The organism is Saccharibacter sp. 17.LH.SD (assembly GCF_009834805.1).
In the GTDB taxonomy this organism is placed as follows: domain Bacteria; phylum Pseudomonadota; class Alphaproteobacteria; order Acetobacterales; family Acetobacteraceae; genus Saccharibacter.
On sequence record NZ_WVHO01000009.1, the window covers coordinates 2,501 to 117,843 of the forward strand.

Sequence of the window (115,343 nt, forward strand, 5' to 3'; positions counted from 1 at the left end):
TAGCGAGCTTAAGCCGGTAGGTGTAGGCGCAGCGAAAGCGAGTCTGAATAGGGCGATTTAGTTACTGGTAGAAGACCCGAAACCGAGTGATCTAGCCATGGCCAGGCTGAAGGTGCAGTAACATGCACTGGAGGGCCGAACCCACGCCTGTTGAAAAAGTCGGGGATGAGCTGTGGCTAGGGGTGAAAGGCCAATCAAACTCGGAAATAGCTGGTTCTCCGCGAAATCTATTGAGGTAGATCGTCATGTATTACCCTCGGGGGTAGAGCACTGGATGGGCTAGGGGGACCCAAAGTCTTACCACACCTAACCAAACTCCGAATACCGAGGAGTATCAGCATGGCAGACAGACGGTGGGTGCTAAGGTCCATCGTCAAGAGGGAAACAGCCCAGACCACCAGCTAAGGCCCCTAAATCGTGGCTAAGTGGGAAAGGATGTGGGGATTCCAAAACAACCAGGAGGTTGGCTTAGAAGCAGCCATCCTTTAAAGAAAGCGTAATAGCTCACTGGTCTAATAGAAACCCTGCGCCGAAAATGTAACGGGGCTCAAGCCACGTGCCGAAGCTGTGGGTGCATCGTTTACGATGCGCGGTAGCGGAGCGTTCTGTAAGCCTGCGAAGGAGACGGGGTGACCCTCTCTGGAGGTATCAGAAGTGCGAATGCTGACATGAGTAGCGATAAACAGTGCGAGAAACACTGTCGCCGAAAGTCCAAGGGTTCCTGCGCAAGGTTAATCCACGCAGGGTGAGCCGGCCCCTAAGGCGAGGGCGAAAGCCGTAGCCGATGGAAACCAAGTTAATATTCTTGGGCCTGCTAGAAGTGACGAATGAGATATGTTGTCTGCTCTTATCGGATTGAGCAGGCTTTTGGACCATTCCAGGAAATAGCTCTAGCATATAGACCGTACCCGAAACCGACACAGGTGGACTGGTAGAGTATACCAAGGCGCTTGAGAGAACGGTACTGAAGGAACTAGGCAAATTGCTTGCGTAACTTCGGGATAAGCAAGACCTGTCAATGGGCAACCACTGGCAGGTGGCACAGACCAGGAGGTGGCGACTGTTTAGTAAAAACACAGGACTCTGCGAAATCGAAAGATGACGTATAGGGTCTGACGCCTGCCCGGTGCCGGAAGGTTAAGAGGAGATGTGCAAGCGTTGAATCGAAGCCCCGGTAAACGGCGGCCGTAACTATAACGGTCCTAAGGTAGCGAAATTCCTTGTCGGGTAAGTTCCGACCTGCACGAATGGCGTAACGATCACCTCGCTGTCTCCAGTACCGGCTCAGCGAAATTGAATTCCCCGTGAAGATGCGGGGTTCCCGCGGTCAGACGGAAAGACCCTATGAACCTTTACTGCAGCTTTGCAGTGGTATCAGGAAAGTTTTGTGTAGGATAGGTGGGAGGCATCGAAGCCGGGGCGCCAGTCTCGGTGGAGCCATCCTTGAAATACCACCCTCAACTTTTCTGATATCTAACCGAGACCAGTAAGCCTGGTCCGGGACCCTGCATGGTAGGCAGTTTGACTGGGGCGGTCGCCTCCTAAAGGATAACGGAGGCGCGCGATGGTGGGCTCAGGCCGGTCGGAAACCGGCTGTCGAGTGCAATGGCATAAGCCCGCCTGACTGCGAGAGTGACAGCTCGAGCAGAGACGAAAGTCGGCCATAGTGATCCGGTGGTCCCACGTGGACGGGCCATCGCTCAACGGATAAAAGGTACTCTAGGGATAACAGGCTGATCTCCCCCAAGAGTCCACATCGACGGGGAGGTTTGGCACCTCGATGTCGGCTCATCACATCCTGGGGCTGGAGCAGGTCCCAAGGGTTCGGCTGTTCGCCGATTAAAGTGGTACGTGAGCTGGGTTTAGAACGTCGTGAGACAGTTCGGTCCCTATCTGCCGTGGGTGTAAGAGACTTGAGAGGATTTGTCCCTAGTACGAGAGGACCGGGATGAACATACCTCTGGTGCACCGGTTGTCACGCCAGTGGCACAGCCGGGTAGCTAAGTATGGAATGGATAACCGCTGAAAGCATCTAAGCGGGAAACCAGCCTCAAAACTAGGTCTCACAGGGCCGTCCAAGACCAGGACGTCGATAGGTCAGGTGTAAAAGCGCGGTAACGCGTTCAGCTAACTGATCCTAATCGCCCATATCTCTCACACATAAAACACATGCACAGTAGTCAGTCACATTACTCTACACACCAACCGCACCCCTCTCACCCATACACATACGGGTAAGCGGGAAGACCTGGTGGCTATGGCGGAGGCTCTAAACCCGATCCCATCCCGAACTCGGCCGTCAATACCTCCAGCGCCTATGATACTGCCCCTCGACGGGTGGAAAAGTCGGTCGCCGCCAGGTCCCCTCGCTTACCCCTATCCCCCTGACGCGGGGTGGAGCAGCCCGGTAGCTCGTCAGGCTCATAACCTGAAGGTCGTAGGTTCAAATCCTACCCCCGCATCCAATACATCCCCCACTTTGAAGAAGCTTAGATCCTGTACGTTCAAATACAGATCAACCTACGCTCTAGACGCACAAAGCTTCTCTCCTCTAAGAGGAAAGACTGCCTTCGGTTTCTTGTATGTTTTTGAGCGCTAAACTGTTCGTTACGATGGGTTCTTTAAGGAGAAATTAGGACATACCCTGATTAAAGGATATGTCCTTTTTTAAATTAGGAGGAAGCTTTTTCAGAGTTTGAAACCTTGGATATGTAATTTGTTGATCATGATGTTTGCTGGTTTCTCTGCCTGTGGGGTGGCTTTTTCGTAGATTTTAGGTGGGGTATGATCTCCTTCATGAAGATTCGCCGGGTGTTCTTGTGTGACTGAGTCTTTTTCATAGTTATCAGAGACGACATGACCTTCTTCATGTAAGTATTCCAGCTCTCTTCGTGCTGTTGAGCTTCCCTGGTCAGCCGCTTTTAGGAAGTATTTAGCGGCTTTTTTATAGTTTTGAGGGACACCATGGCCTTGAGAGTATAGAACTCCTAAGTGTCCTTGTGCTTTTGGGTTACTTTGATTGACTGCTTTTTGGTAATATTCAGCGGCTTTTTCATAGTTTTGGGGGACACCGAGGCCTTGTTCATATAAGAACCCCAGGTTTGTTTGTGCTGTTGAGTTTCCTTGGTCAGCTGCTTTTTGATAATACTCTACAGCTTTTTTATAATCTTGAGGAACGCTCACACCTTTTTCATATAAGGCTCCTAGGTCTGTTTGTGCGGTTGGGTCTCCTTGGTCAGCCGCTTTTAGAAAGTATTCGGCGGCTTTGTCGTAATTTTGGGGGACGCCGTAGCCTTTTTCATATAAGGCCCCTAGGTTTGTCTGTGCGGTTAGGTCTCCTTGGTTAGCCGCTTTTAGGAAGTATTCAGCGGCTTTTTTATAGTTTTGAGGGACACCATGGCCTTCATAATATAAGTTCCCCAAGTGCCTTTGAGCCTTTATGTCGCCCTGGTTCGCTGCTTTTTGATAATATTCAGCCGCTTTTTTATAATTCCTGGATACGCCGAGGCCTCGTTCATACAAGGTTCCAAGCTGTCTCTGTGCTGTCGGGTTTCCTTGCTGGGCTAATATTTCAATTTCTTTTGTATCCAGTAGGGGATCACTTTTAGCTGTAATAGAAGAAAACCCTACAATTATTGTGCCAATAAGTATATATTTCTTCATTACTGCTCCTAACGTAGGTATCGTTTCTGTGAGTATAGCGGGATATGTAATATTCTCTAGAATAAGTGTGTATTTCGTTTGTATAAAGAAATTTTTTATCCACCTTACTTTTTCTTCTCTTGAAGAGAGTTATAAATCATGGATTTGATATGTTGCTATGTTGAAGCATTTTTGTTCTAAAAGAAAGATTTTATCATTACTAACGTGATTAACCTGATCATTTCGTTTGCAGAGCATCGTTTCAAGGCCACGATAACTGGATTTCATAGGGGCAATACCAACGAACTGCCTAGAGTCAGTTTATCGCGAAAATAATGCTCCTTGGAAACACCCGTCAAAACTGTTTTAAACAGGGAATTCAATTTTGCAACAGAGTCAAAAAATGGGGCCGACCGGATAAACCGACCGGCCCCACTCAGGCGGGACGTCGGTAATAAAGCACAAGTCACAAACCACAACATACAAGGGGCTGTAAAAACCGCACAAAGCACAAACCACGAATGTGGCGATTGCAGAGGCTCACAAAAGACCCATGCCAGGACGAGGAGGTGCCGCCGCCTGGACTTTAAAAAGGGGTTGACGCCCCCGCCCTATCCATCAAACGATATGCTGTTTCTTGAGGAAAGCATAATCATCTTCAGGAATCTCAATATGCAGTATGGCATTGAGAACTATGCGCTCTTCGCCCAAATTCGCACGCTTGCGCTTGAGGTCTTGGATCTGGTTGTCTAGTGCCGCCTTGCGTTTTTTGGGGAGAAAACTGAATCGAAGAAGGTCGGGTGTCGTTGAGTAGGATGTAGTCGTATCATAATCCTTGGCTGCCATGCGCTCTAGTCGGCGTGCGGTGTTGTTGGTGTCAATAGCAACGTCAAGAGAGGCCACTGCACGTAGCAGCAGGATAGAGTTCCTGATCGATGCCAGCGATCTCCTCCAGCAAGTCATTAACCGTTCGTCCGTTACGCCCACGTGTCTCTAGCGAATTAGTTCGCCTGACCGCCTTGCGTAGGCTCTGATTAATACGAGAGAGGAGAGCCGTAGAGCATCATCAAGGGACGTTTCAAAGGAGATGAGGGCCGTGTCTGCAATGCGTTCGATCAGCGATACAATATCGGAGATGTCCACATCCTGGGTGGAAGGAACATCATACACAGAAACGGTTGCAGACCCTTCAAGTTACTAGTTTTTAGGCGGGTTACAATTTCCCTGCGGATGTCATTGGCTTTGCGTAGCCTAATAGAGACCACAACAATACCTCCTAATTTCGGAGATTTACTTAAATCTCAGTTCTGGGTTCGTCAACGCCATTTTATAATTAGGTTCTGTTAGAATTTGAGATAATCAACTGAAGCAGCGAGGTGGAGCATGGATATGAAAGATGAAGCTGTTTCTGTCTGCCCATTATGGGCAGTAGAAAGGGTAAAAGCTAAAGCTCTCCCGTGTCCATCTGATGCTACGCAGACTTTTGATCCGAAGCCACTACGTGAGCGGCCAAGGTCCTAGTTCAGAAGGAATGGCACGCCATTTCGTGCTATTCTGATGAAGCCAGAAAATGGCTGAAATAGTTCGTCTCAGATAATGTGGAGCTCTCTCTTGTCTTTGGGCCGATCCTCTTTAATCAAGGGCTCAAAGCGGAACCATATCCTGTCAGAAATGACACTTTCCATCATACTTGTCCTTTCCAAATAGGAAGAAACGTTATTCTTTAAACTCTAACAGACCCTAAAGTTTCAATTTCTTTCTTATTCAGTAGGGGGATTTGAGCTATAAAAAAAGAAAATCGAGCAATGATTGTACCAATCAGTATATATTTTTCATTATAGCCTCTAGCATAGGTTTTATTTCTATTATTGTAGAATGATATGTAATGACCTCATCGATAAATAATTCTAATTGCGTTGATTCTCACTATTTCTTAGTTTTAACAATCCAGATATTCTTTTTTCTAAGGAAAATTAATATTCCTGTGATTGATAAAAGAGCCGTTATGATTCCACTGAGAAAAATTAAAATACGTCCCGTCATTCCTAGCAAATGGCCACTATGCCAGGGCCCTTGTAGCTGAATGATAGTATCCGCTAGTTTTCCTTTTCCGGGAAGAGAATTGATCGTTGTTATGCCTAAGCGACGATCAATACTGATGACTGGGCTTCCTAAACCTGTTGCGTCTTTTTCTCCAAGAGTGAAGGCATAAAACGTAATAAGGGTGCTCTTTCGTAAAAAAAGAGCACCAGTGGGGCTGCTTTTTATGCCGTACTGGCGAGCACATTGCAGCACTGTTTGCTCTGCCTCCTCGAGGGATAAGAAATGAGGCATTGTGCGAGGGGGTGTTGAACATGAAATGACAGGTGCTGATGGGAAAACAAACTTAATAACGGGTTGAAAAAGGAATGCGCCAAGGGAGAGCGCTACACCGCTAATGGCTATTCCCAATAATATTCCCCAAAACCACATGGCTGGTGCTCTGTGCAGGTCGATTAATAATCGAAATGATATTTTTTTGTAGGAAATAGCCCATGCTTTAGACCAATTATGCCAAAAAGATTTCTCCCAGACTGTTTTTGACAATGGGAGTGTGAGGAGTAAGCCAGAAATACAGTCACCAACCCATATGAGAGAGATAAAACCTAAAAATAATGTTCCATATGAACCAAATCCCATGGAATAATGAAGGTAATAGATAAACGGTATAAGATCGTGTCGTCTTTTTAATTGGCCATTAACAGGGCGTGAACCGATGATCTCTCCCGTATAAGGATTAAAAAAGATCTCTTCCTTATAGTTATTCTTTTTTAGAATGAATGCCTTACCGTTCAGCCCTTTTTTGGGATGAAACTGAATGGATAAAAGTGATGTATCTGGGTTGGATTTGTGAATAGTACCAATCAATATATTGAGCGGTACTATCGGCTTATTAACGATTTTTGCTTTGAATAAGTCTGGATTTAACCACGCATCAAGCTCTACTCGAAAGACACTGAGACTTCCTGTAATCCCTTCAAATATTAGAAAAAGGCTTAAAAATAATCCTGTATAGCGATGTAATTTTAGGAAGAGCGGGCGGAAATGGTTTTTCCATACTCCGTTAACGTAAAATATCATGCTTCTTATTCTTTTTTCTGAGTATCACTATGATTAACTATTTAGTACAGGGTAGGGTTAAAACTGGTGTGTTAACGTTACATATCCAGAAAAAGGGGAACCATAATATGATTGGGACCAATAAAGGGATGACCAATATTTCTTATTTGTGACGTTGTTGAAGTTTCCAGTAATCTTCCATTTTTTTGTGATGTCGTAATGAAACATAAAATCAAGTAAAGCATAGTTATTTTGTTTAGCTGTCGTTTTTATTCCACTATCTAATGTATATGTATTACGCATGCGACCCTGCCATGTAAGGTTTATCCCGACATGCAAACGTTTAATCCATGGGATATCCCAGGTTAGTGCACTATGGAATGTTTGACGGGGTACGAAAGTACGCACTGCGTGATCGTTCTCATCATATAGTTTCATTAGATTTCCGCCGGCCATAATCTGTAGACCAGGGATAATTTGCCCACTTATATCAAATTCTGTGCCAGCAGATTGTGCATTAATGGTATTATAATAAGCTTCTCCATTGGCTAAATATCCACCTGGATTAGCAAGATTGTTTTGATGAACGTGATATCCTGTGATGGATAAATTGAGTTTATTGTCAAACCACGACGCTTTGATCCCGCCTTCTAGGTTATCGCCCTGTACAGCACCAAGAATATGATGGTGGTTATCGAGTTGCGTTTGAGGATTAAAAATCTTTCCGTAGCTTATATAGAATGTATAGTTTTTGAGAAAATCATAGGTTGCTCCAGTGTAAGGCACGGGCTTGGTAATATTATAGTTGCTTTGTACACCATAGCTTTGTCCTGAACTTGTGGCATGGGTGAGGTTAACGCCTCCAAAAAGATGAAGTTTGTGAGTAATACTGAGTCGCAATACGCTGTAAAAACTTCGGCGTATATAATTAAAGTGTGCTGTGTTTTGACCAGCAGTATAGGCAGGTTGGGGATAATTGCCGTCCCAGCCTTCGAGCGGAGGAAGGGCTGTTCCAATCCCTGCACCATAGAGTGAAAGCTGTCTATTGAGGCCGCTTGATGTATTCCCTCCAAGGACGATTTGCTGTGTTTGACTTAGAACACGAAATTTCCCTTGGAGAGATAGGTCACCAATCCATTGTTTTTCGCGGCTATTATAGCGAGAGGGATAACTTTTTAGGCCTAACCCAGTAAGTCGGTCCGGTTGTCCATAAGCGTAAAACATATGGCCGTCAGCTTCTAAAATATGTTCCGTCCCGTAGAGGCGGAGCTTCCAATTATTTCCTATTTTTTGGGTAAGATCTCCAAACATTTGGGAATCACGATTGTTCATATACGCGTAGCGCGCGGCTGTGGATGTTGATCGAGAATAATGGGTCGGGGTGCCATCCGAGTTATTGAGAGGGAGTGCTCCCCACATAGAGCTGTTGGGGTCATTTTGCTCCCATGAATAGCCAAGGCGTAGGAGAGTGCTTTTCGTAATATCGGCTTCTATGGTTCCGAAGACCGTTGTTTTTTCCTGAGAGTAGCGATCAAGGTAGGAATCAGCATTTTCATAGACGGCAATCAGGCGCCCTCGAAGACGACCAGATTTCATAGGAGACCCAGAAATATCGCCTACAGCGCGGCGTTTATTCCAAGATCCTGTTGTGCCTTGAATACTTGCCTTGAATACTTTTGTTGCTCTTTTACGTGTATAATTGATGGTGGCGCTTGGATTCCCGGTGGATGATAGCAGGCCATTTGCGCCACGTAAGACTTGGATATTGTCATAAACAGCCGTATCGATATCGCCCACCTGAGTGCCCTGAGAAAAGGGAAGGCCGATCCCGTCATATTGATAGGTTGATACGTCAAACCCACGCGCAGATACGTAAGTGCGGTTTGTTTCTACGCGCTGGACTGTCAGGCCTGTTGCGTTGCTAAGCGCGTCATTGGCTGTTTGTAAGGTAAAATCATCTAAGAATTTTTGGGTTAGGACACTCATCGCTTGGGGTGTTTCACGCAAGGATAAAGGTAAGCGTGTGGCCATGTCGGTTGATCGAACTGTCATAGAGTCGCTTTTTTCTGTTTGAAGAGAGGAAACGTGCTCTCCTTGAACATGGATATATTCTTGGGATTGACGAGATGAGATGTCTTGAGAGGTGTCTCTGAGCTTGTGTTTGTTGTCTTTCATCGTTTTGTTTTGATGTAACTTTTCCGCCAATAACTGTTCTTCTGAGGCCATGGCGAAAGGTGACAGCGGTAGTGATAGGGAAAAAATTATCCCAGGTGTGATCAGTGAAGAGCGTCTCATACAAGAACCTCAGAATCGTAGGAGCACTTTATGTAAATGAGAATCAATATCATTTAAAGTTTGAAGAAATTGTTTGTCAGAAATCACACTGATTTGTTGTGTGGAAGGCACAATTTTGGTTCGATCAGGTGTGCTTTCTTTATGTCCTTAGAGAGCGATCGCTTCTTATTTTATAATAGTTGAGAAACGACTGATTTGTATCCGTATTGGCATGACTTATGAGATTATTAAATAAAAGAACTAAACCGACAATGAAAATGATGGATATTCTATTGGTTGTTTCGACATAATCAACGAATTATCTTCTAATATGCGGAGATGGGTAATAATGGAAAGCCCTATAGTACTGTGGACTATAGGGCTCTTCTGTTAAATGTCTTTAAGTCGAATGACAGTAATACCACGTTTATTGGCGACATAATCCTTTAGAGGAATATCCACAACGTAGGGATGTGCAGAAAGCGACGAAGCATTTCTAAAAACCACCGTCTCGCCATTACAAATAGCAAATCCTGTATGAGAAACATCAAGCCCCGGTAGGTTACTATAAATACCGATCAAATCCCCAGTTCTTAATTGGGGGTATACTGTGTCGAGGGAGGCTGATGGAATATAGGTGATAACACGTTTTTTTATGGAGATACCTGGTAAATAGAGAGAACCATCGGCCTTTTGATTGAGAGTTTTTACCACTGAAACGGATTGGGAAGAAAGTTTTTTGGTAATGTCATCTCCAAGGACTGGATAAGGATAACACCAATCACTGAGGAAGTGGCGACGTGTTGAGAATGATACTGTATTATTAACGTAACGTGTCTGGACAAGCTTCCCCAAAAACTCATTCTCTGATGTGCTGCTATTAAGGGCCGTCACGTATTCCAAAAATGAAAGACAGTCGACACTTCTTAAATCCACAACTAATTCTTCTGGCTGGGTGGCGGAGCCGATGAGATGATGAGCTTGATAAGGTGTCCCCAAAAGAGATTGAGAAATGGTTTCGAGACGGGCCCGGTTATCACGCTGTGCTGGGAATAATGATGTTAATGTCCTGATGCGGTCTTGAGTAATTGGGTCGATTTTTGCCCGGTATGATAGGAGAGGTAATTGTGCCGCTGGAGCACAACCCGAGGCAAGAAATGTGCCACCAAGTGCTAAGAAAGAGCGTCGATACATGGTAAAAATCCACTGATGAGGAAGTCTTAAACGAGATAGCGTTGGCCCTGTTCGGCCATGAGGAAATAGATTCCCATGTCGTTTCCATCATTAAGCTCGCGCGCGATGTCCGTCATGGGGGTTTCAGCTATATGGAATGTCTCTTTGACATGCGTAATAAGCACTTTTAGGCCGCGAATATAGTGGCGTCCTCCACATTCTAAGGCGAGATCACGTAAAGATTGTAGGAGATGGTTCGGTGTCATATGACCAAAAAGGGCGTTATCAGGACGTTTATTATCGTAGGTTACTTCCATGACAATCGCCTTGATGCGTTGCTCTTTTACTAATGGAGCGATGTCTTTCCATAACGAGCGTAGATTTTGTTTCTTCTTATTTTCAGTGTCGTCCGCCTCTGTGTCGCCTAGATAGAGGACCGCTTTACCATCTGTTTCAATCAGAAAGGCCGTTGATGTTGTAGATCCGTGGGAAAGAGGCCAGGCATGGATGGTCAAATCTGTTTCTGGAATTGTCTCAGGGGTACCAGGTTTCATGTCTTTGTATGTATATTTACCAATGGTGGGTCTTGAACCACGATTTCCTTGGTTTCCCCAAATGTGATTATTGAAAAGATGCTTAGAAATTAATTCCCGTGTTTCTGGAAGTGCATAAATAGGTTTCGGCGTGTCATCGGGAGAGGTTAAAACAAGACCGGCAACGTGATCTAAATGTGCATGGCTGATTAAATAACCACGAATTGTTTGTTTTAGGACATGCCCAGCCCGGCTGAGAGGGGAGTCCGGCATGATAGGGATATCGTCAAGGGCCCCATTCTGGTCGGCAATTTTGAGACCATTTCCTAATGTTCCAGCATCACAGAGAACGGCCTCATTGCGTCCGAGTGGACGGACCAAGTAGGATGTTAGATTGCCATCAATAACGCCGCTACGTGTGCCTAAAGCAACAATTTCAAAATCAGGACTGCTGTCGGTATAAGCGGGGACGTTACGTTTGGGTTCTTTTTTGATCAAATCTCGAAGTGATGAGAGCTTACGTGTAATCATGGAAGTTTATCTCCTACGAGCTTTGTGAAACAGTCGTGCTTTTCAGAATAGTCCTGCCCATGGGTTGGGAAAAGGACGGAAGAAGGAAGAAAATAACTATGGGCTTTTTTTATTCATCCATAATGGCTTTTGGGGTTGCTGGAGCCCTATTGGTGACGGGGAATAGCTGGGCAGCAGGACAGTATCCAGCAAGTGCAGAAATGCCTGCACAATGCGATAATGCGCATTTTTTGAAGGATCAAAATGCTTTTGCAGAGCAATTCTCACGAGATCGTACAACCTATGGTCAGCATATAGACTTGCCAGAGCATCTTTGTGGTCAGGTGACTAAAGTGTTGCGCGCGCGACGGACGCGGAGTGGATGGCACGGCTATTTCATGATGACGGTCGGAACAGGGCGTCCTATCCAAATTGTTTCTAATTTGGATGAAATTCAAGCGCCTGCTTGGCCATGGGTCAAGGTTGGAGACACTGTCGAAGTTCAAGGACGCTATTACTATGATGGTCCTCGTCGACAAGGCGTAGACTGGACCCACCACGGGACCAGCCGCAGCTGGCCCTGGGCAGGCTTTGTCTCAGTAAATGGACAACGCTACCAGTAAGTTAGGAGTCAAAATGATCAAGCGGGGGTGAGGTCGTGTTCTTTAGCGTCCTCATTCTCCTCTTTTTCCACGTCGTGGTAGGTGAAAGTCAGTTTGTCATTTTTAGCACCGAGCAGTACGTGACCTCCCTGTGAGAGGCGCCCGAAAAGCAATTCTTCTGCAAGAGGCTTTTTAATCTGTTCTTGGATCAGGCGACCAAGAGGTCGCGCGCCATGAAGGCGGTCATAGCCATGTTCTGCTAACCAATCATAAGCCGCTGAGGTGAGCGTAAGAGAGACGTGCTTCTCGGCCAAAAGCTTTTTAAGCTGCGCTACGAATTTATCCACGACATGGTGGATAATTTTTGGCGTGAGAGATGTGAATGGAATAATCGCATCCAAACGATTGCGAAATTCCGGCGTGAAAAGTCGTTGGATGGCTTCGGTATCGTGACCAGAACGGCTAGCACGGGCGAAACCAATGGCTTCCTTGGAAAGATCCGCAGCCCCGGCATTGGTGGTCATAATGAGCACAACATTACGGAAATCAACGACCTTACCTGTATGGTCTGTCAATTTCCCATGATCCATAACCTGAAGGAGAAGATTGAATAAATCAGGATGAGCCTTCTCGATTTCATCAAGCAGCAGCACGGCATGTGGGTTTTGATGAACAGCCTCGGTAAGAAGGCCTCCTTGCTCAAATCCGACATAGCCTGGAGGTGTCCCGATCAAGCGTGAAATGGAGTGAGGCTCCATATATTCCGACATGTCGAAACGGATGAGCTTAATGCCTAATGTTTGCGCCAATTGACGGGCGATTTCCGTTTTACCGACGCCTGTAGGGCCGGAGAAAAGATAGCTTCCGATTGTTTTTTCTGTCTCCCGTAGACCGGCTCGTGAGAGCGTAATAGCCGATGATAGCGCATCAATAGCCTTATCTTGTCCAAAGACGGCGTGTTTCAGGTCTCGTGCCAAATGACGGAGTGCCGCACGGTCATCTTTCGAAATATGCCGAGGCGGAATTTTGGTAATGCGAGAGAGCGTGGTCTCAATGTCACGGAGGCCAACAGTTCTACGGCGACGACTAGCAGGGGCTAGCCGGCAGGCTGCGCCAGCTTCATCAATGAGATCAATCGCTTTATCTGGGAGTTTCCTATCATGAATGTAGCGTTCCGACAATTCAACTGCAGCTCGAATAGCTGAGTCTGTGTAATGAATCTCGTGGTGGCTTTCATAGCGGCTTTTTAGACCGCGAAGGATACGGATGCTGTCCTCAGCAGAGGGTTCTGCAACATCAATTTTCTGAAAACGCCGTGTTAGAGCATGATCTTTCTCAAAATGCTGGCGATATTCAGAATAAGTTGTGGAGCCGATGCAACGGAGCCTCCCTGCGGCTAATGCAGGTTTGAGAAGGTTAGAGGCATCCATCGCCCCATTGGTTGTTGCGCCAGCGCCGATCAGCATATGGATTTCATCAATAAACAAAATAGCGTTGGGCGTTTTTTCGAGCTCACCCATGATGGCTTTCAGACGCTCTTCAAAATCACCACGGTAGCGCGTGCCTGCCAGAAGGCTTCCCAAGTCTAGGCTGTAAAGAATGGCATCATCCAAAATGGATGGAACGTTATGTGAGGTGATACGGCGTGCTAATCCTTCTGCAATCGCAGTTTTCCCTACGCCGGGGTCTCCTACCATCAGAGGATTGTTTTTTGTGCGGCGGCAAAGGATTTGTATAACGCGCTCGACTTCAGACTCTCGTCCAATGAGAGGGTCAATGGCGTTATCCTGGGCACGTTCGTTTAGATTAGTGCAGTAGGTCGCCAAAGCTTCACGTTTTGCACTCCCTCCCTCTGAAGAGGCGGAGGGCTTCCTTTCTTCACCAGTCGGTGGGGGGGTATGATTATGCGATGAGCGACGTGTCCCCCGTGGCTCATTGCGGGTCATGGCGTGAATAGCATCCAGGCGTGTAAGTCCTAATTGCTGGAGAAAATGAACAGCATGACTCTCGCGCTCTGCGAACAAGGCGACAAGAACATTGGCCCCATTCATTGTGGACTGACCAGCACTTTGGATATGTATAGCCGCACGTTGAATAACGCGTTGGAAAGCCGCTGTCGGTTGTGGCGGCTCATCGAGATCAGGACGTTGTAGGGCGTGAAGTTCGGTTTCTAAAAAGTCTGTTAAATCTCGCTGTAATTGCGCACGGTCAATGTGGCATGCTTCCAATACAGCGAGGGCGTCTGCGTCATCACAAAGGGCGATAAGTAAATGTTCCAGGGTGATAAACTCATGTTGGTGTTGGCCAGCAAACACCAGAGCACGCTGGAGCGTCTGTTCAAGGGTGGAGGACAGCATAACACGCTCCCTATTAACAAATATCAGACAGACGGATCGAAAAACTTCTACTTAACGTGGCAAGCCGTTCAGGTTTTCTCAAGAGTACACTGAAGCGGATGTTGATTTTGCCTGGCCAACTCCATCACTTGGTTCACTTTTGTTTCTGCGACCTCATAGGTAAAAATTCCGCAAACACTGCTCCCCTGATTATGGATTTCAAGCATAATTGATGTGGCTTCATTACGGTTTTTCCCGAAAAAACGTTCGAGAAGATAGATGACAAAATCCATAGGTGTATAGTCGTCATTGAGCATAACGACTTTATACATAGAAGGATGTGCGAGACGTGTTTTACGGCTGGCGAGAGTTTCTTCTTGTGCGGCGTGAATACGGCCTGTCTGTCCCATTGCGTTTTCCTAATCTTGGGGCACGGAAAAGAATAAGCTGAGCGTAGTCTCATGGACCAACCACCCCATAGTATGAGCGGTTAATCAGGGTTTGAGAAGGGCACCTTTTTGTCATTCATATGGGAATAACAAAAAGCAGACGATGAATGATGACATTGTTTTTACTACAAAATGGGAATGTTATGAGCTACTCTTGCCAAGCGCCGTAGGATTCGTCTCCTCGTCTTGTCTTAAATATAGTGATGGTTTTGCTATGTCCTTATTTCTCCGCTCTGCCATGATGTTATGTGTTGCGGCCATTTTTGGAGCGGGGGGAGTAGCACGGGCACAATATGCTGGCCACGTCTCGGGCTTCGTCATGAATGCCGACACGGGGAGAGTCCTGTCGGAGTCCGATGCTGACCTGCAGCGTTATCCTGCGTCTCTCACAAAGATGATGACGCTGTATTTGACATTTCAAGCCCTGCAACAGGGAAAAATTTCACTTGATCAGGAAATGCCGGTTTCCATTCATGCGGCTATCCAAGCGCCGTCTAAATTGGGATTACGTCCAGGAAGTTCGTTAACCGTTGAGCAAGGAATTCTTGCTCTGGTAACAAAGTCAGCGAATGACGCTGCATGTGTCCTAGGAGAATTCCTTGGAGATGGGGATGAAACGCGGTTTGCGATGATGATGACGTCGCAAGCAAGACGGCTTGGTATGACGAATACAACATTCCAAAATGCTTCTGGGCTGCCGAACCCTGATCAAGTGACGACAGCGCGTGATTTAGCTAGACTTGCGCAACATCTTATCGCGGATTTCCCACAATATTATCATTATTTTGGTACAGAGAAGTTCGCTTTCCATCGACGCATCATTGCGAACCATGACTCATTGTTGAAAATGTATGCGGGCGCAGATGGGCTTAAAACGGGCTATACAGATTTAGCTGGGCATAATTTGGTAAGTTCAGCCCGACAGGGAAATATACGCTTGATTGGTGTCGTTTTAGGAGCGCCGAGCAATACAGCGCGCAATCGCGTGATGATCTCTCTTCTTGATCATGGATTTGAGGCAGAGGGCCAGGCGCCGCTGCCATTACTGAAATCGCCTGTCGAGCGGGTAGGTGCACATGCGCATATGCGCCATGGTTGGGGGCATCGTTATAGACATCATTCAGTGGCACGGCCACATCGGGGCGTTGTCCTCGTGGCCTATCATCCACATGCACTGCATGGGCGTGTCGTACATCGGACAAGTGTTTCTCGCCGAGGGCATCACCGCTCTTAGCATGTAAAAAGAGAATGTGCTTTCTCTTGCGTTGAAGGGGGACTTGGTCGCATCTTGAGGGGCTTGTTATCTTATTTAGGATTATAGAACTTCATGGCCTCTCGCAACGAACACGGTATTCAGTTTTATACCCAGGATGATTTTCAGCATTTACGTGCCGCCGGGCAGTTGACGGCGAAGACGTTGGATATGATTACGGAGTATGTGCGTCCTGGCGTCACAACTGGGGAGCTGAACCAACGCATACACGACTATACGGTTGAACATGGGGGAACCCCGGCCCCGTTAAATTATCGTGGCTTTCCAAAATCGTGCTGTATCTCGATCAATCATGTGGTGTGCCACGGGATTCCAGGGGATCGGAAGTTACAGGATGGCGATATTGTCAATATTGATGTGACTTCCATACTAAATGGCTGGTACGGTGACTCGTCGCGAATGTATGTTGCAGGGACAGCGCCACGTAAAGCTGAAAAGCTGATGGATATTACCTATAAATCGCTGATGATCGGTATTGAGCACGTAAAGCCTGGTGCAACGCTAGGAGATATCGGCCACGCGATCCAAATATTTGCTGAAAAAAATCGTTTTTCTGTTGTCAAGGATTTTTGTGGTCACGGTATTGGTCGCAGTTTCCATGAGGCACCAAACGTGTTGCATTACGGGCGGCCAGGACAGGGAACAGTTTTGAAACCAGGTATGGTATTCACCATTGAGCCGATGCTGAATATCGGGAAGCCGGACGTTAAAGTTCTCGCCGATGGGTGGACAGCTGTAACACGGGATCGCTCATTGTCCGCTCAGTTTGAACATCAGCTCGGTGTCACTGAGGATGGATGTGAGATCTTCACGTTGTCACCACGTGGCTTTACCAAGCCTCCTTATGACGTGAAATAATTATCCGAAGTGGAAGAGACATGACTATGTGGCGGCGTATCTTGTTGTGTGTGTTTAGTGGTGTGCTGGGTGGTGGTACAGCTTTGGCTGGAGTGCCGTCATCGTCTCCTTCAGATCATACAGTAAGCGTTGATTATGACCCGCTTGCCTACGGGCCCGATAAGGTGCGTCCTGCTACGTTAGTGTCTGCCCAACATGGGATGGTTGTTTCCGCGCAGCATTTGGCTTCTGAAGCGGGAGCACATGTGCTGCGGGAAGGGGGGAACGCGGTCGATGCGGCTGTGGCAACGGCCTACGCTCTTGCTGTCGTATATCCTGCAGCCGGGAATTTGGGAGGAGGAGGGTTTATGACACTCCACCTTCCTTATGGGAAAAATGTCTTTATTGATTTCCGTGAACATGCACCGGCTGCGGCTACCGGGAATATGTATTTAGATTCGTCTGGTAAGGTTATTAAGGGGCTTTCTACTCAGGGATGGAAAGCGGTGGCTGTACCTGGGACTGTGGCTGGGCTTGAAGGCGTGCGTGAGCGCTGGGGGCGGTTAAGCCGTGCGCAAGATATGGCTCCGGCCATTACCTTAGCACGGGATGGATTTACGTTAGAGGAGGGGGATGTTGAGTTGCTCAACACATCAACTTCCTATTTCCGTCAAGATCCGTATGCACGTTCTATCTTTCTGCGCCCTGATGGAACCCCGTTACAAGTGGGTGATCGACTCGTTCAGAAAAATCTAGCGAACTCTTTGACGTTGATTGCGCAAAAGGGGGAAGAGGCTTTCTATGAGGGGTTCTTGCGGGGTGAAATTCTCAAAACGAGTCAGGCTGGTGGTGGTATCCTGAGCAGGGAAGATTTCCTGAATTACCGTATCCGCCTCATGTCACCTTTAACATGTTCTTACCGTGGTTATGTTTTGGAAACAGCTCCTCCACCAAGTGGCGGAGGCGTGGCGCTGTGTGAGATGCTGAATGTGCTGTCTTTCTATCCGATGGGGCCTTTAGGATTGCACACAGCAGGGGCGTTGCAGCGTGAGATTGAGGCAATGCGCCATGCTTATTCAGATCGGCGTGATTTAGGCGATCCTGCTTTTGTGGCGAATCCTGTTTCTCATTTACTGGATAGGGATTACGCACAACAGATCCGAGTGGCCTTACCGAAAGATAAGGCGGTCTTGTCTTCTGAATTACAAGTAGGGGTCGCTTCACCAGAAGAAGGATCGATTTCTCCTTCTCCGAGTGTAGATGAGAAACACGAGACCACTCATTTCTCGGTCATTGATCATGACGGCATGGCAGTATCGACTACTTATACGTTGAATGGCTGGTTCGGTGCCGGTGTCATGGGAGGGCAGACAGGTATTTGGATGAATGATGAAATGGATGATTTTTCCATGAAACCTGGTGAGCCCAATATGTTTGGTATTGTGGGTTCTGCTGCGAATGCCATTGCTCCTGGGAAGACGCCACTTTCATCTATGTCGCCGAGTCTTTTATTAAAGGATAGGCGTGTTGTGATGGTTCTTGGGAGTCCTGGTGGGTCACGGATTCCAACGATTATTTTATCGAGTTTGTTAGGTGTTGTTGATTACGGATTAGATTTGAAAGAGGCCGTTGCCCTTCCTCGAATTCATGAACAATGGATGCCGGAAAATGTTGAGGTAGAGGACGGGGCGATGACACCAGACGTTCAGCATCAATTGGAGCAGGAGGGGTATCATTTTACGCCTCATCATCCATGGGGAATTGCTGAGGATATTTTAGTGGGTGGACCTCGCTTAACAGGGGCACAGACAGGACTTATTTATGGTGTGGCAGATCCACGTCATCCGGGCGGTGGCGCTGTTGGCGAATAAGTCTTTGAATGGGGTTGCCTTATGCCCCCATTCTTGTGCTAGAAGCACAGCTGGGAGATCGGCCCTGGGCGGCTGACTTGCGAACTCGGTCAGGTCCGGAAGGAAGCAGCCGTAGTAAGATCGTGTCGGGTCAGGTGTCCGGTCTTCCACGTTATGATTATTCAGCTGAAAACCAGGGTTATGGGCCCGGTTGGTGGTTAGCCCGCTCTTTAAAGGCTCCCGTAAGGGGGCTTCTTCGTAGGAGGAGGCGTTACGCCCTTGACCGATGATGATCTGCCCCTGCCACCAGAGAATGGTGGAGGTTTCCTGGATGAAGAGCCTTCATCGCCTTCAGTAAAGCATGTATCTTCCCCGGCGACGCCCTATCGGGTTTTAGCACGCAAATATCGACCACAGACCTTTGAGGATCTCATAGGTCAGGATAGCTTGGTACGGATTCTAAGGCGTGCCTTTGAACTAGGGCGCGTTGCTCACGCTTTTATGCTGACCGGAGTGCGGGGTGTTGGTAAGACGACAACAGCGCGCATTATCGCTCGTGCTTTAAATTGCACAGGTGTGGACGGTAAAGGTGGCCCTACATCTGAGCCGTGTGGTGTGTGCCCAAATTGCCGTGCCATTTTGGCTGATCGTCATCCTGATGTGTTGGAGATGGATGCGGCGTCGCGCACTGGGGTCGAAGATGTGCGCGAAATTATCGAAGCCGCACGTTTTCGTCCCATGCAAGCGCGTATGAAGGTCTTCATTATTGACGAAGTGCATATGCTTTCGCGCAATGCGTTTAATGCGCTTCTCAAAACTCTTGAAGAGCCTCCCGCCCAGGTGACCTTCATCTTCGCGACGACTGAGTTGCGCAAAGTGCCTGTTACTGTCTTGTCACGGTGTCAGCGCTTTGATCTTCAGCGTGTCCCGCAAAAAATCTTGGCAGAACATTTTCGACGGGTGGCGGAAAAAGAAAAAGTTGAGTTATCGTCTGAAGCTTTGGCCCTTATTGCGCGTGTTGCCGATGGTTCTGTGAGGGATGGGCTTTCGCTGTTGGATCAAGCGATTGCGCAAGGTGCGAAAGATGTTGATTCTGTCTCAACAATGCTTGGGTTGGCAGATCGAGGTTTGGTATTCGACTTGTTAGAAGCCGCGATGGCGGGGCAAGTTGCGAAGGTTCTAGAGATTGCTGCGCATGCCTATGCTCATGGTGTTGATTTAGGCGTTCTGTTAGCCGATGTGATGGATGCGTTGCACGTCCTTTCGCGTCTGAAAGCTTTGCCTAAACTGCGTGAAGGTCTGGAACTTCCAGAGATAGAACGCGTGCGGGGAGGGGCGTTAGCTGACCGATTGTCAGTGAGTGTTCTCAGCCGAGCATGGCAGTTGCTTTTAAAAGGGCTTGCTGAGGTTGAGATAGCCCCTAACCGTCAGCAAGCGGCTGAGATGGTGCTCATTCGTTTGTGCTATGCAAGCCTTCTCCCAACACCAGATCGTCTGATTCGTCAATTGCAGCAACGGGAGGAACTTTCTCCTGGTGGTGAGGGGGGAATGCATCACGAATCTCCCCCTGACCATTCGCCTGGAGGGAGGAGAGCTTCCTTAAGGGGTGGATCAGCTCTGGCACAGGAACGTGTGGTTTCCTCTCCGGCGTTACAGCATGATACGTCGCCACGTGCGTCTCTTCGATTGGTGACGGAAGATGGGGCATTGGTACAGCAGGCGGAGGGTGCGCCTGCACTTCCAGAAAATGTTGCACCCCCTGTAGAAGAGTCAACAGCACGATTGATGCCTCGGACATGGCGTGAAATGGTTATGTTAGTGCGAGAGGAGCAAGAACCATGGTTGCATGGTATTTTGCGTCTGGAAGCCCATATTGTACGCTTCGCGCCGCCTGAAATTGCGTTGCGAATTGACGATGAGAAGGTACGTCGCCGGGCATTAAAAGATCTCTCTCGTGTGTTAGATCGGCTTTACCCCGGAAAGTGGCGTGTTGTGGCATCCGAGGAGAAAGGTTCTCCGACTTTGGATGAGCAAGGGGCTGAAGTTGAAGCGCTGCATCGAGAAGAAGCGGTGCGTCATCCCCTTGTTCAGGCAATTTTAAATGTTTTCCCAGGCGCAAAAATCGGTGATGTGAATGATGAGTCACTTGATGATTATGGGTTGCCGCCCGAATTAACAATGCCTCTGGGAGAGGATGCGTCTCCTCATCTGGAATTCGCGCCGATTGATGCGGATGCGATTAATGAGGATGATTTGGACTAATAGAAAGGATTTTCCATGAAAAATCTTGCTGGAATGATGAAGCAAGCAACACAAATGCAAGCTCGGATGAAAGAAGCACAGGAGAAGCTTGCGAAGCTGGAAGTGAGTGGAGAAGCTGGTGCTGGGCTGGTGCGTCTTACAATGACGGGTAAAGGTGCGGTCAAGGAGATCCATATTGACCCTAAATTAGCAGATCCGTCTGATATGGAGACGTTGCAGGATCTTATTCTCGCAGCACTTTCTGATGCCAAGAAGAAGGTTGAGGCGGTAAGTTCTGAGGAAATGAGCCAGGTGACCGGTGGGTTGAAACTGCCACCTGGGTTGGATCTTCCTTTTTAAGGGGTAGGTTATTGGTCGACGATCTAATCGGGGGCGTATACGCGCGTGTGGTCGAGTCCTGAAATTGAGGCACTAATTGCCCGTTTAGCCCGTTTGCCAGGTTTTGGGCCGCGCTCTGCACGTCGCGCGGCTCTTGCTTTGTTGCAAGAGCCTGAAACACGTTTGAAGCCGCTTGTAGAAGCGATGCAAAATGCAGCGCGTCACAGTCATACATGCCCTCAATGTGGCAATCTAGATACCCAAATGCCGTGTATTATCTGCACAGATCCTGCGCGAGATCAGAGCATTATTTGTGTGGTGGAAACGGTAGGAGACTTGTGGGCGCTGGAGCGTGCGGGCGTCCATAAAGGGCTCTATCAAGTTCTCGGGGGAACATTGTCTGCTCTTTCGGGCTTTGGTCCGGATGATCTTAATATACGTGGAATGATGGAGCGTATTGCAGCAGGACATGTTCATGAGGTTGTTCTCGCTCTGGGGACAACGGTGGATGGAGCGACGACAGCTCATTGGCTTCAGAGTCAACTGGTAGAGGCCGGTGTGGTGATTAGTCGTTTAGGCCAAGGTGTGCCAATGGGTGGGGCTCTCGAGGTTATGGATGATGGTACCCTAGCGGCAGCTTTGACAGCGCGACGAATCTTAGAGCCATGATGTCTATTTCCCCTCACGTACCACGTGTTGCGCTTGTGACAGGCGGTGCGCGCCGTTTGGGGCGAGCGCTTGTCGAGATGCTGGCAGGTGAAGGATTCTCTGTCGCGATTCATTGTCATCGAAGCTATCCAGAGGCGAAGGATCTTTTGGCGCATGTGGGTGGAAAGGGGTGCGTTGTGCAGGCCGACCTTTCTCGTGAAGAAGCACTTTTGCCCATGATGGCGGATGTGCGCCAATCATTGGGGCCTGTGGGGGTCTTGGTGAATAATGCTTCGGTCTTTGAGCGTGATGAGTTTGACAATGCGACTCGTGAAAGCTGGGATCGCCATTTAGAGCCTAATTTGCGAGCGCCCTTTGTATTATCGCAGGAAATGGCGCGTCATCTTCCAGAAGGGGCTGAAGGATTGATTTTGCACATGTTGGATCAACGTGTGTGGAATCTAACGCCTCATTTCGTGAGTTATACAGTGTCCCGGGCCGCTTTGTGGAGTTTAACGCAGACGATGGCATTGCGTTTTGCACCCCATATTCGTGTGAATGCCTTAGGGCCTGGTCCTGTTTTGCCAGCAGCTGGGCAATCAATGGAGCATTTTGAGGCTATGTGCCGTGGGACACCATTACAGCGTGGGGCAACGCCTGAGGAAATTGCAGAAGCAGCACGGATGCTTTTTGTGCTTCCGTCTGTCACAGGGCAAATGCTGGCTTTAGATGGCGGCCAACATCTCAATTGGTCGCCAAAAATGTGAGCCTCTAAGGCGAGGAGACAGAAGCTCCGGTATAACGTTCGATCACAAGTGCAATAGGCTGATTGTCTGACTGTCGGTGAAGAATCGCTTGGTTTTCTAAAATAAAGCCATTTGGAAGCGCTGTTGTGCGTTTTGGTAAACGTTCACGCCAAAAGTTTTTTTCTCCGACAGCGCGCCCGAAAGGGGTATGGCCATCTGCCAGGATGTGTCGCGTTTCTGGTGTTAAGCGCTCGGGGATATAGGCATTCCATGCTTCAGAGCGTAAGGAAGAGCCGCAGAAAAGGCGCACATGCCGAATGATGGGGGCATAAGGACTCTGTAAAAGCTTCAAATGCTCTATGATAGCAGGATCTGTTGGTGATGATGGATCTTGCAGAAGTTGGGCATGGATCATCACGGGGCATGTCTTCTGTAGGACAGCTGTCGCACTGCTACGCTGTGCGAGCTGTTTTTCAAAAGAAGAGACAGTATTCTCAGCGAGCGCAGGCGAAGCCCAGATGAGCCCTTTTGCGACTAAAGCAAGACAACCATAACGCCTAGCAGGGTGATGGGTCATTCTGTCCCGCATTATTTGATACAACAGAAAAAAAACGCCACCGTGGTGTTGAGAGAACCCTACGGTGGCGGTTTGACGCGTTTTAAGACGGCAATGTCTTAAGAGTCGTCACGATCATCTTTGTCTGTGGTGACTTCGATATCGTTGCTGATGTCATCATCATCTAGATCGTCATCTGGTGACATAACATCATCGTCATCATCCGTTGTGTCGAGATCGACATCAACATCAGCTGCATGCTCATCCTGGTCCAGCTCTTTATCCTTCTCGTCAGGAAGGTCCTCGTCTTGCCGTTTCAGGCGAGAGAGGTGAGTGGGCTGTGTTGCTCCACATTTCGGGCACACGGGCGGCACGCGGTTTAGATCATAGAAGCGCGCATTACAATCGACGCATGTCCGTTTTAGACCGAGTTCAGGTTTTGCCATAGTGTTGGAAGCCTGCCATGCCACATAAAGAGAAGAGAATGCGGCCATGCCACTTCACGGCGATCCTGTCAAATTTTTCTCACATTTTCGTTTTGTTGATGATCGAAGAAAGGTTGTTTGTTGAGGGTGGATTGACAGCAAGGCACTCCCTCTATGATGAATAGATCCTATGACTGTTCAACGACCTTTAACTGTTTCTGCTTCTTCCGCTGGGCTTGCAGGCCGTGTCCAGGTTCCGGGAGATAAATCCATTAGCCATCGCTCTCTGATGTTTGCCACATTGGCGCACGGGACAACGCGGATTTCCGGTCTGCTTGAAGGGGAGGACGTGCTGTGCACGGCTGGGGCGTTACGCCAGCTTGGTGCTCGCATCATGCGTGATGAAAAATGTTGGTTGGTTGAAGGGTGTGGTATCGGGCAGCTGAAAGAGCCTCAGGATGTCCTGGATATGGGAAATTCTGGTACGGCAGCGCGGTTGCTTGCAGGGCTTCTTGCAACACATCCGATTGTGAGCGTTATGACGGGCGATTCGTCTTTGCGTTCAAGGCCAATGGGGCGGGTCACTGTGCCACTATCGGAGACAGGTGCTCGTTTTGTGACACGGCAAGGGCAACGGCTACCATTGACGGTGGAAGGGACCGGGAAAGGTAAGCCGCTTCATTACCGTCTTCCCGTTGCTTCCGCTCAGGTGAAATCAGCTGTTTTGCTTGCAGGATTAAATTGTCACGGTGAGACGGTGGTCGAAGAGCCTATTCTATCGCGTGATCATACCGAGAATATGTTGCGTCATTTTGGAGTGGATGTTCGCGTTGACCCTCTAGAAGGTGGCGGGCGGCGTATTGCCATCACAGGACCGGTGACATTACAGGCGCGTGATGTGATTGTTCCAGGGGATCCATCCTCAGCGTCTTTTCCACTCGTAGCCGCGTTGCTCGTGCCCGAATCCGATATCGTGATTGAAGGTGTTGGTCTTAACCCACTTCGTACCGGGCTTTTCGTAAGCTTGAAGGAGATGGGCGCTCATTTGGATATATTGAATGAACGCGTTGAAGGTGGCGAATCCGTAGGAGATCTACGCGTAAAGGCTGGAACATTGCGGGGGATTACAGTGCCTCCAGATCGGGTTCCTTCCATGATTGATGAATATCCTATCCTGGCGGTAGCGTGCGCTTTTGCCGAAGGCGAATCGCGTCTTCAAGGGCTGGCGGAATTGCGCGTTAAAGAGAGCGACCGTTTGGCGTCCACTGTTGCCTTGCTTGAGGCGAATGGGGCTAATGTCCGTGTTGAAGGGGATGATCTGATCATTCATGGGCAAGAGCGTTTGCTTGGTGGTGGTCATGTGAAGTCTCATATGGATCATCGCCTGGCGATGAGTGCAATTGTTTTGGGGCTTGCTGCAAAGCGCCCTGTTTCTATTGATGACACGGCTTTTATTGAAACGAGTTTCCCTGGCTTTGTGGATCTTATGAACCATTTGGGGGCAGGAATTCCGGCATGAGTGGGACGCGGAGGCTGATTGTCGCGGTTGATGGTCCTGCTGCCGCAGGTAAGGGGACGTTGGCTCGTGCATTGGCAGAGACGCTCGGCTTGCCTTATTTGGATACAGGATTGCTCTACCGGGCTGTAGCGCGACGTGTTTTAGATCAAGGGAAAAACCCAGCTGAGTGCGGGGCAGAACAGGCGCGGGTTCTTCAAACAGAAGATTTACAGCGCGATGATCTACGTGCGTCAGAGGTGGATCGTGCAGCATCGTTAGTTGCACGCCAGCCTTCCGTACGGGCTGCGTTGCTTGAGCGACAGCGGGAGTTTGGGCAGGCACATGGTGCTGTCGTTGATGGACGTGATATTGGCACGGTGGTCTTCCCCAATGCTGATGTGAAATTGTTCATTACAGCGTCTCCCGAAGTAAGAGCGCAGCGTCGTTACAAACAACGTCACGGTGTGTTGTGTGATGATCCCGCGTTGTTAGCAGAAGAAGTGGCGGCGCTTGTTGCTCGTGATGAGCAAGATGCTTCGCGAGCGGTATCGCCCTTGCGACCTGCGGATAATGCAATACAGATTTTAACGGATGATTTGGGAGCCGAGGCGGTCTTGCATCGAGCATTAGATGTTCTTCGCGACCGGGGATTATATTCGCATTCGTGATGGATGTTTGTGTTGGGAAACAACGGCAAATCCGGTGGCTTATAGGTCCTGTCATAGGGAACATCATTCTGTGGAGCGTGGCTACTGTTCTGCTCAGCGGGGAGCCTGTGCTTTTCGGAATTGCTGCCTTGGCCTATGGGGCGGGGCTTCGTCACGCTTTAGATGCTGACCATCTAGCAACTATTGATAGTGCGCTGCGTTTGGATGTGCATCGGAGGGATGGTTCAGCTGGAGCAGGGTTGTTTTTTTCTTTAGGGCATTCGACCGTAGTTTTGGCGATGTGTGCGTTATTTTTCTTTGTAGGAGAAAGCATACAGCATCACGTTCACCTTTACATGATGCAGTGGTCAGTCATTGGTAACCTTGTATCAATTGTTTTTCTCTTGGCGGCAGGAATGATGACGCTGCTTGATGGAAGGCGTGAAGTATTTCATGGTCGTAGAGGGAGATTGCTTATCCTTTGCCGAGGGGCGATGCATTATTTTTCTGCACGGCCGTGGGGACTTTATCTTTTGGGGCTTCTTTTTGCTTTAGGTTTTGACACGACGGCCGAAGTAAGTCTGTTGGGTGTGTCAGCAACACAGTTAATGCGAGGGGTCTCAGTGTGGCGGGTGTTGCTGTTGCCCTGTTTGTTTACAGCAGGAATGGTTTTGTGTGACACGCTGGATGGTATTGGGGCGTGGCGTCTTTATCGTCAGTCATGGTGTAATATGTTTTTGCAAAGGCGATATCGTTTATATTTGACATTTATTTCGGCATCAATGGCGATATCTATTTCAATTATTCAGATAAATTACATGATAAAAGGTGATTTATTTATTAAAAACAGTAACAATGGTTGTTTTTATTTTGTTATATCAAGGATTAATATAGGTTTATTTTTCTCGTTTATTATGGTGTTTGTATGGATAGTATTTTCGATTAGGCGAAGGTGTGTAAAGAGATAGAGAATATGGGAACAGTTGTTTATTCAATGATTGTTTCTTGCCTAATGGAATCATTATTTTTGCCTTGACAGATTGCACTTTAAAGTGATTGCTGAAGCAAGGCCATGTGCATGCAGCTGTGCCATGGGGGTGTCCCGTACTTGGTGTATTAGGACATTGTCATTTTATCATAGACTCTCTCTCTTAGCTGCGAGAAGGGAGGAGACGTCGTTATATTTCAGCATGATGGAAGAGGACGGCGCAAAGCTTGGGCTATCCACTTTGATTAAGTTGGGCCCTGGAAAATTGGAATTACATGGCTTCTGCCACTCAGAATACCTCGAATCACGGTACAGAAGATTTCGCTGCTCTTTTGGACGAGACTCTCGGTAGCGATACAGGTTTTGACGGTTCGGTTGTTCGCGGCCGCATCGTTCGTTTGACAGATGATTATGCAATCGTTGATGTCGGATTGAAGAGCGAAGGGCGTGTTTCTCTTCGTGAGTTCGGCCCTCCAGGTGTGACGCCGGACGTTAAGCCAGGTGATGTGCTTGAACTTTACATTGAGCGTTACGAGGACCGTGATGGTTCTATCGTTCTGTCTCGTGAAAAGGCACGTCGTGAAGAAGCTTGGACAGCGCTTGAAGGCGCATTTGCGAATAATCAACGCGTAAATGGCACGATCTACGGTCGCGTGAAGGGTGGTTTCACGGTAGATCTGGGTGGTGCAATGGCCTTCTTGCCAGGAAGCCAGGTTGATATTCGCCCTGTGCGCGATGTCGGCCCACTTATGGGACAGCCACAGCCGTTTCAGATCCTTAAGATGGATCGTGCCCGTGGTAACATCGTTGTCTCACGTCGTGCTGTGTTGGAAGAAACTCGTGCAGAACAGCGCTCAGAGCTCATCCAGGGCTTGAAAGAGGGCATGATTCTGGACGGTGTGGTCAAGAATATCACTGATTACGGTGCGTTTGTTGATCTCGGCGGTGGTGATGGGCTTCTGCATGTCACGGACATCGCATGGAAGCGGATCAATCATCCTTCCGAGGCTCTGCAGATTGGCCAGCCAGTTCGTGTTCAGGTCATCCGCTTTAACTCTGACACGCAGCGTATTTCCTTGGGTATGAAGCAGCTTGAGGCTGATCCATGGGAGAATGTGGCTGTTAAGTATCCAGTCAATGCACGCTTCTCTGGTCGCGTGACGAATATCACTGATTATGGTGCGTTCGTAGAGCTTGAGCCAGGTGTTGAAGGTCTGGTTCACGTTTCTGAAATGTCTTGGACGAAGAAGAACGTACATCCAGGCAAGATCGTTGCAACTTCTCAGGAAGTTGAAGTGATGATCTTGGATGTCGATAGCAGCAAACGTCGTATTTCCTTGGGGCTGAAGCAAGTTCAGCGTAATCCATGGGAGCAGTTTGCTGAGGAACATAAAGTTGGTTCTGTTATTGAGGGTGAAATCCGCAATATCACAGAATTCGGCCTCTTCATTGGTCTCTCCGCTGACATTGACGGCATGGTTCACATGTCTGATCTGTCCTGGGATGAGCCTGGTGAAGTGATGATGTCCCGTTATGAAAAGGGGCAGGTTGTTCAGGCGAAGGTGCTGGATGTTGATGCAGAGAAGGAGCGTATCTCCCTCGGTATTAAGCAACTTCAGGATGACCCAGCTGCTGACATTCTAGCGCGTATCCACAAGGGTGATGTTGTTACCAGTGTGGTCACAGCGGTTCAGAGCAATGGTATTGAAGTGAAGGTGGACGATGTCCTCACTGGCTTTATCCGTCGCGGTGAACTTGCTCGTGATAAAGCAGAGCAGCGTCCAGAGCGCTTCGCTGTTGGTGAGAAAGTTGATGCCAAGGTTGTGACGCTTGATCGTGCTTCGCGTAAACTCGCACTAACCATTCGTGGTCGTGAAGTTGAAGAAGACAAGCAAGCTATCAGCGAGTATGGCTCCTCTGACTCCGGGGCTTCCTTGGGAGATATTCTTGGTGCGGCTATTCGTCGTCGTACTACCGAGGACTAAAATAAGAAAATCTTATCTCTAGTGAAATAGACTAGAGGTATTTGTTTCTGTATAAGTGGGGGCGGTCGTGTTAAAGACCGCCCTTATCTATTTTCGTTGGTTTGGCGGATTATTCGGTTGAGTGACAGAACCGTGATGGGTTGCTGAGCTGTGCTGAGAGGTATGGCTTTGACGCAGTTTCTGTTAAGAGAAGTAAGACGCACAAAGTAAACTGTCGCGCTCAGGGGGAATGATGGCTGTCATTTATAATACGAACTATACACATAACCCCAATTCATATCTTACACTTGCCATCAAGCAAGCGGCAGAGCTTCTCTTCGGCAAGGATAATGTCGTCGTCGCAGATAATATGAGTTTGGGGGGACTAGCTGCTTCAGGAGAGCACGATACGTTCCTCTGTATTGATGGGCAGCGTCTCAATACAGCGTTGATGCGCCGCGTACGTCCTGCATTTCGCACCATGATTCTTTGGACATTCGAAGATCCTTTCATGAAGGACTTCAATGTTGAGGCTGGACCATTATTTGATTTTATTTTTACCAATGATCCCTCATGTGTAACGGCTTATGGTGAAAAAGGGCATTATTTACCTTTAGCGGGGAGTCGTTGGCTGCATGAGCGGCCTGTTCAGGCTGATGGAGATTTTGATTACGATCTTTTCTTTGCAGGAACGATGTGGCCGAACCGTGTGCAGACGCTGCGTCGGGTTATCGCTGCTTTTCCAGATGCTCGTTTAAAGCTTATTTGTCCGGGGAATGAATATCTTCCTCCATTGCCGGATGATATCGCAAATTTGGCATTACAGCGCCCTGTCAGTCACGAAGCGTTTATTGATTTTGCGAATGCGAGTGCTGTGACACTCACAATGTTTCGTGATTATGCTAGTCATGGGGATGTCAGTCAGGCGACAGCTCCTGGGCCTCGTTTTTTTGAACTTGCCTTAGCTGGGGCTGCTCAGGTTGTGGAAGTCGCCCCGGGGATGGATCCCGTTCACTTTAAGAGTGTAGATGGTGTCAGCCTGGCCTATGATCCTGATGAAGTGGTCGAGGCTGTTGGCCGTTTATTGAACAATAAAGCAGGACGTCGCCGATCTGCCATTGCTGCGCAGAAGGCTGTTTTAAAACAGCATCTTTATGAACATCGTTTAGAACAAATCCGTGACATTACCGGCGCTGATTTTAAGCGCCATGAAGGGCGTGGTGTTGAGTTATTGGGTCGCCGCAATCGTTTGCGGGTTTTGCTCTGCACACATTCTACGATTCATGAGCAAGAATGGGGCGGTGTAGAGGTTTATCAACGGGGTTTATGTTCCCTATTGGGCCGTGACATTGAATTTTTCTACTGGTTACGTCGCGGTAATTTTTGCCGATTGATAACGGCAGCAGGGAAAGAGCTGGAGTGTTTCGAGATTGCGGAACAGCCCTGGCAGGATGTTGTGTGCGATGCCGCAGAAGAGACGATGTTCTCTGGGGTGATCAGCCAGTATAATATTGATGTTGTACATTTCCAGCATTTGGGTCACCATGCCCTGTCATTGCCACTTATTGCGAAGGCCAATGGAACAGGTGTCGTATTTTCAGCACATGATTTCTGGTTGGTCTCATCACGTTATAATTTGTTGAACCAAGATTGGCGTTATGTAGAGGGAGAATTCTCCTCTGTCTTGGCGATGGATGTGATGCTCAAGATTGCAGAAGGCGTTGAGTATGGCGGGGAGCAGACACGACGAGCCTTTATCAGCCGGATGTTGCATCATGTTGATGCGGTAATGTTTGGCACGGAACATTCACGAAATCTGATGCACACGGTTTATCCTGTGCTGGATCGTAAAATGAGCCTTGTGAATGGTATTCCGAGCCCAGAAACGACGGTTCCCGTGGTGCCGAAGGAATATACACCTTTGGATGGACGTCCACTTGGCGTTGCTATCGTGGGGAATTTCCTTCGGACGAAGGGAGCGGATACGATCCTGTCACTGATTGAGGTAGCACATCCGGCTCACTTCCACTTTCATATTTTTGGGTATATCCACCCGGATTATCAAAGTGTTTTTGACCGTATGGAGCGTTCCAATGTAACGGTTCATGGGCGTTATGATATTGGAAGTACGACTGCTCTAAAACAGGCGGATGTGTCGCTTGCTCTATCTATATGGCCAGAGACTTATTGTATTTCGCTCTCTGAAGCCTGGCAGCATGGTCTTGTGCCCATCGTGACGGATATTGGTGCACTTGGTGATCGTGTCACGGATGGGGTGAATGGCTTTAAAGTGCCAGTCAGTCGTCCTGATATCGTTTTAGAACGTTTAGAGCTTCTACGGTCCTCCGATACATTACGTAAGAAGATGATGGAGGCCATTTCTCCCAAATTGTGGACACATGAGGGGGAATATGGCGAGGGCTTGTTGGCATTATATCGTCGTATTGCACCGCGTCAGAGCATGGGGGTTTCTGAGCTTCAGTTCGATGCTGGGCAGTTGCATTTGCTTCCATTCTCATCATGGCGTCATCAGGCGCCTCCGCGTCATATTTTTGATCCACCGATCCGGCATGATCTTTCGATTTGCTTGCCGCCGAACATCCAGGATTGGTTCGCCATTCAGGGTGCGCAGTGTTACGTGGACGATATTTGTCATTGTGTCTTGTCTGAAGGGTATGAAAAACGCTTCAAACCGGCTGACGAATTCCACATTCGTGGGTGGACCTTCTTGCCTGGTGTTACCACGTCTGGGCAGGTGCATGTTGTTTTAATTAGTGACCAGCCTGATGAGCCTCTCATCTTTATCGAAGCGGCACGGGAAATCCGTTCTGATATTTCGAGACTTTTCGGGAGTGATGTCCCACGTCGTACTGGCTTTGCAGCTCAAGCGGCTTTGCGTGGGAAATGGTGTGAAGGCCGATATCGCATTGGGCTTGTAAACGTTATCAATGGTCGTGGTGCTTTCCAGCTGCTGTCCCATGGGATTACAGTAGAAGGAAGTAAGATTAAAACGGTCTATACGGAGCCACCATCGAATGATGTTATCCTGAGTGATTTCCGTCGTGTGCTGCAAAGTGATGGTATCTTGAGGGGAATTCGTCTCTCACGCTTCCCTGAAGGGCCTTTCTATCCCTATGAGCACGGTGTCATGTGCTACTTCATTGATGCGTTTGACATTATTGAGGGAACGGGAGAAGACGATCCAGATCGCGGTGCTCTTTTTGTGCGTGGTTGGAGTTTCTTAGAGAATTTGACACGTTCAGGTCAGATCTTTGTTGCTATGGTGAGCGAGGATCAAGACGACGTTGGTCTTTTTGCGGTTGAACGTTTTGCGCGTGGAGATGTGCAAGTGGTTCATCGGGATGCGCCATTATGTTCTGGGTTCCATGAAACTTTGCGTCCTTGGCAGGGGCAGATCAATAAAATGGAGGGACGCTGGAAAGTGGTTCTCGTTAATTTTATTGGTGACTTGTGTGGTATGGGAGCGACAGAACTTTGTGTGACCTTTAAGAAGGGACGCGCTGTAGAGGTTGATTACAAGCCTGTTTCTCGCGAACAAGAGGAACGCATGTATTCGCTTATTAGTCGATTGCTAAAGCGGTAAAAGGTCCTAGTTTATGAAGACGTCGTCTGGCCCGTTTGGTATGCCTCCAGACGGGCGTCGGCCACGCTGGTTCACCTTTGATGAAGCGTGGTACCGTTTGCGTTATCCAGAGATAACATCTTGGATGGAAGAGTTGAATTATACAGATATTCAGCTCTTTTATCGCGAGGTCGGATGTGCGTATGGGCACTCGCCTAATCGCTATTTTGATGAAAAATGGTATTGCGAGACGTATCTTGATGTGAGGAAAGGGGTTCTATCCCAGACCTGGAAGTCAGGGTTTGAGCACTATTGTAAGGAAGGCTATCGCACGTATTCGCCTCACTGGCTTTTTGATGAAGTGGCTTATCGACGTCGGCTGCCCTCTCTGACGGATCGAGTTTTATCAAAATCTGGTTTTTGGAATGGCTATGATCACTATCTTGAAGAGGGGGAAACTCATGGGCTTCAAGCAAGTGCTTTCTTTGATCTTTATGCTTGTCGAGAAATAAGGTCACGCTTTCCAGAATGTTTCCAGGAAGACGGGTTGTTCGCCTCTTGGTTGGTATTGCCGTCCACCATTGCGGATGCGGCGCCGGTATCATGGTATTTTGATCCCATTTGGTATGTACAGACCTATCCTGACGTTCAGCACATGATCGAGGAAGGTCGATACGCGAATGCGTTGCACCATTATTTAACGAATGACACGCCTCGCAACTATGATCCGAATCCTTTTTTCTCAGAAGAGAAATATGTGGCTGGCTCACCCGATATTATCCCGACTCTTGAAGCTGGGATGTTTCGTAACGCGTATGAACATTTTGTTCGTTTCGGCGCTCATGAGGGCCGTTCTCCCGAAGAGGGGGTTGATCTAGCCCACTATGGGAAAAATCCGTTAGTAAAGGCGCAATGTGAGAGTGGTTTATATGACAGTGTTTTTGCGCGTTATGTAGCTGAGAGACGGGGCTATGCACGGTCAACGGGTGCTCAAGCCGCTGAGATAGAAGAGGGATCATCGCGTCTCTTATTCCAGAGAGAAGCCGCAATGTTATTGTCAAGTATTGCGCGTAACCCGTTGGATTTCAGTGTTTCAGGGATGCCCGAACTTAGTGTAATTATGGTTGTTCATGACCAAATTACGCTAACATTACAAGCTGTTGCGTCGTTAAGAGCGAATTATCTAGGTAATATTCAACTGATTATTGTTGATTCAGGCTCTACAGATGAAACATCTCGAATAGAAACATTCATCCACGGTGCGGATATTCTGCGATATAGTAGGAATATTGGTTATTTGGCTGGGTGTAATGAAGCTTTGCGTCATGTAGAAGCGCCGGCTGCTTTGTATCTTAATAATGATTTACGTCTTTATCCCAATGCATTGGCCTGTGCACTGAAGCGGTTATATCAGTGTGAGACAACAGGTGCTGTGGTCGCTAAGTTGATACGATCCAATATGCGTCTTCAAGAAGCAGGATCTGTGATTTGGCGAGACGGTGCGACGTATGGGTATCGTCGTGAAGATGATCCTAATTTACCAGAAGCGAATTTTGTTCGCGAAGTTGACTATGGATCGGCGGCCTTTCTTCTGATTCGGACTGGTCTTCTGCGTCGTCTAGGCGGTTATGATGAGCGTTACAAACCGGCTTATTTTGAAGATACAGATCTCTGTGTACGTTTAGGGAAACTAGGCGTAAGAATTATTTATGACCCATGTGTCGTTGTGGAGCATTTAGAGTTCGGTAGTTCCGGGCATGCTGGATCACATAATTTGATTCAACGACATTGGAAGTTATTCGCGCAAGCACATAAAGAGTTTTTACGCTATCAGCAGCCACCGCATGTGAGAAATGCCTTATTAGGGCGCGAACGGCAGCAACCTGATTGTAAACGGGTTCTCTTTATTGAGGATCGTTTACCTTTGCGGGGTCTAGGGTCAGGCTATGTAAGATCCAATGATATCATTCGGTCGATGGCAGAGATGGGATACCGCGTAACGGTATATCCGGTCATGCGGGCGCGAGAAGAGTCTTTTCTATTATATCGTGAATTTCCAGAAGATGTAGAGCTTGCTCTGGATCAAGATATGTCAACACTGGCAGGTTTTTTGGAAGAGCGTGCGGGTTATTATGATCTCATTTGGATTGGTCGTACACATAATATGACGCGATTATTGCCGATCTTAAGTGAGGCTAGTCGTTTCTTATTTCGTTGTGCCGCCGTTCTGGATACAGAAGTTGTTGCCGCTCCAAGAACACTTCTCCGGCGCCGTATCTTGGGAGAGGATGTATCGTCAAAAGTCGAGAATCTTGATGATTTATTGAAAGAAGAGCTGCAAAGCGCTCATTACTGTCAACAAATCGTTGCTGTTACTGAACATGATGCGTCTTTGATTCGTCGGGCGGGATATTCAAATGTTTCCGTTCTAGGTCATGCGATGCATCCAATGCCGACGTCACGACCGTATCGAGATCGTAAAGATATTCTATTCTTAGGGGCTATGCATAGCGAGATATCTCCTAATTACGATAGTATGATGTGGTTCGTGCGGGATGTTCTACCTCATCTTGATGATCTACCGGAGGATGTTGTTTTACGTATCGCAGGCTATTGTGATCCTAGCGTTGATCTGACACCGCTGGCGCGGTATCCGCGTGTGGAACTGCTAGGAGCTGTGGAGGATTTAGAGCCCCTTTTTGATCAATGTCGTGTGTTTGTGGCGCCAACGCGCTTTGCTGGAGGGTTGCCTTTTAAGCTCCATGAAGCTGCGGCTTATGGTCTTCCAATTGTTGCGACAACGTTATTGCAAGAACAAGTTGGATGGCGAGAGGGAGAGGCTTTGTTGAGCGCTCCATCAGATGATCCTGGAGCTTTTGCGCGAGCTGTGAGAAGACTATATGACAATGAAGATCTGTGGCAGCATGTGAGATACGAAGCGCTAGAAGCTGTTAAGCGAGATGTTGATCCAGCAGCTTTCAAAGCGCGGTTAGCGGAAATCATGGCAGCGTCCCTTGTTTCATAAGTGGGTGGACGTGGTAATATGAATCGGAAAGAGAGCATATGACGACGGAAAAAGGGCTCAAGGCGAAGGGACATGTCTTGCTATGTAGCGGTGGTCGCTACGAGAGCCATGCCAATGCGCAGGTACGTGAGACGATCATGGATGGCTTGGTCGCATGTTTTGGTGAGGGGAATGTTACGGCCGTTGACATTTCTTCTGCGGCTGCTTCTGTTCGGACGCTTCGTCCTGTTCTCGTCTTTGCAATGGGATCTTACCTGCCAGAGAGCACTTATTTTGGAGAAGTATCTCGTGAGGCGAAAAAAATTGGTGCAACGACAACTTTTTGGGCAACGGAAGATCCTTACGAGCAGGATGCACATTACCAAATCAATGATGATTTTGATGTGATTTTTTCGTGTGATCGTTGGGGGCATCATTTCTATCAGCGTGACCGCGTTTTCCATATGCCTCTAGGGGCATGCCATGAGCTGCATTATGTCCCGATTGATGAGAAAGTAGAAAGAACGATAGACGTTCTCTTTTGTGGGGTGGCGTTTAGCTCGCGCAAAGAGGTTGCACGTAATTTGATGCCTGTTTTGGAGAAATTAAATACGCGGTTTATTGGCCCAGGTTGGGGGGATATGGGTATTGGTTTTTCTGATGCGCGTATTGAGAAGAAACAGCTTGTCGAGCTTTATAGCCGTTCCAAGATTGTATTGAATTTAGGTCGTTCGCTTCATTTTGAAAATAAGCGCTTCATGATTTCACCGTCGACCCCAGGACCTCGTACATTTGAAGCTGCTTTGGCTGGTGCTTTCCAGGCTTTTCATGAAGAAACCTACGAGTTGCGCCGTTATTATGCTGCCGATGAAATCCCAGTATTTTCTAACCGTCGCGATTTTGAAAAGCTCGTGGATGAATATCTGCATGATGATCAGAAACGCATAAAGATGGCTCGTAAAGCTCAAGAACGAACGGAAAAAGAGCATCTTTACGTCCACCGGATTCAGAAGATTGTTGACCATCTTCAAAAAGAAAATTTATTAGGACGGCCGAATTAAGAGTATTTTCTTTTCTCGGAAGTAATGACCCCCTTTCTTGCTTATGAACAAGGAAGGGGGTTTTTTTTGGAATGTGTTATTGTGGTGCAGGGCCAAGGATGATGCGTGACATATCGGCAGGCCGGATCCAACGATGGAAAGCGGCTTGGACTTCTTGAGGGGTCATCGCATAAATAGCGCGTGCTGCTTGATCGGGTGTATCGAGCGGTAATCCCAGATCAATATAGCTTAACCATGTTCCTGCCAGAGCACTAAAGCTTGCACGGCCCATAGGTTGGCTGCGTAAAAGTGTTGCTTTGGCGAGGTCGAGTGTTTCGGGGGAAACGGGTTTTTGCCGTAACATTTCGATGTCTGCTAGGGCCAGTTTTTGGGCTTTATTGACTTTGTCAGGGTCAGCGCCGAAGCCGACAGAGAAACTTGTGCGCGTGCGAGAGTAATCAAAGGCACTGCCGACACCATAAACATACCCTGTTCTTACCCGAAGATCTTGCATGAGGCGTGAGGAAAAGCCGTCTCCCAAGATCTCATTACCCACAGCTAAGGCATGGCGATCAGGGTTTTTCACATTCATGCTAAGGGTTTCAGCGAGGGTGACTTTATCTTGAGAGCGCCCTGGATCATGAATCACAGCCTGAGAGGCATGACTATCAGGGAGAGGTGGGAGATCTAGGGATGGTGTGGGACCATCATTCTTCCATTGACCGAATGTTTTTTCTATTTCCTGGCGTGCTTTTTCGGGGGTGATGTCACCGATCACGACGATTGTTGTGAGGTCTGGGCGGTATGTTGTGGCATAATAGCGTTTCACATCATCAAGTGTAATGTGACGAATCCCTTCGGGAGAGGCTTCACGTAATGTCGGGTCTGTTGAGGGTACTAAGGCTTTTCGTAGAGCACGGCCAAAATGGTAACCTGGCGATTGGAGTGTGCCTATTTGAGCCTGAGCTGCTTGTTCTCGGGTGATGAGGAAAGCTTTTTCGGGAAAAGCGGGGTCAAGTTCATGCTCAGCTAATAACGCAAGACCTTCGCTGAAATTCTGCGTAAGAGTGCTGAGCGAGAATGAAGAGCCTGCATTTTCATCGGCAGAAATGTCGTCTAGAGCCCGCGCGAGGGCGAGACGATCATGGTGATGGCTTCCATAAAGGAAGAGACCATCAGTAAGGCCAGCGACGCCTTCTTTTCCTTTAGGTTGCTCGAGAGCAGGGTTTTGGCGAATGGAGCCGAACAATTCTACTGTATGGCTTACATGTTCTGGTTGGACGAGAAGCCTTAATCCGTTGGGTAGAACGGTACTAACAGGCTGAGGTGATGCCGGAGGAAGCGTTAATCGTGCTAATGCTTTTTGAGCCCAATCGGGCAAGGTGACGTTATTTGTTGGTGGCGTGCTGAAAGATTCAGTACCACCAAATCCCTTATCCGAGATCGGGTGGCCTGAATCACTTGGTGTCAAAATGGCGGTGATGGCTTGTTGAGGTTCAAGCCATTGACGGGCAAGCTCATCCACTTGTTTTTTCGTAACGGACCGAAAAGCCGCGATCATGTCTTGTGGGTTGTTAAGATGCTGGACAGCAACAGCTTGTGACCAGCTGTCAGCGAGGCCGGAAATACTATTGGCATTGAACTCCAGAGCGGCAATCTCGCGTTGACGTGCGGCGTCGATCAGTTCTTGAGGGATACCATTTTGGCGATAATTCTCGAGAATATGTGCCATTTGGGCTTGTAATGCGTTGGCATTTCCTCCTTTAGGGAAGCCGGCATAGGCTGTGGCGATCCCGCCTTGTGCTTCTGGCGAGTACAGAAACCCCGTTTCTAGGGCTTTGCCTTGGGGGACGAGTGTGAACAGTTCTGCACGTTCGTTAGCGAGGGCATCGCTCAGAAGTGTGGCCGCTGCGTAGAGAGGGTCACGTTGGCTAGGCATACGCCATGCCATGGTGACAAGTCCAATAGGGAGGTCTGTTGGGAGTGAGAGTTTTTGTGCTTTGAGGGATTGTGGCGTTACGGGAACGCGCGGGGGAAGTGGACGTGAAGAAAGAGGGCCGAAAATAGCCTTTACCTTCTCAAGTGTTTGTTGAGGGGCAATGTCCCCAGCAATGATGAGGACAGCATTATTGGGAGCATACCAGTTTTGGTAAAATTGGCGTAGTTGCTGTGTTGTGGTGGCATCGAAGGAGGCACGTGTACCAAGTGCATCATGCTCATACGGTGTGTTGTGATAGAGTATGCTACGAACTTGTGAGAGGTAGCGATAAATAGGGCTTGAAAGATCGCGTGAGACTTCTTGCTCAATCGCTCCTTTCTCATGCTGCCATTCTTTATCGGCTAATGTTAGCCCTTCCATACGTCCTGCTTCAATTTTTAGGAGAACATCAAGGTCAGATGCAGGGGCAGTAAAATAATATTGTGTGACGTCTGATGTTGTGTCTGCGTTATTATCATTGCCTAAACGAGCACTTAGGGTGGATAGCTGATCGCGGCTCAGGGTAGATGAGCCATTGAACATCATATGTTCAAGTGCGTGCGCTGTGCCGGGGAAGCCTTTGGGTGTGTCTGCACCGCCGACCTCATAGTTCACCATTGTTTGTACAACAGGGGCGAGGCGGTTTTGAATGATCACGACGCGGAGGCCATTTGGTAATGTTGCTCTCAGGACGGGAGCAGAAGAGATCTCCGATGAGGCTTCTGATGGAGAGAGTGGGCTAGAGGTCGATGCTGCCCTTGCCGCTGGAAGTATGGTCAGAAAAGAAGCAGCTAAAAGCGCAAAACGAGAAAACGTGTGAGACACGGGACCTCCAGCATAGTTAAAGTGAGACGGCCAAAGAGATATTGCTGTTCTCTAGTAAAGGGCTTGACGGTAAGGTTGTCTATGCTTGAATTCTAGAGAGTCTATCACGAGGGGGAGAGATACTGTGCAGCTAGCCGAAATGGCTCGGCGTGTAGATGATGCGATACTCGATGGGTGTTTCCAGCCTATCGTGAATAGGCTGCCTCAAAAGATGACGGCTTGGTCGTTAGGGACGAGTTTTCATGTGGGCGCTGTATTATTCTATATCGTGTCTTTCATAGGTCCAGTTATCTTCGTTGGGGCTTCTGCTGATGTCCTGGTGCAGACGCTTTTTGCAATTGCATGGATCATCACGCTTGTTTTGGTATTCCAGCGTTTTCGCCCTCATGGTCAGCAAAATGCTATGAATCCGTCACGCATTATGCTGCGGAGTATGAGATTATGGAGTCTCGCTATTCTTTTGTACGGCATTTATGGCCTGCATGGGATTGAGCCTGCTATGGGGTTGTGGGAGTATTTGGATGTCTGTGCCCGGGCAGCACTGGTGATTGGTTTGTATTTTATGGCGTGCCAATCTCCACCACCTGGTATGCGGCGCTCGTCTAAGTGGAAGTATAGTTTCCGGCGACGGGGGGCGTTAAAGCCAGCGTCGTCATTGCGTTTGTAGGTATCAGCACAACAAGCATTATTGGAGTGGGGCGTGGCAATTAAGCTGGGTATTGGGATTATTACCTACAATCGTAAGGAAATCTTACGGCAATGTGTGGAGCATATACGTGCTTTTACGCAGCATTCGTTTGAACTTGTTGTCGCTGATGATGGGTCACAGGATGGAACCCCAGCGCTTTTAGAGCGTCTTAATGTGCCCTACATCACCGGAGATAATCGCGGTATTGCGTGGAACCGTAATCGTGCTCTTTGGTGGTTGAAAGAAGAAAAGAAGTGCGATGTCATTCTGGTTTTTGAGGATGATTGTCGTCCATGCGAATTTGGCTGGGAACGGCCCTGGATTAAAGCGGTTGAGGCCTATGGTCATATGAACCATATGCCAGAAATTACATTAGAAATTGATAATGATGTGTCTTCCGGCTCTGGTACGGCGGAAGATCCGTATATAGCGCCCATGCATCAGGCTTTTTGCGTGGGGTATCATGCTCGTGCGCTTGATTATGTTGGCTATTTGGATGTGCGGTTTGAGAAATATGGTGAAGAACATGTCGAGCACACGCATCGTTTTTTAAGGGCAGGCTATGGCGGGCTTCCGCAATTTCGCACTCCTGAACGTGGCCAGGTTTTTTTCCTACGTGGTGGTTTAGAGGCTTTGCCGTCAGAAACACATGGAACGCCTGACTGTGTTAGCCGGAATATTATTGTGCATCGTCAGATTCAAGGTGATCCTTTCTATCGTGCGCCATGGCGGAGTGACGAGCAGCTCTTTCTTTTTCGTGAAGAAATGGAAGCTGCCCGTAACCGTCCTCAGTCGATAACACAGCCCAAAGATAATGGATTTGATGTAATCATTTCTTTGGGGGGTGATGAAAAAACGAATTTTTTCATCAAACGTATATTCGGTAGGGCGGATTCTTCTTTCTTTGATGGTTTTGTCACGCCATTCCATAGTTTGATTCACTTGTTTGAGACTGACTTCCAAGGATTGTTCTCAACGGCTTGTTTGTATGGGTACTGGGATGCTCTGCGCTGTCGAGATAGTTTGCTTGTTTATCATAATTGTCTTGATATTCCTGAAGGAGAGCACACAAGTGTTGAACTCTTTCACAGCCAGCTGGGGCGTTTGAAACAAGAATATGCGGATCATCTTGCAAAGTTAGATGTGCTTTGTGATGGTACTCATCGTGTTTTATTTGTGCGGGATTGGCACGATGCTTTGCACTATGAAGGGACACATCGTCCTTCACATGCATTGACGCCGGACTTTCGTCGTTTAGTAGCGGCTCTTGAAGCACGTTATCCTTCGTTAGAGTTTCGTGTGTTGTTTACCAATTTTGGTTCAGCCAGTGTGGCAGACTCACGCATGATTTTTGCGAATCTTTCCGTGCCCGATGTGTGTGATGATGAGCGTAAAGTAGACGCATGGGGTAGAATGGTGTCGCAGCTCGGTATTTACCGTCGCGGCGATGAGGCGTGGGATGATGAGGAGGTAGCATAGTGGTCGACTATAAGGCTTGGCAGCATTATGTTCAGCGTGCTGTGCTGTTGTTGGTCCTTTGCTCTGGTGCCGCTTCGGCAGCGTCTCCCAATGTGGGGATGTCAGAAGGAAGCATGCTCGTTCCTTTGACGCATGGTGAGGGCGTTAACCGGCAAGATGTTCATTATCAATGTTCGTTTGATGAACGGAAGGCGAATAGTGATCAGAAGGAGCTTGTCGCATCGCTTCCTCCAGAGAGACATTTTATTGTCTCTTATCTGAATGCCGATACGGCGGCTTTGGCAGCATTTCCTGTTGATTCTAAAATGCTGGTTTTTGCCAATATCGTTTCAGGATCAGGAGCAAAGTATGTTGCTGACCGGTACGCGTGGACAACAGAAGGCGATGAGGCCATGTTTTCTCGTGTCGATAGGGAAGATTCGGCCATTAATTGCCATGTGGTAACGGTAGAAGCGCCATCGAAGTCGGCGTTAAATCCTTCTCCTCAAATATCGTCTCATAGTCCGAGTGAGTCTGCTCAAACCGGTGAAGATCAAGGGCACTAACTATCGTATATTGAGGAAAAATGAGGAGATATAAGCCGTGAAAAGGCGAGAGTGTCTCCCGTTGTTTTTGGCTTCGATGCTGGGAATGAGTGTTTTTGAGGCAGCGCGTTCTAAGGAACGTGCTCCTGTAAAGATTGCAGAAGCTTGGCCAGCCCATACAGCATGGTTAATTCTTTTGGGGGCACAGGAACGTCTGGTTGCGTGTGCGGCGCGCCCAGACGATGTGCCTTGGATGTTTCATTTAGTTCCGACATTACGCCATGCTAAGCCTATACGTTCAGGTGGCCTTAACCCAGAGCTTTTGTTGCAGTTAGGGGTAGATCTCCTCATTTTGCCTGCTTCAGAGGTCTCTCACGAAAAGATATTACGCAAACTGGGGTTGGCGGTAGTTTCGTTGGGGTTTTCCGATTTCAAAGGACTTTTAGAGTGCCTCGATATGACGGCATCTCTCTTACAGACAGATTTTGCTGTTCAGCGAGCAAAAGCTTATCGTCAGTTTTTATTGGGATCGCTAGGGGATATGCGAGAATACGGGGCTGGCCCACGTATATTGCATGTTGCGTCATTATCTCCGTTAAAGATTGATGGGACACACACGATCATTGATCAATGGATACGGGCCTCTGGTGGGTGTAATGCGGCGACGGTGTCGGGAAATCATATAGACGTCACGCAAGAACACATCTTAGCGTGGAATCCTGATATTATTATCCTCTCAGCAACCATCACTGAAACGGAATATTTCTCGCAGCAGCCTATTTTTTCGTGTTTGCGCGCTGTGCGACAGGGACAGATTTATCACAACCCGGCTGGGTTATTCTTATGGGATCGATATGGCCCTGAGATTGTGCTGCAAGTGCAATGGCTGAAGCAGATCATTGCAATAGGACAGGCCCATCGGATGGATCTGTGTGATGATGTCAGGGAATTTTACCATAATTTCTATGGGATCTCGTTGAAACAAGAAGAGGCAGGGCGGATATTATCCGCCCTGCCTCCTTCGTAAGTCTTGGGTTTAGCCGCGTAATTGGCGAGCTGCGGCAACCATGTTGGCAATCGCAGGGCGAACTTCTTCCCAACGACGTGTTTTCAAGCCGCAATCTGGGTTAACCCAAAGTTGACGACGTTCTACTTTCTTTTCTGCTGCTTTGAGCAGGGCCACCATTTCTTCGACGGAAGGAACGCGTGGGGAGTGAATGTCGTAAACACCTGGCCCAATTTCGGCAGGGTAACGGTGATGGGTAAATGCCTCCAACAGCTCCATCTTGGAACGGGCTGTCTCGATGGAAATGACATCAGCATCCATAGCCGCGATGGCTTCAATAATGTCGTTAAATTCCGAGTAGCACATATGGGTATGGATCTGTGTTTTATCCTGCACACCACTTGCCGTGACGCGGAAGCTTTCGACAGCCCAGTTTAGATAGTGTTTCCAATCTTTACGACGAAGAGGCAGCCCTTCACGGAGAGCGGCTTCGTCAATTTGAATGACGGGACACCCTTCTTTCTCAAGATCTAAAACTTCATCGCGGATTGCAAAAGCAATCTGGCGACATGTTTCTGAGCGTGGTTGGTCGTCACGTACAAAGGACCAATTGAGGATGGTGACAGGCCCCGTCAGCATGCCTTTTAAAGGCTTTTTGGTGCAGGATTGTGCGTATTTCCACCAATCCAGTGTCATGGGTTTGGGGCGTGCAACATCTCCGTAAATGATGGGAGGGCGAACATAGCGGGAGCCATATGACTGAACCCAGGCGTGCTTGGTGAAGGCGAAGCCGGAAAGCTGTTCACCGAAATATTGCACCATGTCATTGCGTTCAAATTCGCCATGAACCAGTACGTCGAGGCCGACTTCTTCCTGCCATGCAATCGCATTGGCCGTTTCTTTTTCTAAGAACGCGTCATATTCAGCTGTGCTGATTTCTTTCTTAGCGTGACGTGCACGTGCCTGACGTACTTCCTTGGTCTGAGGGAATGACCCAATGGTTGTGGTTGGGAAGAGAGGAAGGTTGAGAGCTTCTTCCTGGGCTTTTTGGCGTATTGGAAAGGCGGACTGACGTTGTGTCAGGGAAGCGTCCTTCTGAGCCGCACGTTCTTTCACGGTTTTATTGTGGATGCGCGACGATGTTTTACGGCTTTTTACAGCTTCATCGGCTTTGTTCAATTCTGCCCGGACTGCATCACGTCCTTTATTGAGAGCTTTCGCGAGAGTAGCGAGTTCCTCAATCTTTTGGAGTGCGAAGGACAACCATGACTTCACTTCTGGGTCGAGGATTGTCTCACGTTCTACGTCAATAGGCGTGTGGATAAGAGAGCAGGAAGGAGCGAGGATGAGGTTGCGGTGTGGTGCAACTTTCTCCAAACGATCCAACAAGGCGCTGAGATCAGCACGCCAGATATTACGGCCATCAATAACGCCCAAGGAGAGGACGAGTTCAGGATGCGCTTTGTTGATGAGTGTATCGAGTTGGTGAGGCGCTCTTACGAGATCAACATGTAGACCATGGACTGGAAGGCTGAGTGCCGTATCAAGATTGTCACCCAATTCACCAAAATAGGTGGTGAGCATGAGCTTAATGGTGGGAACGCTACTGGTAAGGCTTTGATAAGCTTGCTTCAACGCATTGCGAGCTGCGTTATCAAGATCAAGCACGAGAATAGGTTCATCAATCTGGACCCACTCTGCACCTTCTTCATGAAGTTTTCTGAGAACCTCAGCGTAAACAGGAAGCAGGTTGCCCAAAAGATCGAGACGATTGAACGATTCTTCACGGCTTTTGCCAAGCAATAAGAAGCTTACAGGCCCTAACAAGACGGGGCGTGTGTTAAATCCCTGTTTTTTTGCTTCGCGGTATTCGTCAAGAATTTTTGTTGAAGCCAGGTGGAATGTCTGGTCGCGTGTAAATTCTGGGACGAGATAGTGATAATTGGTATCGAACCATTTCGTCATTTCAGCGGCGGGGACGTCTCCTTCGTGATGGTGGTGCCCACCACAGTCACATGTTTTGTGGTCTTCAGCACCTTTTGTTTGGCGCCCGCGAGCCATTGCAAAATATGTGTCGAGGCTGACAGTCCCTTCGGATTTGCCGTAAATTTCTGGAACGGCTCCTACGAGGGTGCTGGTATCAAGCACGTGATCGTAAAAAGAAAAGTCATTGGACGGTAGGATATCAGCGCCCTGCTCTTTCTGACGCTTCCAGTTTTCAGCGCGTAATTGGGCCGCTGTCTGGTGTAAATCGGCTTCAGAGCTATTGCCAGCCCAGAAACTTTCAAGAGCTTTTTTGAGTTCCCGATGGGCGCCAATGCGCGGGAAACCGAGTGTCGCAACGTGCACAGTCATAATTATTTGCCTCGTGGCGTAGCGGCAGAAGCCATGCAAACTGCCTTCCTCTCATAACCGTCCCTTGGCAAAGGGGTAAGGAGGGGGAGACAGCCTGGCAGAGGCCCCTGTCGACAGTAGTTGTCGTGTCCTGGCGAGAGAAACAGCTTGGCTTCGTTTCCCGAAGAACAAGTTCTTCCTCATCTCGGTGAACCCCTCGATAGAATCAGGCCTCACCACCGTGACGCACCAAGAAGTGGCAGGGCTTCGAAAAATAGTCAATATCCTATTGCACATATAATGAAATGGTTATATATCGCTTTTCATGGATCGTGCCCTTATCATTTTTCAGGCTCTTGCGGAGCCGACGCGTTTAAGAATTTTACGTTTGTTGCGTGAAATGGAACTCTCTGTGGGGGAGCTGGCCCAAGTTTTGGGGCAGAGCCAGCCGCGTGTCTCTCGCCATGTCAAAGTGTTGGCTGAGGCTGAACTTGTTGTGAGGAGAAAAGAGGGGAGCTGGGTTTTTCTTGCTTTGGGAGCAGAAAAAGATTTGCAGCCTATTTTTTCTGCCTTGGATCATTGGCATCCGCCTGAATCGGAAGATGAGGATGATCTTGGCCGAGCGGATCGGCAGCGACTCCAGGCTGTGCGTAATGTACGCATGGGCGCTGCTGAGGATTGGTTTGAGGTGCATGCCGCAGAATGGGATGCGATTCGCTCACTTCATGTTTCCGAGAGTGAAGTGGAAGCAGGTATCCGACACATCATAGGTGACGCCCCCATCGGGAGTCTGGTGGATATCGGCACAGGCACTGGGCGTATGTTGGAGCTGCTCGCAGGGCAATGTCAGCATGCGCTGGGGTTTGATCGTAGCCCGTCTATGCTGCGTTTGGCGCGTGCTAAGTTGGAACATGCTCAAACCGCTTCTGGAGAGAAAATCAATCTCCGGCAAGGTAACTTCTACGCCCTTCCTATTGCTGAGAATGCGACTGACTTAGCGATTATCCATCAAGCACTCCGTTATGCTCAGCATCCTGCAGCCGTCATCATAGAAGCGGCACGCATTCTTACGCCGGATGGAAAGCTTTTGGTGGTCGATTTTGCGTCTCACCAAAGGGAGGAACTGCGTATGCGCGACGCCCATGTGTATTTGGGGTTTAGCGATCAACAAATGAAAGATTGGTTCCACTCAGCAGGATTGGATCTCGTATCTACGCAGGCTTTGGCAGGGGAACTAACTGTGAAGATGTGGCTTGGTCAGCTTCAATCAAAATAACTGAAGGACGCTTTACGCGTATGTAAGAGGAAATTTATTTGTCATGCCCGAAATTTCATTCGAATTTTTCCCTGCCAAAACAGAGGACGGGGCTGTTTCATTACTGAAGACAGCTCAGACATTAGCGGAGTTTGATCCGCGATTTATGTCGGTAACCTATGGTGCGGGAGGATCAACTCAAGGCCGGACGCTTGCAACACTGTGTGATATGGCGAAGTGTGTTTCTGTGCCGCTGGCCGGGCATTTGACATGTGTTGGCGCCTCTAAAGGGGAAGTGGACGATGTGGCTCGGTCCTTTTGGGATGCCGGAATTCGCCATATTGTTGCTTTGCGCGGTGACCCTCGGCCGGTTGATGGGAAAGCGCAACGGTTTGAGCCGCATCCGCAAGGGTACCGTAATGCCGCAGAGTTAGTGAGTGGTCTGAAGAAAATTGCGCCATTTGAGATTTCTGTAGCGGCTTATCCTGAGACGCATCCGGAAGCTCTCAGTCCTGAAGCGGACCTTGATAATTTAAAGCGTAAGTTCGATGCTGGTGCAGACCGTGCGATTACGCAATTCTTTTTCGATGCGGATATTTTCTTGCGTTTTCGTGATCGTCTTAGTGCTGCGCATATTACCAAACCCGTTATTCCAGGTATTTTGCCTTTGAGTAGCGCAGTCCAAGCATGGAAGTTTGCTGCAATGTGCGGGGCGTCTATTCCAGAGGAATTGCGTGTTCTTTATGGTGATCTTGATAAATCGCCAGCAGTACGCGCCCGAATTTCAGCTATTTTAGCAGATCGTCTATGCCAAAAACTGGTAGCAGAAGAGGTCGGTCATTTTCATTTCTATACTTTGAATCAGGCTGTGCCGTGCTCGGCATTGAGCCTTCTTCTAAGGCATGGAAAAGTACCATCATCCTTAGAGTAAGTCGTTAAAAAGAGCGATTAACAAAAAAGCCCTCCAGTTGGAGGGCTTTTTTGAGGAAAGGTTATTTGGCGTCACGCTGTTTATTGGGCGCCAGAACCATAATCATCTGTCGGTTCTCAAGACGTGGTCGTTGTTCAGCTTTCGCAATTTCTTCGGTCGCTGCGCGGATGCGTTCCATCATCTTGTAGCCAAGCTCTTGGTGAGCAACCTCACGCCCTTTGAAGCGTAGGGATACCTTCACCTTGTCTCCATCCTCTAAGAAGGACATGACGGCTTTGGCCTTTGTTTGGAAGTCATGCTCGCCCGTACCGGGACGAATTTTCACTTCCTTGATTTCAATGACCTTTTGTTTCTTACGAGCTTCATTACGCTTTTTCTGCTGCTCGTATTTGAATTTGCCGTAGTCGAGAATCTTGGCCACGGGAGGTTCAGCAGTTGGGCTGATCTCTAATAGATCGAGTCCCTCTGAGAAAGCACGCGCAAGTGCATCACGAGTTGGCATGATGCCAACCATTTCGCCGTCAGCGTCGATGACACGGACCTGCGGCACACGGATCTCTTCATTGACGCGCGGTCCCTCCCGATGAGGGCCGGCGTTAAACGGCGGTCTAGCTATGGTCAACTCCTGTCACTTCATTCTCTTATTCCCATCGACCTATTTAAAAGGTGATGAGGGATATGTGTTATTCCGATTCAGTCATAGCCCTGGCATGAGGGAGGTGCAAGGGCTTGTCTTCCCTAGATATGCGTATCTGTTTTCTGACGCGCAATATCAGGTGCTTGTGCTTCTTGGCTGAGCTCATGAATTGCGTCATCCAGGGAGCACACTTTTTGGTTTTGTTGGCCTAAACGACGCATGCTGACGGTTTGTTCCTCAGCCTCACGACGGCCAACAACCAAAATAACGGGAACGCGTGCAAGACTATGCTCACGTACTTTGGCATTGATTTTCTCATTACGCGTATCGAGTTCAACGTGAAGCCCTGCTTGACGCAGTTGTGAAGCAACTGTCTGAGCATAATCAGCCGCATCTGTCACGATGCTTGCAACGACGACTTGAGTTGGTGCGAGCCAAAGGGGGAATTTCCCGGAAAATTGTTCGATTAAGATTCCCAAGAAACGCTCAAAACTGCCGAGAATAGCCCGGTGTAACATGACGGGACGGTGGCGAGCACTGTCTTCCCCGATGTAAGAGGCATCCAGCCGTTCTGGTAGGACATAATCCACTTGCAGGGTTCCGCACTGCCAATCACGTCCGATGGCATCTGTGAGGACGAATTCTAGCTTAGGTCCGTAAAAGGCACCTTCACCTGGGTTGAGTTCATAATCAACACCAACCATTTCACAGGCGCGTTTCAAAGAATTTTCAGCACGGTCCCATACATCATCCGATCCTGCACGTGTTTCTGGACGGTCTGAGAATTTGACGCGGAAGCTCTCGAAGCCGAAGTCTTTATAAACTTCCCCTAGCATGGTGACGAAACGTGCTGTTTCATCAGCGATCTGGTCGTCTGTGCAGAAAATATGGGCATCATCTTGTGTAAAACCACGCACGCGCATGATTCCGTGTAAGGAGCCAGAAGGTTCATAGCGATGGCAAGCGCCAAACTCTGCCATACGGAGTGGAAGTTCGCGATAAGAGCGTAACCCGTGGCGGAAAATTTGAACGTGACAGGGGCAGTTCATCGGCTTGAGGGCGAGAGTTTTATCTTCATCCTCAACGGTCGCGATGAACATATTTTCGCGATATTTATCCCAGTGGCCAGACGCCTCCCATAGCGCTCGATCTACGAGCTGAGGCGTACGAACTTCTTGATAATCATGGCGTTGCTGAGCACGGCGCATATAGTCTTGAACAGTGGAATAGAGGCGCCAGCCTTTAGCATGCCAGAAAATCTGACCGACGGCTTCTTCTTGAATATGGAAAAGGTCCATCTCTCGGCCAATGCGGCGATGATCGCGCTTTTCGGCTTCTTCAAGACGTTGGAGATAGGCTTTAAGTTCTTTTTTATCGCGCCATGCGGTGCCGTAAATGCGGGTGAGCATAGGGTTGCGATGATCGCCGCGCCAATAGGCGCCGGCAACGCGCATCAGCTTGAAGGCATTACCAACGTCAGCCGTTGTGCGCAGATGTGGTCCACGGCATAAATCGAGCCATTCCCCTTGGCGGTAGATGGAAATTTCCTCAGTTTCGGGAAGGTCACGTATCAGTTCTGCTTTAAATTTTTCCCCGCGTTCTTCAAAGAAGCGAATAGCGTCATTCCGATCCCAAACTTCACGTTCGAAAGCTGTTTCCTTGGCAATGATTTCTTCCATCTTCTTTTCGATGGCTTCGAAATCATCGGGGGTAAAGGGCTTGTCACGTGCAAAATCGTAATAAAAGCCGTCTTTAATGCTGGGGCCAATGGTCACTTGAGTTCCAGGCCATAAAGTTTGCACGGCCTCTGCGAGGACATGCGCTGCATCATGACGGATCATGTCCAGAACGTCGTCATCTTTACGTGTAATGAAGCGAAGCGCTGCATCGTGCGTGATGGTCGTCGCAAGATCAACAAGATTGCCATCGACTTCCATCGCGAGAGCTGCACGGGCGAGGCCTGGACCAATGGAGTTGGCGATTGCCGTGCCTGTTACTGCCTCATCGAAGGTGCGAATACTTCCGTCGGGCAGAGTAATGGCAGGCATGAGAGTACTCCTTGGTCTAAAGCGTTAATGGCATATGGAGGGTGAGAGGCTTACGACTCAGCAACATCACCCTGTGATTCATCAGGGGGTGGGACTTTGCACTCTTTTTCTCTGTGGCTCAAGTTTGAGAAGAGGCCAGGAGGCGAGATAAGCGGTAACACGCTCCACGGTAAGCTTTGTGAGGTCGTCAACGAGAAGCATTTGGCTATAGCCAGGAGTGAGGGAAAGTGGTGCGCATCGCCGTGGATCGCTCTCTGAGGAAAAGAGAGTGAGGCTAGGGCGGTCCATAGTCGCAGCGATATGCATTGGACCTGTATCGTTACCGATCACGAAGTGTGCTTGATGAATTAGCCCTGAGAGCTCAATCAAAGAGGTTTGTCCTGTGAGGTCAATGGCATTGGGGACATGTTGCGTAATGGAGGTGCCAAGTGATTTGTGAGCTGGGGCTCCGACGATTACCGGTGTTAACCCACAATTTTTTAAATAAGTGGCGAGAGCGGAGAAGTGCTCGATCGGCCACTGTTTGGCTGGGCGGTGGGACGCCGCTCCAGGGACTAAGACGACGTAAGGCTCTGTTATGATTGGGCCATATTCAACGAGCCACATGGGGACTTCGCGTGGGCGAGGCGTGATCCCTGCGGCGAGAAGTTGATCATTCTGACGGGTAAGCGTGTGCATCTGCCGCGCCATGGGATTGAGGTGCGGAGCATTGGCTTGAGGAATTTGCCCTGACCAGAAAGGGGGCTTGGTAAAACGGAAATAAAGCCTTGTGCGCCCAGAATTCTGGAGGTCAAAAACACGATCAAATCGTCGGATGTGGCGATAAAGCGAGAGTAGGGCACGCCAGTCTGTAAGCTTAGGTCGATTATCCACGATAACACTGTCAAACCACGGGCTTTTTTGTGCCAGAGATATGTAAGGCGAACTCGTGAGAAGACTTAAATGATCGTCAGGAAAGGCGTGACGAAGTGAAGCAAAGGCACTGAACGCTTGGAACATATCCCCTAGTGCACCATGTTTGATGACGAGGATATGAGCCATGCGATCAGATTCCCAAGACTACTGATTATTCAGGTTTTTTACCTGTAGAGGCACTATTGGCGACAACAACCATAGCTGGCTTTAGGAGACGGTCTTTTAAGAGCCATGTTGGTGAGTAGGCCTGCACAACGTAACCAGGTGCATGGTCGGGGGATTCAACCTCTTGCATAGCTTGGTGAAGATTCGCATCGAATGGTTTGTTGTGAGCATCGCTGCGTGTGATGCCGTTTCGCTCTAGAATGGAGATAAATGAGCGCTCGGTGCTTTCAAAACCTTCTCTCAAGCGTGTGATAATGTTGCTTTCACCTTCTTCTGCTGGAGGAAGAGAAGCAACACCACGTTGAAGGTTTTCAGCAGCTTCGACGACATCCTTAGCAAATTTCTGAACCGCATATTGGCGGGCATCCTCAACATCACGCTTAGCGCGTGTGCGGAGGTTTTGGTTGTCAGCTTCAGAGCGTAACCAGCGATTCTTCATTTCTTCTAATTCAGCTTCAAGGGCTGCAATACGTTCTTCTGGTGTGGTTTCTGTTGCTGGCGTTTCTGCACCATGCTCTTCCTTGTGGGAGGTGTGTGATGCTGTGTTATCTTGCTTTGTTTCTTGATGTTCGGTCTCGGTATGAGGATTTTGTTCTGTCATAGCACGCCCCTGTTGCGTCTTTCTGGAAATGGGCCTTCAGGACGACCCCACCTGCTTGTCCAAATAATGATCATTGCGATGAAAGCAAGGGGGAAGATGCATTGTATAAGTCTTTGATTCTCTCTAAGGGTCGCAGAAATCGTGATGTTTGAGCGATGTTTGTATTTCATGCTAACATCCGAGAAGCCTTAGTTCTTCTTGGTAATTAAGAAAGAACGTTACATGGTTCGAGACGACCATAGGAGCGATCATGACAAAGCCTAGCCTGGCGGGTATGGAGAAGAGTTCCTTGGATGAAACCCAGGGCACACGGGCGGAGGGTGCCCCCATTATCACCTTAGTGGATGATGACCGTAATATTCTCGCATCGGTGCAGATGAGCCTCGAAGCTGAAGGGTTTACGGTTCATACCTATACTGACGGGGAGAGTGCGCTCCAGGGGTTATTGTCGCGTCCTGTATCATTGGCCGTTTTGGATGTAAAAATGCCACGGATGGACGGTATGGAGCTGTTGAAACGTTTGCGCGCGCGCTCCAATATGCCAGTCATTTTTTTGACGTCTAAGAATGAAGAAATGGACCAATTAATGGGGCTTCGCCTTGGGGCGGATGACTATATTACTAAGCCATTTTCACTTAAATTACTGGTAGAGCGGATTAGAGCGCTTTTGCGGCGTCATGAGGTGAGTCAGGCCGAGGCAACGGGCGAGGCCGGAGTTGGGCAATCCATTCTAATGCGTGGCGCTTTGGCTTTGGATGAGGCACGCCATCAATGTTTATGGAATTCAAAAGAAGTTGCTTTAACCGTGACGGAATTCCTCCTTGTGAAGGCCTTGGTTGTGCGGCCAGGGCTTGTGAAATCTCGTGATCAATTGATAGATGCGGCCTATGGGGACAGCATCTATGTTGATGATCGTACAATTGATAGTCACATCAAACGTGTCAGGAAAAAATTTCGACAAGTTGATGAGAATTTCAATCAAATCGAAACGCTCTATGGCGTAGGCTATCGCTACCGAGAGGCCTAGCTTCCCTCCCTGGCGCAGGGACGAGTGAGATTACGCAGATAGGCTATGGTAGAGGGTTGATGATTGAGTAGAGCTGGGTGAAATAAATGACGAGGCGTTCTCTTTTTACCTGGCTGATCAAGCTACAACATTGGTTCTCCCCTTTGTTGGGGCGGATGCTGTTGGTGAATATTCTGCCGCTTATTTTGCTGGCAGGGATGCTTTTATACATCAATCAGTATCAGCGCAGCCTTTTGGAAGCGGATGTGACGGCTTTGCGCGAGCAAGCGCATATTTATGCGGGAGCCTTAGGAGAATCCGCAGTTCGACGTGGGGGATGGAATGCGGCCCGTCTTGATGTGGATTTGGCTCGTCCTCTGTTGAAAAGCCTCATGGACTCAAGTTTGAATGCCCATGCGCGTTTGTATGATCTTGATGGTCGTTTATCGGTCGATAGTCATCGAGATTTTCAGGCAAGTCATCCAGAACAAGGGGGAAATACGAGTGAAGGACGGTGGGAACCGCCCCAGAATAGTCTGGTGGACCGCTTCTATGCTTGGATTTTATTAAGGCTACCTCTCACCTCGGATGAAGGGCCTGTCCCGCTTGATAATTCGGCTGATAGTGATGAAAATAGTAAGACAATAGAGAAAAGTGGAAAAGCTGTACCCGCCCAAGTAGAGCTTCCGCCCTATATTCGCCGGACAGATGCTCATGAACTGGTGATTACAGTGGTGGAGCCTATCATCCACGATGGTAAGACATTGGGTGAGATACAGTTAACGCGACATGCTCCAGAAATTGATCGTTCTTTGTTTGCCGTTAGGTCGTCCATTTTATCGCTCTTGTTGCTGACCTTATGTGTCACTGTCTTCTTGTCGTGGTATTTATCATTGACGATTGCGCGTCCCTTACGACGCCTTGTGGCGGCTTCTCATGACATGCGAGAGCCGGGTTCTGGGAAGGGACGGGAAGATTGCGTGCCTCAAAATTTGCTCAGCCGTAAGGATGAGATTGGGTCCCTTGCACGGGCGTTAAGGCGGAGTACTTTGGCACTTTGGGCACGGCTCGATGATACAGAGCGTTTTGCTGCTGAAGTAAGCCATGAATTAAAAAATCCGCTTTCGTCTATTCGTTCAGCTCTTGAGACATTGCCACGTATTCGTGATCTTAAAGCGCGCGATCGTTTACTGGAGATTTTACAGGGGGATGTGCTGCGCCTTAACCGTCTTATTACCGATATATCAGACGCAAGTCGTGTTGAGGGTGATCTAAGACGAGGTCAGCGTGATTGTGTCGATATTGTTTCGCTTCTTGGTGTGATCGTAGAGATGCATCAAACAACGCGGAGTGAAGATGATACGATTCTCGTTTTAAAAACGGCATCTCCGGCGGATACATTATGTGTTCGTGCGATAGAGGACCGTCTTGTTCAAGTGCTGCGTAATTTGATTAGCAATGCGATATCATTCTCCCCCCCACGGGGTGTGATCACGATTCATGTAGCTCCTTGCCGGGGGGAGGAGCGCGCCACTGGGGAGCATTCTTTGAAGTCAGATATTGAAATTTGTGTGGAAGATGAAGGACCTGGGGTTCCTCCAACAAAATTAGAGAGTATTTTTGAACGCTTTTACTCTGAGCGCCCTGGGAATGAGCGATTTGGTCAGCATTCTGGATTAGGCCTTGCCATTAGTCGCCAAATTATTCAGGCGCTTGATGGGGAGCTTTATGCAGAAAATCGATATGACAAAACAGCTGATATGTTAGAAACCAATATCATTGGAGCGCGTTTTGTTGTTCGGCTGCCACGATGTGGTTGATGGTAATGAGAGATTATAAAAATTTTTCCCATTATAACATAGGCAGTATGGTTCTGTAGTTATGGTTATAATGAGTGTCTTTTAGTCGTGCAGTTGGAGTGTCAAAAATGACGGATCATCATTCTCGGCGTATCGTGGTGGTGACGGGGCTCTCTGGTGCCGGGAAGTCCTCCATTTTGAAAATGTTGGAGGACTTGGATTATGAAGTGGTCGACAATCCACCGTTAGACCTTTTGGATGCGTTAACAGGTAGTGCGGGTAAACGGCTAGCGATTGGGATTGACGTTCGAAGCCGGGGGTTTGAGGCTCATCGGGTGTTGGAGCGTTTGTCACGTTTGAGGGCATTGCCTCATTGTGCGGTCCAGTTGCTTTATGCCACGGCAGAGAATGATGTGATTTTACGGCGCTTTACGGCAACGCGGCGGCGTCATCCATTGGTGAGTGGGGGCAGTGTATTAACCGGCATTGAGCAGGAAGCCGATCTCTTAGAACCGTTACGGGCTGATGCGGATTTAGTGATTGATACGTCTGATTTGCCGGTGCCGGAGTTGCGCCGTCTCATAACCGCTCGCTTTGGAGAAGGGGCAGGGAGCGATCTTTCGGTCGTGCTTATGTCCTTTGCCTATCCTGCAGGTCTACCACGCGAGGCAGATATCGTCTTGGATGCTCGGTTTCTTCGTAACCCACATTATGATGAGACATTACGTCCGCGGACAGGGCTTGAGGCTGATGTCGCGCATTATGTTCAGGAAGATCCCTTTTATGCGCCCTTTTACCAGCATGTTTTGGGATTAATTCGGGTTGTGTTGCCTCGCTTTATCGCTGAGGGGAAAAAATACGTTACGATTGCTATTGGATGTAGTGGTGGACGTCATCGTTCAGTGACCATTGTTGAAGCATTAGCGCGAGATCTTGCGCTTTTCGAGAATGACATAGGGGAAACACACGTGCCGGTAATGGTTTTACACCGTGAATTGGCGCGGCAGGGATTGGCTTCGTGGCGCTGGGCCATCCCTCCAGAGACGGGTAACGCCTGATCATATGATTTTTAGAGCGTGGAGGGTGTGAGATCAGTAATTCCTGAAAGTAAGAGACATGGTAGAAACGAATTTTTCAGAAGAAATTATTAAGCAACTTGATGATGCTGATCAGTGGTGCAGCCGGCATGGTCAACGTCTCACAAAGACGCGACGTCAGGTATTAGGGCTTGTTCTTTCAGAGAAACAGCCGTCTGGCGCCTACGATATTCTATCGCGTTTACGGCAATGGCAACCCAGGGCTGTCCCGCCGACGGTTTATCGTGCCCTAGATTTTTTATTAGAACATGGTTTGGTGCATCGTATCGAACGTTTGAGCGCTTTTGTGGGATGCCGACATGCATTGAAATGTGGGGGGGGCTGTCGAGAGCATGGCACATGGGGGGTGCACCGGGCCCAGTTCCTCATTTGCCGACAATGTCAGCAAGTTGAAGAGTTAGAGCAGGATGTTGTCGCGACGGTCCTTTTATCCTCCGCGCGTGCTTATGGCTTTCAAGCAGAAGCGGCAACAGTAGAAATTGAAGGGTTATGTGCTAGGTGTCATGCCCAGTTAGCGCATTAACGGCTGATAGAAGAGCAATAATTCTGAGAATAAGGTGAGTTATGGTGGGGATGGAGTACGGTTTACTCGCAGAAGTAAAGCGCGGTGGACGCGTTGAGTCTCGGCATAGTGGGTGTGCTGTGGTGGTGGATACAGAAGGGAATGTCGTCTGGTCCTTGGGTGATGCAGAGCGCTTCTTATTTCCTAGGTCAACAGTAAAGGCCTTTTTAGCTCTTGAGTTGGTTGCGAGCGGAGCGGCTGATCGTTTGGGTTTAGGAAACGATGCTCTAGCATTAGCCTGTGCTTCTCACGGAGGAGAAGAAATCCATACGCGATTGGCCGCTTCAATGTTGGAGCGTGTTGGGCATACAGAAACGGTGTTGGAGTGTGGTGCCCATTGGCCAAGTTATGAACCTGCTGCACGTGCATGGGCGGCTCAGGGTCATAGTGTGGCATGTTGTTTGCAAAATACATGCTCAGGGAAACATGCAGGAATGGTATGTCTGGCTTGTGATCAAGGTATTGATCCTGCCGGGTATACGGATCCTGATCATGAGATCCAACGACGTGTTACGTCTGTGCTTGAGCAGGTTACGGCAGCACCTCATCGTAAAGAAAATCGTGGAATAGATGGGTGCTCTTTACCGACTTATGCCATTCCTTTTCGGTCATTAGCGTTAGGCTTAGCACGGTTTGGTACAGGAACAGGATTAGAGCCTTTTTTAGCGCAAGCCTCATCTCGGTTGCGTCGAGCGGTTGCTGAGCATCCTTTTATGGTTGCTGGAACAGATCGATATGACACAGCAATCATGGAGCGTTTTGGTGAACGTGCTTTCGTTAAAATGGGAGCAGAAGGGATTATGGTTGCTGCACTTCCTGAGGAAGGTTTGGGCATTGTCGTGAAAGCTGAGGATGGTGCAGCACGCGCAGCAGAAGTCTTCCTGACAGCACTATTGAAGCGCTTTGGCAAGCATAGTTTGTGCCGAACAGAAGCGGATGAGCTGTTTTTAGAAGATTGGATGCATCGTACCTATGTAAATTGGCGCGGAATAGAAGTAGGCTCTATTTATGCCGTTAGGCCATAAGTAAGCGGCCTTGTGATGGAATGCCGTCGGGGAAGTTTATTTTAAGTTTCTTTTTGGATAAGCCGTTGGAACAGCCTAAAAGCGCTCATTAAATAGGAGCATCCCTCATGAAAACGACATCTCAGGAGCCGAACGTTCCAGAGTCTGGAGAGGTATCCAAGGTCAACGTGGCAGCACGGCGACGAGTTTTGACTGTATGTATTATCGCAGCACTATCGGGTCTGATATGTGGGTTGGATATTGGTGTTGTCTCAGGGGTCCTTAAACCCTTTGGAATTGAATTCCATGCATCTACGATCACTCTTGAGTGGATCGTAGGTGGAATGTTGATTGGGGCCATTATTGGAGCGTTTACAGGTGGGACGCTATGCCAATTTGTTGGTCGTAAATATGCGTTGATTGTATCTGCTGCGATGTTCGCTATTGGTGCCTTTGGATGTGCATCAAGCAGCTCAATCATAGAAATGTTTATTTTTCGGGTCATTTGTGGTCTGGGAATGGGCTTTTCAGCTTTTTCTGCGCCTGCCTATTTGTCAGAGATCGCAAGTAAAGAATCACGTGGAGCGATGGGGTCAACTTATCAGCTCATGTTAACGATCGGGATTTTCTTAGCATTTTTTTCGAATAGTTGGTTAGCGCCGAGCGGCTCATGGCGCTCTATGTTGTTGGTTGAAGCGATCCCAGCTGCATGCTTGGCTGTTGTGTTCTTTTTTCTACCACACAGCCCACGTGATTTGTTAATGCGTGGCCTTCGTGATGAAGCTTTTAAAGGGTTGTCTCTTCTTCGTGATAATCCAGAGAGTGTACATGAAGAGTTGGATTCCATTGCTGAAAATCTTCAGGTTAAACAAGATGGCTGGCATTTATTTAAGGTAAATTCCAATTTTCGTCGTTCTGTTGCGTTGGGGATGTTGTTGCAATTAATGCAGCAATTCGCGGGTATTAATATTGTTATGTACTATGCACCGCGCATTTTAGAGGTGGCTAAATTCAGTCCTTCTGGCCAAATGTGGGGTACGGCAGTTATTGGGCTCGTCAATGTATTGATGACTTTTGTGGCTGTTGGATATTCTGATCGTTGGGGCCGCAAACCAATCCTTTATACGGGTTATGCTATTATGGCCGCGAGTATGGCATCTCTAGCAATGATTCTAGCACATGGGCCGAACTCGACTGTTTTACAGATGTCAGCATTGGCTGCGGTTATTTTCTTTGTTGGGGGGTTCTCCATGTCTGCTGGGCCTTTGGCATGGGTCATTTGTGCCGAAATTCAGCCGACAGCAGGGAGAAATTTAGGGCTTTCTCTCTCAACGGGAACCAATATGTTCTGCAACCTTCTCATTGGTACGACTTTTTTGAGTATGCTTGAGTTCTTTGGTTCTGCTAATACGTTCTGGATATTTGCAGCTTTTAACGTTTTTGCTATCGTTATGATCTATCTTTTTGTTCCAGAGACAAAAGGTGTGACGCTGGAAACTATCGAGAAGCGTCTGATGAGTGGTGTAAAGCTTCGCAATTTAGGTCGCTAGTTTATAATATTAAAAGACACATATTCTATTATTGAATGTAATAATGGATGTGTGTCTTTTTTTGTGTAAAGGAAAGGTCTACCCACGATTATGGTTGATGATGAGGGCCGTAAAGAGAGTATCAACACGTCTGAAAATGATAACCAGGACGATTCCGTATCATTTTTTGATCCAACGCGATTCAAAATTATAGCGATTGGGGTCGTTGCTGCTCTTGCTGGATTTATGTCGGGTGTTGATATCGGCGTGGTTTCAGGGGCGTTAGACTTCTTTGGTCGTCAATATCATGCATCGACATTGGCATTGTCGTGGGTTGTGAGTGCGATGATGGCGGGGGCCGCCTTAGGCTCTGTGAGCGCTGGGTGGTTATCCCATCATTTGGGACGTAAGAGATCTCTCATTATTGGGGCGGCTGTTTTTGTGGTGGGGGCTGCGGGTTGTGCGCTCAGCTGGTCCATTCCTTCGATGATTTCATTTCGTGTTGTTATGGGGATTGCTGTCGGGCTGTCGGCATTTACAGCCCCTCTTTATTTGGCAGAGATTGCGAGTGAAGAGTCCCGTGGGGCAATGATATCAACCTATCAGTTGATGCTGACTGTGGGTATTTTTGTTGCCTTCTTGTCCGATACCTATTTCTCATATAGCGGCGATTGGCGTTGGATGTTTGGCGTTGCGGCTATTCCAGCGGCTTTATTCTTGGTTGGTGTTTTGTTCTTGCCTTACAGTCCTCGTTGGTTGGTGATGCAAGGGCGGCATCGCGAAGCGCGTCAGATCTTGCTCGATTTGCGCAATGATCCGTTGGAAGCAGCAAAGGAAATTCAAGCAATTCGTGCACAGTTAGAAACCAAGCAAGAAGGTTTCAAATTGTTTAGGACGAATTCTAATTTTCGTCGTTCTGTTGGGCTTGGCATTATGCTCCAGGCTATGCAGCAATTTGCCGGTATTAATGTTGTTATGTTTTATGCCCCAAAGATTTTGGAGGCAGCGCATTTTGATGAGCAATCGCGTGTATGGTGTACAGCGATCATCGGAATGGTGAACATGTTTGCGACGTTTGTTGCTATTGGGCTGGTCGATAAATGGGGTCGTAAACCTATTCTGTATGTTGGGTTTACGGTTATGGCGGTGTCTATGGCGGCGCTGGGCTTTTTGTTGAATTCGGGCATGGGAAGTGAGAGTTCACAGCTTGCAGCTGTATTTGTGCTTATGGTGTTCTGTGCTGGCCATGCAATGTCGGCAGGGCCGCTGATGTGGGTATTGTGTGCTGAAATTCAGCCAGTAGGTGGACGTGAATTTGGAAATGCGGTTTCCACATTGACGAACTGGATTACAAACATGCTGGTTGGGCTTAGTGCGTTACCATTAATGGAAATGCTGGGGGCTGCTGAAACCTTTTGGTTGGTTGCTGCCTTGAATGCATTATTCTTTGTATTCACGAAGCTTTATGTTCCCGAGACCAAGGGAATGTCCTTGGCGGCTATTGAGAAGCGGTTGATGAGCGGTGTGAGACTGCGGAGCATCGGTCGTTAGTTTTTGCAGAACAGTAAAAATAAATAAAGAAGCCCTCTCCAATGTTATGGAGAGGGCTTCTTTATTTGGAATACAAATCTGAGGTGAATGTATCTTTTAGATTACAAGACGTAAGGCACTAAGGCACCCAACTGTGCCCGAAGGAGCTTCTTCTCTACAGGAGGAAGTGCTGCGTAGAGCAGTGGCAACAGACGAACTGTTGCGAGTTGGTCCTTTTTGAAGAGTTGTGTGATCACCGAAAGAGAGACAGGATGCCTCATGACGTTATCGGCGAGGCGAATGAAGGGAAGGTCATACCATTCCCGTCCATCGGGGGCATGTTGTGTGGTGTGTAGACGGAATGTTTCCCACAAATTGATATCAGATCTGTCTGAGATCAAAGGCTCTCCAGGAACGGTTGTAAGGAAAGCACGACGGCGACTCATCCCCCCTGTCTGGCGCAGAGCGATATGACCAACCTGATTTGTCAGAATAATATCATAGCTCAGCATGCTTGTGAGGCGGCTATCGGCAAGGATAGAAAAATCGAGAATATTATTTTTTTGATCGAGCGAGAAAATAAAACCCTGATGGGGGGCCGAGTTACTTTGGAGAATAAATAACGCTGTGTTGTTTTTCCCAAGATCTTGAGCACATGCACGGGATCCATGGATTTCAAGTTTGCTGTCATTCCAAGGGATGAGGCGTGATACAGAAAGGTTATGTTCCCCCGGTAATTTTGCCATTGAAATGGGGGAAGCGTCATCTTCTTGAAAGCTGGGTAATGCGTCTAGGGCTTGAGCAACGCCTTGGAAAACAGCACCGCGCATCCAATCAAGGACAAGAGGGGTGCGTCCCTGATGGCGGCTGTCTTGGCATTCATTGTCGCCCTCCGTATCAAAATACGACAGATCCAGCCTGAGGTCACGACGACGGCGTGCTCGTTCAATAAAATGTTCTAGGCTGCGGACCTGGTAGTGCATGATGCGGGCGGTGTTCCAGTCTGGCAACGTATCCGTGATGCCAGGAACGGCTGACCAGGTTATGTCACGACCTTGCGGGTCAACATAACGGCCCTCAGAAAGCGGGAAGTAATGGGGATTAATCCATTCACCATTCCAAAGCTGTGGGCGGATGAAGGTTTTCACATGACGATTAATAGGAGATTCAAGCGCGCTATGACGTGTAAAAGCGTGGAAAGGTGGGAGATCTGGCGTCGTGATATGACCGCTACTGCCGTAGATACACCAGTTAATGCCAACAGCCCCAACGGTATGATCAAAACTCCGGAGAAAATTTTTCAAGTTATTATGACGGTGGAGGGCTAGATATTCATCCGTGTCAATGAAGCCAATCCAGTCGAATTCATCTTTCAACGTTGTGAGGACGTCAAGATAGACAATACGCTGACGTTCTCCCACAGGTTGTTGTATTTTCCAGGGTGTTTCTTGTAGGTCATCAATATGGAATATACGGATATCGTGCTGGGCTGAGGCGGCTTTAAGAAGCTCTAACGTTCCGTCATCCGAACCATCATCAAAAATGATGAATGTATCGACCCCTAATAGGGCATGCCAACCGAGCCAAGGAAGAATATCATGAGCCTCATTACGGACAATACCGACCAAAGCAGTTTTCATGAGGCACACCATCTCCATTATTGGGTTACGATACGATTATTTCAGCCAGAAAAGAGCTAACCTCAGAGCCAGCGCTTTCCTTATCTCTCTGCATCGTAATGCGAATTACGGGTATATGGAAGCAGAAGTAGCGACATAAAATTTTGGACAAAATTCATGAGTAACAAACAAATGGGCGAGATGCCAGAATAGGGGCATCTCACGCTGTTTACTTGCTGTAAGTTGTATGTGGAGAGTAGGTTTATGAGGCGGAAGAGACCGCGCTTATCTCGGAAAGGGATTTAACGTTTTCACGAGACATGGCGTCTAATAGTTCATGTTTGAGGCGTGTTAGAACAGTGGGTCCTTCATAAATGAATGATGTATAGACTTGAACGAGACTTGCTCCCATTTGTAGCCGTTGTAGGATGTCGTATCCACTTTCAATCCCCCCCGAAGAAATAAGCGTCAAACGACCTTTTGAGATCTGCGAGACATGTTGAAGAACATGGCGTGATCGTTCAGTGAGAGGTCGGCCCGATAATCCACCCGCTTCGTGCCTATGAGGCGATGAGAGGGTCTGGGGGCGGGCAAGTGTTGTGTTGGTTAGAATGAGACCATTTGCGCCGTGATTAATGGCTGCCTCGACAATAGGCTCGTAAGATTCATCATCAATATCTGGAGAGAGTTTGACGAGAAGCGGTGGGCGGTCAGAATGTTTTTGTTGGATGGCATCTAATATCTGGCTCAACATGTCAGCACTTTGTAGGTCGCGCAGCCCTGGCGTGTTGGGGGATGAAAGATTGATGGTGATATAATCGGCGTAGGATTTGACGCGTCCAATGAGCGCTGGATAATCCTCCAGAGGGTGGGCGTTTATTTTGTTGATACCTAAATTGATCCCGATGGGATGAGAGCCAGTATGGATAGTCCCGTTGTGTGATGGGCGATAAAGATGAGCCAAATTCTGGCAGAATTGATCAATGCCACAGCTGTTAAATCCCATACGGTTGATAATGGCGCCATCGTTGAGAAGACGGAAAAGGCGAGGGCGTGGGTTGCCTGGCTGTGGGCGTGGGGTGACGGTGCCTGCTTCCACATAGCCGAAGCCCAAATGGGCGAGCCCACGGATAGCACGTGCATTTTTATCAAACCCTGCGGCGAGACCAATGGGGTTAGGGAAGGACAGCCCAAGAACATGAGTTTTTAAAGAAGGGTCATCCGGGGTGGTTTTCCCTGCAAGGCCTGCCCCAATTGAACGGATGGCAATCTCATGGGCAAGCTCTGGATCAAGTTGACGCAACATCCAGCTGGCTATCTTCCCGGTGTCAATCATTCTTCTTCCCCTTTGATTTTAATGGAGATATCACCACATCAGGGCCTCTCATGGCCTATGTTATGGAAGCATACCCATTATTCTTGAAGGTAGTAGAGGCAAAATGACGTGGGATGAACCCTATCTTGAGACGTGCTGCCGTTCTGCATTGCATAGATTGCTGCTCAGTGGTGACGGGGGGCGCCCGGTGGCAGCGCCAGCAGGAGCGCGTATCCCAGACTTTCGTCAATCGTTGAAAGATCGTCCTTGTCTTGAGCGACTTCAGGAGCGGGGTTTTGCACGGCAGAGGGAAGATGGTCGTTTTATCATTACAGCCGAGGGTGTGGCGCGCCATGCGATTGAAATCGGTGGCGCTAAGCGGCGTTCTCGGTAAAAAATACATGATTCCTGTAAGGTCATATTTGCGATTTTTGGCGGAGAACGCTAGATTTCTCAGACTATGAATGTTTTTCCCTCCACATCATCTTCTGTAGCGGCATCGAACGGTGCGACTGCTGGATCGGCCTTTCCCTTGCCTCCTATTTCTCTAGGAGATGGAAAGGTTATAGAGGATCCCGTTATCCTGGCTCCAATGTCCGGTGTGACAGATTTGCCTTTCCGCCGTTTGGCCCGTGAGTTGGGGGCAGGATTGGTCATTTCGGAGATGATTGCTTCTTGGGCAATGATCCGTGAGAATGAAGCGACACTTCGTATGGCGCGCACGGCTGGTGAGGATGGTCTTAATGCCGTCCAACTTGCTGGTTGTGATCCGGAGGCCATGGGCAAAGCAGCTCAGATGGCTGTCGAAGGCGGAGCGGATGTTATTGACATCAACTTTGGGTGCCCCGTCAAAAAAGTAGCCATTGGTCAAATGGCTGGATCGTCTTTGATGCGCGATGAGTGCTTGGCTGCGCGATTGTTGGAAGCAACGGTTAAAGCGGTCAATGTTCCGGTGACTTTAAAGATGCGGATGGGATGGGATCATACGAGTCTCAACGCGCCTCGCCTAGCACGCATCGCAGAGGAGGCGGGCATTCGTATGGTGACGGTGCACGGACGAACTCGACAAATGTTCTATAATGGGACCGCTGATTGGGAATTTGTTCGCCAGGTGAAGGACGCTGTCAAATTGCCTGTCATTGTTAATGGCGATATCACCACAATTGCCTCGGCACGCGATGCTTTGCATCAATCAGGAGCTGATGGTGTGATGATTGGGCGTGGATGTTACGGTCGTCCGTGGTTCCTTGCTCAGTTGGTCACGTCGCTGCGTACAGGGCAGGATGTGCCTGATCCTGATTTGGCGACGGAAAAGGCGATTGTTCTGAAACATTATCGCATGATGTTGGAGCATTTTGGTGAATATCCTGGGCTTCGTTTGGCCCGTAAGCATGTGTCTTGGTATTCAGCTGGTTTGCCTGGGTCAGCAGCATTTCGGGCAGAAGTAAACCGTTTAACCCAGGCAGAAGAGGTGATTTCCTTACTCGACAAGTTCTATGATGGGCATATTGCTGCGGGGTTCGTGCGTGATAGGGAACATGTCTCGACAGCACGACATGCGGCATGAGGCAAATTTTGTGACTAGAGGTGAGGCTCAATCATCAGCACTGCGCACGCTGCTTTTATATGGAACGAGTGGCATTGAACGGCGAGAAGTGGCCCGACATCTTCATGATCATAGTCCTTATGCAGCAGGTAATTTTGTTGAGGCACATTTAAGAGCTGTTCCTCGTGGATTACGTGCAGACCGGTTGTTTGATTCTCCTGAAAAAAATTGGATTAAACAAGCGCAGGGCGGGACATTATTGATTGATGAGGTTGATTGTTTATGTCCCGCTTTGCAAAAGCGTTTTGTTGATTTTTTGACGCACAATGATGCACGCGTTCGAGTGATTGTTGCGACGCGCTATGAGCGTTCTGTTTTGTTACAGCATGGTGATCTTGAAGAAAGCTTGTATCATTGGTTGACCTCTCTGGAGGCGAGTCAGTGTTTAGGCCCTGAGCGTATTCGGGCTATACGACTTCTGTCTAAAGGGGAATCGTTGGGGCTATCCGCACTGCTTGAGCCTGTGATGCGTCGTTATATTACGGCAGGGTTGGAAGCCGGTGAGCAAAATCTCCATGCTCATATTGTTGGTGCAGTGGAACGGCCTTTGATATCAATGGTATTGAGTCATGCCGGTGGGAATCAGCTTCGTGCGGCTGAATTGTTGGGGATTAATCGTAATACATTAAGAAAACGTATTCGTGATTTCGCTATCGTCATACCCAAAGGGGAATAAGGCGTGAGATATTTAACGATTGGTCGGGCACGTCGTTTCTTAGTGCGGTTGACCAGTGCTGACGGTGTTGTGTTGCTCACTGTTGTGGCGCTGTTCCTTGCATTTATTACCTTTGGTGTTTTGGCGGGAGGGATGTCTGTTGCCTATTTTCCACAGGTGCAGGCAGTACTTTTCTTATTAGATTTTATAACATTAATGCTCATTGCAGCAGCGGCTATTGCCCAGATAGGCCGCATGCAAGCAGAGCGACGTATGGGCCTTGCGGGAGCACGGCTTCACGTTAGGCTCGTGACGCTCTTCGGTATTATTGCTGTTGCTCCAACGGTTATGGTGGGAGCGCTCTCGGCCTTGTTTTTCCATTATGGTGTGGAAATATGGTTTTCAAACAGGGTGAATACAGCGCTGAGTGAGGCGCGTTATGTGGCTGCAGGTTATTTGCGTGAGCATAATGAAAATACACGTACAGAAGCATTTGCTTTAGCGAATACGCTACTCACAGTTCAAAATGATGAGTTGTTCGCCCGAGGGACGGATCTTTTCCATGATCCATCGCGTTTGCAAGCATTGCTTGAAGATGAGGTGACAGAGCGTGGTTTGAGTGATGCTGTTATTTTTGACCCTTATACGGACAAAGTAATTGCAACGGGTGGTCTTTTCGCCACTAAAGGAACAGGGCCACCACTACCTTTACCATCTCGATCTGTGGTTGCGATGGCCAGAACAGGGGATGTGGCTATTTTGGATCAGCCAGAGGCGCGTGTCGTACGAGCTGTCATCTCCTTGGGCGGGAATTCAGGGTTGATGCTCGTGATAACCCGTCCTGTTGATCCTGACATCATTCAACATATGCAGCGTACGACAGCGCTTGTTCAAGATTATCAGCGTATGCTCCGAAATCGGAACAAAACGCAGATCATGTTGGTCGTCATTCTTGTATTAATGAGTTTGTTGGTTTTGTCGGTTGGTATGTTGACGGGATTGGCTCTGGCAAACCGTATCGCTCATCCATTAAGCCGTCTTATTGTTGCTGCGCGTCGTATTGCTCGTGGGGATTTAGAAGCAAGAGTCCCTGTTGAAGGGCTGCCGACTGAACGTGACGATGAGGTTAAGACACTCTCATGGGCGTTCAATCGTATGACAGATCAGCTCTCGAGCCAGCGCTCTGAATTGATGAAAGCGTATGATCAGATCAATGAGCGCCGGCGTTTTACAGAGACAGTGTTGTCAGGTGTTTCTGCTGGCGTCATTGGGTTGGATAACCAGCAGGTTGTGGAGTTGCCTAATCGGGCAGCATCTGTGATTTTGCAGAGGGACCTCCAAGCGCAAATTGGTAAAAGTTTGGCTGTTTGTGTGCCTGAATTTACAGAGCTTTTAAATGCTGTAAAGCAAGCGCCAGATCGGGAACATACGTCTGAAGTACAGATTGATGCGGAAGGAGCTCAGGCCCCAGGAGGCCCTGGTGAGGGAGGAGGAGCTGGTGCTGGACGAACCCTTCTTGTGAGGATCGTTACGGAAAAACGCGCTGAACAAGATGGTGGTTATGTGGTGACATTTGATGACATTACTGTGTTACAAATGGCACAACGTAAGGCCGCATGGGCTGATGTTGCGCGTCGCGTGGCGCATGAAATTAAAAATCCTCTTACTCCCATTCAACTTTCGGCTGAACGGTTGCGCCGACGTTTCCAAAAGGAAATTACGAGTGATCCAGAGATCTATAATCAACTGGTGGAAACGATTATTCGCCAGGTAGGTGATATCGGGCGTATGGTAGATGAGTTTTCATCTTTCGCACGTATGCCTCAGCCTGTGATGAAGCGGCATGATTTGGCACGGTTATGCCGTGAAGCTTTGATTTTGCAACGACATGCCCATCCTGAGATTATGTATTGTACTAAAGATCTTGAGGAGGGGCCTGTTATTGTGCTCTGTGATAGGCAACTCATTGGTCAGTCATTGACTAATCTTTTACAAAATGCGGCTGATGCTATTGCGATGACGGGGCGCAAGGCGACAAAAGAACAGCCCTGTATTGGTGAGATCGGTATTTCATTGCATGCTTGTGGGCATCAGGCTGTTGTTGGAGTAAGTGATAATGGTATTGGCCTTCCTTCAGTGGAGCGCCATCGCTTGGTCGAGCCTTATGTTACTCATAAGCCAAAAGGTACAGGGTTAGGGCTTGCCATTGTTCATCGGATCATGGACGTTCATCATGGGATACTTTCTTTGGAAAGTTTGACAAAAGATAAAGATATGTCAGGGGAAGAGAAAGTTCAGCCTCCTGAGAAACAACACGGGACGCTTGTTACACTTTGTTTGCCTTTGGCAGAGGGAGAAGACCCCGTAGGTGGGCGTATCGGAGCATGAGGATATCAGATGGGACATGAGATTCTGATTGTCGATGACGAACCAGATATCCGTTTTCTCCTTGAGGGAATTCTAGGCGATGATGGTTACGAGACCTACAGTGCCGCGAACTCTGATGAGGCGGTACAGTTGTTTCGGGACCATCGTCCGTCTTTGGTTATTCTTGATATTTGGCTTCAAAATTCAAAGATGGATGGCATGGAGCTCCTGCGATTGTTTAAATCTGAGGAGCCGGATGTTCCTATTTTGATGATTTCAGGGCATGGGACGATTGAGACGGCAGTCGCTAGTCTGCATGAAGGGGCCTACGATTTTATCGAGAAGCCTTTTCGGTCAGATCGGTTGCTCGTTGTGGTCCAGCGTGCGCTTGAGGCGGTGCAATTAAAGCAAGAGAATGCTGAATTACGTTTGCGGGCTGGTGTCCAAAAAACATTGATGGGTAACAGCCAGCTCATGATGGCATTACGAGGGCAGATTGCTCGTGTTGCCCCAACGAATTCTCGTGTGTTGATTACGGGGCCAGCGGGTGCTGGTAAAGAAGTCGCAGCGCGGATGATTCATGCTCAATCTAAACGTGCGGATGGAGCCTTTGTTGTACTGAATTGTGCGACATTATCCCCCAATAGCTTCGAAGAAGAGCTGTTTGGCGTTGAAGCTACTGGAGATCAACCGGCTCGGCGAGGTGTGTTAGAGCGTGCGCATCGAGGGACGTTATTGCTCGATGAGGTTGCGGATATGCCCTTGGAGACACAAGGAAAGATCGTTAGAGCCTTGCAGATGCGTACATTTGGCCGTGTTGGTGGTCATAGCGATACAAAAGTTGATGTTCGTGTGATCGCCACGACCAGTCGTGACTTACAAGAAGAGATTGCGGCACGACGTTTCCGTGAAGATTTATTTTATCGCCTTGCTGTTGTGCCGCTGAAGGTTCCGGCGCTTTCTGAACGGCCTGAGGATATTCCAGCTTTGGCAAAGTACTTTCTAGAAAGTTGTGCACAATCAGCAGGGTTGCCGCCACGGGAATTGTCGGTGGATGCCCTGGCGAGCCTTCAGACATATGAGTGGCCGGGGAATATTCGGGAGTTACGTAACTTAATGGAGCGTATGCTCATTATGGCCCCGACGAATGGAAATGGGGGGGGGCAGGACCCTATTCGAGCGGATGCCTTGCCGGAAATGGTACGTAAAGGAGCGCCATCAATGACACGTCTCAATGCAGATGCTGATGTGATGAGCCTGCCGTTACGGGAAGCCCGCGATAAGTTTGAGACGCAATATCTCCAGGTTCAGCTTATGCGTTTCGGGGGGAATATTAGCCGAACGGCAAATTTTGTTTGCATGGAACGTAGTGCTTTACATCGTAAATTGAAGCAGTTGGGTGTAACGCAAGAGGAACGGTCTGTAACAGCATTATCTGAGCGTTAGGGCGAGGGGAAAAAGAGACTTTTATGTCATCATTACTGTCTGATTCTGTGCAGTCTGTGTTTCTGGATTATCTGCGTCAGCAAGAGGAGCCAGTGACGGTTTTTCTTGTGAATGGTGTTAAGCTTCAAGGGGTTATTGTGCGTTTTGATGCGCATACGCTTTTGTTGAGGCGTGATGGGCATGTGCAGCTTGTTTATAAAAATGCCGTTAGCACGATTATGCCTATTTCTGTTGTTCCTGATTTTTCGGAAGGGATAGAGCTACCTTGAGGAGAGAGCCACAACCAACCGAGCCAGAACCAACCCGTGCGGCAGTCATTTTACCTATCGATAAGACGGGTAATCATCATAACCCGCGGGCTGCTGAATCACGTTTGGAAGAAGCGGTCGGGTTGGCTTCTTCTATTGGGCTAGAGATTTCATATAAAACCATTTTTCCTTTGCGCACCCGCCGTCCCGCGACATTGCTGGGAAGTGGTCAGTTAGAGCAGCTAACAGAAGAAGTAAAATCTCAGCGTATTGGTGTTGTTGTTTTTGATGCACGCCTTTCTCCTGTTCAGCAGCGTAATTTGGAAAGAGCTTTAGGCTGTAAGGTTGTTGATCGAACCGGTCTTATTCTTGATATTTTCGGTGCCCGTGCAGCCACAAGAGAAGGTGTGCTCCAAGTTGAATTGGCTCATCTTGAATATCAACGTTCTCGTTTGGTGAGGCTGTGGACGCATTTGGAACGTCAGCGTGGTGGCTTTGGCTTTTTGGGCGGGCCGGGCGAGACGCAGATGGAAGCGGACCGGCGAATGTTAGACGAGCGGCTTGTCAAGTTGCGGAAGGAACTTGAACAAGTAAGGCGCACGCGTGGTTTGCACCGGACCGCACGTCGTCGTGTTCCTTATCCCATTGTAGCGCTTGTAGGATATACGAACGCAGGGAAATCGACCTTATTCAACACGATTACCGGAGCCGGGGTTCATGCCCAGGATCAGCTTTTTGCAACGCTTGATCCAACAATGCGTGAACTGACATTGCCATCAGGGCGAAAGGTCATTTTGTCAGATACTGTGGGCTTTATCAGTGAGTTGCCGACGGAACTTATTGCGGCTTTCCGTGCGACACTAGAAGAAGTTGCGGAAGCCGATATCATATTGCATGTGCGCGATGCGGCGCATCCAGAGAGTAACGCTCAGCGTAGTGATGTGCTTGGTGTCTTAGAGGATATGACCAAGGATAACATGCTGGATACAGCATGGCCAGAACGTGTCATTGAAGTGATGAATAAAGCAGATCTTTTGGGTGGGACAACTGTCATCCCTAAAAGAGAGGGATCCGTGGCTGTATCGGCGCTGACACAAGCAGGTTTGCCCGATTTGCTTGAGGCGTTGGACGCATTCATGACGCGTTCTATGCAGATTGTTCGTGTGCGTGTTGCCATTACGGCAGGGGCCGCATTGGCTTGGTTGTATCAACATGGTGAAGTGCTGGAACGTGTTGATAGTGAAGAAAGCGTGACGCTCAGGGTTCGTCTTTCTCCCGTTGATAGAGAGCGTTTTACTCGGCAATATCCTGATCTTTTTCAAGAAGAGGATTGTCGTTAACGGATATTATTCGGTGTTGGATGCGCGTTTCTGAGATTAAAGATGGATGAAGCAGAAAGGGGGCCGTAGCGATAATCATGCCACGGCCCCCTTTCTTTATGTCTTTTCGTTTATGTGGTGCTTATTGAAATTTGAGTAAATTTTCGTGGGATTGTTTGTTGAAGAGATCGTGTTGTGTCTCATTCAGTCCGTTGATCGAGACGTGCTTCTCATGAGCTCTTAGTTTCTCGATAATCTTTTCGAGGCCTTGGACAGCTGTAATATCCCAGAAATGTGCGTTTGTGAGGTCTAGAATGACTGTTGAAGCGTCTGTTGTATAATCAATAGCTTCATTGATGAGGTCGGCTGACGCAAAGAACACTTGGCCTTTTATATGATAAGTCAATACGCTGTCATGGCGATCTGATTGGATGTTAACCAGTTTTGAGGCGTGCCAAGCAAAGAAAACGCCTGATAGAAGAACACCGACGACAACACCAGCGGCGAGATCGTGGGTAATTACAACAACAATGACGGTAACAATCATAACGAGGCTGGAGAGTTTCGGACGACGTGTAAGGTCACGTAAGCTTCCCCAGGCAAAGGTGCTGATTGACACCATGATCATGATTGCGACCAGAGCCGCCATAGGGACGTGCGAAACCCATTGGTGGAGAACAACCATCAAGAGCAGCAGGAAAGCACCGGCCGTAAATGTTGAGAGGCGCCCTCGCCCGCCATAGCGTAGGTTCCCGACGGTTTGGCCAATCATCCCGCATCCTGCAATACCGCCGAACAATCCAACAAGGATATTGGAAATGCCAAGCCCTGTGCATTCACGTTGAGGAGAGCCATGTGTGTCTGTTGCGTCATCGACAACAGAAGCAGTCATAAGAGATTCGAGGAGCCCCACCGCCGCAGCTGCCAGGGCGTAAGGGAAGACAATTTCCAAGGTTGTCCATGTGAGTGGGATATGGGGAAGCGTAAGATGTGGGAGGCCCGTGGGAAGTTCTCCTAAATCAGCAACAGTGCGTACGGGCATGGGATGAAAAATTGTGATCGCTGTGAGGATAATGATGCAGATGAGGGGGGAGGGAATACCATTAAAGACACGGGGAATGAGATAAATGATGATAAGCCCCAGAGCGATTAATACATAAGTGTGCCAGGTGACACCGAGCATTTGAGGGACTTGGGCGGAAAAAATAAGGATGGCGAGTGCATTAACAAACCCGGTGCGGACTTCGCTCGACACAAAGCGCATGACGGATTGAAGGCGGAGCAGGCCGAACACGACCTGAAAAGCACCTGCCATTAAGGTGGCGAGCAGCATATAAGGGACACCGTGGGAATGGACGAGAGGCGCCATGACAAGCGCAACAGATCCTGCGGCTCCGGAGATCATTCCTGGACGACCGCCAAAAATGGCTATGGAGACAGAAATGACAAAGGAGGCAAAAAGTGAGACAGCGGGGGATACCCCGGCAATGTAAGAAAAAGCGATAACTTCAGGAATGAGAGCAAATGTTCCCACCATTCCAGCAAGAATTTCGCGCACCGGACGTCGCGTCCATTCTTGAACGTAGGATTGAGCAGACATAGTTTTTGAACGGGCCTTCTTTTGATCGTGAACAAAATAACAAGCAAGGTGCACCCGTATTCCGGCCCGGGGCGGCAATTCCGTTTCAATTATAGAATGTTACTTTGTTTCTGTGAAGCGACGCTGTCGCAACGTGTGATAAATGATTTTGTAAAAAATGCAGATTAGGGCTGGACGACACAGCAAGGATTTAATAGAACTCTCCTCGCTGTGTGGCGGATGTAGCTCAGTTGGTAGAGCGCCGGTTTGTGGTACCGGTGGTCGTGGGTTCGAGCCCCATCATTCGCCCCAGCCTTCCCTTAAAAATTCGATTGTTGGTGTTTCCCTCGCGGATAGGCGAATAGTCGCGCGAGCCCATTTGTTAGCCTGATGGGGTGTACGCCAAGGCGCTGTTGCATCGCGGTGATATCAATATCTTTATCTTCTAACAGGCGTCGTATTTCTTCTGGGGTGACAGTGGGTACGCCGGGGAGAATTCTGCTGAGACGGCTGAGGATCATGAGAAACTTTACCGGAAATGTAATAATAAGGCGCGGGGCAGATCCGCTATAGCGTAAAATCAGAGTGATAAATTGGCGATAGCTCACGCGCTCTGCCCCAGCGATATTCAGACTCTCTGCATGTTGAATATCATGGCACGCCATAAGGGTGAGTGCCGCGCAAAGACACCGAGTGACATCACTTTGTTCAATAGGTTGAACCCAGGAGCGTCCTCTTTTGGGAAGGGGGATAACGGGGAGATAGCGTAATAATTGTGCCAGGCGTTGTACATTATTCTCTCCTTCGGTCCCATAGATCATGGTTGGATGTAGAATAAGAGAAGGGCGAGGGTCTGCTTGAAGTGCTGTTTCTCCTGCAAGGACACCACGGGCGTGATCATCTGGCCATTGCGTGAACTTACGCGTGCTGCCGAGGGCGATCATGGGTGCTTTTGTCGATGCTAAAAGCGTGGGAAGGAAACGCGCATGGGCCGTGTTGACAAGGCAGGCAACGTCATGAAATGCCGCAGGAAGTGTATGAGGTTGCGTTAAGTCGATTTGGCGAATGTCAATAAATGGCAAATCCCGTGGGGAAAGGCGCGCACGTAGCTTACGTGGTTGACGGGTGAATGCGATAATGGGCGTCTTAGAATCAAGTAATTTTCGGCAAAGTGCAAAGCCTGTACGGCCTGTTGCTCCAATAATTCCGACAGGGGTGGGGTAAAAAGGTTTCATTGCACATGCGCAGCCGTCATATGAGCCGAATCGAGTAAAACATCTACGGGTTCTGAGAAGGGAAGATTTAATATGTCATACAATGAGAGATCTCCGAATGTAATGCTGAAGGTGCGATTCTGCGGTTTGAGAAGATAATCGCTTAAAGGGGTTAGAAGAGGATGCGTTTCTGTGATGGTGCCTAAATCTTGTACAGCTTTTTCACGACTCATAGCGAGGTTGTCTTTCAATAGGTTTGGGTGCGTAAAGAAAAACAAACAGTCTAAAAGGTGATCTCCCTTTATGGAGAGGGTTGAATCATCAAAGATAATTTTTTGAAGTAGATGATTGTCAGACGGCTCATGGATAAGAGCCGGCAGAGACATTGGCATGCGATAATGGCTGTTGAATGACAGGAGGCCTGTCTTCGGAACAATGAAGCGTAAGGTAAGGACACTCTCCCAGTTATCATATTCTTCTTGGTTTGTTTGAGAAAAACGGATGACGCTTTGTTGGCCTGAAAAAGGCAAGGGGAAAAGGTGATGGTTTGTGAGGCGGGCATGCAGTCCCTGAAATTCCCCTTCAGTGCGTAGCACCTCGTTTTCATGACGGCGTGTCATAACGAAATGATCTATTTGAAAATGGCTTGTATCCGTGGCGTTGCTCAATTTGAGAGAAAGACCGTTGAAGCCAAGGGTGCCGGGAGACGTCCATATCGTTTGAAAAGGGTTATTATGGAATTGCTCCGATAGAGAGGCGTCACTACGGAAAGGGTGCTGCAACCAGTGCATTGTCCCCTGATGAGCATTAAATTCATCAAGGGTAATGCTCACTGGGAGGCGAGGGGTCTCTGAAAGATTTAATGCAGGGAAAAGGAAAGATAATTTCCCTGAAAAAAGCGAGGCCACGAGCGGAGAAGCGATATCAAGTTTTGCTGTGAAATGTTGGATATTGGCGTAGGTTTGAGAGCCGAGACCATAACCTTCGAAGGTGAAAGTTCCGATATGGAGATGGGACAAAGAAAGGTTAGGGTTCAGGATGGTGGGATGAGAGATAAAGAATGTTTCAAGCCCTTCAACATGCATACGTCCGAAACGGATGGCCGACATATCGTCGAGATTGAAAGTCATAAAAGCGGTAGGAACATTATGGTCATCCGTCGCATGACTATTGGGGTGGGCGTTTACAGCGTAAGGAACAAGCAAATGTCGGAGAACACCCTTAGAAAATGTAAATTTTAAAGTGGGATTCTCATAGGTTGCTTTTGTGATGAGTACACTTGCTAAACTGATATGACCATCAGACAGGATCTGAGGGTGTCCTAAGCGAATATGATGAGCGTGAAACGTAATATCATGATAGCGGAAGGTCACATTGCGTAGAGAAAGTCCGCGAACCAGAAGTGCAGGGGAAGCATCTTGGTAAGTAAATTGGCTTCCCACTGGGAGATTTTCTTGAAAACGCGCTAAAGCTTGATTGAGTCTATGATTGGCCTCGCGGTAGATGCCAACGCCAGTAATAAAAAATATTAAGGCCGTCAGACAAAGAGTTAGCCAAGGTCTTTTCACAAGTTTCGTCTCTAGAAGTGGCGATTATAGTACGGGGGACAGTCTTCTAGCTAAGCTATCACAGCCTTGTTAGAAAGGTAATAAGCCTCAGCCTATGTTACCGATTTAAGAATGATTGGGAGGAGCGGAAAACAATGTGGTATTAGAATACCACATTCGTATAAATGCTGATTTTCAGCCATAAATTCTTGGTAGAGAGTCTTAAAAAACACTTGACCTGACAGCGTTATATCGCGATAACTCCGCCATCTTATGTCTCCTCTAGGATGTGTCTCTATGAAAATAGGGACAGGGAAAAGGGAGGCTTTCCCGGTGGACGATGTTCGTTCCACCTCAAGTTGGAAATGTCATTGATGAAGACCACACTTTCGCTGAAACCTGCGGAGGTGACGAGAAATTGGGTCCTGATCGACGCCGAAGGGCTAGTCTTGGGCCGTCTCGCCACCATCATCGCTAACCGTCTGCGCGGTAAGCATAAACCTCAATATACTCCACATGTTGATTGTGGCGATGCCATCGTCGTGATCAATGCGGAGAAGGTTGTGCTGACTGGTAATAAAGTTGGGCAGAAGCTGTTCCATTATCACACAGGTCATCCTGGTGGGATTAAGGAGCGCAGCATTCGCCAACGTCTGGAAGGTAAAAATCCAGGCCATGTGGTGGAGAAGGCTGTTGAGCGCATGATCTCACGCGGTCCTTTGCAGCGCGCTCAGATGAAGCACTTGTACGTTTATGCCGGAACAGAGCATCCTCATGAAGGTCAAAAGCCTGAGAAATTGGATGTTGCTTCCATGAACCGCAAGAATACCCTGAACCGTCAGTCGTAAGGCCAGGACATGTCAGAGACTCAAGAGCGCCCAGCCGAGCGCACCGGCACGCTGCAGGATCTTGCTAGCGCTGCTCCCGTTACCACCAATGCTGCACCGGTTTATGAAGCCAAACGTGACGAGCATGGTCGTTCCTACGCAACAGGCCGTCGTAAAGACGCTATTGCACGTGTATGGGTTAAGCCAGGTAAAGGCGACATTGTTGTCAATGGTCGCCCGGTAACAACCTATTTTGCACGTCCCGTGCTGCGTATGTTGATTACACAGCCATTCCTACTCACCGATCGTTACAATCAGTTTGATGTGTACTGCACGGTGACAGGTGGTGGGCTTTCCGGCCAGGCTGGTGCCGTACGTCATGGTATTTCCCGTGCTCTTTCACATTATGAGCCTGAGTTGCGCCGTATCCTGAAGGTTGCTGGCTTCCTCACGCGTGATAGTCGTGTTGTTGAACGTAAGAAATACGGTAAAGCTAAAGCACGTCGTTCCTTCCAGTTCTCTAAGCGTTAATTTTTCAAACGCGATTGAACTTAAAGGTCGAGAGAACCCCTGCTCACTTTATGTGGCAGGGGTTTTTCTATGTGCGGAAATATGCCAGAGTGTACCGCAATTTTACCTGTCCATGTGACAGCATATCTTCAGGACCCTGGCATGATGGCTGATTTTTGTATCGAAAAAACCTCTACTCCTACGTCACCAGAACGGCGCGCAGAACTCCTTAAAGACCCGAAATTCGGTCGGGTTTTTACAGATCATATGGTGGTGATTCGTTACAAAGAAGGCCAGGGATGGCATGATGCAAAGGTGACGCCACGTCGTCCTTTGGAAATTGATCCTGCATCGACTGTTTTACATTATGGGCAGGAAATTTTTGAAGGTATGAAAGCCTATCGTGGGAGCGATGGGGAAATACGGCTTTTTCGTCCAGAAGCGAATGCGGAACGCTTTGCGACTTCTGCACGCCGTCTGGCTATGGCAGAGTTACCAGAGGATCTTTTCCTAGGGGCTATTGAGGCTCTTTTGAAAGTTGATCATGATTGGATTCCAACCAATCGCGATCAAAGCCTTTATCTGCGTCCGCTTATGATTTCGAATGAAGTCTTTCTCGGTGTAAAGCGGGCTGATGAGTATTTGTTTGTTCTTCTTGCCAGTCCAGTAGGCGCCTATTTTAGTGCAGGCTGTGTGCCTGTTTGGGTTTCTGAAAATTATACACGCGCAGCTATTGGCGGCACGGGAGAGGCTAAATGCGGCGGGAACTACGCGTCTAGTCTTGTGCCACAGCAAGAAGCGGCATCAAAAGGATGTAGCCAGGTGTTGTTTCTCGATGCGCGCGAGAGACGCTATATTGATGAGATGGGTGGGATGAACGTGATGTTCGTCCGTAAAGATGGTTCGGTTGTGACGCCGCCGTTAAATGGAGCCATTTTACGTGGAATTACGCGTGATAGTCTTCTGAAGCTTGGCCGCTCTATGGGCATCACAATGAGCGAAGAGCCTATTGCGATTGATGACGTGTTTGCTGGTGCCGCGTCGGGTGAGTTCGTGGAGGCTTTTGCCTGTGGTACAGCAGCTGTCGTTTCACCTATAGGTATTTTACGTCGTGAATCGGGTGAGGTTCGTTTTGGAGATGGTGAGAATGCCGGGCCTGTTGCTCTCCGTTTGAAGGAAGCTTTGACGTCTTTGCAGCGTGGTGAGGCCGAAGATTCGTTTGGCTGGGTTCGTCGCGTTTCATTGTAAGTTTATAGACCCCTAACGCTGTAAGACCCGTAATCAGCGTTAGGGGAGGGTTTATTTCTTTAGATCGGAGCGAATGGGTCGTTTACGCGTCGTTCCAGAGCTTTTTCAGTCCCTGATAGCTTCGTTTAATGACATCTGCTGGGTCTTCAAGATAGAGACTGTCTTCTACATCTGAAGAAAATATTTCGACGGCACAGGCGCCTCGAAATCCAGCGTCCCACGTTGCTTGTAGAAGAGAACGGAGAGGGATGTCGCCATCTCCTGGGATGAGGCGATCCCCCGCAGAGCGTGGGGTCCTCCAATCGCTAATTTGTACGACGTTGATGCGTGAGCCTGCGGCACGAATGGTTTCAGCCGCTTGAGGTTGTTGCCAAATATTCCAATAATCTAGACAAAGCCCTAGAGCAGGATGTCCCACTGTATCGATGATCTCAAGTGCTTGGTTAATCGTCCAGATTCCTGTCTCACTATTGATCGATGTTGGATTGAGAGGTTCCAGCGAGAGGGTTATGCCCAATTCTTCAGCGAGGGGACAAAGGCTCTTCAAGGCCTTAATGGTTCCATTTAAGCATTCCTGAACATTTCCCTGTGGAGGGGCCCCCGTGTTTACCACAAAGGGGGCGCCTTGGGTGTAAGGGGCAAGGGTACGCATTGTATGCTCTAGCCGGCGAAGTCGTTGGGCCGGGTCTTGTGGCTCAGACACCATTTGACTGCCATAAAAGGTGCGTACGAGTGGTTGGACAGAGCTGACTTTAAGACCACTTTCACGAACAAGACGCATTTGCTCATCAAGTCGGTTGAGGTCCATTTTTGCTTCACAGAGCTCGATCGTTTGTACGCTCAAAGAAGGGAAACGGCGGATATCTTCTTCAAAACTCCATGGTTGGGTTGTGAATTGATTCATACCGAGAGGGAAAGGGAATGTGCTCATAGGGATTATTTCCGAAGGAAGTCGAGAACGATTTGATTGAATTTTTCTGTTTCATCCATGAACAGCATATGTGAGCTGTTATGGAAGATGACGGAGTCGCAGTGCGGCATATGGTCTGCCACCCATTGAGGTCCAGCTGCGGGAAGCACCTTATCTTTTTCTGCAATGAGCATGAGTGATGGGAGTTTTATTTGTGGGAGAACATCACGCCAATCTTGCGTGGTGTGGTCTGCCATCATGGCCGAGCATGCATAAGAAGGGCATTTTTCCATCTCATTTAACAACATAGACTTTTCGTCGTCTGGAAGAGAGGTATTGAGACAATCTAAAAGATTTTGTTCATCAAAGGCTGAGCGATTAAAAGCAAGTTGTTGCTGTAAGAAGGTCAATCCGGCCTGGTCATAACAGGTCGCGTGACCGAGTTTCCAATCTGGTGAAAAATATTGTTTGGGTGTTTGTTGAACGTAGATTGCGCTGCGAAGGCGATGGTCTCCAAAGAGCTCAAGATAAGACCAAATAATGGGAGAACCAATTGACCATCCCAAAATAGTGGCGTCTGTGAGGTCAAGCGTGTTGAGAATATCGCGGAGATCAGCGGCTAGTCGCGCAATACGATAACCATGTGTTGGTTTGTCAGAATTCCCATGGCCACGAAGATCAACTGTTATAACGCGGTGATGACGTGATAACGCTTCAATATTGCGGTGGAAAAAACGGCTGGAGAACGTCCATCCATGCAGCATGACTAATGGGCGCCCTTGCCCGTATTCCTCATAATGAATCTGGATATGATCGCTTGTCGTCACTTTTGGCATATCAAAGCCTCCCGCTATATAGGGCAGATCAGAGTGTGAATTTTGCTTGCATGCTCAGGGCATATTCGAACAATTAAACAGAAATAAGGCCGCAATACGTCATAATCTATAGGTGGATACCACAAGTATAGAGCATGAGCTTTCTCTGAGTGTCATTGTTCATTATCTCGTACAAGCAGGTAAATTACTCTATCGGGTGCAGCGTCATGGGGGAAGGGTTGTGGTTCTATTGCAGGTTGAGGAAGCAGAGAAGAAAGCGTTGTCCTATGCAGGAGATTTTGGGATAGAGCGTGTTTCGTTAGAGCAGGCTATTGGTCGCGTTTTACGCGAAGATATCAAAGCGGAGCGTGATCAGCCACCTTATAATCGAGTGATGATGGATGGGATTGCGTTGCGTTATGAAAGCGCTTTTCCCTTGGAATGTGTTGGTCTACAGCCTGCTGGACAGCCTCCTATGGTGTTGGAAGAAGGACGGGTTTGTGTTGAGGTCACGACTGGATCAGTCTTGCCTGAAGGAGCTGATTGTGTCGTGCCGATTGAGCATATTCATCTGGAAGCGGGAATGGCGTCCTGGAAAGGGGATGTATTGCCACAGAGGGGGCAGTTTATTCATCTTCGCGGTGCGGATAGGAGAAAAGGCGATGTGCTTTTATCGTCAGGTCAGCATTTAACGGGGCCTGCACTGGCGGTCTTAGCGGCGAATGGCATGACACATGTTCACGTAAGCCGTCTTCCAGCAGTGGCTATTCTTGTTACGGGAGATGAGCTTGTCGAAGTAGAAGCATCGGTGCAGCCATGGCAGATCAGGCGTTCGAATGATTATGCTATTATGGGAATGTTACGGCAGCATGGTATCCAAGAAATTGCGCGTTTTTTTGTTCATGATGATGCAGAAGGCACGCTGCGGATTTTACACAATATACTAGACATGCATGACGTAGTCGTTATTAGCGGTGGGGTCTCTATGGGGCCTTTTGATTTTGTGCCTCGTGCCTTAGAAAAAGCAGGCGTACAACAAATTTTTCATAAAATTGCACAACGCCCAGGTGGTCCGCTTTGGTTCGGGCAAGGACAGGAAGGACAACGTGTTTTTGGCCTTCCAGGGAATCCTGTCTCTGCGATGGTCTGTATGGCACGGTACGTCTTACCGCTTCTCACAAGGGCTTCGGGGGGTCGTGAGTGTGATGCTGTGATGTTACGTCTTACAGGTCCTGTCTCGCGTTTGGCACAGCGGACTCGTTTTGTCCCTGTGCAGCGGCGGGGAAGAGATGAGGCTGTGCCATGTCCTGTGCCGACTTCTGGTGACTTTATGACTCTGGCCCATATGGATGGGATTGTGGAATTATCTCCAGGTGATGTTGATGCGGATATCGGTGAAATGGTTCGGTTCTATGGTTGGTCATAGGACGCAGGATTATTGGGGGCGGCCGTTACAAGATCTTCGCATTTCCGTAATGGATCGCTGTTCGTTTCGTTGTCCTTATTGCATGCCGGAATCGCTTTACCCAGAAGAGTTTCGGTTTCTTTCTGGGCAGGAACGGTTGAGTTTTGATGAGATTGTCCAGATTGCGCGTGTGGCTGTGCAGTTAGGGGTGCGTAAGCTGCGCCTCACAGGGGGAGAACCCTTATTGAGGGCAGATCTGCCGGAATTGATCACACGTTTAGCCTCCCTAGAGGGGGTTGAGGATCTGGCTTTAACTACGAATGGTGTGCTTTTACCTCGTCAAGCATTGGCCTTACGTCAAGCAGGGTTGCATCGAGTAACGGTCAGTTTGGATGCGTTAGACCCGACAACGTTTGAACAGATGAGTGGTGGGCGTGGGAGGGTTGAACAGGTTTTAGAGGGGATTGAAGCTGCACGACGTGTTAACTTCCCAAAAGGGATAAAGATTAATACCGTTGTCCAGCGTGGTGTTAATGAGAAGGACGTTCGTCCGCTTGCTCTTTATGGGCGCCAGCGCGGTATTGTCGTTCGTTTTATTGAGTATATGGATGTTGGTACCCGTAATGGCTGGCAGATATCCGATGTTGTGCGTGCAGAGGATATTCTCGCTCTCTTATCGGAAGATGGAGAGTTGGAACGATTGCCTTCATATGAGCAGCATGACGTGGCGCAGCGGTATCGTTATCGCCATGACGGGAGCGAAATTGGAGTGATTGCTTCTGTAACATCGCCTTTTTGTCGTGGATGTTCGCGAGCGCGTCTTTCTTCAGATGGGAAATTACACACGTGCTTATTTTCAGCTGAAGGGTTTGATTTAAGGTCTCTTTTACGCGGGCAGGATATGTTCTCTTTGGAAGAGGTAATGCGTTCTATTTGGCAGGAAAGACGCGATCGCTACAGTGATAGGCGTTTCCACCAGCACGATAAATTGAGCAGTGGATCGCGTGTTGAAATGAATTATATTGGGGGATGAAATGAATACGCTAAGTCATGTGGATGGGCGTGGTGATAACCCCAAGATGGTGGATGTTGGGCACAAGAAAGTGACAACGCGGGAAGCTTATGCTCAGGCCCGAGTGGTGTTTCCTGCTGTGGTTGCAAAAACTCTGCAACAGGCTGGTTTCATGACTAAAAAAGGCGCTGTGCTCACGGTAGCGCAGATTGCCGGTGTGATGGGGGTAAAAGCGACGCCCCAGCTTATTCCTTTATGTCATTCATTGAACCTGAGCGGATGTGATGTGGAGCTGACTCTCGAGGGGAATGATGTGGTGATCCATTGTCGTGTCTCATGTGAGGGACGAACGGGCGTGGAGATGGAAGCGTTGACGGGAGCGAGTGTTGCCGCTTTGACGGTATATGACATGTGTAAAGCCCTCAGCCATGATTTGGTTATTCAAGATGTACGGTTGATCAGCAAGTCTGGCGGGAAACGGGATTTTCAGCGGGACCTCACATGACAAAAATACTTTATGGTCTTGTTCTTGCGGGGGGAATGAGTTCCCGCATGGGGCGAGACAAGGCAACGCTCGTTTATCAAGGGCAAGCACAGTTACAACGAGCGATGGCGTGTCTGGAGCCATATGTCGAGAAAGCGTTTGTTTCCATAAGAGAGAGTCAAAGATCTGAGCCTTCTCGTGCTTCTTACGAGCAAATTATTGATGAAGAAGGGATAAAAGGGCCGGCGGCAGGGTTACTTGCTGCGTATAAAGCTTTCCCTCATGCTAATTGGCTTGTTCTGGCGTGTGATCTGCCTTTGCTGAGAGACAAGACGCTGCGAGATTTATGTCATCAGTGGCATGATTCTTTTGAGCCGAGTAGGGCGCCGATAGCATATCGGAGTACTTACAATGGGTTGCCGGAGCCGCTATGCGCCATATGGACACCGCCATTGTTGGAAGCTTTGAAAAGCTATGTGACAGAGGGTGTTTTTTGTCCCCGTAAAGCACTGATTCGTTATGGTGTGTCGACGTTATCTCCGTCCGAGCAGGAGTGGTTGGAGAATGTAAATACACCATCTGAGCGTGAGGCGGTGTTAAAGCATTTAGGGGATGCCAGCATATGAAAATATATTTGGAATATTTTGCTCAGTTGCGTGATTTGGCGGCTCGTTCTCATGAGGAAAGGGAAACGACTGTGACGACGCCTGCGGCTTTGTATGAAGATATAAAGAAAGAATATTGCTTTCCTTTCCATCGAAAGCAGCTTCGTGTCGCGGTGAATGATGCTTTTGTTCCTTGGGATTATCCCTTGAAGGCAGGTGAGCGCGTTGTGTTTATTCCGCCTGTAACTGGGGGATAATTCATATGTCGCTCTTTTTCAAAATTGCGCATGAGCCAATTGATCGGCAAGCTTTGCAGGCTCCCCTTCACTTATCGGAAGCAGGTGGGTTTTGCTCTTTTGAAGGGTGGGTGCGCAACCATAACGAAGGTCGTGCCGTGAACGGCTTAGATTATGAGGTATATGAAGCGCTTGCCACGGCTGAAGGAAGGAGAATTCTTCAGGAGGCGCAGAAGAAATTTTCCCTTTCTGCGGCATCTGCCGTGCATCGATCAGGGGCTCTCTGTATAGGGGATATAGCCGTATGGATTGGTGTAGCGGCGCCGCATCGTGATGCGGCTTTTAAGGCATGTCGGTACATTATTGATGAAATAAAAAAACGCTTACCGGTATGGAAAAAAGAGCATTATCTGGATGGCGATGCTCAATGGGTGATGTGTCATCATCATGAGGATGTGGCGGATAGGTGATCAATCTCATGTTCTGTGCGAAATTCGGCCAATTTTTGGGCGATGTCTTGGCGTAGTTCGTCATCGTGCGGGGCGTTAGGTCGACTTAATTCGCGTTCCATAGCGAGGAGAATATCTGGCGTGGCGTTCTGAACGGATTTGCGCCAGAATTCCAGGGCTTCTTCAGGGCGGTTCATAGATAGAAGAAGAGCGGCATAATTATGCTGTCCGCGATAGTCGCCTCCTTCAGCAGAGCGTCGATACCAGTCGAAAGCTGCTTGCGGGTTAGGCGGTGTTTCCCATCCTTCTTCAATGAAACGCGCGAGAAGGTTCATTGATTTGGGATGGCCTTTAAGGGCAGCACGGCGGAATAGGATGAAGGCTTGCTTCATGTTTTTTTCAACACCGAGCCCACGCATATAGAGGATTCCTAAATTATAGGTACCCCATAGATCTCCCAATTGTGCAGCTCGGTTATAGTGCTGTGCGGCTGTTGGGAGGTTGCGTGGGCAGCCCCAGCCAAATTGCGCACAACGTCCCAGCATATTATGAGCAGGCCCATAATGAGCTTTTGCTGCAATGGTAAACCACTCATAAGCACGCATATGATCAGAAGGTAGATATTGGCTATTGAGAAGAGCTTTCCCCCAGAGGACTTGTTCGAGAACATGGCCTTGTGAAGCTTTTTGATAAATTTCTTGAAGATCGTCGGGCAGGGGAGGCGGTGAAGGTTTTCTACTTTGGCGGAAACGTTGGAGAAACCGTGTGAATACCATCAGATCATGCCCCTCCAGTGGAATGTGTCGCGATACAGAAAGAGCTTATAAAAATAACTGATGATGATAAAGGTACCCCAGTGCGCGAAGGGTTGGAACCTCATCTTGGTATATGGCGTTTTATAATTATTTATAGACGGATAACTAAAATAGGTACTTCTGGTGCGCACTGCGGGACTTGAACCCGCACGTCCTTACGGACCCGAGATTTTAAGTCTCGTGCGTCTACCATTCCGCCAAGCGCGCACTTAACTCAGAAGCGGGTTTTCCTATATCATACGTAAAAGCGTAATACCATAATGGTGCAACCATTTTTCTGCATTTAATCGTCCCTTACGTCCTTCAGGATACCATTTATCAACGCAGGCCCAGAAGTTTGCACTGTGGTTAAAGTGGAGCAAATGGGATAATTCATGGACGATGACGTAGTGACAGACGCTGGGTGGAGCGAGAATTAAGCGCCAGCTCAGCATGACGTGGCCTTGTCGTGTGCAGCTTCCCCAACGGCTTTTTACGTCACGTAGTGTGAGGCGAGTGGGGGTTATTCCCATATGTTTAGCGTGATGTTCAACAAAGGTGGGAATACGCTCTGCGGCAAGGTGACGTAAGAATATTTTCAGGCGTTTTTCACAATTATCTGAGGATGTCTTTGTAATATGAAGCCCTTCTCCATCGAGCCAGATGCGTCTTGACGAGGGCTGCTCTTCTATATGAATGGGGTAAGAGCGCCCTTCTATGGGAATACTCCCTTGTTTAAGAGCGGAAGGTGGGAGCTCGTTAAAGGCTTCGTGAATCCATTGAGATTGTGTTTGAACAAAGGCGATGGCTTGTTGGTGAGTTATGTGAGGTGGAATGGTGACGATGAGAGCATTTTGTTGAATATCAACACGTAAAATGACGCGCCGGGCACGGGTAGATTTTTTCCAAATGATAGGCGGCGCGAACATCAAAACCTATTTAGAATTATTCTTTAAGGAGTTTGTGCATGGTGGTGCATGATCCGGCCATTCTCCGGGCCAATCGGCTTGATGGTCTTCAATCATGCCAGCGTAGCGTTCATTAAGACAGCGACCGCGCGCGGATGCCCCTGAGGTGTGTACGGTGTCTTGAGAGCCGCTTACGAGGGGATGCCAGTCGGGAAGGTCAAACCCATCACGCAATAGGCGATAAGCGCAACTAGGGGGAAGCCAGTCAATATCGCGAAGAAGGGCTGGCGTTAAGGAAATACAATCAGGGATACGACGTTGGCGACGGTGATAGTCAGTGCAAAGACATGTTTGAGTGTCAAGGAGTCGACATGAAATGTCTGTCCAAATGATCTCATCAGTTTCTTCATCACGAAGTTTATGCAGGCAGCAACGACCACATCCATCACAAAGGGATTCCCATTGTGATTGGGTCATGTCTGCTAATGGGGTCGTTTTCCAGAAAGGAGGTGTGGAAGTCATAATAACGTAATGTTGAGATCTTTAATGTTGTTTCAACCAAGCTGAGAAGCGTGCTTCTAACACAGGTGCATGTGTGGACCAGAAATTATTATTAATAACGAGGGAATTGTTGGGAAGAGGTTCAGGTAGGTCTGGAAAATGAGGGAAGTTCTTATCGAGTTGGGTAAGGGTTGTGCGGAGACTGGCGTGGTTGGGATTATTGGGGACGCTCCAATAATATTCCGTGTAGAGCGATAAATGTGCAGAAAGCTCTGTGACATAAGAATCTCTACGGAGGACGGAAGCTGCTAAAGTATCATGGGGGATAACGCCCATGAGAAAGCCCCTGTGTTGAAGGAGACGGTGCGCTTCATTTGGGGTACGCCACCACAGAATATAGGGGCGAAGTTGATCAAGGCGGTGGAAAGCATGCTCTATCCCCTGTGGGGTGGAGAGGACATCGTAAACATGTCGTGGTGGAATGCCATCAGCAAGGAGTGCAACTTCCAAGGTAATACGTGCTGTTTGGGGGAGGGCGCGTTGTCCTGGTAGTTGGACGACATTCCACAGATCTTCCCAATGCGGAGGAGTGCTCAGGCGTGAACGGTCCCAGGTGAGAATTGTTTCCGAAAAACCAGCTGGTTGGCCGCAGCCTGTATTGTTTTGAATAGGATATAATACGCCTTGTGCACAACCAATGGTCAGCTGGGTACTATCAAGCATGGCGGCTTGCCAGCGTCTCGGGTGTTTATTGATCACCTCTAGAAAATTATTATTTGTTCCATCCCATTCTCGGAGGCGAATTTTATGATTTTTGAAGGTGGGAGGTATAATGAGAGTGTGGCCATGGAGGCTGTTCTGAGGCAGCGCCCAGGTGGATAGATGAGAACGTGGAGATGCCACGCTATCGTGCGAGAAGGTGCTTGTGATGGCTAAGAGGATGGCGCACAAGAAGGCGATAATTGTCTCTTTTTTGATGAGAGTGATGAAGGCCCCCAGAGGCGGGCATTGTATCATTTGATGGGATGTATTCACGCGAAAGGCACTTGGAGTTCAGAATATTGTTGGGAGGGCTACGGATCAGTTCCGTAGTGAATACACAAGATAACCGGGCATAGAAATGATAAAAGCTTAAAAACTGTTAGAAGAAAAATAAATAAAATCTTTATATCATGATCACAATCATGCTGTTTTCTGTCAATTCCTGAGTATGACCCGTATCAGGTCATTGTTTAACGGTTTGATAGTAAAGCACACAGTTATGAGACTATCTGTTCATCCTATATATGAAATATAGAGTAATCTTTTAAGAAAAGCTTTTATCCAGATATGATTTTTAGTATAGTGGCGAAAATATTTTTTTGAGGGGTTGTAAAGCACACCATGAGTAGTCCTGTTGAAGTGGGTCAAGAGGTTCTGTCTGCTCAAGGGCAGATTATTGCACATTGTGTGAAGCGTCATGGTATCCGTGTGGCTTTTGCAGTCATAGCGCTCGTGTTTCTCTTATTTGCTGCCATATCGTTTCATGGTGTGCTGTGGGCGCTTTTTTTTGCATTCTGCCACTTTGGGATATTCTATTCAGCATTGTGTGTTTTAGGGGTCGATCTTCTTTTTGTCGTTTTGTTTATTATCCTGGCGGCTATTTCACGCCGTCCTGGCTTGGCTGAGGAAAGGGCGCGTATCGCACGCGATAATAAGCTGCATGAATTGAAACAGTCTATCGCCTTGTCCGCCCTTCTTAATGTGGTGACAGGCCCAATGGGTCGGTCTGCCGGTGGGTTCTTCTTTAAAAAGGCGCGGTCTGCTTTTTCTCGTAAAAAATGATCTGGAGTTTGCTGATTCTACGGCGAGATGAGGGAATTCTCGCCGTGAATGTGACGCTCACGAAAAGGTGATCTGCAGCGGAATGGGGAGATGAGGAAACACTTCATCGCCCCATTTTTGCTATAAAAAGCGCGAAAATTAACTCTCGAGGAATATAAGAATTTATTCATTCTGCGGCAGCGTGTCACATAAGGAGACTAGGCAAGGAGCAGATAATATCTTAATTCCTTCGGGTGAGATGGTTTGTTGTCAGATCATCGACTGATTATATGTGAAGATTGGGATAGGGACGTGGCGAGAGCGCGATATGTATCACTGACCCGTTGTTATGATGGGTATGGGGAGTGGTATGATGCTCACTGAAGTAGATCTCTTTGGTATCTTCGTTTCCCCTATCGCTGTTTATGCCGTTGTCGCCGTATTTGTTACCCTAATATTCCGTTTTCTTTTGTGGAAACTTGGGGCTCTGAGCTGGTTTTGGCATATTGCCCTCTTTGAGATTGCTTTGTATGTCTGCGTGCTTTGCCTCTTGGTGCTTTATGTCTGAGGGGGGAGTATAATGGTTTGGTTGCGTCGTTTGTTGCGCCCTCTTTTGACCCTGATCGTTGTTTGTTTAGCGGTTGGGTTGGGCTACGTTGTTTGGGACATTTATGTCCTTGATCCTTGGACACGTGATGGACGTGTTCGCGTGTATGTTGTTGATGCCGCTCCTGAGGTTTCAGGAACAGTCGTGTCTGTTCCCGTTGTAGACAACCAATTTGTCCATAAGGGTGATCCTCTTTTCGTTATTGATCCGTTACGGTTTCATCTAAAAATTGATGAAGCGAGGGCGCGGTTATTGGGTGTTACAGAGGATTATAAACTTAGTATCTCCAATGCACGTCGTCGTAAGGGACTGAGCGGCGTTGTCTCTCGCGAAGAGCAAGAAGACTTTGATTCTGAAGTTGAGACGAGACATGCGAAGGTTGAAGAAGCTCAATCGGATTTAGATACGGCTCTTCTCAACCTCCAACGTTCAACGGTTTATGCGGCGGTTGATGGTTATGTGACCAACCTTAATCTTCGTGTTGGGGATTATGCGCAGGCGGGTCAACCACGGATGGCAGTGATTGACGCGCATAGCTACTGGGTTAATGCTTATTTTGAAGAAACCAAAATGCACGGGGTACGTGTTGGGGATCCGGCGCGTATCAAGCTGATGGGATATCGCCATGTTCTCAGAGGGCATGTCGTTAGCATTGGACGGGGTATTAATGACGAAAATGGTGTGTCTGACCGGTTAGGTCTTCCAGACGTCAATCCCATTTTCACATGGGTACGTTTGGCACAGCGTATCCCGGTGCGTATTGAGTTTGATGATGTCCCTCCGGAAGTGACTTTGTCAGCTGGTATGACCGCCACGGTGGCCGCTGGTTTAGAGAAAAAGGGTGGGCGTGGTCTGTTAACGACGTGGCTCCAGGATCATTTGTGATATGAGGCGCGCGTTTCTTTTGACCATCTCTGGTTGTTTATTCTTAACATCCTGCATGGTTGGTCCTGATTATAAGCCTGATCATTTTCCGGTGCCGGACCATTTTACAAGTCAACCACATCCGGCAACGAAAGAAGAAATTGCGGCTACTGAAGCGTCGTTAAAAGAGTGGTGGGCTAAGTTCCAAGATCCCGTTTTAAATTCATTGGTAGAACGGGCTATTAAAGGAAATTACGACCTCCAGGTCGCTTCACAACATATTTTGAGTGAACAGGCCTTAAGGCGCTTAGCCCAATCTGATTGGTATCCACAGTTGGATGCTAATGCCGGAGGGGGCGATAGTCGTTATTCAATTAATGTTGATAACTGGCCGATCCGTCCTGGTAACCCAGTGAACCATCCAGATGCTTCTGTTCTAACCTATGGAGCACGGGCGAATTGGGAGCTTGATGTGTTCGGGCGAATTGCCCGGCAAGTACAAGAGCGTAAACGAATCGTTGATGAATCAATTGAAGCACGCCGGGGCGTCTTAGTTACGTTATTAAGTCAGCTTGTCGGTGATTATATTATTCTTCGGACTGTGCAGGAACGCTTGAACGTTACTGAGGATGCGATTCGCACGGCGCATGCAAGTACTCAATTGGTTGAAAGACTTTATACCAATGGTGTGGGCAATACATTAGCTATTGCTCAAGCAAGAGCTGAGGAACATGCTGAGAAAGCGCAACTGCCGCCTTTGCATGCACAACAAGAACGTATGATTCATGCCATTGCGATGCTGATGGGTGAAATGCCAGGGACGATAGAGCCAGAACTAGAAAAAAGGCATCCTTTGCCAAAGGTGCCAACTTTCCCAGCAACGATTCCTTCGATGGTTTTGGCTAATAGGCCTGATATCCGTGAAGCAGAGCGGCATTATGCAGCAAGTATGGCGCGTATTGGTGTCGCAGTGGCTCAGCTTTATCCGAATTTTAGCATTCCATTAACATTTAATCCGAATGCTTCTGCCTTGTATCAGGCGTTCCAGGTTGGCGGTATGAGCTGGAACTTTATGATGATGATGTCTCTTCCAGTGCTACATGGTGGGAAATATGGTGCGCAGATTGCAGAAGCGCGTTCCCAAGCAGAAGCCAGCCGGTTGCAGTACCGTCAGACAGTACTGAATGCTTTCCGTGAAGTAGAAGATGGTCTTGATGATTGGCATCAAGACAATGAGACGGTTAGCCAGCAATGGGCAGCAGCCAAAGAAGCAGGCTTAGCGCGTGAGCGAGCGCAGAAGCTCTTTACTGCGGGTTTGACAGGGTATTTGAATGTTTTGAACTCACAACAAACAGCCCTGAAAGTGCGAGACGATGCTGTTCGTGCAAGTGGACAAAGGCTGAACGATGCCGTTACACTCTATGTTGCCATGGGGGCTGGCTGGCAGGGGCGTGAGTTGACCGATACACGGTTGCCAATCGAGAAAAAAGGACAAAGCATGCTCATGAGGGCGTTTACGCGTTAGTGATCAGGCCATTCCTTTATAGTGTCTCTGTTTGAGAAGTGATTGAAGTTCTTAAATACTATCAGAGAGTATATTGACGTCATCTATAACGTGTCCCACATCATGATGTATAGGAGAAGCGTAAGATGGAAGTGGAGCCACATTCTGCGAGGGAATTCTTAGAACCTAAAGTTGAGGAACTGTTTAAGCAGGCGGTTGCGGCGGGCTTCCCGCGAGATGAGGTTCTGGCCGTGCTGATTGATTTGTTAGATGACAGTAATTTAGGGGGCGTGGAGCAGTAATGAGCGATCCGTATACGACTCTTGGTGTGAGTAAAACAGCTTCTGATCAAGAAATTCGCAGTGCTTATCGTCGTCTTGTAAAACAATATCATCCTGATCGGAATCCTGATGATCCAAAGGCGGAGGAGCGGTTTAAGGCCGTTGGTAAGGCCTATTCCATTATAGGGGATAAAGAGAAGCGCCAACGGTTTGATCGCGGTGAGATTGATGCGGATGGTCAAGAGCGTGCCCCCTTTGGCGCAGGAGGAGCCGGAGGATTCAGCGGCGGCTTTAGTGGGCAAGGAGGCTTCGAAGCTGACGATTTGGGTGATATTTTCTCAAGCATGTTCGGCGGTGGAGGAGGGTTCCGTGCTGGTGGCCAACCCCGAAGAGGTGGAGACCTACAGGGGGAGCTTCGTATCTCTTTTACGGAAGCTTTGTTGGGCACAAAGCGTGACGTTAGCTTAGGGGAAGGGCGTCATGTCAGTGTTAATATTCCGGCAGGGATTGAGGATGGGAAGACCCTGCGTTTGAAGGGGAAAGGCTCTCCTGGCCATCCGGGACGTGATGGCCGTCCGGGCCCGGCAGGAGATGTCCTTCTCAAAATATTTGTGGCGTCAGACCCTTACTATACCCGTGATGGACGTGATGTTCGTGTCACAGTAGATGTGGATTTGCGAACGGCTGTACTGGGTGGAAAGATCCATGTGCGCACGCCGAAGGGGACTGTTGCTGTTATGGTGAAGCCTCATTCTGATAGTGGGACGACATTACGCTTGAAGGGGCGTGGTGTTGCCGCAACGAAGCAGCATGCCGCAGGGGATTTGTACGCGACATTGCGTGTTGTCATCGGAACTCCTGATGAGAAGTTAGAGGAATTCTTGCGTCAGCAGACGGTAGATGAAAATGTGGCTGGTGAGGGATAGCGGTTTATGGCCCAGTCTTCTACACGTTTAGCGGCATGGTGGCGGTGGTTTCGTCGTAGTTATTTGCCAAGTGCCTTCGTTGCAATTGTGTTTGTGTGTGTTTTATCGCTACTCAGTGTGTACGGAATCATGGAGAAACACGGCTTTCATCTCGCTGGAGGCTGGTGAGGTCGTGTTTTATAGGAGGGCGGGTATGCTCTTCCTTTTGTGATGAGGGGGAGCGTCATTGAGTAATGAAGTAGCGCGTTCATTGTCTTTTTTGCCAGCTCGTAGGCGGGCTTTTTCTGTCGTGTTCGCGATTGAGCTGTGGGAACGCTCTGGTTATTACGGAATGCAAGCGGTTCTGACCCTTTTTATGGTCGAACACTTGCATATGTGTGATAGCGATGTGAACGACATGCAAGGCGCGCTGGGTTGGCTTATTTACGCTCTTCCTGTGTTAGGCGGGGTGATCGGTGATCGGCTCCTGGGGATACGCCCCACTTTAGTATGCGGAGCGATAGGTCTTACAATAGGTTATTTTACATTGGCATTGTCTTTGACAATGCCAATTGTGTTTTTACCTTCTTTGGCCTTAATTGCGCTTGCAAATGGTCTTTTTAAGCCTAACGCTGGTGCTCTGGTGAGGCAGATTTATGCGGGTGATGGGGCCGCTCTCGATGCGGCTTTTACGCTGTATTACATGTCTGTAAATGTGGGCTCCACGTTCTCCATGCTCTTGATGCCATGGTTGCAGCAGCGTTTTGGCCCTATGATTGCCTTTATGGTATGTGGGTTTGGCCTTCTTATAGGCGTAATCTATTATAAATTTCGTTCATACTGGTTAGACAATTTTTTTTCTGAATATCGCCTTAAAGAAAGCGTTGGTTTCGAGTCCCCGGAAAATGGGAAGCGATTATGGGGGGGGCTGGGGTTAGGTTTCTTGGTCACCTGGGGAGCGGCTACAACGGCGCTCCGGCATATTGCTCTTATGCACTTTGTTGTGGTGTTGGCGATCATAGGTTTACTCCTTCTATGGTACGTGATTTATCGTCGCGCTGCCGTCTATGAGCGTGCGGGTTTATTATTGAGTTATATCTTAAGTTTGCAGACGATGGCTTATCTGGTTTTTTACCAGCAGCAGCAAAGTTCATTGACCCTTTTTGCTCTACGTGCCGTGTCAGGTGCTTATAAATTGGGGAGATGGACGTTATTTTCGATGTCGGCTGGCCAATTTCAGGCGCTTAATCCCATTTGGATTATGGTGTTGAGTCCGCTTTTAGCATGGTTATATCAACGCGAAGCGCGCACGGGGCGTGAAATTATGTTTCCTCTCAAAATATTGGGAGGGTATGTATGTGTCGGATTGGCCTGTTTATTATTATGGCAAGCCTCTTCAAGGGCATCGGGGCTGATATCGCCATGGGTTATGGTTGCAAGTTATGGTGCAATGTCTCTGGGGGAGCTTCTCACAATGGGGCTAGGTCTAGCGATCATTGCTCGTTATGCTCCCATGCGGGTTAGTGCGCTCCTCATGGGGAGTATGTATTTCCTATGGAGTGTTGGGATGTATGGTGGGGGGATGGTTGCCAATTTAGCGGCTATGCCAGTGAATGAAATTCATGAGGCTCATCAAGCATTTTTTTATGCTCCGCTCTTTCGAAATCTTTTTTTAAGTGCCGGTGCGCTATGCATTGTCGTACTGGTTTTTCTTCCGTTAATAAAACGTTTAGACGTCCAGCATCGGGCAAGTGTAAGATGATGATTTTAAGGTGTGTTTCTAGATACAAGGACGGCGTTGAAGCGAAATCATTTCGTGTGAGTCCTGTAAGGTATTGGTTACAACTAGTTGAAACAAATCACGAAGAGCAGCACTTTCATGAATGTTAACTGGCATAAAATGGTTGGACGGGTTGGTCTCGTTTCACTCGTGTGTTTTGGTCATGCTGTGGCGCAGGATACAGACCTTTCTGATGGACAGGACAGGCTGCATTTGACAAAGGCTCAGCGTGCGTCAGTGTTGCAACCTTATCGGCCAATGGATGGTTCGCAGTCTTCTGGAAGTTTTATTCCCAAGAATAATCTTCCTATTCCGGGCGATCCTTTGGCGCCGTACCCAGGAAGCAAGGCGGCACCACACCAAAAGCAAACAGGTTTTTTTCCAAATAGTTTTCAGGATTGGTTACAACAAGACAGCGTTTTTGGAGATCCTTACGGCTGGCGCTCTTACCTGCAGGATCATGGTGTGACCTTTGGTGGCCGATATTTCTCGGAGACGGCGGGGAACCCTGTGGGAGGCAAATCTAAATCTACGCGTTATGCAGACGAAATTGCATTTAGTATTGATTTTAATTTAAAAAAATTAACAGGCTTATCAATCGGTATTCTCCACTTTATGACGACGGCTCGTCAAGGTGCGGGGATCGGTCAGACCTTACCTGCTGTTGATAGTCCACAAGAAATTTTTGGTTCAGGTGAGACGATGCGCCTCACGAGGCTTTCGTGGGAAATGCCGTGGAACCGTTATGTTAGTACAGAAGTGGGTGAAATCAATACAGAGAACGATTTTGAAGCGTCCTCCACCTATTGGGGAGCAAACTTATACTGCCAATTCCAGAATAACGGTATCTGCGGTATGCCGCAGTCTATCGCTATGAACTCTGGATATGGGTATTACCCTACGGCTCACCCGGGGGCATGGGTTAAGTTTTATCCTGCTGGTAACGATCATTATCAGATCCAATTTGGGGCTTACAGTGTCGAGCCCAATATTTCAGCCGTGCGGAATGGTTGGAGATTGGGAGTACATCAGGCGACGGGTACGTTCCTTCCATTTCAATTGGGATGGCACCAAGGCGGGAAGGATGATTATAGTGGCCCCTTACAGACGAACGTTCATATAGGTGGGTATTGGGATACGTCTGAGGTAAAAAATGTTTATTCCCAGCTCAGTTCCTATGGGGTGCCTGCCCAGCTAGCTCAGGAAGCGCAGGTTTCGAAGGTAAGGGGTCGTTTTGGTGGATGGGTCCAGGTGGACCGTATGTTGGAACGTGATGAAAATGATCCGCGCCGTTCAACCGCTTTTTTTGGGTCTTTCACATGGGGAGACCCACGAACAGCGGTTGCTCCTTATTTTATGACGCTTGGCGTGGTTAGGAAGGGGACCTTTGCCGGTCGCCCAGATGATACGATTGCTCTGGGTATGAAAACGATTTGGATCAATGAGAAACTAACAAAATGGGCCAGAAATAAGCAAAATGCAGGGGCTATGGGGGTTTATAAACCAAGCTCAGAAACGGCACTGGAGCTTAACTATGGGTGCCGTTTGGCCCGGTGGCTCTTAATACGTCCGGGTGCGCAATATATCTGGAGTCCAGGAGCTACAAATCGTTACAAGAATGCTTTGCTTCTTGATCTGCAGGCCAGTGTGACGTTCTAATATAACTTTGAGGGAGTGAGGTAAATGCGTTTTTTCTCCGCAGGGTTCCCGAGATCGGTGTACGTGGGCGCATTTTCCTTTCTTCTTTCTGGCTGGACCTCGGTGCATGCGGAGGATGTAAAAAAAACGGCAGCGGAACAAAATTGGTTTTCCGATATCGATGTTGGCTTTTTAGTTGAAGGCGGTGCGATGGGAAATAGCGGCCATCCGCGCAATGGGATGAATTTTGGCCAGCTGTTGCCGTCGCGGAGTGGCCAGCCGACGCTTGATCAGATTGCGATTACGCTCACAAAGCCTGTTGACCCTATTGGTGGCGGATATGGTTTGGGAGTAAATTTGCAGCTCCTTTATGGATCAGATTCACGTTCCTACGTTATTTCAGGTATTTCAGACCGGTGGCTGAATAACCGTAATCAGATCACGCCGACTGTTGCAAATATTGCCTTGCACATGCCTTGGCTGACGCACGAAGGGTTGGATGCTCAGGTTGGTATTTTCCCATCCCCCATGGGCGTTGAGGTGCTTAATCCAACGGCACGTGCGTTCTATACGCTGTCGTACACAGCCCAATATTCTAACCCGTTTGAGCATGTAGGCGCTTTGTTTCAATGGCATTTGAATAAGCATTATACGGCTATTTTTGGCATTGATGCGGGTAATCAAATGTCCTTTGGAAAGGGGAATAATAATGGTGAGCCAGCCGGGTATGTTGGCTTTAGCGGGAGCTCGCTTTTCGGTGGTGCTCTGTCGTTCACGTATCTTTTGAGAGTTGGGCCGGAAGATGCACGTCGCTCTTTGGGGGCGGTACGGGCACATTCTGCACAGCGTTTTTGGAATGATCTCAATGCAACGTGGCAAATTTCACCGAAATGGAGCCTTACGGGGGAATTTACCCAGGTGCATGATGAGGGAATGCATGCTGATACATGGAGTGGTGTTGTATGGGGTGGGTATGCTGCAACATCCACGTTGACTCTTAATGTGCGTGGAGAAGTCTATCGCGACAGTACGGGCCAAATGGTGGTGCAATATCCTGATAATGAAGGTTATGCTCACGCTTTGTTAGGGTTGCCAGCACGCACTTATACGGCACCACCAACGACATATGGGGATCTTTCCTTCAATGCTGTGTGGCGTCCCAATGTCGGGCATCATATCAAAATCTTTCAGGTTCGCCCGGAGATTCGGTTTGATCGTGCCCTTAATGGGACACGTCCCTTTTCGGATTTTGACCGTCGAGGGCGCATCCTCTTTGGAGGGGATGTGACAGTAGGATTCTAACGGCGTCAGCTAACCACGACCTCGATAGCCAGGGACTTCTTGGGCTGGAATCCATACATCTGTTGGTGGCGTGTTGCTTTGCCAAAAAACATCAATGGGGATTCCACCGCGTGGATACCAATAGGCACCGATTCTCAGCCATTCAGGGTCAAGGAGCTCAACAAGGCGTGAGGCGATTGTCACAGAACAATCTTCGTGGAATGCGCCATGATTGCGAAAACTGGTGAGATAGAGTTTGAGAGATTTGCTCTCAACAATCCAGCCACGCGGGATATAATCAATAACGATATGAGCAAAATCGGGCTGACCTGTAACAGGGCAAAGAGACGTAAATTCTGGCGCTGTAAAGCGAACGACATAGCGTTTTCCAGGGTGAGGAGCCGGGACCCGCTCTAGGATAGCTTCCTCGGGAGAATGGGGCTGTGCTGTTTGACGTCCGAGCTGGCTAAGAGCGTCTGTTCCTGGTGCAGATGGACCGGGTGGATGGGGGTTAGACATTAAATTTCTCCTGTAGGTTGTGAGAATTATAGGGAAGGGATTTGCAAAAAAGAAAGATTCAGTGCAGAAGACCCTCACTCTTTATTAACCTATCGTCCCCTGGAAGATCGCCATGGACATTCGTAACATCGCTATTATCGCCCATGTCGATCATGGGAAAACAACGCTGGTAGACCAGCTCCTCCAGCAATCAGGTTCGTTCCGCGAAAATCAGCACGTTGATGAACGTGCGATGGACAGCAACGACCTAGAGCGTGAGCGCGGGATCACCATTCTCGCAAAATGCACCTCCGTGGTGTGGAAGAACACGCGTATTAATATCATTGATACACCAGGTCACGCCGATTTCGGTGGTGAGGTTGAGCGTATTCTGAGCATGGTTGACGGGGCGGTTATCCTCGTTGACGCAGCAGAAGGGGCCCTCCCTCAGACGAAGTTTGTGCTCGGGAAAGCTCTTGCTCGCGGCATTCGCCCTATCGTGGTGGTGAATAAGATTGACCGCGGTGACGCGCGTCCTGATGAAGTGCATAACGAGATCTTTGATCTTTTTGCATCATTGGATGCGAATGATGAACAGCTTGATTTCCCGATGCTCTATGCGTCTGGACGTCAGGGCTGGGCTGATACGGAACTCGAAGGGCCACGGAAAGATCTGTCTCCGCTGTTTGATTTGGTTGTTCGGCATGTGCCAAGCCCAGGGCTTGATGAAAACAAGCCGTTCGCTATGGTGTCTACCATCCTCGAAAGTGATAACTTCCTTGGTCGTATTCTGACCGGTCGTATTGAGCAGGGTCGTCTGCAGGTTAATTCGCCAGTGCGTGCGATTCGTCGGGATGGCACGATTGTTGAATCCGGTCGTATTACGAAGCTTCTTTCTTTCCGTGGTCTGGACCGTGTGGCCGTCGAAGAAGCAAAGGCTGGTGACATTGTAGCAATCGCGGGTCTGTCTGAAGCGACGATCCCTGATACAATCGCTGATCCTTCCATCGGTGAGCCGCTGCCTTCAACACCGGTTGATCCTCCAACCTTGTCGATGACCTTCCGTATCAACGATGGCCCGATGGGTGGTCGTGAAGGGAAGAAGGTTACGTCGCGTCAGATTCGTGATCGCCTCTTCAAAGAAATTGAAGGGAATGTTGCGATTAAGGTCACAGAGAGCCCTGAGAGTGAAGCGTTCGAGGTTGCCGGACGTGGTGAGCTTCAGCTCGGTGTGTTGATTGAGACCATGCGTCGTGAGGGTTTTGAGCTGACAATCGGGCGCCCGCGCGTTTTGTTCCGTGAGAACCCAGAGACAGGTGAGCGTGAAGAGCCATATGAAGAGGTCATCGTTGATGTCGACGAGCCTTATTCTGGCGTCGTGGTTGAGAAGATGTCCTTGCGTAAGGGGATGATGCAGGACATGCGCCCTTCCGGTGGTGATAAGGTGCGTCTCAGCTTCTTGATTCCATCACGTGGTCTTATTGGTTATCATGGCGAGTTCCTGACCGATACGCGCGGCTCTGGCTTGATGAACCGTTTGTTCCACTCTTATCAGCCTTATGCGGGTACGATTGAGGGACGTCGGAATGGTTCCTTGATTTCAGCTGAAGATGGCAATACAACGGCTTATGCTCTGTTCTCTTTGCAGGATCGTGGAACGTTGTTCGTCGATGCTGGAGAGAAAGTATATACCGGGATGATCATCGGTGAACATTCTCGTGAAAATGACCTAGAGGTGAATGCGGTTCGTGAAAAGAAACTCACGAATATGCGTGCAGCGGGTAAAGATGATGCGTTGCTCCTGATCCCACCTCGTAAAATGAGCTTAGAGCAGGCCATTTCTTACATTGAGGATGATGAATTGGTGGAAGTAACGCCTTCAGCCATTCGCCTCCGTAAGCGGTATTTGGACCCACATGAGCGCAAGCGCGCAGCGCGTGGGAAAAAGGACTGATTGTGAAAAGGCCGGGTAAATCCCCGGCCTTTTTTCTTAGTGGTGTCTTGGGGGCATGATGATGCCTTCGTTATAATTCATTGAAATATAGGTTTGGATTCGTTTGAGGGAGATGAGAGATGTCTAAAAATCTTTACGCAACGATGACTGCGCTTCCTGGCTGTCGTGATAAAGTGGCGCAACTTCTTACCAATTTGGGAAAAGATGTACGAGCCGAACCGGGATGTGTACGATTTGTTGTCTATACACGTGATGATTCCCCCGATTGTTTCCATGTTGAGGAAAGTTATCGAGATGAAGCGGCTTTCCGCGCTCATATGGGAACAGAGCACGGAAAGCATTTTAACAAGGCGATCGAGACGTTGGTAGAAGGCGGTGCGTCCAACGTGGTCTTTCTAAGACCGGTTGAGTGAGGCTTACAGTCAATTGTCGCCAGGTTTGCCGCGACTGGTAGAGTGTTCAAAGCGAAGCGCTCTTTCAGGATGGGCAACGGAATGGGCCGTGTGAGCGGCCATCGCGCCTTCTGAAAATCCTTGAAGGATTAACTTCAGTTTGCCTGGGTAGCTGGCGACATCGCCAATGGCGAAAATACCGGGTGTGCTGGTCTCTAATGTCGCCGGGTTGACAGGAATCGCGCTACGATGGGTTTGAAAGCCCCATGTTGCGATAGGCCCTAGGTCTGTCGATAGTCCATAGAAAGGCAGAAGTGTATCAGCCTCGAGATGCCGTGATGATCCATCCATTGAGGTGACTTCTACGGCATGAAGTTTACCTTCTGAGCCATGTAAAGCATGCAGCTGGTAGGGAACAATTTTTTCAATTTTCCCTTCAGCGATTTTTGTTTCAATTTTAGCGAGTGTTTCAGGTGTACCACGGAAGCGGTTACGCCGGTGGAGTAAGTAAATATGTTGAGCTACCTCTGACAGTGAGAGCGCCCAGTCGAGAGCAGAATCTCCGCCACCGGCAATGACAATACGCTTACCTGTAAAATCGGCGCGTTTTCTGACGTGATATTGCACAGCATGTGTGCGTTCATAAATGTCTAGATTTTCAAGTGGTGGGCGATTGGGGCCAAAAGCGCCGGCGCCCGCAGCGATAATAATGGCTTTTGCCTGCACGAGGTCACCACGCTCATTGGTGAGAGAAAATTCACCACGATGCCCTTTAAGGGTTGTGACCCGGCTGCCGAGAAGACGCGGGATTTGGAAAGGAGCAAGTTGAGCTTCTAACGCCGTGATGAGAGCTTCCCCCGTAATGGCCGGATGTGCGGGAATATCATAGATCGGTTTTTCAGGATAGAGCGCTGTACATTGGCCACCTGCGTATTCCAACGCGTCCATGAGGACACAGTTTAAATGCAGCATACAGCATTCGAATGCGGCAAAAAGAGCTGTTGGGCCTGCACCAATGATGGCGATATCTGTCGTGATGGAAGAATGCGTATGTGTCATAGAAGAATCTCATAAGCATTTTTTGAGTGATGGAGTAGTACTTTTCAGTAAGTTATTGTCGGTAAATGACATTAAAAGTGTTGGATTGTCATTCGGTAAAAGAAGTTTTTTCCGTGAATGGTGAGAAAACTTTTCAGAGTGTAGAAAAGAGGTCAGAAGAGTAGAAACTGTGACTGTTTGCGTCAGCGAATGGCATATAGTCCTGAAGATAAGGATGCTCGTTGCGTGCCCGAACATTCTCATATTGTGAAGCGTTATGAACAAGAGCTGGCACAGTTGCGGTCGCTCATGGCCCAAATGGGCGGTATGGTAGAGCAGCAGCTTTCATGGGCTCTCTCTGCCATTGCGGATGGCCATGAAGACGCGGCACGTTTGGCTGTAAAGCAAGAGGCTGATGTTGATTTACTAGAATATCGCATAGAAGCCCTAGCTATTCGCCTATTGGCGTTACGCTCCCCCATGGCGGATGATTTACGTGAAATTGTCTCGGCTATGAAAATTGCTGGGGATTTGGAGCGTATTGGAGATTATGCAGCCTCTATGGCGGTGCGCGTTTTACAAGGTCGTATAGCGGGGCTAGGGGCCATTTTAGTGTCTTTCCGGCAGATGGGACATTTAGTCCAAGATAATCTTCGCCGATCGCTGGATGCTGTTTTGCAGAAAAATAAGCATGCATCGTTGAATGTATGGCATGCAGACCTCCCCGTAGATGACTATTATACAGCTATTTTCCGTGGTCTTTTGGCGAATATGATGCAGGACCCGCGTCATATATATTCTGGCACCGAACTGCTGTTTATTGTGAAAAATTTGGAGCGTATCGGAGACCATGCCACGAATATTGCTGAGCGGGCATTTTTTGTTGTGACGGGTGATGTTTTACCAAGCAGGCGTCCACGAGGTGGGGCATTAAAAGAAGAGAAGGGGGCAGGGACGTAGTGAGTGGCCGAAAGATTGCTGAACCAAAAGGTTTAGTCCTTATCGTGGAAGATGATGCGTCTTTATTGTTGATGTTACAGTACAATCTCGAACAACGGGGCTATCGCGTTGTAACGGCAGGCAGTGCGGAAGAGGCCATAGAGTGCTTGGAAAAAAATCGTCCTGATCTTGCAATTCTTGATTGGATGTTACCAGGTTTGTCAGGTCTAGATTTGTGCCGCCGTATTCGAGAACATGCTGTTTTTCGAGAAATGCCTGTTCTTTTCCTGACGGCTCGCTCGGATGAACAAGATGTTATTCGTGGGTTAGATATTGGGGGCGATGATTATCTTATCAAACCATGCAGTATTGATACGTTGGAGGCGCGGGTAAGAGCGTTACTGCGTCGAAAACGTGGGGCATATACGGGGCTTTCTTTTGCAGACTTGACGTTAGATCCTGAGACGCATCGTGTTGAACGTGGCGGGATGTTGTTGGCTTTGGGGCCGACGGAATATCGTATTTTGATCGTGTTAATGCGTCATCCTTATCGTGTTTTCAGTCGGGAAGATTTGCTGGCACGGGTATGGGGCAAGAATGTGCACGTAGAGCCCCGTACGATTGATGTGCATATTCGACGATTGCGCAAGGCGTTAAATCAGAATGGGAAAGAGGATTTAGTACGCACGGTGCGTTCAGCAGGATATGCGTTGGATGATGGTGTGGTGACGCCCTAATGTATGAGGCTCTTTTGCGCGAATGTCTGGAGGGATGAGCCTAACATTAGTCTGTTTCGTTGTTCTTGCGGTGATGGGTTGGGCCGGTGTTGGCATTTTATTATGGCGTCGTCCGCCCGCAGAAAAGCATAGAGAAACTGTAAAGGAAGCCGTTTTTCCCTCCCCTGATTGGGGGAAGCTGATTGATGATATTCCAGCCTATATGGTGCTTTTGGATGGGATGGGGGCGGTTGTTCATGTCAATCAGGAGGCGCGTCATCAGTTTGATGAGCGTCTGGGAGCTGTCCTGCGTCATCCTGAGGTTCGGTCCCTTTTAGAGGCTGCTTTGAGAGAATGGCATCATCATTCGCAGGGGCCCTATTCGATTTTTTCGGCGAGTGTCACGCTTGATGTGCCCGTTTCATGGACAGTTCATCTCGCTTTGCGATGTGTGACAGATGCTCATGAACGGCAGCCGCATATTTTAGCGGTGCTGTCAGACCGGAGTGAAGCGCGCGCTATTGACCGTATGCGTGTCGATTTTGTGTCGCATGCCAGTCATGAACTGCGTACTCCTTTAGCGTCGATCAGTGGTTTTATTGATATGTTGCGTCACGATGTGGAAGATAAAGCGTTACGCCAGCGTTCATTAGAGATTATCGCGCAGCAAACAGATCGGATGAAACGCCTTATTGATCGGTTGCTTTACCTTTCATATGTTCAGGCACGTGCCTTTCAGCGCCCGCAAACAGTTATTAACGTCGATGATGTTATGGTTCTTCTTCTGGATGAAGTGGCGCCACGGTTTGAGGGTGATGACACAATGTTGCGCCTTGAGGTGGAAGAGGAATTGTTCATTCAGGCGGATGAGGATGAACTGGTCCAAGTATTCCTCAATTTGATTGAGAATTCCTTGAAATATGCACGGAAAGAAAGAGACATTTTAGAAATCAGAGTATTTGGTCGCCAGGTTGTCCCTCAAGATCCGTTATGGCCTGGGGGCGATGGTATTCTTTTGGGGGTGAGTGATAATGGGAAAGGCGTTGATCCACGCCATATTTCACGTCTGACAGAACGTTTTTATCGTGTGAAAGAGGATGCTTCGTCAGTCACAGGAAGTGGATTGGGTTTGTCGATTGTACAGCAAATTATTGAACGCCATGAAGGAAGCTTTCGTGTGCAAAGCGAGCTCGGACAGGGGACAATCTGTTTTGCATGGTTACCAAATCCTGTTCTCTGCCAGGGACGCGAAGGTGGACATTAATCCGCTACGGTACTGTCATAAGAGTATCATAGAAATTTCATACTGAACGCTGGTTTGTGTCGCTAGATTCGCTTCTGGAAACGATTTCTCTGTTGGGGAGGGGCGCTTTCGGGTGTTTGGATGTGAAGGATGGTGGCATGATGTTAACGCGGCGCCAGGTGTTGGGGATGGGTGGGGCATATGCTCTGTGGGCACGTTCCATAAGAGCGCAGGCTGCGCCTTCTTTAGCCCCCAAGCCCATAGTTTTTGCTCATCGTGGGGCTTCAGCGTGGCGACCTGAACACACCTTAGCATCTTATGCGAAAGCCATGCTTGATGGTGCTGATTTTATTGAGCCTGATTTAGTGATGACGAAGGACGGACATTTGGTCGTCCGTCATGAAAGCAATATTGCTGAGACCACAGATGTTAAAGATCACCCAGAATTCTTCGCGCGGTATCGCACATGTGTGATTGATGGAGAGAAACAAACAGGGTGGTTTACAGCAGATTTTACATTAGAGGAGTTAAAGACTCTCCGAGCACGAGAGCGGCTTGCAGCTATCAGAGAACATAATACGCGGTATAATGACCGCTTTGAAATTCCGACATTTGAAGAAGTTATTGATGTCGTTGCCGCACAATCTGCTGCGAGTGGAAAAATTTTTGGTCTCATTCCAGAGATCAAGCATTCAACATTTTTTCATAGTATTGGGCATGATCCAGAGGCGGTTTTTCTAAAAACTATCGCAAATCATGCCTATACGCGTCAGGCCCCTTTAGAAGTGCAGTCTTTTGAAACCGGCAATTTGAAGAAAATTCGAGAGTCTGTTTTAGAAATTAACCCACAGGCTCGGTTGATGCTTTTAATGGGGGAGCGCCAAGAAATTCCTCCTGATTTGTTCGCTAAGGGTCAGAAAATAACCTTTGGGGATTTGATGACGCCTAATGGATTACGTGAGATTAAGCGTTATGCGGATGTTATTGGGCCGTCGAATACGGATATTATCCCTCGTGATGCCCATGGAGCGTGGCTCGAACCAACCTCTTTGATTAGTGATGCGCACAAAGAGGGGTTGTTGGTGCATTCTTATACAGCACGACCAGAAAATATTTTTTTGCCGCAACACCTACGCAGCAAAGGGAAGCTTGTTGATCGTAACCCTAACGGAATGTTGGCGGAAATCAGACGTTATTTAGACCTCGGCTTGGATGGTTTTTTTACAGATGACCCGGCATTGGGGCGTATTGTTGTCGATGCAGGATGAAAATGACGGAAAGGAGGGGGGCCGATAAATTGACTTAGTTTCCGTTCTTCGTTCAGATTTCTGTCTCTGAGATGAGAATGAAGGAGATCTCTCATGGCTGATCGTATCCCAGCAACGTTGATTCCTGGTGACGGGATTGGCCCAGAGATTACGGACGCGACGGTTCGTGTGCTGAGAGCATTGGAGGTCCCGTTTGAGTGGGATGTGCAGCGTGCTGGTGTAACCGCGTATGAAGCCACAGGCTCTGTTTTACCGGATGAGGCATTAGAAAGTCTTAAGCGCACCGGGTTAGCGCTTAAGGGGCCTTTGACGACGCCTATTGGAGAAGGGTTTCGTTCCGTTAACGTGACGTTGCGGAAAATGTTTGGTCTTTATGCGAATGTGCGCCCAACAAAGACGCTCTTGCCTGGTGGTCGTTATGAGGGGGTTGATGTCACTGTTGTGCGAGAAAATGTCGAAGGACTTTACGCGGCGATGGAACATTACATGCCTGTTGGGGACGATACGGAAGCCGTTGCTTATGGAGCAGGCTTTAATACGCGTGTTGAATGTCAGCGGATTGTTCGCCACGCCTTTGAGTATGCTCTCAAGCATGGTCGTCGGAAAGTGACGCTGGTACATAAAGCCAATATTCTTAAAATATTGAGTGGGTTGTTTCTTCATGAAGGGCGGCGTGTTGCCGCTGACTATGCAGGAAAAATTGCGTGTGACGAGCGCATTGTGGATGCGTGTGCCATGGAGCTCGTGCTCCATCCTGAAACCTATGATGTCATTGTCACAACGAATTTGTTTGGGGATATTCTTTCTGATCTAACCGCCGGGCTTGTTGGCGGTTTGGGAATGGCTCCTGGTGCGAATATCGGTGAGAACATGGCTATTTTTGAAGCCGTGCATGGGTCAGCGCCGGATATTGCGGGGAAAGATAAAGCTAACCCTATTGCTTTGCTGCGTGCTGCTGGATTGATGTTAGTCCATGTTGGTCGTCAGGACCTTGCAGAAAAGCTCGAACATGCCATTCACGAGGTTGTGGTCACACAAGGGATCAGGACAGCAGATTTAGGCGGTGAGGTTGGGACAAAGACCTTTACTCAAGCGTTATTGAGTGTCGTGGAAGGCTAGAGGGAAAAATCTGATGACGCATGAAAAGATAAGCTCCTTCTGGCGTACACTGTCCTGTGCAGGCCATGACTATCGTTATGTTAGTTTAGATGCTGTGAGTGAGGGGTTGGGGGATGTGTCACGTCTTCCGGTTTCATTAAAAATTCTGCTTGAAAATGTTCTACGCCATGGTGGGGATGGCGCCGGTTTTGTGGAATGGCTCAAAGAGGGGCGAAGTCAACGTGAAATCCCTTTTAGCCCGTCGCGCATTCTTATGCAGGATTTTACGGGTGTGCCCGCTGTGGTGGATTTAGCCGCTATGCGTGATGGCATCATCGCTTTGGGAGCTAACCCCGAGAAGGTAAATCCACAAGTGCCGGTAGATCTCGTGATTGATCATTCGGTGCAAGTTGATGTCTCTGCGGAAGATGATGCTCTTTCTCTGAATATGAAGCGGGAGTTCGAGCGTAATCGCGAGCGCTATGCGTTTCTTCGATGGGGGCAAGAAGCGTTTAAGCAGTTTCGCGTGGTGCCACCAGGAGCTGGAATTTGTCATCAAGTTAATTTGGAATATCTGGCACCAGTCGTCTGTCAGACGAAGGATGATAAGGGGGACATTATAGTATACCCTGATACGGTGTTTGGTACAGACTCCCATACGACCATGATTAATGGTCTTGGCGTGTTAGGATGGGGCGTTGGTGGGATTGAGGCTGAAGCCGCCATGTTGGGACAAGCAGGGAAGATGCTTATTCCTGACGTTGTCGGTGTGCGCTTAGAAGGCCAGCTTGTTGAAGGCACCACAGCCACGGATCTGGTGTTAACCATCACTCAGCGTCTACGCGCTAAAGGCGTCGTCGGGCGTTTTGTTGAATTTTACGGCCCAGCGCTTGAGCATCTTCCGGTGGCGGATCGGGCGACGATTGCCAACATGGCTCCAGAATATGGCGCAACCGTTGGGTTCTTCCCTGTTGATCGGTTAACGACGGATTATTTGTATCAGACGGGGCGTTCAAAAGAACATATTGCGCTGGTAGAGGCTTATCACAGACAACAAGGGACCTGGCATGAACCAGGCCAGATGCCTCCTCATTTCACAGATCATCTCACGATCAATCTTTCAGATGTTGTTCCATCACTGGCTGGGCCGCGCCGCCCACAAGATCGTATTGCTCTGGGGGATGTGAGTGGTGCTTTCCGTCATTTTCTGGAAGAGACATCTCAAAATTTACCAAAACGAGGGCGGGATCTTCCCGTTTCAGGCCAGTCTTATCGTTTGAAAGATGGGGCGGTTGTCATTGCAGCGATAACATCGTGCACGAGCACCTCCAATCCAGAGGTGCTGTTAGCCGCAGGGCTGCTTGCGCGGAAGGCGCGTGCTTTGGGTTTGAAACCAAAACCATGGGTTAAGACGTCCTTAGCACCGGGCTCGCGGGTTGTGACGGATTATTTAGAACGCGCAGGGTTGGATGCCGACCTTAATGCGCTGGGGTTTCAAACAGTTGGGTATGGGTGCACGACGTGCATCGGGAACTCTGGCCCGCTAAAGGATGAGATATGCGAGGCAATTGAGCAAAATGATTTAGTTGCCGTGTCTGTCTTGTCTGGAAATCGGAATTTCGAAGGCCGTATTTCTCCGCAAGTGAGGGCAAACTATTTAGCGTCCCCGCCGCTCGTCGTGGCCTATGCGCTCCTTGGAACTGTGGATCAAGATATTACGACCTCTGTGTTGGGTCATGATCCGCAAGGAAAGCCCATTAAATTAAGCGACCTATGGCCAAGTCGTGCGGAAATTTCAGATTTGTTAGGGTCTTCTCTGAGCCGTGATACGTTTATTGACCGTTATCGTGATGTGACTTTAGGGACAGAGGCATGGCAGAAGCTGCCCGTTGCTAAAGGTTCAGCGACTTATCCGTGGAATGATCAATCAACTTATATCCAGAACCCACCTTATTTTGAGGAGCTGACCTCTAAGAAAGTCTTTTTAGATGACATTTCTCAAGCGCGAATCCTGGCATTGTTGGGTGATAATATCACGACAGATCATATCTCACCGGCTGGGGCGATCGGTTTAGAAACTCCTGCAGGGGTTTATCTGCGTCAGCATGGTGTAGCCGTCCAGGATTTTAATTCGTACGGGGCACGTCGAGGCAATGATCGTGTGATGATGCGCGGGACATTTGCTAATATTCGCCTGAAAAATGAGATGGCGCCCGGCACGGAAGGGGGCGTGACTCGCTTCTATCCCGGGGGTGATGAGATGACTATTTTTGACGCAGCAGAGCGTTACCGGATGTCTTTAGTACCTCTAGTGGTGATTGGCGGCAAAGAATATGGCATGGGGTCATCGCGTGATTGGGCGGCGAAAGGAACCAGGCTGCTAGGGGTGCGTGCGGTTATTGCGGAAAGCTTTGAGCGTATTCATCGTTCCAATTTGGTTGGAATGGGTGTCTTACCTTTAGTGTTTCCAGAAGGAGTGACACGTCACACATTAGGGTTAAAGGGAGATGAGTTGTTATCCTTAGAAGGTCTTAAAGATCTTGTTCCACGTGGAACTGTGAGAGTGACGATAACATCTTCTGATGGCTCTCAGCAGACGGTAGAGGTGCTGTGCCGTGTGGATACGGTTGATGAGCTTCTTTATGTGAAAAAGGGCGGCATTCTTCCCTATGTTCTGTGCGGTATGGCTAAAACGGCATGATAGAAAATTGTTGGCTATGACATGATGATTACGCTTTTGTCCCCTATGCAGACGGTTTGCTTGGCTCAGCAGCTTGCTGATCGTGTCTATCAAGGAGACTGCATCGCTTTATCAGGGGATCTTGGAGCGGGGAAAAGCACATTTGCGAGAGCCTTTTTGAAGGCCCTCGCGCGTGATGAGAGCTTGGAGGTTCCAAGCCCGAGTTTTGCATTAGTGCAGCCCTATGACACGCCCAAGGGACCCGTGTTTCATTATGATCTTTGGCGGCTATCTGGCCCTGAAGGTTTGTATGAGCTGAATTGGGATGAGGCGTGTGAAGCGATCATGGTGGTTGAATGGCCAGATCGTGCTGAAGATCTTCTTCCGCAAGAGGCGCTGCATGTTCATCTTACCTATGGCGAAAAAGAAGAGGAACGTCATCTTACGATGAGTGGTTGGCCAGAATCACGTTTGATGGGATTGAGTGTGTGAGAGTTGCGACAATCCCGGCGTCATTGCCGTTTCTGGATCATGTAGCGAAAAATTGGTTGGAGCGCATTGGTCTTAAAGGGGTGAATGACGCCCAACAGGGTGGACAGGTTGGGACAATCCTCGTGCCTGGACGCCGGGCAGCGCGCGCTTTGATGGAGGCTTTCCTCAGGGTGTTAGATGGAAAAGCAACGCTCCTCCCAGCCATTGTCGCGCTCGGTGATGTTGATGGTGAAGCGTTATTTTCAATGCGCTTGGAGGAAGGGCTACCTCCTGCTGTTGAGCCGACACGTCGTTTAGCGGTGTTGGCCCGTTTGATTGTACAGGCGTCTTTATTCCGTGGCGTAGAAGGGCAAGGGGCTGAAACGATCGAGCGTGTTTGGCCATTGGCGCAAGCTTTGGCCGACTTGATGGATGAAGCGGAGCGTTGTGGTGTTTCATTAGCTAAAGCCCTACCAGAAGCAGTTGCGGAGGACTTTGCTGACCATTGGCAAAAAACGCTTCTTTTTTTACAAATTGTTACGGACTTTTGGCCGAAATGGCTGGAGGAAGAGGGACAAACAAACGTTCTCGCGTGGCAGATTGCTCTTTTACACGCACAGGCGAAGGCATGGCGAGAAGAACCACCGCAGGCACCCGTTTGGGCGGTCGGATTTGTCGATGGTTCAGCGGGTGTGTCGACTGTTTTGAAGGCTGTTGCGTCTCTTCCTCAAGGGGTTGTGGTCTTACAAGGTGTTGATTGCGCTTTATCAGAGCAATTGTGGGATTCATTGTCGGAAACGCATCCTCAAGCTCTTTTCCGAGAGCTTTTGGATGATATTGAAATAAAGCGGCAAGAGTTAGAAATGTGGGGTACGCCACGTCGTCTTGGTCGAGAAATATTGTTACGCGATGTTCTTCTGCCGGAAGAAGGGATTGCTCGGTGGGGAGAAGAGAGAGAAGAGCTGGATAAAGCAGGGCTGAGCTTTTTGCCGGCCGCTGACTCGCAGCAAGAAGCGCAGGCTATTGCCCTTATTTTACGTGATGTTGCGTCTCATCCAGGGCGGACAGGTGCTTTGGTGACGCCGGATCGAGCCTTAGCCCAGCGCGTAAAGAGTGAATTATTACGTTTTGGGATTTACGCTGATGATAGTGCGGGAGAGTCTCTTGTCCGCACACCGTCGGCTGTTTTTTTACGGCTGATTGCAGCCGCTGTTACGGCGGATTTGTCCCCGGTTGCCTTGTTAGCGGTCATCAAGCACCCATTAGCTTCATTGGGGATGTCACCTGGTCAATGTCGTGTTTATGCGCGGTTGTTGGAGCGTGTTCTCTTGCGTGGGCCTGCTCCAGCGCCAGGAATAAAGGGATTACAGGCGGCATTAGCGGAAAAGCAGGAGAGTCTCTCGTCTGATGAACGAGGAATGTTCACGGTCAAGGAGCTACAGTTTTTTCTAGAGAGGCTTGAGGCTGCTTTTGCGCCACTTCTAACCCTTCAAGGGAAGGTGCCTCTTCCTGATATGTTGGAAGCGTTGATTCAAACAGCAGAGGCGCTTGCCGCGGCTGGGGCCGAGGAGACTGATGCTCTATTGCAAGAAGAGGGGTCCCGTTTATGGCGGGGAGAGGATGGGGCGATGTTGTCTCATCATCTTGTTGAATTAGCGACCTATACCGACTTACTTCCTCCGCAGCCAATCAGTGCGCTCGAGAACTTTTTGACGGTGTCGATGGCTCGGAAAGCGCTAACAGGGCTAAGGGGGCATCAAGACGGCGTTGAGCTCGCTCATCCCCGGATTTCTATTTACGGGGTGTTGGAAGCCCGACTGCTTGCCTTTGATACGGTTATATTAGGAGGGCTGAATGAAACAGTTTGGCCACCACTGCCTGACTCTGGACCATGGATGAGCCGCCCTATGCGGCAGCGTGTTGGGTTGTTTTCTCCAGAGCGGCAGATTGGGGCTAGTGCGCATGATTTTGCAATGGCGGTTCTCGCGGCAGATCATGTGGTATTGTCACGTTCTCAGCGGCGTGATGGTGGGCCTGCGGTGCCGGCAAGGTGGCTTGTACGCCTTTTTGCTTTTCTTGTGGGGCAGTCACAGGGGGGAGAAATCCCCGTGCATCCCGCTTTATCGTGGCAAGAACAGCTTGATCTGCCTTTAGGAGAGGCACGTCCTGTCTTACCGCCTGAACCGCGACCTCCGTTAGTTTTAAGGCCGCGCGGTCTCAGTATTACGGCTATTGATACGCTTAAACATGATCCCTACGCGATTTATGCGCGGTATGTGCTGCATCTTAAAGCACTGTCACCTTTGGAAGAAGGTGTCGAGCATGCTGATTATGGGATGATTGTGCATGCTGCATTGGACCGAATGTTTCGTCATTACCCAGAAGGCTGGCCAGGACGTTCTTCTCAGATATTGAAAACATATTTTGATGATATCTTAGAAAACTCTGCTTTACGTCCTGCCTTACGTGCCTGGTGGCGGCCTCGTTTATATCGCATTGCTGATTGGGTGGTGATGCAGGAAGCAGACCGCATGACTGGGCGTGTCATGGTACGGTCTTATACGGAAGTGGAGACAAGCTTTATCTTAAAGGATCTTCCGGGAGGAGATTTCCGCCTGAGAGGACGGGCTGATCGTATTGATATTGCACGTTATCACGATGTGGATAACCGCCCTCAAGCATGGGTCTTTGATTATAAAACGGGAGCCCCCCCTCCTGTAAAAGATGTGGCAGAGGGGTGGGCATCACAGATGGTATTGGAAGCAGCGCTTCTTGAAAGAGGGGCCTTTAAGGGCGTGCCTTCCTCTGAGGTTGTGCAATTACTTTATTGGCATTTGAGTGGTGGGGCAACGCCTGGAGAAATACGCAAAATTCCTTCTGATCAGGGGAAGGTTGCACGACAAAATGATGTGAGCTTCGCTGATCTGGTGGGGGATGCGTTGGAACGGTTGCGTGCTTTGATTGCAGATTACGATGATCCACGACGTCCTTATCGGTCGCAACCATGGGCAGGGCGTGTGTTGCGTTATACGGATTACGCTCAGCTTGCGCGTGTTGATGAATGGCGATTGTCAGCAGGGGAGGGCGGCGTGTGATTGATGCAGATTCGGAGCGTCAAAATAAGCAAAAAACGGCTATTGAAGTCGCTGATGATGCACAGCGTTTAGCGTCGGACCCCTGTGCATCGGTCTTTGTGTCTGCCTCAGCGGGATCAGGAAAAACAAAGCTGCTGATTGACCGTCTGTTACGGTTAATGCTGCCTATTGAGGGCGTGGATGATGAGGGGCGCCCAACTCTCGTGAAAGGGTCTGATCCAGCGCGTATTTTATGCCTGACCTACACAAAAGCGGCCGCGGCAGAAATGGCCAATCGTTTGCAGAATAGGTTGGGGCAGTGGGTTTCTCTAGCGGATGAAAAATTGGGGGAAGAGCTGAGGGCCCTCAACGTGCCTGATACGGCTGCGACACGTGCGCAAGCACGGGGATTGTTTTTGCGTGTATTGGATCTCCCTGGTGGGCTTCGTGTTGAGACCATTCACGCTTTTTGTCAGTCTTTATTACGGCGTTTCCCATTAGAGGCAGTGTTAGATCCGCATTTTTCCCTTATGGAGGAGACCGATAGCCTTTTAGCGTTGCGTCAAGCTCTTGAGCAGGAGCTAGGTGAGAATGGAGACCATGCCACGACGCTGGCAAGTATTTCGTCATTTGATGACGTCGTGCAGCGTATTACGGGCTTTAATGAGAAGATTGGACGTTTACAGTCCCTTTTGGCGCTTTGGAAGCAAAGCCCTCAGCATGTGTTGGCAGCCTATAAGCATCTTTTGAAAACGGGCAATGACGATACGGCTACGCTTGAGCGGGAAATATGCTCTCCCCCGAAAGAAGAGTTTTTGCGGGAAGGTCTCCAAGCCGCATGGCCCGATATGTCCGAAAGTGGGCGCCGGAGCGGTCAAGTTTTGTTGGATTGCTTGGCACAACCGAAAGATGAACGTCGGGATGAGGTTTTTAGGACCATTTTTCTGAAGGTCAGTGACGGACGGCCCCGTAAAATGAATTCCATGGTCGGGAAAAAGGCTCAATCTCTTGTTCCAGAATTGTTGGAGGCTTTGGAGCAGGAAGCCCAGCGGCAATGGGAATTGGAAGAGCAACGACGCGCACAAAAACTTTTGGTGGTTAATTATGCTCTTTTAGGCCTCGCGGCCCCGGTGTTGTCTCGTTTTTATGACGAGAAGAAACGGCGTGGTGTCGTTGATTATAACGATCTTATTGCGCGAACACGTGATTTGTTACGTGATCCAGGGGTCGCCTGGGTGATGTATAAGCTGGATGGTGGGATTGACCATCTTTTGCTTGATGAAGTGCAGGATACGTCTGCCTTACAATGGGAGATTGCTGGGGCATTAACTAGTGACTTTTTTTCAGGGGAAGGACGCCATCAGCTCGGGCAAAGGCCGCGAACGGTTTTTGCTGTGGGAGACTTTAAGCAGTCTATTTATAGCTTCCAGGGTGCTGAGCCAGAGCAGTTTCATGCGTGGCGCCGTGAATTTGCGCGGCGGGTGAATGCGGCTGGGCTTCTTTGGAGAGAGCCGGAGTTGAATGTCTCTTTCCGCTCTGTTTCACCAGTGCTGCAGTTGGTTGATTGTGTATTTAAAAGCGATATCGCCGCACATGGACTTCGTGAGGTGGGGCGACGCTCATTGACAGCTCATATTTCAGCGCGTCCAGGGGAAGGGGGGCGTGTCGAAATATGGCCTCTTGTCCCGTCAAAAGAACATGAAAATGAACAGACACAGGATGGAAGTGTCATAAGCCCTTGGCGTGCACCACAACGCAATGAAGACCAGCGGAGTGCACCACAACGTTTGGCCGAGGCGTTGGCTGAATGGATCGCAGGGAAAATTGGTATTCCTTTACAAAAAGGACAGTTACCGTTGCGTGCGGGGGACGTTCTGATACTCGTTCCCAAACGATCTGCTTTTTTACGAGCGCTTATTCGTGCGTTGAAGCTGAGGCGTATCCCAGTGGTCAGTTTTATTCGCTCTGGCTTAACGGAACAGGTCGCTGTGCGCGATTTGATGACGCTGTGTGCCGTTTTGCTTTTACCACAAGATGATCTGAGCCTCGCCAGTTTTTTGACGTCCCCTTTAGGAGGGATCAGTGATGATTCTCTCATGGATTTGGTGACACTGAATGGAAAGAAGGCCCTTTTAGGGGCAGACGGTAAGTCTTTATGGTCTGTCTTACGAGAGCGGTATTCAGAGCGAGAAGAGTGGACGCAAGCCTGGGAGCATCTTTCTGCACTGTATCGGCGGGTGGATTACGACACACCTTACACGATTTTAGTTCAGGCATTGGGACCTCAGGGAGGGAGGGCGCGTTTATTGGCTCGATTGGGCCCCGAGGCTGCAGAACCTGTTGATGAGTTGCTCAGCGCAGCCCTAACGTATGAATCCCAACATCCACCATCGCTTCAAGGTTTCCTTCATTGGTTAGAAGCGAGCCAGACAACGACACGTCGGGAGCCTGAGAGTGACATAGATGCCGTACGAATCATGACCGTCCATGGGTCAAAAGGGCTTCAGGCACGGTTAGTCATTCTGCCAGATACGACGTCGGCGATGGATCGCGATCGCGACGTGTTGTGGAGGAGGCAGGACGGTGGGGAGGATTTACCGCTTTGGGTTCCCCATAAGAATGATATGAGAACAACGCAAACCGATCTCTTCACGGGGGAAGCGGCAGAGCAACGGCGTGCTGAACGCAATCGCCTGCTTTATGTGGCTTTAACACGTGCGAGTGATTCGTTGGTTGTATGTGGTTGGGAGCCTTCTGGGCGCGGCGATATCGCTGATACAAGCTGGTACCAACAGTGTTGGGATGGATTTTCTCGATTAGACAACATCACGGCAGAGCCACTTGGACTGGGCTGGCCGGGGGATCGTTTGATTTTTGAAGCACCTGTTGAACGTCGGCAGAATTTATCCTCTTTGGGCATAGACGTTACGCCTCCCATAACATTGCCTTCATGGCTTGGCAGTGCGCCTGAATGGCAGGTTGCTCCAGCCCCACGTGAGGAAGCACTAGCGCGTCCTCTAACACCGAGCCGTCCAGAAGGGGCTGAGTTTGGTCCACTTCCCGTGGCAAAGTCTCCTTTAGACATTTTGCATCAGAAGGTGCGGGACGATGCTCTTCTCAAAGACGAAGGCCGTCAAAAAGCAATGCAACGTGGGCGGCTTGTGCATCGTCTTTTGCAGCTTTTACCAGGGATTCCTGAAAGAGAGCGTGAAGATAAAGCGCGTTCCTGGTTAGCACGACCTGCATGGAAATTATTGCCACGTGATGTTGACACCCTTTGTCGACAGATCATGGGTGTTTTAGCGGAGCCACGATTATCTCCTCTTTTTGGACCGTCAAGTTGGTCAGAGCAGGCGATTTCTGGAACACTCATGCAGGGTACATTAGGGCGTGTTGTTTTAGGGAAAGTGGATCGTTTTTGTCTTCAAGCAGAGAGTGTGTGGCTGTGTGACTATAAAACGGGCCGTCGGCCACCTCGTGAGGCTTCCCAAACACCATCGGCTTATTTGCGGCAAATGGC

Annotated in this window: 95 protein-coding genes, 3 tRNA genes, 2 rRNA genes, 1 other RNA gene and 1 pseudogene (2 of these 102 running past the window's edge); 71 read left to right on the forward strand and 31 right to left on the reverse strand. The window is 48.8% G+C overall.

What is annotated here, in order from left to right; translation table 11 throughout:
* From GS501_RS01375 to GS501_RS01385, 3 genes are all read left to right on the forward strand, one after another.
* Positions 1–2,161 (forward strand): 23S ribosomal RNA (locus GS501_RS01375) (it extends 576 nt beyond the left edge of the window).
* A gap of 86 nt (positions 2,162–2,247) precedes the next feature.
* Positions 2,248–2,362 (forward strand): 5S ribosomal RNA (rrf, locus tag GS501_RS01380).
* A 26-nt stretch (positions 2,363–2,388) separates the two neighbouring features.
* Positions 2,389–2,465, forward strand: a tRNA-Met gene (locus tag GS501_RS01385).
* A 223-nt stretch (positions 2,466–2,688) separates the two neighbouring features.
* Here GS501_RS01385 and GS501_RS01390 read toward each other — a convergent pair.
* From GS501_RS01390 to GS501_RS01415, 7 genes and pseudogenes are all read right to left on the reverse strand, one after another.
* Positions 2,689–3,663 carry a tetratricopeptide repeat protein gene (locus GS501_RS01390; RefSeq protein WP_160830096.1) on the reverse strand — a complete coding sequence of 325 codons (975 nt, stop codon included), beginning with the start codon at positions 3,661–3,663 and terminating at the stop codon, positions 2,689–2,691.
* 597 nt (positions 3,664–4,260) lie between these two features.
* The gene (locus GS501_RS01395) at positions 4,261–4,545 is read right to left on the reverse strand and encodes a hypothetical protein (protein WP_160830097.1); all 285 of its coding nucleotides are present in this window, start codon (positions 4,543–4,545) and stop codon (positions 4,261–4,263) included.
* Positions 4,546–5,151: 606 nt separating this feature from the next.
* Positions 5,152–5,327 (reverse strand): annotated as a pseudogene (locus tag GS501_RS10100) (transposase); the annotation flags it as partial.
* Between the two features lie 241 nt (positions 5,328–5,568).
* The gene (locus GS501_RS01400) at positions 5,569–6,762 is read right to left on the reverse strand and encodes a PepSY domain-containing protein (protein WP_160830098.1); all 1,194 of its coding nucleotides are present in this window, start codon (positions 6,760–6,762) and stop codon (positions 5,569–5,571) included.
* Positions 6,763–6,819: 57 nt separating this feature from the next.
* The gene (locus tag GS501_RS01405; RefSeq protein WP_160830099.1) at positions 6,820–8,793 is read right to left on the reverse strand and encodes a TonB-dependent siderophore receptor; all 1,974 of its coding nucleotides are present in this window, start codon (positions 8,791–8,793) and stop codon (positions 6,820–6,822) included.
* Positions 8,794–9,405: 612 nt separating this feature from the next.
* Positions 9,406–10,209: an N-acetylmuramoyl-L-alanine amidase-like domain-containing protein gene (locus GS501_RS01410; RefSeq protein WP_160830100.1), complete on the reverse strand. Its 804-nt coding sequence runs from the start codon at positions 10,207–10,209 to the stop codon at positions 9,406–9,408.
* 26 nt (positions 10,210–10,235) lie between these two features.
* Positions 10,236–11,252 (reverse strand): MBL fold metallo-hydrolase, encoded by a 1,017-nt coding sequence (locus GS501_RS01415; RefSeq protein WP_160830101.1) that lies wholly within the window; start codon positions 11,250–11,252, stop codon positions 10,236–10,238.
* A gap of 98 nt (positions 11,253–11,350) precedes the next feature.
* Here GS501_RS01415 and GS501_RS01420 point away from each other — a divergent pair, with 98 nt between their 5' ends.
* Positions 11,351–11,854 carry a DUF3465 domain-containing protein gene (locus GS501_RS01420; protein ID WP_370517898.1) on the forward strand — a complete coding sequence of 168 codons (504 nt, stop codon included), beginning with the start codon at positions 11,351–11,353 and terminating at the stop codon, positions 11,852–11,854.
* Between the two features lie 17 nt (positions 11,855–11,871).
* On the opposite strand, the gene clpA is transcribed toward GS501_RS01420, so the two are convergent.
* On the reverse strand, positions 11,872–14,190 hold the full coding sequence (gene clpA, locus GS501_RS01425; RefSeq protein WP_160830102.1) for an ATP-dependent Clp protease ATP-binding subunit ClpA: 2,319 nt from the start codon (positions 14,188–14,190) through the stop codon (positions 11,872–11,874).
* A gap of 68 nt (positions 14,191–14,258) precedes the next feature.
* Positions 14,259–14,579, reverse strand: a complete 321-nt coding sequence (clpS, locus tag GS501_RS01430) for an ATP-dependent Clp protease adapter ClpS (protein WP_160830103.1) — start codon at positions 14,577–14,579, stop codon at positions 14,259–14,261.
* A gap of 253 nt (positions 14,580–14,832) precedes the next feature.
* On the opposite strand from clpS, the gene GS501_RS01435 reads away from it, so the two are divergent.
* The 8 genes from GS501_RS01435 (at position 14,833) to GS501_RS01470 (ending at position 22,573) form a co-directional block, all read left to right on the forward strand.
* Positions 14,833–15,852, forward strand: a complete 1,020-nt coding sequence (locus GS501_RS01435) for a serine hydrolase (RefSeq protein WP_160830104.1) — start codon at positions 14,833–14,835, stop codon at positions 15,850–15,852.
* A 93-nt stretch (positions 15,853–15,945) separates the two neighbouring features.
* Complete coding sequence (gene map / locus GS501_RS01440) at positions 15,946–16,749, forward strand: type I methionyl aminopeptidase (RefSeq protein ID WP_160830105.1); 804 nt, start codon at positions 15,946–15,948, stop codon at positions 16,747–16,749.
* A gap of 26 nt (positions 16,750–16,775) precedes the next feature.
* Complete coding sequence (gene ggt, locus GS501_RS01445; protein WP_160830640.1) at positions 16,776–18,599, forward strand: gamma-glutamyltransferase; 1,824 nt, start codon at positions 16,776–16,778, stop codon at positions 18,597–18,599.
* A 53-nt stretch (positions 18,600–18,652) separates the two neighbouring features.
* An RNA gene (gene ffs / locus GS501_RS01450) (signal recognition particle sRNA small type) lies at positions 18,653–18,749 on the forward strand.
* A gap of 108 nt (positions 18,750–18,857) precedes the next feature.
* Positions 18,858–20,840 carry a DNA polymerase III subunit gamma/tau gene (locus tag GS501_RS01455; protein ID WP_160830106.1) on the forward strand — a complete coding sequence of 661 codons (1,983 nt, stop codon included), beginning with the start codon at positions 18,858–18,860 and terminating at the stop codon, positions 20,838–20,840.
* Between the two features lie 15 nt (positions 20,841–20,855).
* Entirely contained in the window at positions 20,856–21,179 is a 324-nt protein-coding gene (locus tag GS501_RS01460) for a YbaB/EbfC family nucleoid-associated protein (protein WP_160830107.1), read from the forward strand.
* Between the two features lie 45 nt (positions 21,180–21,224).
* Complete coding sequence (gene recR / locus GS501_RS01465) at positions 21,225–21,827, forward strand: recombination mediator RecR (protein WP_160830108.1); 603 nt, start codon at positions 21,225–21,227, stop codon at positions 21,825–21,827.
* Complete coding sequence (locus GS501_RS01470) at positions 21,824–22,573, forward strand: SDR family oxidoreductase (protein ID WP_370517899.1); 750 nt, start codon at positions 21,824–21,826, stop codon at positions 22,571–22,573. The genes recR and GS501_RS01470 overlap by 4 nt, the downstream gene beginning before the upstream one ends.
* Before the next feature lie 4 nt (positions 22,574–22,577).
* Here the strand turns inward: GS501_RS01470 and GS501_RS01475 are convergent, their stop codons facing one another.
* Both GS501_RS01475 and GS501_RS01480 read right to left on the reverse strand, forming a co-directional pair.
* Positions 22,578–23,129 (reverse strand): hypothetical protein, encoded by a 552-nt coding sequence (locus GS501_RS01475; protein WP_160830109.1) that lies wholly within the window; start codon positions 23,127–23,129, stop codon positions 22,578–22,580.
* Positions 23,130–23,227: 98 nt separating this feature from the next.
* On the reverse strand, positions 23,228–23,602 hold the full coding sequence (locus tag GS501_RS01480; RefSeq protein ID WP_370517900.1) for a TIGR02300 family protein: 375 nt from the start codon (positions 23,600–23,602) through the stop codon (positions 23,228–23,230).
* Between the two features lie 121 nt (positions 23,603–23,723).
* On the opposite strand from GS501_RS01480, the gene aroA reads away from it, so the two are divergent.
* The 7 genes from aroA (at position 23,724) to GS501_RS01515 (ending at position 36,278) form a co-directional block, all read left to right on the forward strand.
* Positions 23,724–25,052: a 3-phosphoshikimate 1-carboxyvinyltransferase gene (gene aroA, locus GS501_RS01485; RefSeq protein ID WP_160830110.1), complete on the forward strand. Its 1,329-nt coding sequence runs from the start codon at positions 23,724–23,726 to the stop codon at positions 25,050–25,052.
* Positions 25,049–25,699: a (d)CMP kinase gene (gene cmk, locus GS501_RS01490; RefSeq protein ID WP_160830111.1), complete on the forward strand. Its 651-nt coding sequence runs from the start codon at positions 25,049–25,051 to the stop codon at positions 25,697–25,699. The genes aroA and cmk overlap by 4 nt, the downstream gene beginning before the upstream one ends.
* Positions 25,699–26,646, forward strand: coding sequence for a hypothetical protein (locus tag GS501_RS01495; RefSeq protein WP_255429072.1), 948 nt, complete (start codon positions 25,699–25,701; stop codon positions 26,644–26,646). The genes cmk and GS501_RS01495 overlap by 1 nt, the downstream gene beginning before the upstream one ends.
* A gap of 295 nt (positions 26,647–26,941) precedes the next feature.
* Positions 26,942–28,651 (forward strand): 30S ribosomal protein S1, encoded by a 1,710-nt coding sequence (rpsA, locus tag GS501_RS01500; RefSeq protein ID WP_160830113.1) that lies wholly within the window; start codon positions 26,942–26,944, stop codon positions 28,649–28,651.
* A gap of 232 nt (positions 28,652–28,883) precedes the next feature.
* A complete protein-coding gene (locus GS501_RS01505; protein WP_160830643.1) occupies positions 28,884–32,234 on the forward strand; it encodes a glycosyltransferase in 3,351 nt (1,116 codons plus the stop codon).
* 13 nt (positions 32,235–32,247) lie between these two features.
* Positions 32,248–35,238: a glycosyltransferase gene (locus GS501_RS01510; protein WP_237442362.1), complete on the forward strand. Its 2,991-nt coding sequence runs from the start codon at positions 32,248–32,250 to the stop codon at positions 35,236–35,238.
* 38 nt (positions 35,239–35,276) lie between these two features.
* Complete coding sequence (locus GS501_RS01515; protein ID WP_160830114.1) at positions 35,277–36,278, forward strand: glycosyltransferase; 1,002 nt, start codon at positions 35,277–35,279, stop codon at positions 36,276–36,278.
* Between the two features lie 76 nt (positions 36,279–36,354).
* On the opposite strand, the gene GS501_RS01520 is transcribed toward GS501_RS01515, so the two are convergent.
* Positions 36,355–39,060, reverse strand: a complete 2,706-nt coding sequence (locus tag GS501_RS01520; protein ID WP_160830115.1) for a pitrilysin family protein — start codon at positions 39,058–39,060, stop codon at positions 36,355–36,357.
* Between the two features lie 124 nt (positions 39,061–39,184).
* Here GS501_RS01520 and GS501_RS01525 point away from each other — a divergent pair, with 124 nt between their 5' ends.
* From GS501_RS01525 to GS501_RS01540, 4 genes are all read left to right on the forward strand, one after another.
* Positions 39,185–39,727: a hypothetical protein gene (locus GS501_RS01525; protein ID WP_160830116.1), complete on the forward strand. Its 543-nt coding sequence runs from the start codon at positions 39,185–39,187 to the stop codon at positions 39,725–39,727.
* A 33-nt stretch (positions 39,728–39,760) separates the two neighbouring features.
* Positions 39,761–41,227 (forward strand): glycosyltransferase family A protein, encoded by a 1,467-nt coding sequence (locus GS501_RS01530; protein WP_160830117.1) that lies wholly within the window; start codon positions 39,761–39,763, stop codon positions 41,225–41,227.
* Positions 41,227–41,772, forward strand: a complete 546-nt coding sequence (locus GS501_RS01535) for an MliC family protein (RefSeq protein WP_160830118.1) — start codon at positions 41,227–41,229, stop codon at positions 41,770–41,772. Before GS501_RS01530 ends, GS501_RS01535 begins: the two co-directional genes overlap by 1 nt.
* Positions 41,773–41,857: 85 nt before the next feature.
* Positions 41,858–42,778: an ABC transporter substrate-binding protein gene (locus GS501_RS01540; protein WP_237442364.1), complete on the forward strand. Its 921-nt coding sequence runs from the start codon at positions 41,858–41,860 to the stop codon at positions 42,776–42,778.
* Positions 42,779–42,787: 9 nt separating this feature from the next.
* On the opposite strand, the gene metE is transcribed toward GS501_RS01540, so the two are convergent.
* A complete protein-coding gene (gene metE, locus GS501_RS01545) occupies positions 42,788–45,112 on the reverse strand; it encodes a 5-methyltetrahydropteroyltriglutamate--homocysteine S-methyltransferase (RefSeq protein ID WP_160830120.1) in 2,325 nt (774 codons plus the stop codon).
* Between the two features lie 304 nt (positions 45,113–45,416).
* Between metE and GS501_RS01550 the strand changes: the two genes are divergently transcribed.
* Both GS501_RS01550 and GS501_RS01555 read left to right on the forward strand, forming a co-directional pair.
* Complete coding sequence (locus GS501_RS01550; protein WP_160830121.1) at positions 45,417–46,367, forward strand: metalloregulator ArsR/SmtB family transcription factor; 951 nt, start codon at positions 45,417–45,419, stop codon at positions 46,365–46,367.
* Positions 46,368–46,410: 43 nt separating this feature from the next.
* Positions 46,411–47,277, forward strand: a complete 867-nt coding sequence (locus tag GS501_RS01555; protein ID WP_160830122.1) for a methylenetetrahydrofolate reductase — start codon at positions 46,411–46,413, stop codon at positions 47,275–47,277.
* 61 nt (positions 47,278–47,338) lie between these two features.
* Here the strand turns inward: GS501_RS01555 and infC are convergent, their stop codons facing one another.
* The 4 genes from infC to GS501_RS01575 form a co-directional block, all read right to left on the reverse strand.
* Complete coding sequence (gene infC, locus GS501_RS01560; protein WP_160830645.1) at positions 47,339–47,893, reverse strand: translation initiation factor IF-3; 555 nt, start codon at positions 47,891–47,893, stop codon at positions 47,339–47,341.
* A gap of 122 nt (positions 47,894–48,015) precedes the next feature.
* On the reverse strand, positions 48,016–49,962 hold the full coding sequence (gene thrS / locus GS501_RS01565) for a threonine--tRNA ligase (protein WP_160830123.1): 1,947 nt from the start codon (positions 49,960–49,962) through the stop codon (positions 48,016–48,018).
* An 81-nt stretch (positions 49,963–50,043) separates the two neighbouring features.
* Positions 50,044–51,003 carry a glycosyltransferase family 9 protein gene (locus tag GS501_RS01570; protein WP_160830124.1) on the reverse strand — a complete coding sequence of 320 codons (960 nt, stop codon included), beginning with the start codon at positions 51,001–51,003 and terminating at the stop codon, positions 50,044–50,046.
* Between the two features lie 25 nt (positions 51,004–51,028).
* Entirely contained in the window at positions 51,029–51,643 is a 615-nt protein-coding gene (locus GS501_RS01575; RefSeq protein WP_160830125.1) for a nucleotide exchange factor GrpE, read from the reverse strand.
* Positions 51,644–51,917: 274 nt separating this feature from the next.
* Between GS501_RS01575 and GS501_RS01580 the strand changes: the two genes are divergently transcribed.
* The 7 genes from GS501_RS01580 to GS501_RS01610 all read left to right on the forward strand — a co-directional run bounded on the left by GS501_RS01580 (position 51,918) and on the right by GS501_RS01610 (position 60,191).
* A complete protein-coding gene (locus GS501_RS01580) occupies positions 51,918–52,670 on the forward strand; it encodes a response regulator transcription factor (RefSeq protein WP_160830646.1) in 753 nt (250 codons plus the stop codon).
* Positions 52,671–52,756: 86 nt separating this feature from the next.
* On the forward strand, positions 52,757–54,469 hold the full coding sequence (locus GS501_RS01585) for an ATP-binding protein (protein ID WP_160830126.1): 1,713 nt from the start codon (positions 52,757–52,759) through the stop codon (positions 54,467–54,469).
* A 107-nt stretch (positions 54,470–54,576) separates the two neighbouring features.
* The gene (gene rapZ, locus GS501_RS01590; protein WP_160830127.1) at positions 54,577–55,506 is read left to right on the forward strand and encodes an RNase adapter RapZ; all 930 of its coding nucleotides are present in this window, start codon (positions 54,577–54,579) and stop codon (positions 55,504–55,506) included.
* A 58-nt stretch (positions 55,507–55,564) separates the two neighbouring features.
* Positions 55,565–56,068 (forward strand): Fur family transcriptional regulator, encoded by a 504-nt coding sequence (locus tag GS501_RS01595; RefSeq protein ID WP_160830128.1) that lies wholly within the window; start codon positions 55,565–55,567, stop codon positions 56,066–56,068.
* A 50-nt stretch (positions 56,069–56,118) separates the two neighbouring features.
* Complete coding sequence (locus GS501_RS01600; RefSeq protein ID WP_160830129.1) at positions 56,119–57,132, forward strand: asparaginase; 1,014 nt, start codon at positions 56,119–56,121, stop codon at positions 57,130–57,132.
* A 107-nt stretch (positions 57,133–57,239) separates the two neighbouring features.
* Positions 57,240–58,661, forward strand: coding sequence for a sugar porter family MFS transporter (locus GS501_RS01605; RefSeq protein ID WP_160830130.1), 1,422 nt, complete (start codon positions 57,240–57,242; stop codon positions 58,659–58,661).
* Positions 58,662–58,751: 90 nt separating this feature from the next.
* Entirely contained in the window at positions 58,752–60,191 is a 1,440-nt protein-coding gene (locus tag GS501_RS01610; RefSeq protein ID WP_160830131.1) for a sugar porter family MFS transporter, read from the forward strand.
* Between the two features lie 101 nt (positions 60,192–60,292).
* On the opposite strand, the gene GS501_RS01615 is transcribed toward GS501_RS01610, so the two are convergent.
* Complete coding sequence (locus GS501_RS01615; RefSeq protein ID WP_160830132.1) at positions 60,293–61,810, reverse strand: glycosyltransferase family 2 protein; 1,518 nt, start codon at positions 61,808–61,810, stop codon at positions 60,293–60,295.
* Here GS501_RS01615 and GS501_RS09925 point away from each other — a divergent pair.
* Entirely contained in the window at positions 61,809–61,949 is a 141-nt protein-coding gene (locus tag GS501_RS09925; protein WP_237442365.1) for a hypothetical protein, read from the forward strand. The genes GS501_RS01615 and GS501_RS09925 overlap by 2 nt on opposite strands.
* A gap of 102 nt (positions 61,950–62,051) precedes the next feature.
* On the opposite strand, the gene GS501_RS01620 is transcribed toward GS501_RS09925, so the two are convergent.
* Positions 62,052–63,125, reverse strand: coding sequence for a quinone-dependent dihydroorotate dehydrogenase (locus tag GS501_RS01620; RefSeq protein WP_160830133.1), 1,074 nt, complete (start codon positions 63,123–63,125; stop codon positions 62,052–62,054).
* 103 nt (positions 63,126–63,228) lie between these two features.
* On the opposite strand from GS501_RS01620, the gene GS501_RS01625 reads away from it, so the two are divergent.
* From GS501_RS01625 to hflX, 7 genes are all read left to right on the forward strand, one after another.
* Entirely contained in the window at positions 63,229–63,498 is a 270-nt protein-coding gene (locus tag GS501_RS01625; protein ID WP_160830134.1) for a hypothetical protein, read from the forward strand.
* Between the two features lie 66 nt (positions 63,499–63,564).
* Positions 63,565–64,671, forward strand: a complete 1,107-nt coding sequence (gene dusB / locus GS501_RS01630) for a tRNA dihydrouridine synthase DusB (RefSeq protein WP_160830135.1) — start codon at positions 63,565–63,567, stop codon at positions 64,669–64,671.
* Positions 64,643–65,386 (forward strand): helix-turn-helix domain-containing protein, encoded by a 744-nt coding sequence (locus tag GS501_RS01635; protein ID WP_237442366.1) that lies wholly within the window; start codon positions 64,643–64,645, stop codon positions 65,384–65,386. The genes dusB and GS501_RS01635 overlap by 29 nt, the downstream gene beginning before the upstream one ends.
* 3 nt (positions 65,387–65,389) lie before the next feature.
* The gene (locus GS501_RS01640; protein ID WP_370517901.1) at positions 65,390–67,753 is read left to right on the forward strand and encodes an ATP-binding protein; all 2,364 of its coding nucleotides are present in this window, start codon (positions 65,390–65,392) and stop codon (positions 67,751–67,753) included.
* A 9-nt stretch (positions 67,754–67,762) separates the two neighbouring features.
* Positions 67,763–69,178 carry a sigma-54 dependent transcriptional regulator gene (locus tag GS501_RS01645; RefSeq protein WP_160830136.1) on the forward strand — a complete coding sequence of 472 codons (1,416 nt, stop codon included), beginning with the start codon at positions 67,763–67,765 and terminating at the stop codon, positions 69,176–69,178.
* A gap of 23 nt (positions 69,179–69,201) precedes the next feature.
* The gene (gene hfq / locus GS501_RS01650; RefSeq protein ID WP_160830137.1) at positions 69,202–69,447 is read left to right on the forward strand and encodes an RNA chaperone Hfq; all 246 of its coding nucleotides are present in this window, start codon (positions 69,202–69,204) and stop codon (positions 69,445–69,447) included.
* The gene (hflX, locus tag GS501_RS01655) at positions 69,444–70,766 is read left to right on the forward strand and encodes a GTPase HflX (protein WP_160830138.1); all 1,323 of its coding nucleotides are present in this window, start codon (positions 69,444–69,446) and stop codon (positions 70,764–70,766) included. Before hfq ends, hflX begins: the two co-directional genes overlap by 4 nt.
* Before the next feature lie 121 nt (positions 70,767–70,887).
* Here hflX and GS501_RS01660 read toward each other — a convergent pair whose 3' ends face one another.
* On the reverse strand, positions 70,888–72,345 hold the full coding sequence (locus GS501_RS01660; RefSeq protein WP_160830139.1) for a SulP family inorganic anion transporter: 1,458 nt from the start codon (positions 72,343–72,345) through the stop codon (positions 70,888–70,890).
* A gap of 215 nt (positions 72,346–72,560) precedes the next feature.
* On the opposite strand from GS501_RS01660, the gene GS501_RS01665 reads away from it, so the two are divergent.
* Positions 72,561–72,636: transfer RNA gene (locus GS501_RS01665), tRNA-His, on the forward strand.
* An 8-nt stretch (positions 72,637–72,644) separates the two neighbouring features.
* Here GS501_RS01665 and GS501_RS01670 read toward each other — a convergent pair.
* Positions 72,645–73,559 (reverse strand): SDR family oxidoreductase, encoded by a 915-nt coding sequence (locus GS501_RS01670; RefSeq protein WP_160830140.1) that lies wholly within the window; start codon positions 73,557–73,559, stop codon positions 72,645–72,647.
* Positions 73,556–75,106, reverse strand: a complete 1,551-nt coding sequence (locus GS501_RS01675; protein ID WP_160830141.1) for a hypothetical protein — start codon at positions 75,104–75,106, stop codon at positions 73,556–73,558. The genes GS501_RS01670 and GS501_RS01675 overlap by 4 nt, the downstream gene beginning before the upstream one ends.
* Before the next feature lie 353 nt (positions 75,107–75,459).
* On the opposite strand from GS501_RS01675, the gene rplM reads away from it, so the two are divergent.
* The 3 genes from rplM to GS501_RS01690 all read left to right on the forward strand — a co-directional run bounded on the left by rplM (position 75,460) and on the right by GS501_RS01690 (position 77,670).
* A complete protein-coding gene (gene rplM, locus GS501_RS01680; protein ID WP_160830142.1) occupies positions 75,460–75,933 on the forward strand; it encodes a 50S ribosomal protein L13 in 474 nt (157 codons plus the stop codon).
* Positions 75,934–75,942: 9 nt separating this feature from the next.
* A complete protein-coding gene (gene rpsI, locus GS501_RS01685) occupies positions 75,943–76,443 on the forward strand; it encodes a 30S ribosomal protein S9 (protein WP_160830143.1) in 501 nt (166 codons plus the stop codon).
* Between the two features lie 144 nt (positions 76,444–76,587).
* The gene (locus GS501_RS01690) at positions 76,588–77,670 is read left to right on the forward strand and encodes a branched-chain amino acid aminotransferase (RefSeq protein ID WP_160830648.1); all 1,083 of its coding nucleotides are present in this window, start codon (positions 76,588–76,590) and stop codon (positions 77,668–77,670) included.
* A gap of 82 nt (positions 77,671–77,752) precedes the next feature.
* Here the strand turns inward: GS501_RS01690 and GS501_RS01695 are convergent, their stop codons facing one another.
* Positions 77,753–78,601 carry a sugar phosphate isomerase/epimerase gene (locus GS501_RS01695; RefSeq protein WP_160830144.1) on the reverse strand — a complete coding sequence of 283 codons (849 nt, stop codon included), beginning with the start codon at positions 78,599–78,601 and terminating at the stop codon, positions 77,753–77,755.
* Positions 78,602–78,606: 5 nt separating this feature from the next.
* Positions 78,607–79,416 (reverse strand): alpha/beta fold hydrolase, encoded by an 810-nt coding sequence (locus GS501_RS01700; RefSeq protein WP_160830145.1) that lies wholly within the window; start codon positions 79,414–79,416, stop codon positions 78,607–78,609.
* 112 nt (positions 79,417–79,528) lie between these two features.
* Between GS501_RS01700 and GS501_RS01705 the strand changes: the two genes are divergently transcribed.
* The 6 genes from GS501_RS01705 to GS501_RS01730 are packed head-to-tail and all read left to right on the forward strand — an operon-like array spanning position 79,529 to position 83,607.
* A complete protein-coding gene (locus tag GS501_RS01705; protein ID WP_370517902.1) occupies positions 79,529–80,821 on the forward strand; it encodes a molybdopterin molybdotransferase MoeA in 1,293 nt (430 codons plus the stop codon).
* Positions 80,808–81,833, forward strand: a complete 1,026-nt coding sequence (moaA, locus tag GS501_RS01710; RefSeq protein ID WP_160830146.1) for a GTP 3',8-cyclase MoaA — start codon at positions 80,808–80,810, stop codon at positions 81,831–81,833. The genes GS501_RS01705 and moaA overlap by 14 nt, the downstream gene beginning before the upstream one ends.
* Before the next feature lies 1 nt (position 81,834).
* Positions 81,835–82,317, forward strand: coding sequence for a cyclic pyranopterin monophosphate synthase MoaC (gene moaC, locus GS501_RS01715; protein ID WP_160830147.1), 483 nt, complete (start codon positions 81,835–81,837; stop codon positions 82,315–82,317).
* The gene (locus tag GS501_RS01720; protein WP_160830148.1) at positions 82,314–82,922 is read left to right on the forward strand and encodes a molybdenum cofactor guanylyltransferase; all 609 of its coding nucleotides are present in this window, start codon (positions 82,314–82,316) and stop codon (positions 82,920–82,922) included. Before moaC ends, GS501_RS01720 begins: the two co-directional genes overlap by 4 nt.
* Positions 82,919–83,158 carry a MoaD/ThiS family protein gene (locus GS501_RS01725; protein WP_160830149.1) on the forward strand — a complete coding sequence of 80 codons (240 nt, stop codon included), beginning with the start codon at positions 82,919–82,921 and terminating at the stop codon, positions 83,156–83,158. The genes GS501_RS01720 and GS501_RS01725 overlap by 4 nt, the downstream gene beginning before the upstream one ends.
* 5 nt (positions 83,159–83,163) lie before the next feature.
* Positions 83,164–83,607 (forward strand): molybdenum cofactor biosynthesis protein MoaE, encoded by a 444-nt coding sequence (locus GS501_RS01730; protein ID WP_160830150.1) that lies wholly within the window; start codon positions 83,164–83,166, stop codon positions 83,605–83,607.
* On the opposite strand, the gene GS501_RS01735 is transcribed toward GS501_RS01730, so the two are convergent.
* From GS501_RS01735 to GS501_RS01755, 5 genes are all read right to left on the reverse strand, one after another.
* Positions 83,583–84,362: a tetratricopeptide repeat protein gene (locus tag GS501_RS01735; protein ID WP_160830151.1), complete on the reverse strand. Its 780-nt coding sequence runs from the start codon at positions 84,360–84,362 to the stop codon at positions 83,583–83,585. The two genes, GS501_RS01730 and GS501_RS01735, sit on opposite strands and share 25 nt — an antisense overlap.
* A 160-nt stretch (positions 84,363–84,522) precedes the next feature.
* Positions 84,523–84,608, reverse strand: a tRNA-Leu gene (locus tag GS501_RS01740).
* 23 nt (positions 84,609–84,631) lie between these two features.
* Complete coding sequence (locus tag GS501_RS01745; RefSeq protein WP_160830152.1) at positions 84,632–85,309, reverse strand: M48 family metallopeptidase; 678 nt, start codon at positions 85,307–85,309, stop codon at positions 84,632–84,634.
* Positions 85,310–85,315: 6 nt separating this feature from the next.
* Complete coding sequence (locus tag GS501_RS01750; RefSeq protein WP_160830153.1) at positions 85,316–85,810, reverse strand: YcgN family cysteine cluster protein; 495 nt, start codon at positions 85,808–85,810, stop codon at positions 85,316–85,318.
* A 21-nt stretch (positions 85,811–85,831) separates the two neighbouring features.
* Positions 85,832–86,824: an extracellular solute-binding protein gene (locus tag GS501_RS01755; protein ID WP_160830154.1), complete on the reverse strand. Its 993-nt coding sequence runs from the start codon at positions 86,822–86,824 to the stop codon at positions 85,832–85,834.
* 348 nt (positions 86,825–87,172) lie between these two features.
* Here GS501_RS01755 and GS501_RS01760 point away from each other — a divergent pair, with 348 nt between their 5' ends.
* The 10 genes from GS501_RS01760 to GS501_RS01800 all read left to right on the forward strand — a co-directional run bounded on the left by GS501_RS01760 (position 87,173) and on the right by GS501_RS01800 (position 96,473).
* Positions 87,173–87,613: a hypothetical protein gene (locus tag GS501_RS01760; protein ID WP_160830155.1), complete on the forward strand. Its 441-nt coding sequence runs from the start codon at positions 87,173–87,175 to the stop codon at positions 87,611–87,613.
* A 352-nt stretch (positions 87,614–87,965) separates the two neighbouring features.
* Complete coding sequence (locus tag GS501_RS01765; RefSeq protein WP_160830650.1) at positions 87,966–88,160, forward strand: DUF1656 domain-containing protein; 195 nt, start codon at positions 87,966–87,968, stop codon at positions 88,158–88,160.
* 12 nt (positions 88,161–88,172) lie between these two features.
* The gene (locus GS501_RS01770; RefSeq protein WP_160830156.1) at positions 88,173–89,084 is read left to right on the forward strand and encodes an HlyD family secretion protein; all 912 of its coding nucleotides are present in this window, start codon (positions 88,173–88,175) and stop codon (positions 89,082–89,084) included.
* 1 nt (position 89,085) lies between these two features.
* Positions 89,086–90,588, forward strand: a complete 1,503-nt coding sequence (locus tag GS501_RS01775; protein ID WP_160830157.1) for an efflux transporter outer membrane subunit — start codon at positions 89,086–89,088, stop codon at positions 90,586–90,588.
* A gap of 125 nt (positions 90,589–90,713) precedes the next feature.
* Positions 90,714–90,869 (forward strand): hypothetical protein, encoded by a 156-nt coding sequence (locus GS501_RS09815; RefSeq protein WP_202405263.1) that lies wholly within the window; start codon positions 90,714–90,716, stop codon positions 90,867–90,869.
* Entirely contained in the window at positions 90,869–91,774 is a 906-nt protein-coding gene (locus GS501_RS01780) for a DnaJ C-terminal domain-containing protein (RefSeq protein ID WP_160830158.1), read from the forward strand. The genes GS501_RS09815 and GS501_RS01780 overlap by 1 nt, the downstream gene beginning before the upstream one ends.
* Before the next feature lie 6 nt (positions 91,775–91,780).
* On the forward strand, positions 91,781–91,942 hold the full coding sequence (locus GS501_RS01785) for a hypothetical protein (RefSeq protein ID WP_160830159.1): 162 nt from the start codon (positions 91,781–91,783) through the stop codon (positions 91,940–91,942).
* A 58-nt stretch (positions 91,943–92,000) separates the two neighbouring features.
* Positions 92,001–93,515 carry a peptide MFS transporter gene (locus tag GS501_RS01790; protein WP_160830160.1) on the forward strand — a complete coding sequence of 505 codons (1,515 nt, stop codon included), beginning with the start codon at positions 92,001–92,003 and terminating at the stop codon, positions 93,513–93,515.
* A gap of 117 nt (positions 93,516–93,632) precedes the next feature.
* A complete protein-coding gene (locus GS501_RS01795; protein WP_160830161.1) occupies positions 93,633–95,192 on the forward strand; it encodes a carbohydrate porin in 1,560 nt (519 codons plus the stop codon).
* A gap of 63 nt (positions 95,193–95,255) precedes the next feature.
* On the forward strand, positions 95,256–96,473 hold the full coding sequence (locus tag GS501_RS01800) for an outer membrane beta-barrel protein (RefSeq protein ID WP_370517903.1): 1,218 nt from the start codon (positions 95,256–95,258) through the stop codon (positions 96,471–96,473).
* A 9-nt stretch (positions 96,474–96,482) separates the two neighbouring features.
* Here the strand turns inward: GS501_RS01800 and queF are convergent, their stop codons facing one another.
* Positions 96,483–96,971 (reverse strand): preQ(1) synthase, encoded by a 489-nt coding sequence (gene queF, locus GS501_RS01805; RefSeq protein ID WP_160830163.1) that lies wholly within the window; start codon positions 96,969–96,971, stop codon positions 96,483–96,485.
* Positions 96,972–97,083: 112 nt separating this feature from the next.
* On the opposite strand from queF, the gene typA reads away from it, so the two are divergent.
* Together typA and GS501_RS01815 are read left to right on the forward strand one after the other, a co-directional pair.
* The gene (gene typA, locus GS501_RS01810; protein ID WP_160830164.1) at positions 97,084–98,904 is read left to right on the forward strand and encodes a translational GTPase TypA; all 1,821 of its coding nucleotides are present in this window, start codon (positions 97,084–97,086) and stop codon (positions 98,902–98,904) included.
* Positions 98,905–99,023: 119 nt separating this feature from the next.
* Positions 99,024–99,317, forward strand: a complete 294-nt coding sequence (locus GS501_RS01815; protein ID WP_160830165.1) for a putative quinol monooxygenase — start codon at positions 99,024–99,026, stop codon at positions 99,315–99,317.
* Positions 99,318–99,326: 9 nt separating this feature from the next.
* Here GS501_RS01815 and GS501_RS01820 read toward each other — a convergent pair whose 3' ends face one another.
* Entirely contained in the window at positions 99,327–100,355 is a 1,029-nt protein-coding gene (locus GS501_RS01820; protein ID WP_160830166.1) for an NAD(P)/FAD-dependent oxidoreductase, read from the reverse strand.
* Between the two features lie 225 nt (positions 100,356–100,580).
* Here GS501_RS01820 and phoU point away from each other — a divergent pair, with 225 nt between their 5' ends.
* The 9 genes from phoU to addA all read left to right on the forward strand — a co-directional run.
* Entirely contained in the window at positions 100,581–101,294 is a 714-nt protein-coding gene (gene phoU / locus GS501_RS01825) for a phosphate signaling complex protein PhoU (protein ID WP_160830167.1), read from the forward strand.
* Positions 101,294–102,010: a response regulator gene (locus GS501_RS01830; protein ID WP_160830168.1), complete on the forward strand. Its 717-nt coding sequence runs from the start codon at positions 101,294–101,296 to the stop codon at positions 102,008–102,010. The genes phoU and GS501_RS01830 overlap by 1 nt, the downstream gene beginning before the upstream one ends.
* 34 nt (positions 102,011–102,044) lie before the next feature.
* Positions 102,045–103,253, forward strand: a complete 1,209-nt coding sequence (locus GS501_RS01835) for an ATP-binding protein (RefSeq protein WP_160830169.1) — start codon at positions 102,045–102,047, stop codon at positions 103,251–103,253.
* A gap of 140 nt (positions 103,254–103,393) precedes the next feature.
* On the forward strand, positions 103,394–104,500 hold the full coding sequence (locus GS501_RS01840) for a glycerophosphodiester phosphodiesterase family protein (RefSeq protein WP_160830651.1): 1,107 nt from the start codon (positions 103,394–103,396) through the stop codon (positions 104,498–104,500).
* Positions 104,501–104,593: 93 nt separating this feature from the next.
* Positions 104,594–105,619, forward strand: coding sequence for an isocitrate/isopropylmalate dehydrogenase family protein (locus GS501_RS01845; protein WP_160830170.1), 1,026 nt, complete (start codon positions 104,594–104,596; stop codon positions 105,617–105,619).
* A gap of 13 nt (positions 105,620–105,632) precedes the next feature.
* Positions 105,633–108,299: an aconitate hydratase AcnA gene (acnA, locus tag GS501_RS01850; RefSeq protein ID WP_160830171.1), complete on the forward strand. Its 2,667-nt coding sequence runs from the start codon at positions 105,633–105,635 to the stop codon at positions 108,297–108,299.
* Positions 108,300–108,320: 21 nt separating this feature from the next.
* Positions 108,321–108,770, forward strand: coding sequence for a tRNA (adenosine(37)-N6)-threonylcarbamoyltransferase complex ATPase subunit type 1 TsaE (gene tsaE / locus GS501_RS01855; protein WP_160830172.1), 450 nt, complete (start codon positions 108,321–108,323; stop codon positions 108,768–108,770).
* Entirely contained in the window at positions 108,743–111,844 is a 3,102-nt protein-coding gene (addB, locus tag GS501_RS01860; protein ID WP_370517934.1) for a double-strand break repair protein AddB, read from the forward strand. Before tsaE ends, addB begins: the two co-directional genes overlap by 28 nt.
* Positions 111,841–115,343: the 5' portion of a double-strand break repair helicase AddA gene (gene addA, locus GS501_RS01865; RefSeq protein ID WP_370517905.1), read on the forward strand. Its footprint extends 130 nt past the window's final position; 3,503 of the gene's 3,633 nt are visible here — the first part of the coding sequence; it begins with the start codon at positions 111,841–111,843; its stop codon lies beyond the right edge, outside the window. Before addB ends, addA begins: the two co-directional genes overlap by 4 nt.

What these genes read in the sequence shown, in the direction of transcription:
- GS501_RS01585 (WP_160830126.1), top strand. Translation starts at nt 52,757, where the DNA reads ATGACGAGGCGTTCTCTTTTTACCTGGCTGATCAAGCTACAACATTGG.
- GS501_RS01745 (WP_160830152.1), bottom strand. Translation starts at nt 85,309, where the DNA reads ATGTTCGCGCCGCCTATCATTTGGAAAAAATCTACCCGTGCCCGGCGC.
- cmk (WP_160830111.1), top strand. Translation starts at nt 25,049, where the DNA reads ATGAGTGGGACGCGGAGGCTGATTGTCGCGGTTGATGGTCCTGCTGCC.
- GS501_RS01390 (WP_160830096.1), bottom strand. Translation starts at nt 3,663, where the DNA reads ATGAAGAAATATATACTTATTGGCACAATAATTGTAGGGTTTTCTTCT.
- GS501_RS01420 (WP_370517898.1), top strand. Translation starts at nt 11,351, where the DNA reads ATGGGCTTTTTTTATTCATCCATAATGGCTTTTGGGGTTGCTGGAGCC.
- GS501_RS01785 (WP_160830159.1), top strand. Translation starts at nt 91,781, where the DNA reads ATGGCCCAGTCTTCTACACGTTTAGCGGCATGGTGGCGGTGGTTTCGT.
- queF (WP_160830163.1), bottom strand. Translation starts at nt 96,971, where the DNA reads ATGTCTAACCCCCATCCACCCGGTCCATCTGCACCAGGAACAGACGCT.
- GS501_RS09925 (WP_237442365.1), top strand. Translation starts at nt 61,809, where the DNA reads ATGAGGCACACCATCTCCATTATTGGGTTACGATACGATTATTTCAGC.
- GS501_RS01605 (WP_160830130.1), top strand. Translation starts at nt 57,240, where the DNA reads ATGAAAACGACATCTCAGGAGCCGAACGTTCCAGAGTCTGGAGAGGTA.
- ggt (WP_160830640.1), top strand. Translation starts at nt 16,776, where the DNA reads ATGTGGCGGCGTATCTTGTTGTGTGTGTTTAGTGGTGTGCTGGGTGGT.
- GS501_RS01470 (WP_370517899.1), top strand. Translation starts at nt 21,824, where the DNA reads ATGATGTCTATTTCCCCTCACGTACCACGTGTTGCGCTTGTGACAGGC.
- acnA (WP_160830171.1), top strand. Translation starts at nt 105,633, where the DNA reads ATGACGCATGAAAAGATAAGCTCCTTCTGGCGTACACTGTCCTGTGCA.
- GS501_RS01620 (WP_160830133.1), bottom strand. Translation starts at nt 63,125, where the DNA reads ATGATTGACACCGGGAAGATAGCCAGCTGGATGTTGCGTCAACTTGAT.
- GS501_RS01475 (WP_160830109.1), bottom strand. Translation starts at nt 23,129, where the DNA reads ATGACCCATCACCCTGCTAGGCGTTATGGTTGTCTTGCTTTAGTCGCA.
- GS501_RS01645 (WP_160830136.1), top strand. Translation starts at nt 67,763, where the DNA reads ATGGGACATGAGATTCTGATTGTCGATGACGAACCAGATATCCGTTTT.
- tsaE (WP_160830172.1), top strand. Translation starts at nt 108,321, where the DNA reads ATGATGATTACGCTTTTGTCCCCTATGCAGACGGTTTGCTTGGCTCAG.
- GS501_RS01615 (WP_160830132.1), bottom strand. Translation starts at nt 61,810, where the DNA reads ATGAAAACTGCTTTGGTCGGTATTGTCCGTAATGAGGCTCATGATATT.
- rapZ (WP_160830127.1), top strand. Translation starts at nt 54,577, where the DNA reads ATGACGGATCATCATTCTCGGCGTATCGTGGTGGTGACGGGGCTCTCT.
- GS501_RS01610 (WP_160830131.1), top strand. Translation starts at nt 58,752, where the DNA reads ATGGTTGATGATGAGGGCCGTAAAGAGAGTATCAACACGTCTGAAAAT.
- rpsI (WP_160830143.1), top strand. Translation starts at nt 75,943, where the DNA reads ATGTCAGAGACTCAAGAGCGCCCAGCCGAGCGCACCGGCACGCTGCAG.
- GS501_RS01625 (WP_160830134.1), top strand. Translation starts at nt 63,229, where the DNA reads ATGACGTGGGATGAACCCTATCTTGAGACGTGCTGCCGTTCTGCATTG.
- GS501_RS01670 (WP_160830140.1), bottom strand. Translation starts at nt 73,559, where the DNA reads ATGAAACCTTTTTACCCCACCCCTGTCGGAATTATTGGAGCAACAGGC.
- GS501_RS01595 (WP_160830128.1), top strand. Translation starts at nt 55,565, where the DNA reads ATGGTAGAAACGAATTTTTCAGAAGAAATTATTAAGCAACTTGATGAT.
- GS501_RS09815 (WP_202405263.1), top strand. Translation starts at nt 90,714, where the DNA reads ATGGAAGTGGAGCCACATTCTGCGAGGGAATTCTTAGAACCTAAAGTT.
- GS501_RS01760 (WP_160830155.1), top strand. Translation starts at nt 87,173, where the DNA reads ATGAGTAGTCCTGTTGAAGTGGGTCAAGAGGTTCTGTCTGCTCAAGGG.
- rplM (WP_160830142.1), top strand. Translation starts at nt 75,460, where the DNA reads ATGAAGACCACACTTTCGCTGAAACCTGCGGAGGTGACGAGAAATTGG.
- map (WP_160830105.1), top strand. Translation starts at nt 15,946, where the DNA reads ATGGCCTCTCGCAACGAACACGGTATTCAGTTTTATACCCAGGATGAT.
- rpsA (WP_160830113.1), top strand. Translation starts at nt 26,942, where the DNA reads ATGGCTTCTGCCACTCAGAATACCTCGAATCACGGTACAGAAGATTTC.
- metE (WP_160830120.1), bottom strand. Translation starts at nt 45,112, where the DNA reads ATGACTGTGCACGTTGCGACACTCGGTTTCCCGCGCATTGGCGCCCAT.
- thrS (WP_160830123.1), bottom strand. Translation starts at nt 49,962, where the DNA reads ATGCCTGCCATTACTCTGCCCGACGGAAGTATTCGCACCTTCGATGAG.
- GS501_RS01580 (WP_160830646.1), top strand. Translation starts at nt 51,918, where the DNA reads ATGGAGAAGAGTTCCTTGGATGAAACCCAGGGCACACGGGCGGAGGGT.
- GS501_RS01660 (WP_160830139.1), bottom strand. Translation starts at nt 72,345, where the DNA reads ATGTCTGCTCAATCCTACGTTCAAGAATGGACGCGACGTCCGGTGCGC.
- GS501_RS01820 (WP_160830166.1), bottom strand. Translation starts at nt 100,355, where the DNA reads ATGACACATACGCATTCTTCCATCACGACAGATATCGCCATCATTGGT.
- GS501_RS01845 (WP_160830170.1), top strand. Translation starts at nt 104,594, where the DNA reads ATGGCTGATCGTATCCCAGCAACGTTGATTCCTGGTGACGGGATTGGC.
- GS501_RS01515 (WP_160830114.1), top strand. Translation starts at nt 35,277, where the DNA reads ATGACGACGGAAAAAGGGCTCAAGGCGAAGGGACATGTCTTGCTATGT.
- GS501_RS01765 (WP_160830650.1), top strand. Translation starts at nt 87,966, where the DNA reads ATGCTCACTGAAGTAGATCTCTTTGGTATCTTCGTTTCCCCTATCGCT.
- GS501_RS01690 (WP_160830648.1), top strand. Translation starts at nt 76,588, where the DNA reads ATGGCTGATTTTTGTATCGAAAAAACCTCTACTCCTACGTCACCAGAA.
- GS501_RS01835 (WP_160830169.1), top strand. Translation starts at nt 102,045, where the DNA reads ATGAGCCTAACATTAGTCTGTTTCGTTGTTCTTGCGGTGATGGGTTGG.
- GS501_RS01460 (WP_160830107.1), top strand. Translation starts at nt 20,856, where the DNA reads ATGAAAAATCTTGCTGGAATGATGAAGCAAGCAACACAAATGCAAGCT.
- hfq (WP_160830137.1), top strand. Translation starts at nt 69,202, where the DNA reads ATGTCATCATTACTGTCTGATTCTGTGCAGTCTGTGTTTCTGGATTAT.
- GS501_RS01415 (WP_160830101.1), bottom strand. Translation starts at nt 11,252, where the DNA reads ATGATTACACGTAAGCTCTCATCACTTCGAGATTTGATCAAAAAAGAA.
- GS501_RS01570 (WP_160830124.1), bottom strand. Translation starts at nt 51,003, where the DNA reads ATGGCTCATATCCTCGTCATCAAACATGGTGCACTAGGGGATATGTTC.
- moaA (WP_160830146.1), top strand. Translation starts at nt 80,808, where the DNA reads ATGGTTGGTCATAGGACGCAGGATTATTGGGGGCGGCCGTTACAAGAT.
- GS501_RS01505 (WP_160830643.1), top strand. Translation starts at nt 28,884, where the DNA reads ATGGCTGTCATTTATAATACGAACTATACACATAACCCCAATTCATAT.
- GS501_RS01400 (WP_160830098.1), bottom strand. Translation starts at nt 6,762, where the DNA reads ATGATATTTTACGTTAACGGAGTATGGAAAAACCATTTCCGCCCGCTC.
- GS501_RS01750 (WP_160830153.1), bottom strand. Translation starts at nt 85,810, where the DNA reads ATGACTTCCACACCTCCTTTCTGGAAAACGACCCCATTAGCAGACATG.
- GS501_RS01410 (WP_160830100.1), bottom strand. Translation starts at nt 10,209, where the DNA reads ATGTATCGACGCTCTTTCTTAGCACTTGGTGGCACATTTCTTGCCTCG.
- dusB (WP_160830135.1), top strand. Translation starts at nt 63,565, where the DNA reads ATGAATGTTTTTCCCTCCACATCATCTTCTGTAGCGGCATCGAACGGT.
- moaC (WP_160830147.1), top strand. Translation starts at nt 81,835, where the DNA reads ATGAATACGCTAAGTCATGTGGATGGGCGTGGTGATAACCCCAAGATG.
- GS501_RS01775 (WP_160830157.1), top strand. Translation starts at nt 89,086, where the DNA reads ATGAGGCGCGCGTTTCTTTTGACCATCTCTGGTTGTTTATTCTTAACA.
- GS501_RS01815 (WP_160830165.1), top strand. Translation starts at nt 99,024, where the DNA reads ATGTCTAAAAATCTTTACGCAACGATGACTGCGCTTCCTGGCTGTCGT.
- aroA (WP_160830110.1), top strand. Translation starts at nt 23,724, where the DNA reads ATGACTGTTCAACGACCTTTAACTGTTTCTGCTTCTTCCGCTGGGCTT.
- GS501_RS01795 (WP_160830161.1), top strand. Translation starts at nt 93,633, where the DNA reads ATGAATGTTAACTGGCATAAAATGGTTGGACGGGTTGGTCTCGTTTCA.
- clpS (WP_160830103.1), bottom strand. Translation starts at nt 14,579, where the DNA reads ATGGGACAGACAGGCCGTATTCACGCCGCACAAGAAGAAACTCTCGCC.
- typA (WP_160830164.1), top strand. Translation starts at nt 97,084, where the DNA reads ATGGACATTCGTAACATCGCTATTATCGCCCATGTCGATCATGGGAAA.
- GS501_RS01635 (WP_237442366.1), top strand. Translation starts at nt 64,643, where the DNA reads ATGTCTCGACAGCACGACATGCGGCATGAGGCAAATTTTGTGACTAGA.
- GS501_RS01725 (WP_160830149.1), top strand. Translation starts at nt 82,919, where the DNA reads ATGAAAATATATTTGGAATATTTTGCTCAGTTGCGTGATTTGGCGGCT.
- GS501_RS01600 (WP_160830129.1), top strand. Translation starts at nt 56,119, where the DNA reads ATGGAGTACGGTTTACTCGCAGAAGTAAAGCGCGGTGGACGCGTTGAG.
- GS501_RS01840 (WP_160830651.1), top strand. Translation starts at nt 103,394, where the DNA reads ATGTTAACGCGGCGCCAGGTGTTGGGGATGGGTGGGGCATATGCTCTG.
- GS501_RS01700 (WP_160830145.1), bottom strand. Translation starts at nt 79,416, where the DNA reads ATGCCAAAAGTGACGACAAGCGATCATATCCAGATTCATTATGAGGAA.
- GS501_RS01435 (WP_160830104.1), top strand. Translation starts at nt 14,833, where the DNA reads ATGTCCTTATTTCTCCGCTCTGCCATGATGTTATGTGTTGCGGCCATT.
- GS501_RS01720 (WP_160830148.1), top strand. Translation starts at nt 82,314, where the DNA reads ATGACAAAAATACTTTATGGTCTTGTTCTTGCGGGGGGAATGAGTTCC.
- GS501_RS01550 (WP_160830121.1), top strand. Translation starts at nt 45,417, where the DNA reads ATGGATCGTGCCCTTATCATTTTTCAGGCTCTTGCGGAGCCGACGCGT.
- GS501_RS01510 (WP_237442362.1), top strand. Translation starts at nt 32,248, where the DNA reads ATGAAGACGTCGTCTGGCCCGTTTGGTATGCCTCCAGACGGGCGTCGG.
- GS501_RS01540 (WP_237442364.1), top strand. Translation starts at nt 41,858, where the DNA reads ATGAGTGTTTTTGAGGCAGCGCGTTCTAAGGAACGTGCTCCTGTAAAG.
- GS501_RS01780 (WP_160830158.1), top strand. Translation starts at nt 90,869, where the DNA reads ATGAGCGATCCGTATACGACTCTTGGTGTGAGTAAAACAGCTTCTGAT.
- GS501_RS01555 (WP_160830122.1), top strand. Translation starts at nt 46,411, where the DNA reads ATGCCCGAAATTTCATTCGAATTTTTCCCTGCCAAAACAGAGGACGGG.
- GS501_RS01695 (WP_160830144.1), bottom strand. Translation starts at nt 78,601, where the DNA reads ATGAGCACATTCCCTTTCCCTCTCGGTATGAATCAATTCACAACCCAA.
- GS501_RS01495 (WP_255429072.1), top strand. Translation starts at nt 25,699, where the DNA reads ATGGATGTTTGTGTTGGGAAACAACGGCAAATCCGGTGGCTTATAGGT.
- GS501_RS01480 (WP_370517900.1), bottom strand. Translation starts at nt 23,602, where the DNA reads ATGGCCGCATTCTCTTCTCTTTATGTGGCATGGCAGGCTTCCAACACT.
- GS501_RS01405 (WP_160830099.1), bottom strand. Translation starts at nt 8,793, where the DNA reads ATGACAGTTCGATCAACCGACATGGCCACACGCTTACCTTTATCCTTG.
- GS501_RS01770 (WP_160830156.1), top strand. Translation starts at nt 88,173, where the DNA reads ATGGTTTGGTTGCGTCGTTTGTTGCGCCCTCTTTTGACCCTGATCGTT.
- GS501_RS01735 (WP_160830151.1), bottom strand. Translation starts at nt 84,362, where the DNA reads ATGGTATTCACACGGTTTCTCCAACGTTTCCGCCAAAGTAGAAAACCT.
- clpA (WP_160830102.1), bottom strand. Translation starts at nt 14,190, where the DNA reads ATGCTGTCCTCCACCCTTGAACAGACGCTCCAGCGTGCTCTGGTGTTT.
- GS501_RS01730 (WP_160830150.1), top strand. Translation starts at nt 83,164, where the DNA reads ATGTCGCTCTTTTTCAAAATTGCGCATGAGCCAATTGATCGGCAAGCT.
- GS501_RS01575 (WP_160830125.1), bottom strand. Translation starts at nt 51,643, where the DNA reads ATGACAGAACAAAATCCTCATACCGAGACCGAACATCAAGAAACAAAG.